The organism is Micromonospora sp. CPCC 205554, assembly GCF_036902745.1.
In the GTDB taxonomy this organism is placed as follows: Bacteria; Actinomycetota; Actinomycetes; order Mycobacteriales; family Micromonosporaceae; genus Micromonospora; species Micromonospora tulbaghiae.
Map to the genome: position 1 here is coordinate 1 of NZ_JBAKHP010000015.1, position 82,581 is coordinate 82,581.

The window sequence follows — 82,581 nt, forward strand, 5'->3', positions numbered from 1 at the left end:
CCTCATCAGCAACAACGACCCCACCAACTGCGCCAACACCGTCGAGGACTGCTTCAACTGACCTGACGGCCCGGGGTACGCGACCGGCCCCCTGCCACATGACGTGGCAGGGGGCCGGTCGGCCGTGCCGGTCAGCTCTGGACGAACACCGCCACGCTGCGCGCGGGCACGGTGAACGTGCCGGCGGCCCGGTCGAACGACGCGGTACGCAGCGCCGGGTCGGCCGAGTTCCGCAGCACCGGATGCAGCGCCACGTTCGCGCCGCGCAGCCCGGTGACGGTCTGCTCCGCCGTCTGCGGCGTGGCATTGAAGACCACAGTCACCGACTTCCACTTCCTGTCCAGCCCTCGCGCGTCGAGGGTCATGGTGAGCACGCCCGGAGTCTCCTTCGTCCCGGACAGCGGGAACGCCACCCGCTTCTGCACCTGCTCGGCGGTGTCGAGCCCGAACACCGGCGAGGACCGGCGGACGCGCAGCAGCTCCGCGTACCGGGCGTCGGCCAGCTCGATCGCCGCGCAGTCCGGCACCAGCGACGGATCGGCCAGCAGCGGCTTCGCGTACGACCACTTGTCCTTGTTGTCGGCCTCCGGCGGCAGGCCCGCGCCGAACCCGTTGCCCTGGGCGCAGTCCCACCGGATCTGGTTGAACCAGTCACCGGAGTTGTACGAGTTGCGGTCCAGCGACTTCGAGCGCAGCCGCTCCGAGCCGGTGGTGACGAACCCGGCGCCCTGCCCGAGCGCGGTGGTCGCCAGCGCGAGCACCTGCATCCGGGCCCGGTCCTGCGCCGAGGTCCCCTGCGGCAGCTTGTAAGCCAGCGCGTCGTACAGGATCTCGTTGTCGTGCGCGTCGACGTAGGTGACCGCCTCGCCCGGCGCGGCCGTGTATCCGGCCGGGGCGCCGTTGTAGTCGACCTGCGCGCCGGTGACCCGCTCGCCGGTGGAGTCGGTGAACCGGTAGCCGCGCAGGTTCCCGGTCAGACCCACCTTGATCAGGTCGTGCTGGTGCAGCAGCCGGGCCCGCTGCTCGGCCGCCGACCCGTTCACCTCGTCGCCGTTCGGGTCGGTGTAGAGGCCGGAGGCGAAGCCCTGCACCCGCGGGTTGGCGTCGAACGGGCCGCCGCCGCGCACCGCGTCGCGGAGCCGGTCGTTGAACGTGCCGACGCCGGTGCCGGCCATGTTGGCCTGCGTGGCCTGCGTGAACCGGGCGTCGTCGGCGACCTCGCCGAAGTTCCAGCCCTCGCCGTACAGCAGGATCTTCCGGCCGTCCACGCCGTCGCGGGCGAGCGTGAGCTTGTCCAGCGCGGCCCGTACGGCCAGGATGTTCGCCTTCGGGTGGTGGCCCATCAGGTCGAACCGGAAACCGTCCACCTTGTACGCCTTGGCCCAGGTGACCAGCGAGTCCACCACGAGCTTGCCCATCATGGCGTGCTCCGGGGCGGTGTTGGCGCAGCAGGTGGAGTTGGCGACGGTCCCGTCCTCCAGGAGCCGGTGGTAGTAGCCGGGCACCACCTGGTCGAGCACCGACTTCGGGTCGGCGCCGGCGGCCGAGGTGTGGTTGTAGACCACGTCCATGACCACCCGCAGGCCGGCCTTGTTCACCCCGGCGACCATCTGGCGGAACTCGGTGGTGCGCTTCGCGCCGTTCGGGTCGACGGCGTAGCCGCCCTCGGGCACCGTGTAGTGCAGCGGGTCGTACCCCCAGTTGTAGCCGTCGGTGCCGGCGACCGCCGCGACGCATTTCTGCTGCTCGTCGGAGTCCGGCGGCAGCGCGGCCAGGTCGCAGGCCGGCCGGGCCTGGTCGGCCCGCTTCTCCGGGATGGTGGCGAAGTCGAAGGCCGGCAGCAGGTGCAGGTGGTTGACCCCGGCGTCGCCGAGCGCCCGCAGGTGCTTCATGCCGGCCGTGTCCGGATCGGTGAACGCCAGGTAGGTGCCCCGCCGTTCGGCCGGGACCGTGGTGTCGGCGATGGAGAAGTCCCGCACCGACAGCTCGGAGATCTGAACCTTCGACGCCGGCGGGGCGGCCGGCTTGCGCAGGTTCGCCCACCCGGCGGGCGCGAGCGCCGGGTCGGTCAGGTCGACGATCTGGCTGTGCGTGGAGTTCGGCGCGAGCGCCACCGAGTACGGGTCGGTCACCGACGCGGTGACCATCTTCTGCGTGGCCGGCTGCCACGCCTGCACCCGGTAGCGGTAGTAGCGACCGTTCCACGCCTTCGTGCCGCGTACCGACCAGACGCCGGTGCGGTCGTCGCGGCGCATCGCCACGCTGGTCGGCTGGGCCGTGGGCGAGTCGTACAGTTCCAGCGAGACGGTCCGCGCGGTCGGCGCCCACACGGCCAGGGTGGGCACCCGGCCGGCGAACGTCGGGCCGAGCTTCGCGCCGGTCGCCGCCGCGTAGACGTCGTCGAGCACGCCGGGGATCTGCACGCCGGTGGCGGCGAGCAGCGCGCCGTCGGCGTCCCGCTCGGTCACCACGATCTGGCCGCGCAGCGCCGCCGGCACCCGGGCCAGGTCGGCGCGGTCGAGCGTGAAGGCGCGCGAGGCCCAGAGATGGGGGTACGCCTGCCGTTGCGCCTCGGTCAGCCCGTTGCGCTGCGCCCGCAGCCCGATGGTGGTGTACGTGCCGGTCAGCTCGCCGTCGGCGAGGCCGATCCCACCGGCCGGGGCGACGGCGAGCGCGTACCGCCTGCCGTCGGTCGGCCCGGTGGCCCAGGCGACTGTGGACCTGTCGATCCACTGCGCCTTCTGCTTGGTCAGGTCGAGATCCTTGGCGGCGCCGGACGTGGTGGTGGGCAGCAGCCGCCCCTTGACGCCGGCGAGCAGCCACACCTCGCGTCCGGCGGTGGAGAAGTCGAGCCGCTGGTCCTCGGGCTGATCCTTCTCGTCGCCCCGGTGGATGATGTAGCTCAGCCCGGTCGCCCCGGCGGCGAGGGGCACCCGGAACACCGCGCCGTACGCGTCGATCTTCTCCGGCTTGAGCGGGGCGGCCCAGTCGGTCGGGGTGGCCGCGCCGTCCCACAGGTGCAGGCCCCAGCCGTCGTAGTTCCCGTCGGCCTTGCGCCAGTGGATCAGCGCGGTGTTCTGGTCCACCGGTGGGTCGGGCTCGCCGGTGGCGGCCTGCCGCGTCGGGTAGACCGCCGGGTCGCCCTGCTTGACCCAGACCTCGCCGGTCGCAGTCACGTCGATGGTGCGGTCGTTCGCGACGTCCTTGTTGCCGTCGCCGTCGATCACGAGGAACCCGACGGTCTTCGCGCCGGGCTTGAGCTTGACCCAGGCGAACCGGCCGTACGAGTCCTCACCGGCGAACGGCTGCCCGGCGGGCCACTCGGTCACGTACGCCGGGTCGATGTCGCCCCAGGCGTAGAGCCGCCAGTCGTCGTACCCGCCGGCCGGGCGCTGGTAGTGCACGATCGCCCAGTCCCGCGACGCGCCCTGCGCGGGGGTGCCGACGGTGCCGGTGGCGCGGGCGGTCGCGGTGCGGCCCTTGCCGTCGCGGACCACCGCCTTGTACTCCACGCGGGTGCCGCCGGGCAGGCCGGTCAGGTCGTGGTGCACGGTGTACGGCGCGCGCTGCGCGCTGCCCAGCAGCGTCCACCTGCCGCCCGCGACCCGGGCGGCGAACGTGACGGTGGCGAGCGGGTCGCCGGTCACCTGGGCGGTGACGGCGGCCTTGCCGGGCACCGGGGCGTCGCCCGGCTCGGTGATCGTGATCTTCGGCGCCCCGGCCTGTGGGATCGCCCGGTCGGCCTTCAGCACCAGCGCCGACATCGCCGGCACGGTGACGCTCAGCTTGCCGTCCGCGCCGGCCGTCGCGCCGGTGGCGCTGCCGTACACGCCGGTGAAGCGGGCGCCGGCCGACCAGGTGTCCACCGTGACAGTCTGCGGGGTCGCGGCGTTGTTCACCGCCGCCACGTACTCGATCCGGTCGGACGGCAGGACGCGGGAGAACGCGAAGACGCCCGGCCCGTCGGCCGCGTACCGGGTCACCTGCACGCCGTCGCGCAGCGCCGGGTGCGCCGCCCGCAGCTCGCCCAGCTCGGCGATGGTCCGGTAGAGCGGGTGGCGGGTGTCGTACTGGTCGGCGGCGTGGGTGCGGGTGGTGCCGATCAGGTCGTCGTCGAGGTAGTCGGCGGTCCGCGAGGCGAACATGTCCTGCCGGGCGTCCTTGTCGCCGCCCGGGCCGGTGAAGCCCTGCTCGTCGCCGGAGTAGACGACCGGCTGGCCGCGGGTGAGGAACATGAGCTGGTGGGCCAGCCGGCTGCGGTTCAGCTGGGTGGCGTCGTCACCGCCGGCGGCGGCGACGAACGAGCCGATCCGGCCCATGTCGTGGTTGCCCAGGAACGTGGTGAGCCGGTTGGCGTTGGTGTCCCGCGCGGAGTACAGGTCGTCCTTGGCGTAGACGTCGGCGAGCGCCTTGGCCGAGCCGTCGGCGGCGGCGTACCCGCGTGCCGCCTCCTGGAACGAGAAGTCGAGCGTGGCGGGCAGCCCGCCCTGCCGCACGTAGGTGGACTGGATCTCCTGCTCGGCGCTGTAGACCTCGCCGAACATGAAGAAGTCCTTCTTGCCGGCCTTGGCCGCGGCGGCGTCGACGCCGCGGGCGAACTGCGGCCAGAAGTCGAGGTTGGCGTGCTTGACCGTGTCGAGGCGGAACCCGTCCACGCCGGCCTTGCCGATCCACTGGGCGTAGATGTCGGTCATGCCGCGGACCACCTCGGGACGCTCGGTCCACAGGTCGTCGAGGCCGAAGAAGTCGCCGTACTCGCTGTTCTCCCCGGCGAAGGTGGAGTCACCGCGGTTGTGGTACATGGTCGGGTCGTTCAGCCACGCCGGTACCTTGACCTTCGCGTCGGCCGGAGTGGCGAAGACCGGGGTGTACGGGAACGACTTCTCGTTCACCGCCGGGAACCTGCGGGTGCCGTCGGCGTAGTTGCGGTCCTCGAAGGGGCGTCCCTGCGCGTCGCGGTAGGGGGCGGTCTTCTTGTCCACGTAGCCGTACTTGTCCTCGGCGTACCGGATCACGTCGGCGGTGTGGTTGACGATGATGTCGAGGTAGACCTTGATGCCCCGCCGGTGGGCCAGGTCGACCAGCTTCTTCAGCTCGGCGTTGGTGCCGAAGTGCGGATCGACCTGGGTGAAGTCGGTGATCCAGTAGCCGTGGTAGCCGGCCGAGACGTCCGCGCCGGTGCCCTGCACCGGCCGGTTCTTGAAGATCGGCGCGAGCCAGATGGCGGTGGTGCCGAGCCCCTGGATGTAGTCCATCCGGTCGATCAGGCCCTTGAGGTCGCCGCCGTGGTAGAAGCCCTTGTCGGCCGGGTCGAGACCGGTGGTGAGCCGGCCGCCGGTGAGGCCGCCGGTGTCGTTGCGCTTGTCGCCGTTGGCGAACCGGTCCGGCAGGACGAAGTAGAACTGCTCCGCCTTCGCGGTGCCGGTGCCGGCCTTGAGCAGCGCGTCGGCGGACGGCTCGCGGTTCCACTGCGGAGCGTTGCCGGCGGCCAGGACGTCGGGGGTGGCGGCCGGGCGGGTGGCGTCGGCGCCGAGCTGGTGGAGGGCCACCGGCACGCCGACGAGAGTGAGTACGAGGGAGGTGACCAGGGCGAGCAGCGCCTTGGGGGATATCGGCGGCGGTTTCATCGACGGCCTTTCTCTGGTCGCTGATTCGCCCGCACGCTAGCCCTTGCCGAAACATTCTGCAATACCTTGCAAACACTGCCGCAACAAAGCAGTCACCTTGCAAGAGGAGGCATCCGACGCCGGCCCGTACCGGGCCGCGCGGTCTAGCGTTCGACGCAGGGCGTGCCGTCGACGGTGCAGCTCACCGGCCGGGTGCCGGCCCGCTCGATGTGGAACCGCACCGGCACTGACTGCCCGGGAGCCAGGTCGAACCCGCTGCGGTAGGTGAACACGCCGTCGTCGAAGCGGAACACGCCCTGCTCGGCGCCCTCGACCCAGGCGGTGACCAGCCGGCCACCCGGGAACACCGCGCGCACCGTCCAGCCCCGCGCCGTACGCGCGGTGTTGACCAGCAGCACCTCACCGATGAAGCCGCCGTCGAAGACGCTCGGCACGCTGTACCGGCCGGTCACCGCCGACGGCGGCGTGGCAGGAGGTGTCGGAGGCAGCACCGGCCGGGCCACGCCCCGGGGGCTGGGAGTCGGCGCGGCCGGAGTCGCCCGGGCGGGCAGCACCGTGGACCGGGGCGACAGGCCCGGCACCACCGCAGCGGTGGCGGAGACCGGCGACGGGCCGGTGGGGGTGACCGCGGCGGGCGTCGGCGGAACATGCGGCAGCGACATCACCGGATCCGCCGGACCGGCCGCCGGGAACGTACGCCGGCCCCGCACCGAACCGAGCGCCACCACCAGCAGGACCACCATCACGACCACGCCCGCGGCGACGAGAATCCAGGGGGACGAGGTCATGGCGGCCCCGGGCTGCGGGCCGGGACGACGCGAGCGGGACATGGTCCTCCTGTCGGGGTCCGGGCCAGCGTAGCCACCCGGACCGGGTCGCGGCGAGCGCCCGGAATCGGGGCCTGCCGCACGGCGCGGACACCTGATACCTTGCACGCCGATCAATGACCACAATGGCTCGTCGAGCCGGTAGGACGGTTGGCCAGTGACTGAGTGGCAGGGCAACATCCGGCGCGCGTCCACTGCGGACGCCGCCGTCGTGACCGCGATCCTCGCCGAGGCGTTCATGCGGGATCCGGTGAGCGGCTGGGTCTTCCCGGCCGACGACCACCGCGCCCGGGTCCATCCCGCCTTCTTCGGACCGTTCGTCGCGCTGGCGCTGCGCACCGGTGAGGTACACGTCGCCGGTGACGGGCTGGGCGCCACGCTCTGGCTGCCCACCGGTGAGGGTCACGACGCCGAGGAGGGCGACGAGTTCGACGAGATGGAAGCCGCGATCGGCGCGGAGGCCATGAAGCGGTTCGGTGTGCTGGACGAGATGATGAGCGCCCGGCACCCGGGTGAGCCGCACTGGTACCTGCCCTTCATCGCGGTGCACCCGGACCATCACGGCAAGGGCGTCGGCTCGGCGCTGCTGCGTAACAAGCTGGCCGAGCTGGATCAGGCCGGCACCGCGGCGTACCTGGAGGCCAGTTCGCCGCGCAACGCCGCGCTCTACGAGCGGCTCGGATTCCGGCGCCGTCCGGTCACGCTGGACCTGCCGGAGGGCCCCAGCCTCTACCCGATGTGGCGCGACCCGGCCTGACCGGCACCGTCCCGCCCCGGCTCGGCCCGGGGCGGGACGTCATCGCCGTACCGTCGTGGTGGTGACGTCGAGCGCGCCCACGACGGCGGCGAGCAGCCCCTCGAGCTGAGCCGGCAGGAACCGGCGGCAGTCGCGCATCCGCGTGGCCACCTGCGGGTCGAAGATGTGCGCGGCCAGGCCCACCGCCTCGGCGAGCGTCGCCAGCAGCAGCGTGCCCGGGTCCAGTTCGGCCGGGGACGAGTGCATCAGCATCGCGGTCAGCCGCACCCGCGGTGAGGCCGCCTGGTTCGGGTCGATGGCCGGCCAGCGCACCGTCCGGCCGATCAGTTTGCCCTGCTCGCGGCGGAGCACGCCGGCGGTGACCAGCCGGGTGCCCACCCGCTCGTTGATGTTGAGCTGGGTCCGCAGGTAGCGGATCCACAACCGGGCCGGATGCGCCCCCTCGCGGCGCAGGATCTCGGTGATCAGCAGGTCGGTGAGCGGCTCCTGCCACAGCCGCGGATCGACGGCGGCGATACCCCCTCCGTCGAGGGCGATCCGGCCCTCGAACATCAGCTCGGCGAGCGCGGCGCCGGCCAGCCCGCACTCCAGCCGGTCGACCGCGACGTGTGGCTTGCCGGTGAACTCGTCGTGTCCGATAAGGAACAGCGCATCCGCAAGCCGGTAAGTGGCCTGCGCCCCGGGGTAGGTCATGGTCCATCCTCGAACGGTGGCCGTGATCGTCGACACGGGACGGTACGGCATGACCACGCACAGCTCAATTCCGGCCGTTCAGGCGCACCCCAATCGATATCGAAGCGGGGTTGTCACGATACGTGATCACCAATACCCTGCTTCAGGTTGTTCCGAAGTAGACACATCAATCCCCTCACCCCCCTCCCCTGGAGAAGCCTTGTCCTCCGATCCGTTCTTCTCCGACGGTGGGCTGCGCCGCGGTCGTCTCGGCACCGCCCACCTCGTCTTCTTCACCGTCGCCGCATCCGCCCCGCTGACCGTTCTCGGCGGTGGTGTCACCACCATGTACGCGGTCAGCGGCAACATCGGCGCCGCGCTCGGATACGTGCTCCTCGCCGCCGTGCTCGCCGTCTTCGCCACCGGCTACGCCGCGATGAGCCGGTACGTCGCCAACGCCGGCGCGTTCTACGCGTACATCGCCAACGGCCTCGGCCGGGCCGGCGGGGTGGCCGGCTCGGCTGTCGCGCTCGCGGCGTACAACGCGATCCAGATCGGTCTGTACGGCCTGCTCGGTCAGATCCTTCACGAGTTCATGGACGCCAAGACCGGCATCAGTCTCGACTGGTGGGTCTGGGCGCTGCTGGCCTGGGTGTTCATCGGCGCGCTCGGCGTCCTGCGCATCGACCTCAACGCCACGGTCCTCGCGGTGCTGCTCATCCTCGAGTGCGTGGCCGTGCTGATCTTCGACCTGGTCGCCTTCGCCAACCCCGACGGCGGCACCGTCACCACCGCCGGCATCAGCCCCGGCCACCTGTTCGGCGCCGGCTTCGGCGCGGTGCTCGCGTTCACCATCGCCTCCTTCACCGGCTTCGAGAGCGGAGCCATCTACAGCGAGGAGGTCAAGGACCCGCGGCGCACCGTGGCCCGGGCCACGTACATCGCGGTCGCGTTCACCGGCCTGTTCTACGCCTTCTCGGCCTGGGCGCTGACCGTGCTCACCGGTCCGGAGAACGCCCCGGCGGCCAGTGCCGAGGCGGGACCGGGCATCATCTTCGGCGCGCTCGGCCAGTACACCGGCGCGGTCGTCGCGGACATCGCCAACGTCCTGTTCATCACCAGCGTGCTGGCCGCCCTGCTGTCGTTCCACAACGGCGTGGCGCGTTACCTGTTCGCCCTGGGCCGGGAGCGGGTGCTGCCGGGCTTCCTCGGCGCCACCTCCAGTCGCAGCGGCGCGCCCGTGGCGGGCTCGCTGGTGCAGAGCGTCCTCGCCGTGGTGGTGTTCCTGGCGTTCGCGATGACCGGCCGTGACCCGGTCATCGACCTGTTCACCTGGCTGTCCGGCGCCGCGGCGGTCGGCGTCGTGCTGCTGATGACGCTCACCTCGGCCTCCGTGGTGGGCTTCTTCCGGGGCCGCCCCGGCCCGGAGAGCGCGTGGCAGCGGGCGATCGCCCCGGCGCTCGGCACGGTCCTGCTCACCGCCGTGCTGCTGGTGCTGCTGTTCAACTTCGACGCGCTGCTCGCCCCCGACACCGCGAGCTACCTGAAGTGGCTGCTGCCGGCGATCCCGGTGGCGGCGGGCGTGGTCGGCCTGATCTGGGGCGCGATCCTGCGCACCAGCCGGCCGGACACGTACCGCCGGATCGGCCAGGTCACCGAGGAGGGCCTGCACGAGCCCGGCCTGCACCCGGCGCCCGAGGCCGACCGCTGGGCCGGCGCCCACCACCGCTGACGCCCGTCGGCGCGGCGGCCGGCCACGCGGCCGGCCGCCGCACCACCACGATCAGGCGGTACGGATGACTGTGCAGATGACCGGGCCGTCCTCGGTGGTGCGCAGCAGGTAGCGGTAGCGCTCGCCGGGGACCGCGCCGCCCTGGCTGTCCAGGAACTCCCAGCGCACCGCCACCTCGGTGAGCAGCGCGGAGATCTGCTGCACGTCCTCGATCTGCGCGTTCGCGGCGACGAGTTCCCGCTCCTGGTAGTCGGGCGCGGCGCCGACGAAACTGAGCGCCACCGCAGCGGGCGAGGTGAACGAGAAGCTGTAGGTGTCGGCGACCACCAGCCCGGGCAGGGCGTAGCAGCCGGCGATGGCCGGCACGTCGGCGGTGGTCAGCGCCACGCCGTACCGGTCGAAGAAGTCGGTGAGCGTGTCGAGGTCGGTGGAAGCCGTCACGACGCTCCTCATTACCGGCCCGCCCCGGCGGCAAACCTTCCTCAGCGCGGCGGGATCCGCACCTCGATCTCGGCGCCGAGGTGCGCGCCGCCGCGCAGCGCCAGGTCGTCGCCGCTCCAGAACCGGCCCGGGTCGTACCAGTTGGGCCGTCGCCCCTCGGGTAGCAGACCCATCGCCTCGTAGGTCACCGCGACCACCTCGGCGCAGTACGCCGTCTCCAGCGCCGCGGCGTTCTCCCTGCTGGAGTCGCCGATCCCGCTGGTGTCGCCGGTCTCGCCGGCCCTGCCCCGGCTGCCGGTCTCGCCCCTGTCGATGATCCTGCTCAGGATGCCGATCTGGTTCCTGTCGCCGGTCCTGCCCAGGAGGCCACCGAGGCTCAGGCGGCGCGCGTGCGGCAGCCGGCCCCGGGCCCACCGCCAGGCGAGCTGCGCGGTGGACGGGAACGGCGTGCCGTCCAGGCGAGCCACGGTACGCAGCACCGCCTCCTCCATCGCGGTGTCCGCCGGCGGTTCGAGCTGGCGCAGCCAGCCCCGCTGGCCGTACCGGTTGGCCCAGACGCAGACCGCGTCCCGCAGGTCGTGCAACTGCACGCCGCGCTGGTGGGTGCCGGTCCACATGTCCGGCAGCGAACGCCCCAGCTCGGCATGCCACATCAGCGGCGGCATGTCGTCGAGCACCACGGCCATGCCGACGTGGTTCACCGGGCTGTTCGTGGTGAGCTGGATGGCCCGGTCGGGCACGCTGCGTCCGCGGAACACCCACAGGTCGCCGGTGCGGGTCAGCTCCACTGCCTCGTCCAGGCTGATGCTCATGGAGGACTACCCTATGCGGATGCGGCAACGGATGCGGTGGTGGAAGGTACTCGGTCTCGCGGGTCTCGCCGGCGTCGCGGCGACCGGAGTGGTGGTGGCGCGGGCCGAGCGGCGGCGCCGGGCGTACACCCCGGAGGAGATCCGGGACCGGCTGCGCGAGCGGCACGCGAAGGCCTCCTCGTCCTGACCGGACAGTCGGGGGCGGCGGATTCTCCTACCATCGCAACGATGGGAACCGTTTTCTGGGAGAGCCCGTTCGTCCTCGATCCCCCGCCGGCAGCCGTGGAGCGGCACGGCGACGTCGACCTGCACGTGCCCACCGGCGACGGCCGGCACCCGGCGGTCGTCGTCGTGCACGGCGTGCCGGGGCCGCCCGAAGCTCCCGACGCGCGGGACTGGCCGCTCTACCGGGGCTACGGCGCGCTGCTCGCCGAGGCGGGTGTGCTGGCCGCGATCCCCCGGCTCACCGTGGCGAGCCCGGACGACCTGTACACGGTCGCCGCCCGGGTGACCGCCGCCGCCGAACTGCTCCGCGCCGACCCGAGAGTCGACGCCGACCGGCTCGGCCTGTGGTTCTTCTCCGGTGCCGGCCTGCTGCTCGGCGACTGGCTCCGCGAACCGCCCGCTTGGCTGCGCGGCCTGGCCGCGACCTATCCGCTGCTGGCGCCGCTGCCCGGCTGGCCCCCGGTGGATCCGCGCTTCCGCCCGATGGACGCCCTCGACCTGCCGGCGGATCAGGGCGCCGCCGCTCCGTCGGGCACGACCTCCCCCGGCGGCGCGAACGTCGACGCCGTGCGCGTGGAGGACGCGGCGGGGCCGACGCTCGTGCTGACCCGGGCGGGGCGGGAACGGCCCGAGGTCGCCCCCACCATCGAGGCGTTCACGGTGGTCGCGCGGCGGCGGGGCATCCCGCTGTGCGTGGTGGACGTGCCGAACGGGCAGCACGGATTCGACGCGCTGGACCACACCGAGGAGTCCCGGACCGCGGTCCGAACCGCCCGCGACACCCTGATCACCCTGCTCACCGCCCCCTGACCCCGCCGACCCCCGGTGTGCCCGCGAGCAGTGCGCGCCAGAAGCACCGCAGCACCCGACCCCGCCACCCCGATCGCGTCGATCATGAAGTTGGCGGCGACAAATCACGCACCAAACACCGTCAACTTCATGATCGACGGGGCAGGGCAGCGCCCGGCAGCGCGGGCATCTCGTTCACCCGGCCCAGCGGTTCACCGCGCCCTACTGACCCGCTCGCCCCTATCCGCGTCGTGATCAAGGAGTTTGTGTCACCGCGGGAGCCCGCACAGCACACAAACTCCTTGATCACCGGACGAGGGCGGGGGCGAGGGAGGGGGGGGGGGACGGGCGAGGGCTAGGGGAGGTGCTGTGCGGCCCTGGACGGGTTATGCCCGGGAGGCGCTGGACCGGCCGTCCACCTTCGGGCGCGCGGGGCTGACCGGTCAGCGGTCGGCGGCGGGGACCGGGGTGGCCCGGTCGGGGGCCTCGGACGGGTGCAGGCGCTTGGCGCGGCGGCGCAGCCACGCGGTGCTGACCACGCCGGCCAGCACGGCCAGCACCAGCCCGGCCCAGGAGATGTCCTTGAGCCAGTGCTCGGCGGCCTGCCCGAGATAGAACAGCAGGTAGGTGGTGCCGAACGCCCACACCAGCCCGCCTGCGGCGTTGGCGACCAGGAACCGGCGGTACGGCACGCGCAGCGCCCCGGCGAGCGGCCCGGCGAGGATGCGCAGCAGCGCGACGAACCGCCCGAAGAACACCGCCCAGACGCCGTGCCGGGCGAAGCTCAGCTCGGCGCGGGCCAGGTGTGCCGGGCCGAGGTGTTTCGGGAAGCGCCGGCCGAGCCGTTCCAGCAGAGGGCGGCCACCTCGGCGGCCCACGGCGTACCCGATGGAGTCGCCGATGATGGCGCCGGTCGCCGCGGCGGCGGCCACCCACTCGGGCCCGACGGCGCCGGTGGCGGCGAGCAGCGCGGCGCTGACCAGCACGATCTCGCCGGGCAGCGGGATGCCCATGCTCTCCACACCGATCACCCCGCCCACGAGCAGGCAGATCAGGGCCGGCGGGAGCGCGGCGAGCCAGTGCTGTACGTCGACCACCCGCCGACCCTACCCGCGCCCGGTCAGCCCGCGGGGGCCAGGAACTCCAGCCGGTTGCCGTGCGGGTCGTACGTGTGGAACCGCCGCATGCCGGGAATCTCGTCGTCGCCCCAGGTCACGGCGTGTCCGGCGGCGTCGAGGCGGGCGGCCAGCTCGTCCAGATCGAGGCGCAGCAGCGCGGGGTGCGCCTTGCGGGCGGGCCGGAAGTCGTCCTCGACGCCCAGGTGCAGCTCGACGTCGTACCCGGTGAACCAGCAGCCGCCGCGGGCGGCGAGGGCCGGGGGTTTGGGCTTCTCGGTGAGGCCGAGCAGACCGGCGTAGAAGGAGCGGGACGTGTCCTCGGAGCCGCGGGGGCAGGCGAGCAGGACGTGATGGATCATGGTGGCACCTCCTCGTCCCGCAGCGTGGCACGAGGTTGCACGAATAGCAAGACGGACGTACGGTTTTGTAGAGACCGACGCAGGTAAGTGTTGCCTAAGCACGGCAGCGCCCCGGTCGGTGCGACAAACTGCTCAGGACTACTCACGGTCGCTGGTGTGAAGGAGTACGACGTGGCGAGCCTCGACACCTTCGGTGCGAAGACCCAGCTACGCGTCGGAGACGCGAGCTACGAGATTTTCAGGATCGACAAGGTGGAGGGCCACGAGCGGCTGCCCTACAGCTTGAAGATCCTGCTGGAGAACCTGCTGCGGACCGAGGACGGCGCGAACATCACCGCCGACCACATCCAGCAGCTCGGCGCGTGGGACGCCACCGCCGACCCGAGCGTGGAGATTCAGTTCACCCCGGCCCGGGTGCTGATGCAGGACTTCACCGGCGTGCCCTGCGTGGTCGACCTGGCCACAATGCGCGAGGCGGTCCGTGACCTGGGCGGCGACGCCACCAAGGTCAACCCCCTCGCTCCGGCCGAGCTGGTCATCGACCACTCGGTCATCGCCGACCTGTTCGGCCGCGAGGACGCCTTCGAGCGCAACGTCGAGCTGGAGTACGAGCGCAACAAGGAGCGCTACCAGTTCCTGCGCTGGGGCCAGACCGCGTTCAACGAGTTCAAGGTCGTCCCGCCGGGCACCGGCATCGTGCACCAGGTCAACATCGAGTACCTGGCTCGCACGATCATGGAGCGCAACGGCCAGGCGTACCCGGACACGGTCGTCGGCACCGACTCGCACACCACCATGGTCAACGGCCTGGGCGTGCTGGGCTGGGGCGTCGGCGGCATCGAGGCCGAGGCCGCGATGCTCGGCCAGCCGGTCAGCATGCTGATCCCCCGCGTGGTCGGCTTCAAGCTCTCCGGTGAGATGCCGGCCGGCACCACCGCCACCGACCTGGTGCTGACCATCACCGAGATGCTGCGCAAGCACGGCGTGGTCGGCAAGTTCGTCGAGTTCTACGGCCCGGGCGTGAGCGCCGTGCCGCTGGCCAACCGCGCCACCATCGGCAACATGTCGCCGGAGTACGGCTCGACCGTGGCGATCTTCCCGATCGACGCCGAGACCGTCCGCTACCTGGAGCTGACCGGCCGCGACGCTCAGCAGGTCGCGCTGGTCGAGGCGTACGCCAAGGAGCAGGGCCTCTGGCACGACCCGGAGCGCGAGCCGGAGTACTCCGAGCGCCTGGAGCTGGACCTCGGCACCATCGAGCCGTCGCTGGCCGGCCCGAAGCGCCCGCAGGACCGGGTGCCGCTGGGCAGCGCCAAGACGCTGTTCCGCGCCGCGCTCAGCGACTACGTGGCCGCCGACGAGACCGGCGGCGACCCGGGCCGCAAGCCGGGCGTGCCGCAGCAGGAGAAGCCGTTCGGCGCCGACGGCCCGGCCGACGAGGCGTCGGCCGAGTCGTTCCCGGCCAGCGACTCCCCCGCCAACGGCGTCAACGACCCGGCGGACGCGCCGCGCGACCTGGAGACCGCCGCTGTGGGCGCGGGCGGCCGGGCCAGCAATCCGGTACGCGTGACCAGCGCCGACGGCGTCGAGTACGAGCTGGACCACGGCGCCGTGGTGATCGCCGCGATCACCTCCTGCACCAACACCTCGAACCCGCAGGTCATGATCGGCGCCGCGCTGCTGGCCCGCAACGCGGTGGAGAAGGGCCTGGCCCGCAAGCCGTGGGTGAAGACCACCCTGGCGCCGGGTTCGAAGGTCGTCATGGACTACTACGACCGCGCCGGCCTCACGCCGTACCTGGAGAAGCTCGGCTTCAACCTGGTCGGCTACGGCTGCACCACCTGCATCGGCAACTCCGGCCCGCTGCCGGAGGAGGTCTCCGCCGCCGTCAACGACGGTGACCTGGCGGTCGTTTCGGTGCTGTCCGGCAACCGCAACTTCGAGGGCCGGATCAACCCGGACGTCAAGATGAACTACCTGGCGTCCCCGCCGCTGGTGGTCGCGTACGCGCTCGCCGGCACCATGGACATCGACCTGGCCAACGAGCCGATCGGCGAGGACGCCCAGGGCAACCCGGTGTTCCTGCGGGAGATCTGGCCGAACAGCGCCGAGATCCAGGACGTCATCGCCTCCGCGATCGGCGCGACCGGCTTCAGCGCCGCGTACGCCGACGTGTTCGCCGGTGACGAGCGCTGGCAGTCGCTGCCGACCCCGACCGGTGACACGTTCTCCTGGGACGGCGAGTCGACCTACGTGCGCAAGCCCCCGTACTTCGAGGGCATGCAGCAGGAGCCGACCCCGGTGCAGGACATCGCGGACGCGCGGGTGCTGGCCAAGCTGGGCGACTCGGTGACCACCGACCACATCTCCCCGGCCGGTTCGATCAAGGCGGACTCCCCCGCCGGCAAGTACCTGGCCGAGCACGGCGTGGCCCGGCACGAGTTCAACTCGTACGGCTCCCGCCGGGGCAATCACGAGGTGATGATCCGGGGCACGTTCGCCAACATCCGGCTGCGCAACCAGCTCGTCCCGGGCGTGGAGGGCGGCTTCACTGTGAACCACCTGACCGGCGAGCAGACCTCGATCTACGACGCCTCGATGGCCTACCAGGAGGCGGGCGTCCCGCTGGTCATCCTGGCCGGCAAGGAGTACGGCTCCGGCTCGTCGCGTGACTGGGCGGCCAAGGGCACCATGCTGCTGGGCGTGAAGGCGGTCATCGCCGAGTCGTACGAGCGGATCCACCGCTCGAACCTGATCGGCATGGGCGTGCTGCCGCTGCAGTTCCCGGGCGGCGAGACCGCCGAGTCGCTGGGCCTGACCGGCACCGAGACGTTCTCGATCAGCGGCGTCACCGCGCTCAACGACGGCGACACCCCGCGTACGGTGAAGGTCACCACCGACACCGGCGTGGAGTTCGACGCCGTGGTCCGCATCGACACCCCGGGTGAGGCGGACTACTACCGGCACGGCGGCATCCTGCAGTACGTGCTGCGCCGCATGATCGCGAGCTGATTCGCGTACGGCTGACACAGGGCCGCTTCCCGCTCCGGCGGGGAGCGGCCCGTACGCGTAACCCCGCGCATACATCGTCAGCCCGACAGCGCACGCCTCTGAGTCGATCAGCGGCTGGGATCGCCGAAAGCGCCACAGGTCGCAACCAATGCCAAAAGCCAGGCTACAAGAGGATTGGTGGCCGGGCGCCATGGGACAACTCGACGACCTCGCTCAGTTGAGCGCGTAGGTGAGCGTGGATCGCTTCGAATCTGCCACCTGCAGCCCCCCAGCCACATTGATGACGTGGTATGTTCGAAAACATGCGCAAGGGGAGGCCTCCCTACCAAGCGAAGGGACACGGTGCTTAGTGAAATTCTTGACGCGGATCCTTCTAGTGCTGTCAGCAGTGGCGGCAACCTCGATCACCTACGCCACTCCGGCTAGCGCGGGAACGTGCTCCTTTAACGGGCAGACGATTTGCGGCTGGGTCAAGAACAATCTTTCCAGCAGCTACACAGTGAAGGTGGCGATCCTGGGTTCTGGTAGCGAGCGGTGCGCGACCTGGAATGCAGGAACGTTGGCCTGCAAGACCTACTGGCTACCGAGCGGAAAGTCAAGTTCTTCCATTGGGGTCATCGATGCCGATGCCTACATGGTTGAATCGCGGTACTACCACGGCTACTACGGCACATCGGTAAATGCTTTTACGTGGACAAAAATTACCGATGCCCTCGATGTGAATTGCGGCTTACCCCGAGGCGCTTCCATCCCCAGCTGCACCTTCTGATCGGTTTTCCTTCGGCGGAGTGCTGGCTAACATCGTCGGCACTCCGCTGCCACGCCCTTTCGCAACTGTCTGGAAGACACTTCCGGATGTCAGTTGCATTCCAGTACGGCCTTGAGCCGGGCCAGGTCCGCCTGAACGAGCGCGGTGTCCCGGTCGAAGTCCGCGTCGCTCATGCCGGGCATCCGCCGCAGGCTGAACACCACCTCGGTGGCGTCCCCGTCGGCGATGGCGCGCAGCGGCACGTAGACCGTCTCGCCCGACGGCGTCAGCACCTCGTGGTCGAGCACGCCGTACTCGTTGGCCGGGGCGAAGGTCAGCCGCGCTCGCCCCTCGGGTGTGTCCACGTACCAGTGGCCGTCGACGAGCACGACCGAGCCGCCGAGGCCCGGGGCCCAGCGGGGCAGGTTCGCCGGGTCGGCGGCGAAGGCGTAGACCTCCGCGACCGGACGGTCGATGTGGACGCTGAGGTGCCGGGACTCCGAGGCCATGCGCCGATGATGGCACGCTGTCGGACGCCTGCTTTACGCTGCCGCCGATTCCGACCGACACCCCGGGAGACGACCACATGGGCATGGTGTTCACCGCACGCCGGCTGTCCGGCGAGGACCTGGCGACGGTGCTGGCCGACCCGGACGCGGTCGGCACGCTGTTCGACGGCGGTCCGGACGAACTCGACCTCGACAAGGCGTGGCACGGGCTGCACTACCTGCTGAACGGCACCACGTACGAGGTCCGGGGCGACGCCGGCCCGGCGATCATCGGGGGCGACCCGATCGGGCCGGACCTCGGCATGGGCCCGGCCCGGCTGCTCATGCCCGACGCCGTGCGCGCCGTGGCCGCCGGGCTCGACGCGGTCGACGACGCGACGCTGCGGGCCCGCTTCGATCCGGCGGCCATGTCGGAGGCCGAGATCTATCCGCACATCTGGGACGACGGCGAAGACGAGTTCGACAACTACCTGCTGCCGAACTTCACCGCGCTGCGCGACTTCTACCGCGACGCGGCGGCGAGCGGAGACGCCGTGCTGCTCGCCGTCACCTGACCCGCCGGAAACGAGCCGCTGGAGACGAGCCGCCGGCAACGGGTGCGCGACGACGGCCCGGGCGCCGGTAGCGTGCCGGCGTGGGACTCGACGCGTTCGTGTACTGCCGGTGCTGGCAGGACGGCCTCGCCACCCCGTGCCCGGTCGGGCCGGTCGGCTACGACGAGGACGGCTGTCTCGCGTTGTTGCGGCCGTGGGAGGGCAACAAGGCCGCGCACCGCACGTTCGACGCCTGGCAGGCGGAGGCGTGCCCGCACAAGGCAATGGAGCAGGCGAACGAGCACGTGTCCAACTGGGCCGGTGTGCGGCTGTTCCAGCAGGCGCTACGCGCTGCCGGCGAGCACCGTTTCCCGACGCTCGCCGCCGCGCTGCCGGACGCCAACGGCGGCTCACTCACTGCCGACCAGGCAGCGGTCGCGCTCGCCGAGCTGGACGCGTTCGCCCGTACCGCCCGGATCACCGACGAGGTGGAGCTGGTCGACGAGGCGACCGGCGCGGTCGTGATGCAGTACGTCGAGGCATACCGCGGATTGTTCATGTTCGGCCCGGGCTTTCAGGCCGGGGTCGATCCGGACGGCTTCTTCGTCCTCGACCGCGCCGACCCGCCGGTCACGCTGTTCCGGGCCGTCCGGTTCGGCCAGCGGCCGCTGCCCGGCGACCGGGTGGAGTTCACCGCCGGCGGGACGCGGACGGTGATGGCGATGCGGCCGGTGGGCGAGCACGGCGAGCCGCCGCCCGAACGGCTCGCGGTACGGACCCGGAGCCGGTCGGGCGGCGACTTCGCCTACATCGTGGAACCGCTGCGCCGGCTGTGCGCGGCGTCGGTGGCGACCGGCAACCCGGTCATGTGGTACTGACGAGCGCCGCTCACCACGGGATCGTGCCCGCGTCCTCGAAGTAGCCGCCGGTCGGCCCGTCGTCCGGCAGCGTCGCCAGCCGGATTCCGATCGCCGCGCCCTGCTGCGGGGTCCGCACGCCCCGGAAGCCGTTGAGGTCGGTCGCGGTGAAACCCGGGCAGGCGGCGTTGATCAGGATGTTCGTGCCGGCGAGCGCCCGCGCGTACTGGATCGTCACCGCGTTGAGCATGCTCTTCGACGGCGAGTACGCCACGGACAGCGGCCCGGTCTGATGTTCGCCCTCCGAGGCGCTCTGCCGCGTCAGCGAGCCGACTCCGCTGGACATGTTGACGATCCGCGGCGAGGCCGAGCGGCGCAGCAACGGCAGCATCGCCTCGGTCACCCGGACCACCCCGATCACGTTCACCTCGACCGCGGTCCGGATGGTCGCGAGGTCGACCTCACCCGGGTGCTGCGGCGTGCCGCCGGTCACGCCCGCGTTGTTGACGAGCACGTCCAGGCCGCCGGCCTCCGTCTCCAGCAGCCGGGCGGCGGCGGCCACGCTCGCGTCGTCGGTCACGTCCAGCGGTACGCCGAACGCGTCCACACCACCCGCGCGCAGCTTCGCCACCGCCTCCGCGAGCCGCTGCTCGTCCCGGGCGCCGACGCCCACCCGCCAGCCCAGCGCGCCCAGGCCCGCCGCGATCTCGTACCCGATGCCCTTGTTCGCGCCCGTCACCAGCGCGATCGTCCGTTCGCTCATGGTCTCGATCCTGTCCGCGCGGCGCGCGGGCCTCCAACACCGCCTCGGTAGCGGCCGATACCCGGCGGGTATCGATCCGGCGGTACGGTGGCGGGATGGAGACGCGGGAGCTTCGCTACTTCGTCGCGGTCGCCGAGGAACTGCACTTCGGTCGCGCCGCGCGCCGCCTGGGCATCGCCCAGCCGCCGCTGTCGCGGGCGATCCGCCAGCTCGAACGGCGCCTCGGCGTGACGCTGCTGGAACGGGACAGCCGCAGCGTCGCGCTCACCGCGGCCGGGTCGGTGCTGCTACGGGAGGGCCGGGCCGCCCTGGACGCCGTGGACGCCGCCGGCCGCCGTACCCGCCGCGCCGGTGAGGCCGCGAACGGCGGCCCCGGGCTGGTGCTGGCGACGAAGGCGGGCGCGTCGAGCGAGCTGCTGCCGAAACTGCTCGACGCGTACGCGGCCGAGCCGGACGCGGTCCCCGTCGAGGTGCTGCTGTGCGGCATCGGCGAGCAGGAACGGCTGCTGCGCGACGGACGGGCCGACGTGGCGCTGCTGCACCTGCCGTTCGACTCGACCACGGGGCTGGACACCGAGGAACTGGTCACCGAGCAGCAGGTGGCGGTCCTGCCGGCCGGACATCCGCTGGCCCGGCGGCCACACCTGCTGATGGCCGAGGTGGAGACGCTGCCCGGCCTGCCGATGCCACGCTGGCCCCGGGCCGACGGGTCGTACCCGGAAGGTCCGGGCCCCGAGGTCCGGGACCACGCCCAGTTGTTCCAGCTCATCGCGCTGGGCCGGACCGCGGTGGTGCTGCCGGAGTCGGTCCGGTCGCTGCTGCTCGCCGACCTGGTCGCCGTGCCGGTGCCGGACGCTCCGGCGGTGACCACCGTCATCGCGTGGCCGCCGCACAGCCGGTCCCGGCCCCTCGCCGCCCTGATCCGGACCGCCACCCGCCTCTGACCCGGCTCCTAGGCGGGCAGATCCTTGCGCATCTGCTGGGTGACCACCCGGTAGCCGGACGTCTCGTACAGCTTGCGTGCCGTCTCGTTGGCGCCGAAGACGTTCAGCTCCAGCGCCTGGGCGCCGTGCTCCCGGGCCGCCCGCTCCCCCGCCGCGAGCAGCGCCCGCCCGAGGCCCCGGCCCCGGTGCTCGGCGGCCACCTCGATGTCGTAGAGGAACGCGCAGCCGGCGAGCCCACGCGGGTGGGTGAGACCGATCCACAGGCGCCCCACCGGTGAGCCGTCGGCCAGCACGCCGAGCAGGAAGAGCATGCCGGGCGTAGCCATGCCCTGCGGCAGGAAGGCGGCACTCTCCCGCCGGGCCCGGTCGAGCGCCTCCTCCGGAGTCCAGTTGCCGGCGGCCACGTGCTCCCGCGCGTACCCGGCGGCCAGCTCGTCCTGCCATCTGTCGAACTCGTCCGGGTTCATCGCCCGGACGCTCACCTCGGTCATCGCCACTCCCCCGTCGATGTGACCGTTCAGTCCTCGGCGGCGCGGCGGCGCGCCTCCCGCAGCTTCATGGCGTGCTCCAGCAGCGTGATCAGCACCTCCTTGGCCGACTCCCGCTTGCGCGCGTCGCAGAGCACCACCGGTACGCCCGGGTCCAGGTCGAGCGCGGCCTGCACCTCGTCGAGACGGAACTTCTTGGCGCCCTCGAAGCAGTTCACCGCCACCACGAAGGGCGTACCGCGCCCCTCGAAGTAGTCGATCGACGGGAAGCAGTCGGCCAGCCGGCGGGTGTCGGCGAGCACCACCGCACCGAGCGCGCCGAGTGCCAGCTCGTCCCAGACGAACCAGAACCGGTCCTGCCCGGGCGTGCCGAACAGGTAGAGCACCAGGTCGTCGCTGATGGTGATGCGGCCGAAGTCCATCGCCACCGTGGTGGTCGACTTCTCCTCGATGCCGGACAGGTCGTCGATGCCGATCCCGGTCTCGGTCAGCACCTCCTCGGTCCGCAGCGGCCGGGTCTCGCTGACCGCGCCGACCATCGTGGTCTTGCCGACGCCGAACCCGCCCGCGATCAGGATCTTGATCGCGGTGGGCAGCGGCGCGGCGCCCGCCGGCCGCTCAGAGCGCCCGTAGTCCATTGATTACCGCCTCGAAAACGTGCTCGTCGGGAAGGCCGGCGGTGGTCGCGCGCGGCTCGCGTACCTGTACCAGGCTGCGGGCGGCAAGGTCTCCGAGGAGGACCCGGACCGTGCCCACCGGCAGGTCGAGATGGGCGGCGATCTCGGCCACGGAGAGGATCCGCTGGCAGAGGCCGACGATCGCCACGTGTTCCGGGCCCAGCCCGGACTCCGACCCGACATCGGTGCGGGTCGAGGTGACCAGCGAGATCAGGTCGAACGTGCCGGTCACCGGGCGGGCCCGGCCTCCGGTCACCGCGTACGGGCGCACCACCGGGCCGGCGTGGTCGTCCACCCACTCCTGCTCCGCGGAGTCCCCCCGGCCGGTCATCGTGCCGCGTTCTCGCCGAGGGGCTGTTCCCGGGTCGGTGACGCGACGAACCGGCCGACCCGGGTGACGAGCATGGCCATCTCGTACGCGATCAGGCCGACGTCCGCGTCCTCCGAGGCCAGCACCGCCAGGCAGGCGTTGCGCCCGGCCGCGGTGACGAACAGGAAGGAGGACTGCATCTCGATGATGGTCTGCTGTACGTGCCCGCCACCGAACCGCTTGCCCGCGCCGCGGGCCAGGCTCTGGATGCCCGCCGCCATGGCCGCCAGGTGCTCGCCGTCGTCCCGGCTCAATCCGCGGGACGAGGCCATCAACAGTCCGTCGGTGGAGAGCGCCACGGCGTGCTCCGCCTGCTTGACCCGGCCGACCAGGTCATCCAGCAGCCACGTCAGATCCGCGCTCGAAGCCGTCTTCTGCGCCACTCGTCGTCCTCATCTTCCCGGCTGGTGTGCCGTCAACTTCCGGTTTCCGTCGCGTCGACGTCCCGGTCAGGTAACCTGCTCGTCCGCGTCGGCCGGCCCGCCGCCGGCCCCCTGCGCTCCGCCGAGCAAGCGCGCGGCATCGGTACGGCCGCGTCGCGTACCGCTCTGGTAGGAGCTCATCATCCGGCGCACCTGCTCCGGTGCACGCGCCGTGTCGTCGTCGGCGGCGTCGTCGTCCGCCCCGGTCTGGTCGTGCCGCAGCTCCGGCACGAGGCTGGCCTGGCGTACCCGGACCGGCAGTCCCGCGTCGGTGACCGGCGCGGTTTCCGGCTCCGTCGCCGGCGACGCCTCGGGCTCGTCAGGCGTGGCGGCGGGCCGACGCTCCACCACCGCCAGCTCCGTGGTGGGCCCCGCCACCGCGGGCTGCCGCTTGCGGGTACGCGCGGGCAGCCCGGAGGGGGTCAGCCGGGGCGCCTGCGTCACCGGCTCCGGCGCCTGCGGGGCGGGCTCGGCCGGCTGGTCCGGTCCGGCGCCGCCGTCCGGGCCGGACGGGGTCGCCGGCCCGTCGCCGTCCCCGTCCCGCGTGCTCCGCGCCGGATCCGGTGCGGGTGCCGCCGGCAGGGCCGTCCCGGGGGCGGGCAGGGCGTCGGCCGCGTCGGCGCCGTCGGCGGTGATCAGTTCACGCGGGATCAGCACCACAGCCGTCGTCCCGCCGTACGCGGACTCCTTGAGCTGCACCTTGACGCCGTGTCGCTCGGTGAGCCGGCTGACCACGAACAGGCCGAGCCGGGCGGCGTCGGCGAGGTTCAGCTCGGACCGGTCGACGATGCGCGCGTTGGCGGCGGCCAGCTCGTCGGCGCTCATGCCGAGGCCGCGGTCCTCGATCTCGACGGCGAAGCCGTTGGCCACGAGCTGGCCGCGGACCTCCACAGTGGTCTGCGGCGGCGAGAAGGAGAGTCCGTTCTCGATCAGCTCGGCCAGCAGGTGGATCACGTCGCCGACGGCGCGGCCGGTGAGCGACACCTCGCCCAGCGGGCGCACGGTGACCCGCGTGTAGTCCTCGACCTCGGCCACCGCGCCGCGGACCACGTCGACCATGGGGACGTTGCGCCGCCAGGCCCGGCCCGGAGTCGAGCCGGAGAGCACGATCAGGTTCTCCGCGTTGCGCCGCATCCGGGTCGCCAGGTGGTCGACCCGGAACAGGTCCTCCAGCTCCTCGGCGTCGTGTTCCCGCCGTTCCATCGCGTCCAGCAGCGTGAGCTGCCGGTGCACGAGCGCCTGGGTGCGCCGGGCCAGGCTGAGGAACACGTCGCGTACGCTGCGGCGCAGCTCGGCCTGCTCGACGGCGGTCCGGACGGCGGTCTCCTGGACGACGTTGAACGCCTTGCCCACCTGGCCGATCTCGTCGTCGCCGAACTGCAACGGTGGCGCCTCGCGGGCGACGTCCACCTCCTCGCCGCGGCCCAGTCGTTCCACCACGCTCGGCAGGCGTTCGTGCGCCAGCTTGAAGGCGGCCTCGCGGAGCCGTTCGAGCTGGCGGACGAGCGCGCGTGCCGTGGTGATCGACACGACCACGGACGCGATGACGGCGATCAGGCCGAGACCGGCGGCGAGCACCAGCCGCACGATGACGCCGATCGCGACCGGCATGGCCCGGGACACGATGTCCTCACCGCCGGCGAGGATCACCTCCCGCAGGTCGGCCATCGCCTTCTCGGCGGCGGCCTGCCACGCCGCGGCGCTCACCGGCGGGCGCACCTCGGCGCCCTTGGCCGCGAGCACCTGGTCCTGGAGCGTGCGGAGCTGCTGGAACGCGTCGCCCTCGACCATCCGTTCGAAGCGGGCGCGGTCGCTCGGGGCGAGTTCCCGGGCGGTGCGGTCGGCGAGGAACCACTGCGCGCCGACCAGGCGGGCGAACGCGGTCTGCTCGCCGACGGTGATCCGGTTGGCCGCGATCGCGCCGGTGAGCAGCGCGTCCTGTTGGGACAGCAGCTCCCGGGACCGGTTGAGGTCGATGAGCGCGGCGGTGTCCTTGGCGATCTCGTCGTCGTCGAGGCCGCCGAGGGCGTCGACGACCGCGAAGATCCCGTCGACCGCCTCGTCGTACGCGATGAGCGTGGTGGTCCGGTCGATGGTCTTGCGGCTGACGTCGGCGCGTACCTGGCCGAGCTGGTCCAGCTCGGTCTTCAGCTCGTCGAGCCGGCTCATCAGTTCTTCGCTGGCCGGGATCTCGGTGCGCCAGTCCCGCACCGAGCGCCACAGCGCGCCGGCGGTCTCGTCGGTACGCGCGCGCTGGGCCTCCAGCTCCTGCAACCGGCCCGGGTCGGACTCGCCGAGGTAACGCAGCGACAGCCGGCGCTCGGCCTGCAGCTCCTGGAGCAACGGGTCGCTCGGCTCGAAGACGCGCGCGTTGAGCGTCTGCACGCCGAGCAGGTTGAATCCGTCCCGTACGGTCACCCACGCGGCGAACGCCCAGAGCGCGGTCAGCGACGCCAGCAGCGCGATGATCTTCGTACGGAGATTCGTACTGCGGGAACCCATCACACCGTCCTGGCCCGGTCTTCGGTCGGTTCGAAATCCGATCGACTCCGGCGCACGCTAGCAGCCGTCGTGAACCTCATTCAAGCGATCCTGATCATGGTAGGTGCGGCCCCGTTCCGGGTCGCCCCGGCGCGGCCGGAGGCCGCCAGCACCGCGGCGCGCACGATCCGCGTCGGGCGGTAGAGGTCCTTGTCGTGCCATAGTGCCGGTTCACCGTCGCATCCGTCCAGCTCGGACAGTCGACGGCGGCCCCGCGCCAGCGCCGACGCGATCCGGGGGTCGCCGGGCCGGCCCGCGTCGGCCAGCGCGAGCACCGCGTACGCGGTCTCCTCGGCGGTGCCGTCCCACCGTCCCCACGAGCCGTCCGGGCGCTGCGTGTCCAGCAGCCAGGCCACCCCCCGCTCGACCGCGGCGCGCGCCGCGCCGTCCGGCGCGTGGTCGGCCAGCGCCAGCAGCACCGCATAGGTGGCGTAGTACGGCGAGGCGTGCCAGCGGTCCTCCCACCGCCCGTCCGGCTCCTGCCGCTCCAGCAGCCACTCGGTGACCCGGCGCCGGGCGCCGGTGACGCCGGGTGCGCTCGGTTGCTCGCCGAGCGCGTCGAGCACGTGCGCGTTCGTGGTCAGCGACGCCCCGTCCTCCCCCGGCCAGGTGCAGAAGTGCGCTCCGGTGTCGAACCCGGCCAGCGGCGCGACGCCCGGCGCGCGCCCCAGCCGGGCCAGCGCGTAGAGCGTGACAGCGGTGGTGTCGGCGTCGGCGGGCAGGCCGGGCGCGGTGGCCGCGCCGGACGGTCCGACCGCGGCGCGCAGCTCGGTCAGCACCGGCTCGGGCGCGCCGACCGGCACGCCGGCCCGGACCAGGATGCCGAGCACCCAGGCCCGTTCGAACACCGTGATCGGGCTCGCGCAGGGCACCGGGCCGGGCCGGGCGACGGCGTTCAGGTAGTCCAGCGCGGGTCCGGGCTCCGGGCCGCCCAGCCAGGCGGCGGTCGCGGCGGGTGAGGCGCCGACCGCGCCGCTGGCCGAGGGACGCACCCCGGGCGCGCGGTACGCCAGCTCGCCCGCCACCTCCAGCGCGTGCGCCAGCTTCTCCGGCACCGGCCGTCCGCCGGCGAGCAGTCCGCGTACCCGGGTCAGGCGGGCCGGGTCGAGACCGGCCGGCAGCGGCAGGCGGGGCCGGCCGGCCCACTCGGCCAGCCCGGGCGGCGGCCCGGACGGCCCGTCGAGGTGCCGGTCCACGGCGGTCAGCAGCACCGGCACGATCAGGTCGGTGGCCGGCAGGTCCGGCGGGGCGCCGGCGCGCAGCGCGCCGGTCAGGTACGCCAGTCCCCGGTGCGCGGCGGCTGCGGGCGCGGCGGCCGGCCCGTCGCGGTGCAGCACGGCGAGCAGCGCCTCGACCGCGCTCAGCGTGGGGACCAGCGCGTATCCGCCGGGGCCGCCCCAGCCGCCGTCCGGGCGCTGCCGGTCCAGCAGCCAGGCCACGCGCCGGTCGTGGCCGTCGAGCCAGGGCGCGAGCGCGACCAGCCGCCCGGTCTCGTAGACCGACGGTGACGTCTGCCCCTCCGGTTCGCCGCCGAGCGCGGTGATCAGGTCGTGCGCGGTCCCGGACCGGGTGGCGGGCACCGATCCGGCGGTGAGCGTCACCGCACGCCCCAGAAGTCGGTGTTCCGGTAGAAGCCGGTGGTGAAACCGAGCTGCCGGGACAGGAAGTCGGCCTCCCGCGGCACCTCGCCGGCCAGCTTCGCCAGCAGGACGCGGCAGTGGTCGACCTGCTCGGCGAAGTGCCGTTCCACCTCGGCCGGGTCGTCCACCAGCAGCAGCGCGTTGAGGTCGCCGGACTCGGCGTCGCGGCGGTGGGTGCCGAGGTCGTTGACCAGGCGCAGGGCCCGCTGGACCTCGTCACCGATCTCGATCAGCCGCGCCAGCGTGGCGGCGTCGGACACCGATCCGGTGTGGATCCAGTGCGCCACGTTCACCACTGTGGCGGCGAGGTTGTCGGCGTTGGCCAGGTAGTCGGCGAGCGTGGGACGGCCGGTACGCCGCCAGTCCCACTCGCGGGCCATCGCGTCGAGCGTGCGCGCCATCGTGTCGCGCCAGTGGCCGCGCAGCACCGGGTAGGCGGGCGCGGTGGCGACGTCGTCGCGCAGCTCGGCGAGGAACCGGCCCAGCGGGTCGGCGGACTCGCCGCCGTCGAGCACGTCCAGGCAGACGGCGGTGATCCGGTCGACCTCGGCCCGGCTGGTGGCCTGGTGGTCGACCAGCCAGTCCGCAGCGAAGCCCCAGAGCACCGCGCGGTTGGTCACCGCGAGTTCGGCGGCGGTGTGCCAGGGCGCGCTGAACGCCATCGCCTGCGCGATGCTGCTGAACAGCGTCGCGTCGAACGGGTCGCCGGGGAACAGCTCGGGGTGCGCCGCGGCGGCCCTGCGCAGGCCGCGCTGGCCCTGCGCGGCGAGCGCGCAGACCCGGCCCTGTTCCGCGGCGACGGCCAGCGGATCGGGTGTCGGCCCGTCGGTCATGCCGGCTCCGTCCGTCCGGCGGCGACGAGCGTCAGCTCGACCCGCTCGCGCGGCCGCAGCGCCGCGGCCAGCCGCAGTCCGGGTACGCCGGGGCGGTGCAGCCGGAACCGGTAGCGGCTGAGCATGGTGGCGAGGATGAGCTGGGCCTCCAGGTAGAACAGGTACATGCCGAGGCACTGGTGCGGCCCGCCGCCGAACGGGAAGTGGGCGTACCGGTGCCGGGCACGGACCCGTTCGGGGCGGAACCGTTCCGGGTCGAACTCGTCCGGGCGGTCCCAGAACTGCCGCATCCGCTGGGTGATCAGCGGGCTGACCGCCATCGTGGCGCCGGGCTCGATCGGCACGCCGTCGATGACGTCCCCGGCGACCGCGCGGCGCGGGATGATCCACCCGATCGGGTAGAGCCGCAGCAGCTCGTCCAGCACCATCCGGGTGTAGGTGAGCCGGCTCAGGTGCTCGCGGCGTACCGGCTCGCCGCCGACCACCTCGTCGATCTCGGCGTAGAGCCGCTCGGCCACCTCGGGGTGCTGGTCCAGGTGCGGCCAGGCCCAGGTCAGCACGTTGATGGTGGTCTCCGTGGTGGCGGCGAACATCGCCACCGTGTCGTTGCGGACCTGCCGCTCGTCGAGTTGCCGCCCGTCCTCGGTGCGGGCCTGCCAGAGCGTCGAGATGACGTCGTCGCCCTGGTCGGCGGACTCCCGCGTCTCGCGGACGATCGGCACCAGCACGTCGTCGACGATGCGTACGGCGCGGGCGAACGTGCGGTCGCCGGGCATCGGGAGGGACAGCGGCGCGAACGGCACGATGATCCGGGGGATGACGGCGGTGGCGATCCGGTCCTGCGCCTCGATCACGCGCATCGCGTCCGGCACCGAGATCCGGTCGGCGAACAGCACCTTCATGATCGCCCGGCTGACGATGCGCGCCTGCTCCACGCCGATGTCGACCGGCTGCCCGGCACGGGCCGGCTCGTCCAGTTCCTCCACCGCGTCGCGGATGGCGTCGGCCATCCCGTCGACCAGCGCCTCGACCCGCTTGGCGGTGAACATCGGCTGGAGCATCCGGCGGCTGGCCGACCAGATCTGCCCCTCGCCGAGGATTCCCTCGCCGAACAGCCGCTTGACCGGGCGCCAGAACAGCCCGTCGCCGGCCCGCTCGTAGTTGTCCGCGCGGTCCCGCAGGACGTGCTGCACGTGCCTGGGGTGGGTGACCAGGTACGGGCGGAACGAGCCGAGGTTGAGCCGGACCAGTTCGCCTCCGGCACGGTTACCGATGTCGATGAGTGCCCGGGCGGGGTCGCGGAGCACCGCCGGCAGGATCTGCCGCAGCGGCACGGTCCGGGGTCGGCCGGTGGGCCTCGGTGTGTCCGTTGGTTCGGGCACCTGAACGCTCCCTCGGTTGACTCAGGGTCGCGACTCCGTATCGACCCGTGACGTTGCCCGCGAGCATGCCATCCTGAGCCGCAGATCAAAAGGCAGGTCGGAGGATATTTCACGTAACAACAATCTCTTTGTCGAGAATGGAGCCCGTGGGATATGCGTCACTCGCGTACACAGTGGCCGTTGCGGAGCGCGAGCGACGCTCACCTATCCACGGACGGCGGCAGAACGCGGGCGCGGACCCGTCCGCTGTGCCAAGCTTCGGGCATGGACGACAAGACCATCCTCAGCCGGATCTCGGAACTCGTCGACGAGGAGCACCGGCTGCGCGCCGACGCGCAGCAGCACGAGGCCGGCACCGACGACGAGGCGCGGGAGCGGCTGCGCGCGCTGGAGGAGTCCCTGGACCAGTGCTGGGACCTGCTGCGCCGCCGCCGGGCCGCCCGCCAGGCGCACGGCGACCCGGACGCCCAGGGCGAGCGCCCGGTGCCGGAGGTCGAGCGCTACCTCCAGTGATCCGGACCGGCGTCCCGGACGGTCTCCCGCCCGGGACGCCGGCCGGTCAGCGGATGCCCGCCTCCCGCAGCAACGCCTCGGTCAGCGCCGCCGGATCGGTCACCGTCGCCGGCATCCCGCGGGCGGTGAACCAGGCGGCCACCACCCGCACGTCGCGGGCCAGGAAGTCGGCCCCCTGCGGGTTGGCCACCACGTCGACCACCTGCGGCAGGTCGATCATCACCAGCCGGCCCGCGTGCACCAGCAGGTTGTACGGGGACAGGTCGCCGTGTGCGTACCCGGCCCGGGCGAGCACCGCGAGCGCCTCCACGAGCTGGTCCCACAGGTCGCGCAGCTCGTCGTCGTCGGGCCGGACCTGGGCCAGCCGCGGCGCGGCCTCCCCCGCCTCGGCGTCGCCGACGAACTCCAGCATCAACTCGGTGCCGAGCAGCTGCACCGGATAGGGCACCGCGATCCGCCCGGAGGCGGCCCCGATCTCCCAGAGCTGGGACAACGCGGCGAACTCGGCCGCCGCCCACTGCCCGGCGATCATCTGCCGGCCGAACGCGGTACGGCCGGCCATCGCCCGCATCTCCCGCGACCGCCGTACCCGGCGGCCCTCCAGGTAACCGGCGTCGCGGTGGAAGAGCCGGTGCTGGGCGTCGCGGTAGCGCTTGACCGCCAGCAGGCAGCCGCGGTCGGTGCCCGGCACGGCCCGGCGGACCAGGTGGACGTCCGCCTCCTTGCCGGTCTTGAGCACCCCGAGCTCGGTGTCCCGGGCGGCCAGTTCGGTGACCAGCCAGTCCGGGTGCGGCTCGGGGCCGTGGACGGCCTGGTCCCAGGAGGACCAGGCGTCCTCCGCCTCGGGCTCGGCGTCCGGGTCGGTGAGGGTCGGCGGGGTGTGCCGCCCCCGCTTCAGGAAGTCGGGTTCGTCGTCGTCGAAGCGGCTCTTGCCGCGGCCACGGCGCTGCGGCGCCGGGAAGTCGTGATCGCGCACGGGTGGATCTGTCCTTCGATCGAGGCTGGTGGAGGCAGGTGGAACGACCCTGCGAAGACGGCCATGACCGACCTCCTCTCCTCGACCGGGCACACCCCGGCTGCGCGCTCGCGCGGCACCATGCTCGTACCCCGCCCGCAGCGGGTCAACGGATTTTCCGCACTGGCGGCTCCCCCGTGCGGCTGCCGCCGTCAGCCGGCCAGGACGGCCGCGACGGCCGCGATCAGCCCGTCCTCGATCCGGGTGGGCGCGAACCTCGGGTCGGACCAGCGGCGTCCCCGGTGCAGCCACACGCTGGGCAGGCCCACCGCTGTCGCGCCGCCGATGTCCGCCTCCGGGCTGTCGCCGACCACCCACGCGCCGCGCAGCGGCATCCGGGCCCGCTGGGCGGCGAGCGCGAAGATCCTCGGGTTCGGCTTGCTGACGCCCGCCTCCTCGGAGATCACCCAGTCGGCGACGTACCGGTCCAGGCCGGTCTTGCGGATCTTGGCGTCCTGTTGACGGGACGCGCCGTTGGTGACCACGACCGGCACCCAGCCGGCGTCGGCCGCGATCCGCAGCGCGCAGGCCACCAGCGGGTCGAGCCGCATGTGGGCCACCACCCCGTCGTGCAGCTCGTCGACCAGGTCGATCGAGGGGATGCGCAGCGCGTACCGGTCGCGGATCGCATCCGCCACGTCCCACCTGTTGGTCAGCCCGTCCGCGTCCACGGACACCAACCAGTCGAGGTCGGCCGGCGGCGCGCCGATGCCGTCCAGGAAGCGTTCTCCCCAGGCGCGGAACGGCCCGTCGCGGTCCAGCAGGGTGTTGTCCAGATCGAGCAGGAGCAACGGCACCTGGGCACCCTACGGGAACGGCCGGAGCACCGACAGGGCCGAGGGCCCCGCCACGGCGATCAGGCGACGAGGACGGCGCGATCCGCCCCGGCGTCGAGCGGGCGGTCCAGCAGCATCGTGTGCGCCGCGCGGGTGGCGGCCAGCGCGTCCGGGTCCAGCGTGGCCACCAGCACGTCCTCGCCGGTGTCGGCGCCCCGGGCCAGCGGCCGGCCCTCCGGGTCGTACACCGCCGCACCGCCGTTGAACCGCCAGGGATCGGTGCCGCCGACCGAGTTGGCGAACACCACGTACATCGTGTTGTCCAGCGCCCGGGCGGCGTAGTAGAGGTCGCGGCGGTGCGCCGAGCCGGCCAGGTAGCCGCTCGGGCAGAGGTAGCCGTGCGCGCCGTCACCGGCGGCGGCCCGCGCGTGCTCCGGGAAGCAGCCGTCGTAGCAGACGCCCAGGCCCAGCCGCCACGTGTCGACCACGAGCGTGGCGCCCCGGCTGCCCGCGTCGAACAACTCCCGCTCACCGCTCCAGAGCTGCTGCTTGTCGTACGCGGCGGTCACCGCGCCGGCCCGGTCCACGACGAGCGAGGAGATGGTGCGACGCCCGTCGGGGTGGCGGACGGCGGCGCCGATCACGACCGCCGCGCCCGTCTCGGCGGCGGCGGAGCGCAGCGGGTCCAGCCGAGCGTCGGCGACCCGGCCGCCGGCGTCGGCGGCCACATCGGTGGCGCCGGGGTCGGCGCCGAGCGTCGGCGGGTGGTACGCCGGCAGGAACAGCTCGGGCAGCACCACGACGCGGGCGCCCTCGGCCCGGGCGACGAGGCGGGCGGCGGCACCGGCGTTGCCGGCGACGTCGCCGGGGACGGGCTGTGCCTGGACGGCGGCGACGGCGAGCGGGCGTGCGGGAGGGGCTGTCACGCGCCGATCCTAACCACCCGGTGAGGGACAGATGATCATCCGGAATCGCATCTCAAGCCGTACGTACGGTTTGCATCGGCCGGTTCCACCTGCGACGATCCACCCGTGCCCAGAGTAAGTCAGGACCAGCTCGACGCGCGCCGCCAGGAGATCCTCGCGGCGGCGCGGGCGTGTTTCGCCCGGCACGGCTACGAGGGCGCCACCGTGCGGCGGCTGGAGGAGGCCACCGGCCTGTCCCGTGGCGCGATCTTCCACCACTTCCGGGACAAGGACTCCCTCTTCCTCGCCGTGGCCGAGGACGACGCCGCTGCCATGGTGGAGACGGTGGCCCGCAACGGTCTCGTGCAGGTGATGCGCGACCTGCTGGCCCGGGCCGTCTCGCCGGACACCACCGGCTGGCTCGGCAGCCAGCTGGAGGTCTCCCGCCGGCTGCGCACCGACCCCGCCTTCGCCAAGCGCTGGGCGGAGCGTTCCGAGGCCATCGCCGGGGCCACCCGGGAACGCCTGCTGCGCCAGCGCGAAGCCGGGGTGCTCCGCGACGACGTGCCGATCGACGTGCTGGCCCAGTTCCTGGAGCTGGCCTACGACGGGCTGGTGCTGCACCTGGCCATGGGCCGGCCGGCCGGCGACCTGGCCCGCGTGCTCGACCTGGTCGAGGAGGCCGTCCGCCGGCACTGAACCGGCGCCGGTATCGGTCCGGTAACTACGCCGCTCCAGGAGATCGACTCTGGCGCGCCTGCTCCACAATGAGCCGCGACCCCTCCTCGCGACAGGAGCAGACGATGACCCCCTCCGACACCTGGGGCATCCCCAGCCCCGTCTTCCTGCGCTGGTACCTCCTGATCGCCGTCGTCCTGGTCGTCGGCGCGGTCGTCTACCGGCGGCGCATGCTGGCGGGCACGCCGGTGACCGCCTACGGCGACCTCGGCCCGCAGCAGGTCGCCTTCCTCAACGGTGGCGACCAGCTCGCCGTCTGGGCCGCGCTCGGCGGGCTGCGCCACGCGGGCGCGGTCGGGGTACGACCGGACCGGCGGCTCACCACCGGCGGCCCGCTGCCGACCGGGGCCACCCCGCTGGACCAGGCGGTGCACCACGCGGCGAGCCGGGGTCTGCACACCCGGGAGCTGGCCGCCGACGAGTGGGTCCGGCGGGCGGTCGCAGAGCTGCGCGACGACCTGGTACGCCGGGGCCTGGCACTGGACCAGGAGCGGCGCCGGACGCTGCGGCGCGGTGCGCTGCTGATCGGATTCCTGCTGGCCATCGGCATCGTGCGCGCGGTCTCCGGGCTGTTCAACGACCGGCCCATCGGCTGGCTGCTGCTCAGCCTGTTCCCGCTCGGCCTCGCGTTCGTGTTGCTCAACCGCGTGCCCTGGCGTACCCGGGCGGCCACCGCCGCGCTCGACGACATGCGCCGCCGGCACGCCTGGCTGCGACCGGAGGCCGCGCCCGCGTACACCACGTACGGCCCGACCGAGGTGGCGCTGGGCGTGGCGCTGTTCGGCACCGCCACGCTCTGGACCATGGATCCGGGCTTCGCCGAGCAGGCCGAGATCCAGCGGCAGGCGCTGGGCAGCGCGGGCGGCGCCGGCTCCGGCACCTCGTGCGGCGGCGGGGCGACCGCCGGTGGCGGCAGCTCCTGCGGAGGCGGCAGCTCGTGCGGCGGGGGCGGTGGCTGCGGCGGAGGCGGGTGCGGCGGATGAGCGGCCCGACCGGCGTCGGCATCGGCTGGCGCCCCGAGATCGCCGGTTTCGTCGCCGGGCTGCCGGGGCTGCGCTTCGTCGAGGTGGTCGCGGAGGCGGTCGCCCCGGCCGGGCCGCTCCCGGACGGGCTCGCCGAGCTGCGCGGACGCGGCGTCGACGTCGTACCCCACGGGGTGCGGCTGTCCCTCGGCGGCGCGGAGCCGGTCGACCCGGCCCGGGTGGCGCACCTGGCCGGGGTGGCCGCGGCCCTGGACGCGCCGCTGGTGAGCGAGCACATCGCGTTCGTGCGGGCCGGCGGCCTGGAGGCCGGTCACCTGTTGCCGCTGCCGCGCAGCCGGGAGGCGGTCGCCGCGGTGGTGGCGAACGTGCGGCGGACGCAGGCGGAGCTGCCGGTGCCACTGGCCCTGGAACCGATCGCGGCGCTGTTCGACTGGCCCGACGACGAGCTGGACGAGGCGGACTTCCTCACCGAGATCCTCGACGCCACCGGCGCGCTGCTGCTGCTCGACGTGGCGAACGTGCACGCCAACGCCCGCAACCGCGGCGGTGACCCGGCCGCACTGCTGGACCGGCTGCCGCTGGAACGCATCGCCTACGTGCACGTGGCGGGCGGCGCCGACCACGGCGGCTTCTACCACGACACGCACACCGACCCGGTCCCCGCCGCCGTGCTGGACCTGGTCCGCGAGCTGTGCGCCCGGCGCCGGCCGCCCGCGCTGCTGCTGGAACGCGACGGGCACTACCCGCCCGCCGCCGAGCTGCGCGGCGAACTCGACGCGCTGGCCGCCGCGTCCGGCCACCCGGTGGTCACGTGAGCGGCGACCTGGCGGCCCGGCAGGCCGAGCTGGTCGCCGCGCTCGTCGCCGGTGGACCGCTGCCGCCCGGCTTCGCCCCGGCCCCGGTCGACGCGGCCCGCCGGGCGCTGCTGCGCAAACGGGCCGGCCACGTGGCCCGGCACTGGCCGCTGCTCGCCGCCGGCCTCGGGTCCGCCTGGCCGGTCACGTTCACCGCGTGGGCGGACGGCCGTCCCACGAACGGTTCGCTGCGCGACGGCTGGGATCTCGCCCGTGACCTGCGTGACCGGGACGCGCTGCCGCCGCTCGGCGCGGATGAGCTGGCCGAGCGCGAGGCCGCGAGCCACTACGACGGCCGCCGACCGCCCCGGCCACGCCGGCTGCCGGCCCTCGCCCGGGCCGGCGGCGCCGTCGCGGTTCAGGTCGCCGGCCGGGTACGCCTGCTGCGGCCCGCCCCGCGCTGACAGGCACCCGCCGGTACGGCAGGATCGGTGCATGGATCTCGGACTCGCCGACCGGGTGTACGTGCTCACCGGCGCCTCCGGCGGCCTCGGCTTCGCCACCGCCGAACACCTCGTCGCCGACGGCGCCCGGGTGGTCGTCTCCGCGCGTACCCCGGAACGGGTGGCCGCCGCGATCGAGGCGCTCGGCGGCCCGCAGCACGCGATCGGGCTGACCGCCGACCTCACCGACCCCGCCACCCCGGAGCGGCTCGTCGCCGCCGCCCGCGAACACTTCGGACGCCTCGACGGCGCGCTGATCTCGGTCGGCGGCCCGCCGCCCGGTACCGCCGCCACGGTCACCGACGAGCAGTGGCGCGAGTCGTTCGAGACGGTCTTCCTGGGCAGCGTCCGGCTCGCCCGCACGGTGGCCGGTGCGCTCACCGACGGCGGCGCGATCGGGCTGGTGCTGTCCACCTCGGTACGCGGACCCCTGCCCGGACTCGGCATCTCCAACGGCCTGCGGCCGGGCCTGGCCGGCGTCGCCAAGGACATGGCCGACGAGTTCGGCCCGCGCGGCGTACGCGTGGTCAGCCTGCTGCCGGGACGGATCATGACCGACCGCAACCGGGAGCTGCTGGCCGGCTCCGGCGACCCCGAACAGGCCCGCGCGCAGGCCGAGGCGGCGATCCCGCTCGGGCGCATCGGCGACCCGGCGGAGTTCGGCAGGGTGGCCGCGTTCCTGCTCTCCCCCGCCGCCGGGTACGTCACCGGGATCACCGTTCCGGTCGACGGCGGCGCGCTGCGCGGGCTGTGACGGTGGGCACGGTGGGCGGGCTTTCCGAGACGGTGGGCCGGTGAGCGATCGACGGCGGCCGGGCGGTGGACGGCCCGAGGCCGCGCCCGGACCCGGCACGCCCGCCCGCCGCCACCCCCGGCCCAGCCGGGAGCAGCTCGCCGCGGCGGCCGACCGGCTGCTGCCCGACGTGATCGCGCCCGGTCTGGACGTGCTGTTCGTCGGCATCAACCCGGGCCTGTGGTCGGCGGCCACCGGCTGGCACTTCGCCCGCCCGGGCAACCGGTTCTGGCCCGCCCTGCACCGGGGCGGTTTCACGCCGCGGCTGCTGCACCCCAGCGAACAGGACACGCTTCCGGCGCTGGGCCTCGGCATCACCAACATGGTGGCCCGGGCCAGCGCCCGAGCCGACGAACTCACCGCCGACGAACTGGTCGACGGCGCGGCCACGCTCACCGCGAAGGTCGAGCGCTACCGGCCGCGCTGGGTGGCGGTGGTCGGGGTGACCGCGTACCGGATCGGGTTCGCCCGGCCGAAGGCCGGTTTCGGGCCGCAGCCGGAGACGCTCGCGGCGGCCCGGCTCTGGGTGCTGCCCAACCCGAGCGGCCTGAACGCCCACTTCACCCCGGAGACGCTCGGCGCCGCGTTCGCCGAGTTGCGCGCCGAGGTCGTCGCGGGTTAGGGCTTCGGCCGTCGCGGGCCGGTCGTCCGGCGCCGCCGGGCTGCCGACGGCCCGGCGCCCGGATGTGGTCTCGCCGGGCCGCTAGTTGGCTGCCGCCGGGGGCATGGCCTCGTGGGCGACGTAGGTGCCCATCGGCACCGTGGTCACCACCGGATCGGGCTGCTCCGCCTCGGCGTGGGGCGTCGGCGAGTCGGTGACCGCGAACTGGGTGCGGTACAGCTCGGCGTACAGGCCACCGACCGCCACCAGCTCGTCGTGCCGGCCGCGCTCCACGATCCGGCCCTCGTCGAGCACGAGGATCTGGTCTGCGTCGCGGACCGTGGAGAGCCGGTGCGCGATGACCAGCGCGGTACGCCCCGTCAGCGCCACCGACAGCGCCCGCTGCACCGCCGCCTCGCTCTCCGAGTCCAGGTGGGCGGTGGCCTCGTCGAGGATCACGATCGACGGGGCCTTGAGCAGCAGCCGGGCGATGGCGATGCGCTGCTTCTCGCCGCCGGAGAAGCGGTAGCCCCGCTCACCCACTGTGGTGTCGAGCCCGTCCGGCAGCGCCCGGACCAGGTCGGCGACCTGCGCACCGGCCAGCGCCGCCCAGATCTCGTCGTCGGTGGCGTCCGGCTTGGCGTAACGCAGGTTCTCCCGGATCGTCTCGTGGAACAGGTGCGAGTCCTGGGTGACCACGCCGATCTCGTCGCGCAGCGAGGCGAGCGTCGCGTCCCGTACGTCGACGCCGCCAACCAGGACCTGGCCGTCGCTGACGTCGTAGATCCGGGAGATCAGCATGGACAGCGTCGACTTGCCCGCGCCGGAGGGGCCGACCAGGGCCACCATCTGCCCCGGCTCGACGGCGAACGAGACGCCCCTGAGCACCGGCTCGTTGACCGTCCGGTCGAGGGTCGAAACCTCCTCGAGGGAGGCGAGCGACACCTCGGCGGCGCTCGGGTAGCGGAAGCGCACGTCGCGGAACTCGACCCGGCCGTTGCCGCGCGGCACCGGCACCGCGCCGGGCTTCTCGGCGATGGACGGGCGCAGGTCGAGCACCTCGAAGACCCGGTCGAAGGAGACGAGCGCGCTCATCACGTCGACCCGGACGTTGGACAGCGCGGTCAGCGGGCCGTAGAGACGGGTCAGCAGCAGCGCCAGCTTGACGACGGTGCCGGCGCTGACCGCCCCGGTGACCGCCAGCCAGCCGCCGACGCCGTATGTCAGCGCCTGGGCCAGCGACGCGACGAGCAGCATCGCGACGAAGAACGTCCGCGAGTACATCGCGGACTGGATGCCGATGTCGCGTACGCGCTCGGCCCGGCGGGCGAACCGGTCGGCCTCGACCTCCGGCGCGCCGAACAGCTTGACCAGGAGCGCGCCCGCCACGCCGAACCGCTCGGTCATCGTGGCGTTCATCTTGGCGTCGAGGTTGTACGACTCGCGGGTGATCTCGGCCAGCCGTCGGCCGACCCGCCGGGCCGGGATGATGAAGATCGGCAGAAGCACCAGCGCCAGCACGGTGATCTGCCACGACAGCACGAGCATCGCCCCGGCGGTGAGCACGAGCTGGATGACGTTGCTGACCACGCCGGACAGCGTCGAGGTGAACGCCCGCTGGGCGCCGAGCACGTCGTTGTTGAGCCGGCTGACCAGGGCGCCGGTCTGGGTGCGGGTGAAGAACTGCAACGGCATCCGCTGGACGTGGTCGTACACCCGGGTGCGCAGGTCGAGGATGATGCCCTCGCCGATGCGGGCCGAATACCACCGCTGGACCAGGGAGAACAGCGCGTCGGCCACGGCGAGCGCGGCGATGATCAGGGCGAGCCGGACCACCGTCGAGCGGGCGTCGGGGCCGCCCCCGGCGATCGCGTCGATGACGTCGCCGGCGAGCAGCGGCGTGGCCACGCCGATCACCGCGGCGACGATCACGGTGATCAGGAAGACGACGATGTCGCGCCGGTAGGGCTGGGCGAACGCGACGATCCGCCGGGCGGTGCCGCGCTTGAGCTCGTGTGCGGAGACCTCGTCGCGGTTACGCAGCGACCGGAGCATGCTCCAGCCGCCCATGCCGCCGCCGGCCATGGGGTGGGACACTCGTCACCTCCGGGTCGTCGGGGCAGCATGAACCGTCGGAGTCCATTCTCCCGACGCCTGTGACAACCTCGCGAGTAACCCAGATCTTCCCGGACGGTCCTTACGAAATCGCCGTCGCGGCTATTCGCCCCGCCCGGCCAGGTCCCGGATCCGCCGGGTCTGCGCCTCCCGCTCGGCGCGCTGCTGCTCGGCGTGCGAGCGCCCGGCAGCGCCCGCGAGCAGCGCCTTGATCTCGATGATCGCGTCCCGGTTGTTCGCGAGCAGCCCGGCGGACAGATCCCGCACGGCGCCGTCCAGCTCGTCGTTCGGCACCACGAGCGTGGCCAGGCCGATCCGGTCCGCCTCGGCGGCGTCCATCCGGCGGCCGGTGGCGCAGATCTCCAGCGCCCGGGAGTAGCCGACCAGCTCGACCAGGCGGCGCGTGCCGGCCAGGTCGGGAACCAGACCGAGGGTCACCTCGGCCATCGAGAGCTTGGCGTCGGCGGCGAGCACCCGCATGTCGCAGGCCAGCGCGAGCTGGAAGCCCGCGCCGATGGCATGGCCCTGCACGGCGGCGATCGACACCACGTCCGGCCGGTGCAGCCAGGTGAAACCGCCCTGGTACTCGGCGATCCGGTCGGCGCACTCCGCCTCCGGCATCGCGGCCAGCTCGGCGAAGGAGCCCGGCCCGGTCGCACCGGCGACCGCCAGGTCCAGGCCCGCGGAGAAGGCTCGCCCCTCTCCGCGTACGACGACCACGCGCACGTCGCCGGGCAGGTCGCGGGAGAAGTCGCTCATCGCGCGCCACATCGCGGGGGTCTGCGCGTTGAGCACGTCGGGCCGGCACAACGTCACCGTCGCGACCGGCCCGTCGCAGTCGAAGCGCACTCCGGTCGTCTCGGCGGTCACCGGACGCCCCGGAACGCGCTGATGGACGACGCTGGGGGGCGGGTCACGCCTTCTTCCGGCGCCGGGCGCCGCCGCGCTGCCGCAGCTGCACCCCGGACTCGGTGAGCACACGGTGGATGAACCCGTAGGAACGGCCCGTCGAGGCCGCCAGAGCACGGATGCTCTCACCCCCGGTGTACCGCTTTACCAGGTCTTTGGCGAGCGTCTGACGCTCGGCCCCGACGATCCGGCGACCCTTCTCAGTGCTGGTGGCTGTGCCGGTGGCTGCCATGCTGATTCCTCACGTCCCAGACTGTGCGGTTCGGATACGGTCCCACCTATTAGACCGCCTCGGACGATCATGCGCCAGATATCAACTATTCGCCAACCGACACGCTACGCAATGTCAGCTTCCCGATAGAGTGATCCTTCCGACCGGCTGATCCGTACCGCCCCGCTGGAGGGGCCCGTCGGCGCCACATCGGAAGGTGGCGGCGTCCTCCCGCATGATCGACACCACATCCCCGAAGTGGCTGCCGTACCGCGCTCCGGATACCGCCACTACGGCGAACTGGTGTGGATCATGCGATGGCCGGTGCGACGGGCCGTATCGTGCCCGGGGTGATTGACACGATCACGGCCGCGGCGGGCGCCGCCGGCGTCTTCGCCGCCACCAACCTCGACGACGTCGTCGTGCTCACCGTGCTCTTTGTGGCCGCCCGGCGGACCGGGCGTCCCCGGCCCTGGCAGATCGTCGCCGGGCAGTACGCGGGCATCGGCGCGCTCGTCGCGGTCGCGGTGGTGGCCGCCGCCGGGCTGCTCGTGGTGCCGGACCCGTGGCCCGGCCTGCTCGGGCTGCTGCCGGTCGCGCTCGGCGTCCGCGCCTTGCTGACCCGGCGCGACGACGACGAACCGCCGGCGGTGGTCGGCAGCCTGCTCGGCGTCGCCGGAGTGACGGTCGCGAACGGCGCGGACAACATCGCCGTCTACGTGCCGGTGTTCCGCGCCCTCGACCCGGTCACCGGCCTGATCTGGCTACTGGTTTTCGCCGTGCTGGTGGCCGCATGGTGCGCGGTCGCGGCGGCGCTCGGCGGTCACCCCCGGGTGGTTGCGCTGGTCGGCCGCGCCGGCCACTGGCTGGTCCCGGCGATCTTCATCGTCATCGGCGCGACCATCCTGCTCACCTCCGGCGCCCTCCCCCACCTGGCCGCCCTCCTGACCTGACCGCCCCACCCCCGCCCTCGCCCGGCCCCCGCCCCGACTCAGCCCGTCGATCATGAAGTTGGCGGCGGTGTGGATCTCCAAAAGTGCCGCCAACTTCATGATCGACGGGGGACAGAGAGGGCGGGAGGGGGCGGGGACGGGGGGTCAGGCCAGCTCTACCAGCTCCAGGAGGTCGTCGGACCAGGCGTCCTCGTCGCCGTCGGGCAGCAGGATGGCGCGGTCCGGCTTGAGCGCGGTGACCGCGCCCGGGTCGTGCGTGACCAGCACGATCGCGCCCGGGTAGCGGGCGATCGCGTCGAGCACCTGCTCGCGGCTGACCGGGTCCAGGTTGTTCGTCGGCTCGTCCAGCAGCAGCACGTTGGCGCCGGAGCAGACCAGCGTGGCCAGCGCCAGCCGGGTCTTCTCGCCGCCGGAGAGCACACCGGCCGGCTTGTCCACGTCCTCGCCGGAGAACAGGAACGCGCCGAGGATCTTGCGCAGGTCGGTGTCGGTCTGGTCGGACGCGGCGCTGCGCATGTGCTCCAGGATAGTCCGGTCCACGTCGAGCGTCTCGTGCTCCTGGGCGTAGTAGCCCAGCCGCAGCCCGTGCCCGGGGCGCACCTCGCCGGTGTCCGGCTCCAGCAGCCCGCCGAGCATCCGCAGCAGCGTGGTCTTGCCCGCGCCGTTGAGGCCGAGGATGGCCACCCGGGAGCTGCGGTCCACCGCCACGTCGACGTCGGTGAAGATCTCCAGCGACCCGTACGACTTGGACAGGCCGGTCGCGGTCAGCGGCGTCTTGCCGCACGGCGCGGGGCTCGGGAACCGTACCTTGGCGACCTTGTCCGCGACGCGGACCTCGTCCAGGCCGGAGAGCAGGCGCTCGGCGCGCCGGGCCATGTTCTGCGCGGCGACGGTCTTGGTGGCCTTGGCCCGCATCTTGTCCGCCTGCGCCATCAGCGCGCCGGCCTTCTTCTCGGCGTTGGCCCGCTCCCGGCGGCGGCGCCGCTCGTCGGTCTCGCGCGCCTCCAGGTACGCCTTCCAGCCCAGGTTGTACGTGTCGACCACGGACCGGGTGGCGTCCAGGAACCAGACCTTGTTGACCACGGCCTCCAGCAGCGAGGCGTCGTGGGAGATCACGATCAGGCCGCCCTTGTGGTTGGCGAGGAAGCCGCGCAGCCAGGTGATCGAGTCGGCGTCGAGGTGGTTGGTGGGCTCGTCCAGCAGCAGGATGCCGCCGCCGTTCTCGCCTGCGTCGCGGAACAGGATCCGGGCCAGCTCGATGCGGCGGCGCTGACCGCCGGAGAGCGTGCCGATGGTCTGCGCCAGGGCGCGGTCGGGCAGGCCGAGGTTGGCGCAGATCCGGGCCGCCTCGGCCTCGGCCGCGTAGCCGCCGAGCGAGGCGAACTGGTCCTCCAGCGCGCCGTAGCGGCGGACCAGGCGCTCGTCGTCGGCGCCCTCGGCGAGCTTGTCCTCCAGTTCCTTCATCTGCGCCATGAGCACGTCCAGGCCGCGGGCGGAGAGCACCCGGTCCCGGCCGGTGACGTCCAGGTCACCGGTACGCGGATCCTGCGGCAGGTAGCCGATGGCGCTGCGCCGGTCGATCTGGCCGCCGTACGGCTGCCCCTCCCCGGCGAGCACCTTGAGTGTGGTGGTCTTGCCGGCGCCGTTGCGGCCGACCAGGCCGATCCGGTCCCCCGGCTGCACCCGCAGGGTGGTGTCGGACAGCAGGATCCGGGAACCGGCACGCAGTTCCAGGCCGGTGGCAGTGATCATCTCGGAGTACTCGCTCTCGGGTCCGGAAAGGCTGATTCAGGGCACGCGAAAGCGCCGGCGGGTGGTGATTTCCCGTCGGCGCGGGGCCGTTCAGCCTTCGCAGCGCAGCACGGGAGCAAGTGTACCGGGCTCCGCGGACCCCCTCCGCCGGATTACCGCGCAAGATCATCGGGTACGGAAACCGCCGTCCGGACCCGGTCCGGTACCGCAACCACCACATACGGACACATCGGTGATCGGGGTCAACATGGAGCTGAACGAGAACGCGCGGGTCGACACCAGCCAGGTGGACGACCGGCGAGGGTCCGGCGGAGGCGGCGGGATGGGCATTCCGATCCCGATCGGCGGCGGCCGCGGCGGGATCGTGGGCATCATCATCGCCGTACTGGTCGCCCTGGTGGGCGGCGGGTTCGGCCTCAACGCCGCCACCAACGGCGGCGGTTCCGAGCAGGGCGACAACACGTCGCTGGAGCAGAAGTGCTCGGCACAGGACGCGCTGGAGCAGCTCGACTGCCGCAACACCCTCTACGTCAACTCGATCCAGGCGTACTGGCGTACCGCGATGCCGGAGGCGTTCGGCGAGCAGTACAAGCCGTCGAAGACCGTGTTCTTCAGCCAGAACGTGCGCACCGCCTGCGGCGCCGCCGACTCCGGCGTGGGCCCGTTCTACTGCCCGGCCGACGACCAGGTCTACATCGACCTCACGTTCTACCGGCTGCTGGCCGACCAGCTCGGCGCCAAGGGCGAGTTCGCCCAGCCGTACGTGCTGGCCCACGAGTACGGCCACCACGTGCAGGACCTGCTCGGCACCGAGGCGCAGATGCGCCGTCAGCAGCAGCGCGACCCGCAGAGCGCGAACGCGCTGTCGGTGAAGCTGGAGCTGCAGGCCGACTGCTACGCCGGCGCGTGGGCGAAGAACGCCACCGGCACCGCCGACGACCGCGGGCAGAAGATCTTCAAGAGCATCACCGAGGAGGACATCTCGCAGGCCATCGACGCCGCCGAGAAGATCGGCGACGACGCGATCCAGGAGCGCTCCGGCCGGCCGGTGAACCCGGACGAGTTCACCCACGGCACCTCGGAGCAGCGCAAGCAGTGGTTCACCAAGGGCTTCACCACCGGTGACCCGAAGTCCTGCGACACCTTCGGCTCGGGGGCCTGAGCCGCTCGGCGCATCGGCCCGCACCGCTGACGAGGTCAGCGGTGCGGGCCGATGTCGTTCGTCCGGCCGGTCAGGCCGGCACTGTCACCTGGCCCGGGGTGGACCGGTTGACGGTCGTCCCGTCGCCGAGCTGACCACCGCTGTTGTCACCCCAGCACCAGAGACCGCCGTCGGTGCGGATCCCGCAGCCGTGGTCGGTGACCGAGAGGCCGCCGGTCCAGGTGGTGGCCGTGCCGGCCTGGACGGGCGCGGACCGGTGCGTGGTGCTGCCGTCGCCCACCTGCCCGGCCGAGTTCTTGCCCCAGCACCACAGGCTGCCGTCGGTACGCGACGCGCACGTCGTGTCGCTGCTGGCGGCGATCCGGTTCCACGTGGTGGCGGTGCCGATCTGGACCGGCGCGGTCCGGTACGTGCCGCTCACGCCGAGCTGCCCGTACCCGTTCTCACCCCAGCACCACAGCGCGCCGGAGCGGACCCCGCAGGTGTGCGCGTACCCGGCCGCGACGCCGGTCCAGCCGGTCGCGGTGCCGACCTGCGCGGGCGCCGTCTGGGGCGCCAGGTTGCCGAGCCCGAGCTGGCCGTCCGAGCTGGACCCCCAGCACCAGAGCGCGCCGCCGGTCCGGATACCGCAGGTGTGCCCGTAGCCGGTCGAGACGCTCACCCAGTCGGTGGCCGTGCCGACCTGCAACGGGGTGTTCGCGACGTACGGCGAGGTGCCGACGCCCAGCTGGGTGGTCCGGTTGAAGCCCCAGCACCAGAGCGTGCCGTCGGTGCGTATCGCGCAGGTGTGCTGGGGGCCGGCGTCGACCCGGGCCCAGGTGGTCGCGGTGCCGACCTGCACCGGGGCGCTGCGGCTGGTGGTGGTCCCGTCGCCGAGCTGGCCCCGGAAGTTCGAGCCCCAGCACCACAGCGTCCCGTCCGTGCGGACCGCGCAGGTGTGCCCGGAGCCGGCGTCGACGCCGGTCCAGGTGGCGGTGCCGACCCGCGCCGGGGCGCTGCGGTTCGTGGTGGTCCCGTCGCCGAGCTGGCCGCCGTAGTTCGAGCCCCAGCACCACAGTCCCCCGTCGGTGCTGATCGCGCACGTGTGCGCGCCGCCCGCGGTGACGCTGGTGACGGTGGGCGCGGCGAGCGCGGCGCGCTCGACCGGGCCGGCCGCCGCGTTCGCCGTGCCGGCGGTCAGTGTCGCGGTGAGTACGAGGCTGCCGGCGCTCATCGCCGCCGCCGCGACGAGGAGCCTCGTCGCACGGCGCCACCGGGCCCGCAGCCGGCCGTCCTGATATCCGCTCATGAAGGTGTGCTCTCCCAACGATGTCGGCGCGTGATGGCGGAGGCGAAGCGGGCCCTGCGGGTCGCCCGGAGACCCGCCGCTTCGTGACACCGACCTTATGCATCGAGTCGATTCGATGCATCATCGAGGAGCGGGATTGAGCCGTCTTGAGGTGATCTTTCCTGTTCAGCGGACCAGGATGTGGACCGCCCGGGCGGCGGCGACGGCGGCCACCAGCACCGCGTGCCGGGGTTCCGGCACGTCGAGCAGGCGCGGCGCGCGCAGCGCCGCGAGCGGGGCCAGCCGCCGGTCGGCCAGCACCGTGTCGACCGCGCGCCGGTCGCCGCCGCACACCAGCGCCGCCAGCGTGCCCGCCTCCGGCAACAGCAGGCGTACGGCCAGCTCGGCCGCGTCGCCCAACGCGGCCTTCGCCTGGTTGTCGCGCCGCCGGGCGAACCGCTGCTGGGACCAGCCGCCCGCCGCGGTGCGCCCCTGCACGTAGCGGGTGTCCACCTTGGAGACCACCAGATCGGTGCCGTCGGCGACGCCGACCGCCACCGCGCCCTTGCGGGCCAGCAGCAGACCGATCCGGCGGGCCGCCGTGGCGGAAGCGACGAATCCGGGTACGTCGGCCGACGCGCTCGCACCGGGCGGGGTGTGCAGCTCGGCGGTGGCGTCGTCCGGGGCGGCGAGCAGCAGCCCGTACTCCTGGACTGTCGTCGTCGGCGGGCCGTGCCGGTCGGTGAAGCCCTCGACCCAGCGGGCGACGCGGCCGGGGTCGACCTCGACCCACCGGCCGCCGCCGGCGGCGGGTCGGCTGCTCATGGCCCGACGGTACGCCATCGGCGGGCCCCGGAACGCAGCGCGGGAGGACACCGTTACCGGTGCCCTCCCGCGTCTGCCGCGTGGATCAGTGGACGGTGAGGTTGCCGCCCTTCAGCTTGACCTCGGCGGTCGCGCCGCCCGTCCAGTCGGACGAGAAGAGCAGCGAGCCGCCCCGCCACAGGGTCACCCCGACGGTGTCGTTCCTGCCGGGTGCGCCCCGGTCGGTCACCGTCACGGCCAGGGTCAGACCGGAGGCCACCACCTTGCCCCTGTTGTCGTACAGGGCGGCCTGGTAGCGCACCTGGGCGGCCTTGCCCGCCGAGGTGACGCCGAGCGCGTCGACGGCGCCGGCCTCGATCGTGTACGACTTCCCGCCGGAGCGGAACTCGACCTCGGCCTTGCCCGTGGCGGGCTTGTTCGCCTTGCCCGGCTTCGCGTTCAGCTCCACCTCGACCGTGGAGTTCACGTCGGCCGGGTAGGTCCCCGCCGAACGGGAGGCGGTGAACTCGCCGCCGCCGGTGAGGAACCCGCCGTCGGGGACGGCGACTGTCACCTGGGCGGTGGTGCTGCCCGTGTAGTTGCCGCCCACTGTCGCGGTGACCGTGTGCGTGCCCTTCGGCAGGGTGGCCGTGCACGCCGCGGACGCGGTGGTGGTGGCCGTGCCGAGCAGGTCGAGCACACCGGTGCAGAGCGCCACGCCACCCGAGGTGAAGGTGACCGTGGCGGTACGGATGTCACCGGCTGTGGTGTCCGTCGCACCGGGCAGCACCGAGCCGTCCCGGACCACGGCTCGCAGCAGCGCCTGGCCGGACGCGCCGCCGGCCGCCGTGTTGACGAGCGTGTCACCGGCCCAGCTGACCGCCGCGTCCTCGGCGGCCACGGTGACGGTGAACGAGGTGCTGCCGGTCAGCCCGGAGCCGTCGGACACGGTCACGGTGACCGGGTAGTCCCCCGGGGCCGCCGTGGTGGTGCCGGCGACCGTCCAGGTGCGCGACCCGGGCCGGGCGTCCGTCGCCGAGGTGCTCGTGACGGCCAGGGACAGGCCGGTGGGCAACCCGGCGGCCGCAGCGGTCAGGTCCGCGCCGGCGGTGTCGCCGTCGGTCGCGGTGACCGTGACGGCCGGCGAGAGCGCGTCGCTGTACTGGACGTGTACGCCGCCGTCCGGTGCGGTGCTGGTGACAGCCGGGGCGGACCGGATGGTGAAGTCGGCGTCGTTGACGTCGAAGAAGACGTTGCCGACCGCCTCGATCTTGATCCGGGCCTTCCCGGTCGCCACGTTCGGCAGCGTCACCGTCGCGGTGCCGGTGTTCGCGGTCTGCTCCGCCAGCACGTACGGGAAGGTCAGCCCGCCGTCGGCGGACAGCGAGATCTTCACCTGGGCGGCGTTCACCGGCGCCACGTCGGTGCCGGCCACGTCCCACGTCACGGTCTGGGCCGAGCCGCCGTCCAGGACGGCGGCGGTGTCCTGCGAGGCCACCAGGAACGGACCCGCGTCCGGCGCCAGCACCACGGCGACGTCGCCGCTGCCGATGCCGCCGCCACCCAGCCGCCCGTCCCGGGCGGTGAGCTTGAAGTGCAGGGTCCGGTCACCGGCGATGCCGACCCAGTCGCGGGTGGGCAGGAACTCCGAGTAGCAGTCGACCAGCTCGGCCGGCACGTTCGACGCGCCACCGGTGGCCGGCGGCGCAGGCGGGGCCGGGCAGGTGCCGGTGGCGGCGTTGGTGTTGCCGGCCAGGATCTGCCGCATGTCCGGGAAGACCCGGGTCGAGTCGGTGGTGACCGCGTTCAGACCCGGCGAGTGGTACTTCAGCGTGTCCGTCGGCGACACGATCGCCGCCTCGCCGAACACCCGGAACAGGGGGCCGTTGACCTTCGTGTTGTTCGTGAGCGCGGTGCCGGTCGTGGCGCCCCTGTCGTTCTGCTCCCACAGGTACGTGACCGTGTCGCCGTCGGCGTCGGTGGCGCTGCCGGTCAGCGCGAACGGCGTACGTACCGGGATGGTGACGGTGTCCGGGACGGTGACCACCGGGGCGTGGTTGGTGGTCTCCTCGACCAGCCAGCCGCCGTTGTCGACGGCGCCGCCCTTGGCCGTCTCGCCGACGAAGCCGGAGGCGCCGGAGGCGTTCGACAGCTCCAGCGACGCCACGTTGGTGGTCGCCAGCGTGCCGCCGAAGGTCACCTGGAAGCCGTTGTCGTTGAGCGTGCCGCTGCCACCGAAGGCGGCCACGGTGACCGTCGCGCCGGCCGGCCAGCCGGCGATGCCCTCGACGGCCGCCTTGATGCCGGCGGTGGTGTAGTTGACGCCCCGCACGATCGGCGCCGAGTCGCTGCCCGCGTAGCTGAGGGTGAACGAGTCACCGTCGGCGTCGAACCCGTACAGCGAGATGTTCTGCACCTCGTTGATCGCCGGGCGGTTCGACGTGACGTAGTTGGTGATCTCGGTGTAGCTGCGGTGCGACCAGTACGGGTCGCTGTGCGGCTGGAGGTTGTCCTGCTGGCAGATGCCCGCGTACGCCATGATCGACGAACCGCTGCCCGGCTCGTACGAGTTGGCCGCGCTGCGGTTGCCGCCCGAGCAGTTGTACTGCGTGCCGTTGAAGGTGTGGTTGCCGGCGAACTGGTGACCCATCTCGTGCGAGACGTAGTCGACCGCGTAGAAGTCGCCGACCGGCGTCGGCAGGCCGGTGCAGCCCTGTGCCTTGCCGTTGCCGCCGATCACGCCGAGGCTCGCCACGCCGCCGCCGTTGACGCCCAGGCCGACGTGGCCCACGTCGTAGTTGCTCGCGCCGACCAGCTGACCGAGCACGATCCGGTTACGGCTGAGCGTGCCGCTGCCGCAGGAGGTCAGCTGCGCCGGCGTGAAGCAGGCGGCCGCGCCGCACGGGCCGTTCGGCTCGGTGGCCAGGGCCGGCGTGTTCAGGTTGGTCTTGTCGGTGTCATCGATCAGCACGAGCCGGATCGCGGTCTCGTCCTCGTAGATCTGGGTGACCCGGTTCATCAGCGTCACCTTCGCGGCGGTGACGTTCTCCGCGCCGAAGTAGGCGGCGTACGACGGATCGGTCACCAGCGCCACCCGGTAGGTGCGCAGCTTCACCAGCGGCCCGGCCGGGACGTCCGCCTCGGCGATCTCCTCGGCCAGCGCGTGCGCCTCCTGCGTGACGTCCTCACGCTCGACGAACTCGCCCTCGGGGTGCTCCAGGTCGCGGGCGAAGTAGCTCGCGTAGAGGCTCTGGTCGCGCTGGTAGTACGGGTCGATGTACCAGTTGCCCGCGGCCGAACGGACCGAGGCGTGGAACCCGAGCGGGGTGAGGTCCGCGCGGATGGTCGCCGTCGGGTCGTCCAGGCCCTTGCCGGCGTACGTGGTGATCTCCGGGTGCCGGGCGGCCAGGCCGGCCTCCATGACCGGCGAGTCGACCAGCTCGAAACGCTGGAACGTGCCGTCCGGAGCGGGCAGCGACACCACCTGCTTCGGCACGCGGGCCACCGCCACGCGCTTCTCGGCCGGCGCCTTGTCCAGCAGGCCCTTCATGGTGCCGCGGTCCAGCTCGTACGCGGCCAGCCGCTTGGCCTTGACGGCGGCCTCGCGGCCCGCCTTGGTGGCCGCCGGCTTGCCGTCCACCTTCTGCCACGGTCCGTGGACAGCGGGTGCGGCGGAGACGGGCGCGGGCGCCGCGAGAACGGGAAGCGTCGCCGCGGCCAGCGCGGCGACGAGGAGGGCAGCGGTCCGTCCGCGCCGTGGCAGGCCGGTGGGTTGCCGGTCGCGCGGCGGACGCCCCAGGGTGATCCTCAAGTCTTCTCCCTGTGCGGTCGGGTGTGGACCGGCGTATGACCGGTGATGATGACCGGACGTACGTGAAGGGTCCACGGATTGTTCCGTGACCCTAGGACCACTCGCGACTGCGAACATCACCCGCGAAGACGATGTGGTTCCACCTGGACGGTGATCCACGTCGTTCCGGGCCGCGGGATCCGCGCGACGGGCCGGCCGTCCCCTTCGGTCAGACGCCGAGCAGAGTCGCGACCGCGAGGGCCGCGACGATGACGGCGGACAGCAGCGCGGTGAACCGCCGCCCACGGGGACCGGTGAGGGCCCGGCCGATCAGCGTGCCACCGCCGGCGATCAGCAACTGCCAGCTCGCCGAGGCGAGGAACACCCCGGCGGTGAAGGCGGCCGCGCCCGCCGGGCCGGAGCCGAGCACGTCGCCCCGGCCGAGGACGAGCGCCACGAAGTAGACCACTGTGGCCGGGTTGAGCAGGGTCAGTGCGAGAACCGCGGCGAACGCCCGTACCGGCGTGTCCAGGCCGCCCCGCGCACTCGGCTGTCGCGTCGCGGCCGGCGGGCGCAGCGCGCGCCAGGCGGTGAGGCCGGCGAGGGCCAGCAGCACCGCCGCGGCGAGCAGGCGCAGCGGGCCCGCGAGCGGCGCGAGCATGCTCGCCACCGCGGCCCCGCCGAGCGCCGCCACCGCCGCGTAGAGCCCGTCGGCGGTGGCCACGCCGAGCGCCGCCGACGAACCGACCCGGAACGAGGTACGGGCGCTGAGCCCGAGGATGAGGATCGCGATCGCGCCGACCGGGATGGCGACGCCGTAGCCGGCGACCAGGCCGGCGAGGAACGCCCCGGTCACGACGACGGGTGGTGGGGCGAGGCGGCCGGCGGCAGGGCGCGCTGTCGGCGTGCGGCCATGGCCGCACGGACAGAAACCTGCTTCGGGTACGCCTCGATCACCCCCAAATCCTGCTGCCGCCCTTCCCCACCCCGCCACCCATTTCCCACCCCCCTCCCCTCCCCTCCCCTCCCCTCCCTTCCTTGTCCTCGTCGATCTTGCACTTGTGGCCCTGGAGGCGGTCGGAATGCCCGCTCTGCCCGGGCAGGATGTGCATGATCGACGAGGAGGGGTGTGCGGGTGTCAGGACCGTGCAGCGGTCAGGGTCCGGCTCGGTTCGCGTGGAGATCTTGGTACGAAAGGGCCCCCATGAGGGCCGTTTCGTACCAAGATCTACGAGGTCTCCTGACTGGTGGACGCGAAGTCTCAGCAGCTGGGCGGGGCGGGGCGGGGCGGGGCGGGGGCGGGGGCGGGAAACGGTGCGGGCGCGGCACCCCTGGTTGGGGTGCCGCGCCCGTGGCGGTGACCGGGAGAACTGTCAGACGTTGAAGCCGAGCGAGCGGAGCTGGTCGCGCCCCTCGTCGGTGATCTTGTCGGGGCCCCACGGCGGCAGCCAGACCCAGTTGATCCGGATGTCGTTGACCAGGCCACCGCCGGGACCGGTGGTCAGCGCCTGCCGGGCCTGGTCCTCGATCACGTCGGTCAGCGGGCAGGCCGCCGAGGTCAGCGTCATGTCCAGGGTGGCGACGTTCTCGTCGTCGACGTGGACGCCGTACACCAGGCCCAGGTCGACCACGTTGATGCCCAGCTCGGGGTCGACGACGTCCTTCATCGCCTCCTCGATGTCACCGATCGCGGCCTTGCCGCCGGCCGGTGCCGCCGCACCAGCGGCCGCACCGTCGGCACCAGTCCCGTTGACGGCCGCGCCACCGGCAACAGCGCCGTCCGTCGCCACCGCGCCGGCCTCGGGGGTCATGTTCTCGTCGCTCATGCCTTCACCTCCGGGCTCACGCCCACCCCGGCGCGTGCCGCGGCGTCCTTGAACGCCATCCACGACAACAACGCGCACTTGACCCGGGCCGGGTAGCGCGCGACACCCGCGAACGCCACCCCGTCTCCGAGCACGTCCTCGTCCGGCGTGACCTGGCCCCGCCCGGACATCAACTCCACGAACGCCTCGTGCACCACGGCGGCGTCGCTCGCGGCCCTGCCGCGCAGCAGCTCGTGCAGGATGCTCGCCGACGCCTGGCTGATCGAGCAGCCCATCCCGTCGTACGAGATGTCGGTGAACACGCTGCCGTCGGTCGCCACCCGTACGGTGATCTCGTCGCCGCAGGTCGGGTTGACGTGGTGCGCCTCGCCGACCCGGGCGGCCGGGTCCGCCGCGTCCCGCAGGCCGCGGCCGTGCGGGTGCTTGTAGTGGTCCAGGATGATCTCCTGATAAAGAGAATCAAGTTGCATCAGGCTGAACTCCTGTCGACTCGCGGACTCCTGCGTCGTCGCTCACGCGAACACCTTCCGCACCTGCTCCAGACCCGCCACCAGGGCGTCGATCTCCGCGGTGGTGGTGTAGAGGTAGAACGACGCCCGCGTCGTGGCCGGCACCCCGAACCGGGTGCACACCGGCCGGGCGCAGTGGTGGCCCACCCGCACCTGCACGCCGAGCGAGTCGAGCACCTGGCCGACGTCGTGCGGGTGCACGTCACCGAGCGCGAACGAAATCGTCCCGCCCCGGCCCACCGGCACGGTCGGACCGAAGATCCGCAGGCCGGGCACTGTGGCGAGGGCGTCGAGCGCGTACGCCGTCAGCTCCTTCTCGTGCCACTGGATGGCCGGCATCCCGATCGCGGTGAGGTAGTCGACCGCCGCGCCGAGCGCGACCGCCTCGGCGATCGGCGGGGTGCCCGCCTCGAACCGGGCCGGCGGCGCGGCGAACGTCGAGCCGGCCATGGTCACCGTCTCGATCATCGAGCCGCCGCCCATCACCGGGGGCATCGCGGCGAGCAGCTCGCCCCGGCCCCAGAGCACGCCGATGCCGGTCGGGCCGCACATCTTGTGCCCGGTGAAGACGATGAAGTCGGCGTCGTGGTCGACCACGTCCATCGGCAGGTGCGGCACCGACTGCGAGCAGTCGAGCAGCAGCAGCGCGCCGACCTCGCGGACCCGCGCGGTGATCCGCGAGGTGGCGTTGACGGTGCCGAGGATGTTCGACATGTGCACCAGCGAGACGATCTTCGTCCGCTCGGTGACCAGGTCGTCCAGGCCGGACTCGTCGAGCCGGCCCTGGTCGGTGACCGGGAACCAGCGCAGCGTCGCGCCGGTGCGCTCCGCCAGCAGCTGCCACGGGACGATGTTCGAGTGGTGCTCCATCTCGGAGATCACGATCTCGTCGCCGGGGCCCAGCCGGAACCGCGGGTCGCCGTCCGCGCGCAGCGACGCGTTGGAGAACGCGTACGCCACGAGGTTGATCGCCTCGGTGGAGTTCTTGGTGAACACCACCTCGTCCACGCTCGGCGCGTTGATGAACGCGGCGATCTTCGCCCGCGCGCCCTCGTACGCCTCGGTCGCCTCGGTGCCCAGCGTGTGCACCGAGCGCGACACGTTGGCGTTGTGCAGCGCGTAGTGCTCGGCGAGCACGTCGAGCACCTGCCGCGGCTTGTGCGAGGTGTTGGCGCTGTCGAGGTAGACCAGCGGGTGGCCGTTGACCTCCCGGTCGAGGATCGGGAAGTCGGCCCGCACCTTCGCCACGTCGAAGCGCGGCACGTCGTCGTACTGCGGCATGCCCGCCGGGATGGCCATCGAGGTCATGTCGAGTCTCAGGCCCGCGCCGCGCCGGCCCCGGCGACGTACCGCTCGTAGCCCTCTTCCTCGAGCTTGTCGGCCAGCTCCCGGCCGCCCTGCTCGACGATCCGGCCGGCCACGAAGACGTGCACGTAGTCGGGCTTGATGTAGCGCAGGATGCGGGTGTAGTGGGTGATCAGCAGCAGGCCGGTGTCGCCGGTGTCGCGCACCCGGTTCACGCCCTCGCTGACCACGCGCAGCGCGTCCACGTCCAGGCCGGAGTCGGTCTCGTCGAGGATGGCCATCTTCGGCTTGAGCAGCTCCAGCTGCACGATCTCGTGCCGCTTCTTCTCACCGCCGGAGAAGCCCTCGTTGACGTTGCGCTGGGCGAACGCCGGGTCCATCTGGAGCTTCTCCATGGCGCCGCGCAGCTCGCCGGCCCAGGTGCGCAGCTTCGGCGCCTCGCCGTCGATGGCGGTCTTGGCGGTACGCAGGAAGTTGGCCACCGACACGCCGGGAACCTCGACCGGGTACTGCATGGCCAGGAAGAGGCCGGCGCGGGCCCGCTCGTCGACGGACATCGACAGCACGTCCTCGCCGTCGAGGGTCACCTCGCCGCCGGTAATCTCGTACTTCGGGTGACCGGCGATCGAGTACGCCAGCGTGGACTTGCCGGAGCCGTTCGGGCCCATGATGGCGTGCGTCTCACCGGAGCGCACGGTCAGGTCGACCCCGTGCAGGATCGGCTTGAGCTCACCCTCGGGCAGCTTGACCGACACCTTCAGGTCGCGGATCTCCAGGGTGCTCATCAGCGGGTCACTCCATTGCTCGGCAGCGGACGGCCGTCGCCGTCCACGGAAAGGTAGATGTCGCCGTCGCGGACTTCGACGGAATAGACGGGTACGGGTTCGGTCGCGGGCAGCCCGGTGGGCTCACCGGTACGCAGGTCGAAACGGGATCCGTGCAGCCAGCATTCCAGCGTGCAGCCCTCGACCTCGCCCTCGGACAGCGCCACGGCGGCGTGCGAGCACTCGTCGTGCACCGCGTAGAACACGTCGTCCTCGCCGTGCACGATCGCGACCTGCACGCCGTCCACGTCGGCGCTGATCGCGGTGCCCTTCGGCACGTCCTCGGCGGAGCAGATCTTGAGCATCAGGCGCCGGCCTTCGCCAGCCGGGCCTCGATGGCGTCGCCCAGGCGCTCGCGCAGGTCCTCGACCGGGATCTTGTTGATCAGCTCGGCGAAGAAGCCGCGCACCACCAGGCGCCGCGCCTCGGCCTCCGGGATGCCCCGGGCCATCAGGTAGAACAGCTGCTCGTCGTCGAACCGGCCGGTCGCGCTGGCGTGCCCGGCGCCGGCGATCTCGCCGGTCTCGATCTCCAGATTGGGTACGGAGTCGGCCCGCGCGCCGTCGGTGAGCAGCAGGTTCCGGTTGATCTCGTACGTGTCGGTGCCCGTCGCCTCGGCGCGGATCAGCACGTCGCCGACCCAGACCGTGTGCGCGTCGTCGCCCTGCAGCGCGCCCCGGTAGCCGACGTTGCTGCGGCAGTCCGGCACGGTGTGGTCGACCAGCTGCCGGTGCTCCAGGTGCTGGCCGGAGTCGGCGAAGTAGACGCCGTACAGGTCGGCCTCGCCGCCGCGCTGGGTGTACTCCACCGACGTGTACTGCCGGACCAGGTCACCGCCGAGGCTGACCTGCACGTGCAGGATCCGGGCGTCGCGGCCCAGCCGCACCTTGAGGTGCTGCGCCTGCACCGCGTCGTCGGCCCAGTCGGCGACCGTGACCAGGGTCAGCTTCGCCCCGTCGCCCACCGACACCTCGACGTTGTCGGCCAGCGTGGCCGAGCCGACGTGCTCGATCACCACCGTGGCCTCGGCGAACCGGTCCACCTCGACGAACGTGTGGCCGAAGGCGAGCGCCTCGGCGTTCTCGCCGACCACCCGCAGGCGCACCGGCTGCTCCACCACCGCGTCGCGGTCGACCCGCACCAGCAGCGCGCCGTCGGCCCCGCCGTACGCGAGCGCGCTGACCCGGTCGAACGGGGTGAGCACGCTGCCCACCCGGGGGTCGTCCCGGCCGATCCGGTCGACGGTGACGCCCTCGGGCAGGTCACCGTACTCGTGCCGGACCGCGCCGGTCGCGCCCTGCGCCGACGCGGTCAGGCCGCGCAGGCGCTTGAGCGGGGTGAAGCGCCACTCCTCCTCCAGGCCGGTGAGGGCCGGGAAGTCGGCGACGTCGTACGAGCGGAGCGCCTGCGACTTGGTCGTAGGCGGCGCGGAAGCCTGGGTAGTCATCTCTTCCTTGGTCTGTTCTGCGATGGATCGGAGGGTCGGTCGCGTTGGTCCCGACGCGGCGTGACGGGTCCGGGCCGCGCGGCGGTCAGCCCACAGCCCCTTCCATCTGGAGCTCGATCAGGCGGTTGAGCTCCAGCGCGTACTCCATCGGGAGCTCCTTGGCGATCGGCTCGATGAAGCCGCGCACGATCATCGCCATCGCCTCGTCCTCACTCAGGCCCCGGCTCATCAGGTAGAAGAGCTGGTCCTCGCTGACCTTCGAGACGGTCGCCTCGTGCCCCATCGACACGTCGTCCTCGCGGATGTCGACGTACGGGTAGGTGTCGGAGCGGGAGATCGTGTCGACCAGGAGCGCGTCGCACTTGACGGTGCTCTTGCTGCTGGTCGAGCCCTCCAGCACCTGCACCAGACCGCGGTACGAGGTGCGGCCGCCGCCCCGGGCGATCGACTTCGACACGATGGTCGAGGAGGTGTGCGGCGCGGCGTGCACCATCTTGGCGCCGGCGTCCTGGTGCTGGCCCTCGCCGGCCATGGCCACCGAGAGCACCTCGCCCTTGGCGTGCTCGCCGGTCATGTAGACCGCCGGGTACTTCATGGTGACCTTGGAGCCGATGTTGCCGTCGATCCACTCCATGGTCGCGCCCTCGTGGCACACGGCGCGCTTGGTGACCAGGTTGTAGACGTTGTTCGACCAGTTCTGGATGGTCGTGTACCGGCACCGGGCGTTCTTCTTGACGATGATCTCCACGACGGCGCTGTGCAGCGAGTCGGAGGAGTAGATGGGCGCGGTGCAGCCCTCGACGTAGTGCACGTACGCGCCCTCGTCGACGATGATCAGCGTCCGCTCGAACTGGCCCATGTTCTCCGTGTTGATCCGGAAGTAGGCCTGCAGCGGGATCTCCACGTGCACGCCCTTCGGCACGTAGATGAACGAGCCACCGGACCAGACGGAGGTGTTCAGCGCGGCGAACTTGTTGTCGCCGACCGGGATGACCGTGCCGAAGTACTCCTTGAACAGGTCCTCGTGCTCCTTGAGGGCGGTGTCGGTGTCGAGGAAGACGACGCCCTGCTCCTCCAGGTCCTCACGGATCTTGTGGTAGACGACCTCGGACTCGTACTGCGCCGCGACACCCGCGATCAGCCGCTGCTTCTCCGCCTCCGGGATGCCCAGCTTGTCGTAGGTGTTCTTGATGTCCTCGGGCAGGTCCTCCCAGGAGGTGGCCTGCTTCTCGGTGGACCGGACGAAGTACTTGATGTTGTCGAAGTCGATCCCGGTGAGGTCGGCGCCCCAGTTCGGCATCGGCTTGCGGCCGAACAGCCGCAGGCCCTTGAGCCGCAGGTCGAGCATCCAGGCCGGCTCGTTCTTCTTGGCCGAGATGTCCCGCACCACCGCCTCGTTGAGACCGCGCTGGGCGACCGCCCCGGCGACGTCGGGGTCGGCCCAGCCGTACTCGTAACGACCGAGGGCGGCGAGCTGCTCCTCCTGGGTCAGGGGCTGAACGATCTGCTCGGTCATCTATCTGTCCTCACAGTGGTGACGGTGGAACCGGACTGGGCGGGAATGTGCGTGGTGCACACGCCGTCGCCGTGCGCGATGGTGGCCAGGCGCTGTACGTGAGTGCCGACCAGACGGGAGATCACTTCGGTCTCGGCCTCGCACAGCTGAGGGAACTCGGCGGCCACGTGCGCCACCGGGCAGTGGTGCTGGCAGAGCTGGCCGCCGGAGGCGATCGTGGACGCGTTGGCAGCGTAACCCTCGGCGGTCAGCGCGCCGGCGAGCGCCTCCGCCCGCGCGAGCGGGGCGTCTCCGGCGTCCTCCATGGCCGCCCGGCAGCGGGTCTCCAGCGCGGAGACCTGCTCGGCCGCGAACGCCGCGACCGCCTCGGTGCCGCCGGTGCGGGCGATCCACCGCAGCGCGGCGGTGGCCATGTTGTCGTAGTGGTGGGTGCCGCAGCGACCGCGGCCCGCCTCGGTGAGCGCGAAGACCTTGGCCGGACGGCCGCGCCCGCGGCTGCCGCGTACGGTCTGGTCGCGGGCGACCACGTCACCGTCGGCGAGCATCGCGTCGAGGTGCCGGCGGATCGCGGCCGGACTCAGGCCGAGCGCCGAGCCGAGCTGCGCGGCGGTGGTGGGACCACGCTCCAGCAGCAGCTGGGTGACCCGGTCGCGGGTCGACAGGTCGGCCGGTGCGGCCTCCCGCTCGCCACGCCGTACGCTGCGACGTGCGCGCGAACCACCGGCGACCGGACCGGTCACCGGCGTTCGGGAGAGCGCCGCCGCGTTTTTCACAACGGCAACGTTACGTAATTCGCGGAGGGCCTGCAAACCCGGGGTCCGGTGATTCCGACCACCGGGGTGCCGGAGTCACCCGATCGGGATCAACTACGGTGCGTAGGATTCGCTCCGTGAAGCGATCCGTCCGGTTTCCGGTCTCCGCCACGCTGCTGCGCCGCCTCGCGCTCGCCTCGATCATCGCGAACGTCGCGATCGTGGTCACCGGCGGGGCCGTCCGGCTCACCGCCTCCGGCCTCGGCTGCCCCACCTGGCCCCGGTGCACCGAGGACTCCTACACCACCACGCCCGAGATGGGCGTGTACGGGGTGATCGAGTTCGGCAACCGGCTGCTCACCTTCGCGGTCGGGATCATCGCGCTCGCCGTGGTGCTGGCCGTGCTGGCACACCGTCCGCGCCGCCGCGGGACGCTGCCGCTGGCCGTGGGCGTGCTGTTCGGCATCCCGGCCCAGGCGATCATCGGTGGCATCACCGTGCTCACCAACCTCAACCCGTGGGTGGTCGGGCTGCACTTCCTCGCCTCGATGGCGGTGATCGCGGTCGCGTACGCGCTCTGGCGGCGCATCAAGGAGCCGGACGGACCGGTGGCGCCGACCGTGCCGGCACCGCTGCGTACGCTCGCCCGGATCACCACCGCGGTGAGCGCGTCGGTGCTGGTGGTCGGCACGTGGGTGACCGGCAGCGGACCGCACGCCGGCGACCACGGCGCGGCCCGCAACGGCCTGGACCCGGCGGCGATCTCCCAGGTGCACGCCGACGGCGTCTTCCTGCTGATCGGCCTGTCGGTGGCGCTGTACTTCGCGTTCCGGGCGGTCGGCGCGGCGCGGGCGGCGCGGGCCGCCGCGGTGCTGATCGCGGTCGAGCTGGGCCAGGGCGTGATCGGCTTCGTCCAGTACTTCACCCACCTGCCCGCCCTGCTGGTCGGCGCGCACATGCTCGGCTCGTGCCTGGTGCTACTGGCCACCCTGGGCGTGCTCTGGGCGACCCGGGAGCGGCTGCCGGCCACCCCGGCGGCGCCGGCCGCGTCCGCCGCGCAACGGGTGGGCGCCGCCGCCTGAGCGGGGCGTTACCGCGCGGCGGGAGCGGGAAAGCGGTCCGGGCCACCGACCGTCCGCCCGAGGGGAGCGCCCCGTGTCGCGCAAGAGCCTCGCCACCACCACCCCGCAACGGCTGACCCCGGTCGCCGGCGCGCCGCTGTGGTGCGACGCCCGCGAGTACGGCCTCACCGGCGACGGGGTCACCAACGACCAGCCCGCCCTGGCGGCGCTGGTGGACCGCCTCGGTGCCGGGTACGACGCCGACGGCCGGGCCCGGGTGATCTACTGCCCGCCCGGCCTCTACTCGATCCGCGACGCCGGCACCGTGTGGCGCAGCGGCGTCTCGCTGATCGGCGCCGGACCGGCGGCGACCCGCTTCCTGCTCAGCAATGAGGGCAACCGCAGCGCACCGGTCCCGCTCGCCTTCTGGACCACCGTGCAGCACGGCGCGGACCGGGACCGGCACATCGCCGACTGCTCGTTCGCCGACTTCGAGATCGACGGCTCCGGCGTGGCGCAGACGTCCTACGACTACCTGGCCAAGGGGCTGGGCCTGCAGTACGTGGTGCGCGGCGTGTTCCGCAACCTCTACATCCACCACACCGGGGCGACCGGCCTGGGCTGTGACTTCCTCCAGGACAGTCTGATCGACGGCGTGGTCGTGGTGGGATGCGGCCGGCTGGACAACGGCGACCAGATGGGCGGCGCGGGCATCGGCGTCGGCATCGGCGGCTGGGGCGACGTGGAGCGCCTCACCATCGCCAACTGCACCACCATCGGCAACGGCACCAACGGCATCTTCCTGGAGTTGCAGAAGGACTACTGGACCCCGCCGCGCGGTTTCCGGATCATCGGCTGCCACAGCCAGGCCAACCGGTTCGGCATCTCCGACTGGGGCGCGGACGGGCTGATCGTCTCCGGCTGCACCATGACCAACAACCTGGAGGCCGGCTTCGACGTGTCCGGCAACGGCACCGCCGGGGTGGCCGGGCGCGGCGGCCTGGTCACCGGCTGCGTGATCGACGCCAACGTCGGCGACGGGATCAGCATGGGCAACACCCCCGGCCCGTACACGGTGCAGGGCAACCGGATCAGCCGCAACGGCGGCTTCGGCTACCACGAGCACGACCTGGGCCACGGCTACCGGGGCGCGGCGGCCGACGTGGTGATCCAGGACAACGACATCCGGGAGAACGCGCTGGACGGCATCCGGATCGACCGGCCGATGCTCGACACGTCGATCGTCGGGAACCGGATCCGGGACAACGGCCGCCGTTCCGCACCGGCCTGCTCCGGCTCCGGCGAGGCGGTGCGCTACGGCCCGCGCGAGGTCACCGACGGCAACGCGGACTGGCCGGCCGGCGGGCACCGGGGCAAGGTTGTGCGGGTCGGCTCCCGCGACGCGGTGGTGTCCGACAACAGCGCCGACCGGCTCTCCCTGGCCGAGGTACGCCCGGACGGCTCCACCGGCTGGAACGCGGCCACGCCGGGGCCCGGCACGGCGTACGAGCTGCCCGACTCACCGCCCGCGTGCGGCGGCATCACGATCGCCGCGCCGTTCGACTCGGCCACTGTGCGCGGCAACCGGATCTGGCACCGGGACGCCGACACCCAGGCGTACGGCATCTGGGTCACCGAGGCGGGCAGTTGCGTCTCCTGCGCGTTCGAGGACAACGACCTGGCCGGCACCGAGGCCGCGCTGCGGCTGGACACGCCGCCGATCGGCGGCCGCTGGGCGCGTAACCACAGCGACCGCGACTGAGCGCGCCGCCGCCTGCGGGCGGTCAGGCGGTCGCCTCGGCGGCGAACGCCAGCGCGACGAGCGTTCCGTTGCTGACCGCGTGGGCGAGGATCGGCACCCAGAGACTGCGGTGGCGGTGCAGCAGCCAGGCGAACAGCAGCCCGGCGAAGAGCGCGCTGACGGTGTTGAAGACCCGGGGCAGGTGCACGAGGGCGAAGATGGACGCCGACAGCACCACGGCGGCCACCGCGGGCAGCCGCGCGGCGAGCCCCTGGTAGAACACACCCCGGTAGAGGATCTCCTCGTAGAGCGGGGACACGACGGCGCCGAAGGCGAACGCGAAGGCGAACTGCGCGAGCAGGCTTCCGGCGGGGTAGCCGCCCTCACCGCCGCCGCCCTCGACGAGCGCGGCGGGCAGCGCCACCACGAGGACGAGGGTGAGCGCGGCCTTGGCCAGGCCCCAGCCGACCGCCACGCCCACCTGACGGCGCGCGGGACGGACGAGCAGCAGCGGCCGGGTGATCTCGCCGAAGCGGTGGCGCACCACCGCGAGGCCGACGACGAGCTGGGTGCCGTTGATCAGGACCCAGGCGATGGTGGACGCCGCCGTCTCCGACATCCCCAGCCGCTCCGGTCCCCGGGCCAGGAAGTCCGCCACCGCCGAGTTGGCCAGGCCGACGCCGACGGCGAGCACTAGCGCCATGTCGAGGTAGCTGAACCGGCGGGTGTCGCGCGCGGGGTCGGCGAGCAGTCCTGTCATGCCCGGCAACGTTAGGCGGCCGACCTATATCGGTCAAATGACCGACCATCTATGATCACGTCGTGCCCAAGGTTGTGGACCACGAGGAGCGGCGGCGTCATCTCGGCGCGGCGGCCTGCGTCGTGCTGGCGCGCAGGGGGTCGGCCGGCATGACGGTGCGGGCCGTCGCCGCCGAGGCCGGGATGCCGCTGGCGACCGCGCAGCACTACCTGCCGAGCCGGGAGATGATGGTGCGGGCGGCCATGGACCATCTGGCCGGGCGCGTGGTGGCCCGGGCCCGGACGATCCCCGCCGACCCGGTCACACCGGAGGTGATCCGCCGGGCGGTCCGGCAGCTCGTCCCGCTGGACGCCGAACGCGCCTTCGAGGCCCGCGTCTGGCTGGTCCTCACCGCCGAGGCGCTCGTGGACGAGCAGGTCGCGGCGATCCTGGCGGAGAGCGAGGCGCAGATGCGGGCGAACGTCGAGCGGCTGCTCACGCTCGGCCGGGCCGCCGGTGGCATCGCCGCACACGTGGACGCGGCAGCCGAGGCCGCCGCGCTGGCGACGCTGCTGGACGGCGTCACGGTGCGGATGCTGACCACCGGCCTCGACCCGGCCGACGCGCGCGCGGAGATCGACGCCCACCTGGCCCGGCTCGCACCGGCCTGACCCGCTCCCCTGCCCTCGGCCGGGCCGGACGGCGGACGGCCGGGCGCCGTCCGCGGCGATCAGCGCCGCCGCCGACGGCGCCGTCCGAGGGTCAGCGGCGGCGGGCCAGGTGGGTGAGCACCGCCTCGGCGAGCCGGTCCGGGGCGCCGTCGGCGTACCCGACGAACAGGCTCGGCTCGGTCAGCTCCAGCTCGACCAGCACGGGCGCGCCGTCCGGACCGGGGATCAGGTCGACGCGGGCGTAGAGCAGCCGGTCCGGGCCGCCGGGCATCGCCGCGAGCACCTTCTCGGCCACGGCCCGCTGCTGCGCCGTGGCGGTGCGGGCGTCGATCCGCTCCTCCTTGTAGAGCGCGGCCTCGCCCAGGTCCGGCCCGCTCAGCATCGGACCCTTGCGGATCGCGTGGCTGAACGCCAGGCCGCCGGGGCCGGCCAGGAACAGCAGCGCGGTCTCCCCGGCGGTGTCCACCGCGTCCAGGTACGGCTGGACCATGGTGACCCGCCCGGCGCCGGAGAGCCGCCGGACGTGGGCCACCGCCAGCTCGCGGTGTTCCGGGTCGGTCAGGTCGTAGCGGCCGGTGTCCTGGCTGCCCGCGCTGACCGCCGGCTTGATCACGTACTCGCCGCCGGCCGGTGGCGTCCACTCCCGCCCCGGCTCGACCCACTCCGTCGGCACGGTGGGCACCCCGGCGGCGGCCAGCTCGGACAGGTAGCGCTTGTCGGTGTTCCAGGCGACCACGTCGGCCGGGTTGACCAGGGCCGGCACGGTGCGCGCCCAGGCCACGAACTCCTCCCGGCGCAGGGCGTAGTCCCACGGGGAGCGGAGCACGACCAGGTCGTACCCGGTCCAGTCCACCGAGGGGTCGTCCCAGACCGCGATCTCGGCGGTGACGCCGCGGGCGGCGAGCGGGCCGAGCGCGAGCCGGTCGTCCGGGTCGAGGCCGGGCAGCTCTGCGCAGGTGACGAAAGCGACCCGGGGTCTCCCCCGGGTCGACTGGTGGTGGTTGGTCATTCGGTATATGTCAACGGGCCATCGTGCGCCGGGCCATCGACCGCCACAGGTCGTTGCTCGGACGCATCTGGTCCATCAGTTCACGCTCCCAGGCGTTCTCGACGTCGACCCCGGCCTTGGCGCAGGCCTGCCGCGCGACGTCCGTGCCGTCGGCGAACTGGTCCGCCCATACCCCGTCGGAACCCACGAGGACGATCCGTGCGCCGCGCTTGCCGACGTACTCGATGACCGCCTTCGCGCCGCCGTGCCCGGCGGCGAACGACTTGATGCCCGCGACCAGGCCGTTGGGGGCCTGCTCGGCGGTCTTGTCAGCCGTCAGCGTCGTATCGGAACCATCTGCCATGACGCGAAGCCTAAGCAGAGTTCCACCCGGATGTGCGAGAACCATGAACTGAATGTGATGCCAATTACCCATCGGTTTAAGAAGAACCACAGGTAATTCGCCCGCACATGTCGCTTATATCTGGGCGAAGCGGACGGGCGGGATCGTCACAATCTGTCCGGGTTGAACCCCTCCGGAAAGCCCGAAAAAAATTTCTGATGAACCGCCGGACGGCGGGTCAGATCAGCGCGTCGAGCGCGACCGCCGCGAAGAGAATCGTGAGATACGTGGTCGACCAGTGGAACAGCCGCATCGGCTTGACCGCCTCGCCGCGCGTCGCGCGCCGGCACAGCTTGTGTGCCTCGACGAGGAAGATCCCGCCGACCACGAGCGCGGTCACCCCGTAGATCGGGCTCATCCCGAGCGGCCAGACCGCCAGCGAGGAGAGCACCGTCAGCCAGGAGAAGCCGATGATCTCGGCGTTGACCCGCCGGACCGAGGCCACCACCGGCAGCATCGGCACACCGGCGCGGGCGTAGTCGGCCTTGTACTTGATGGCCAGCGCGTAGAAGTGCGGCATCTGCCAGAAGAAGACCACCGCGAACAGGCCCCACGCGGCCGGCGCCAGCGAACCGGTCACCGCCGCCCAGCCGATCAGCACCGGCGCGGCCCCGCAGATGCCGCCCCAGAACGTGTTGGCGGCCGTGGTCCGCTTCAGCCACAGCGTGTAGACCAGGTCGTAGTAGGCGATCGCGGCCAGCGTCAGCACCGTCGCCAGCCAGTTCGTCGCCGCCGCCATCAGCGCCACCGACACGGCCGCCAGCACCAGGCCGAAGACCAGCGCGCTGCGCGGCGACACGGTGTGCGCGGGCAGCGGGCGCCGCTTGGTGCGCCGCATGAGCTGGTCGATGTCGCGGTCGATGTAGCAGTTGATGACGCTCGCCGCGCCGGCCGCGAGCGACCCGCCGACCAGCACCACGGCGACCAGCCACAGCGACGGCATCCCGCCGTGCGCGAGCATCATCGCCGGCACGGTGGTGACCAGCAGCAGCTCGACGATCCGCGGCTTGGTCAGCGTCACGTACGCCGCCACCACGGCGCGTACGTCCCGCCGGCCGCTCGCCGGCGCCTCCGCCACCGCGCCCACCGGCGACTGCCCGGCAGGGTTGCTGACGGGGCGCTCGGTGATCATGCTCACGGATTGCCACCTTCCGGCATCGGCGGGGGAGGTCGTTCGGCCCGGACCGCTGCGGGTCCACACACCGCCCCACACACTACGCGGCGTCGTTTTCGCTGCCCCGTGGACCCGGCAACGGTGCGAGCCGTCACACCTGGGGTTGAACGACCGAAGCTCCGGGATCCGTACAGAACAGCATGCTGAGATCCCCGGGCGGACGTTTAGCACCGCTCGATAGGGTCATCAGTGAGGGTTCCGCCCATCTGCCGAGGAGCACAACCATCGTGGCTGCCAACCGACCCGAGCTTCCCGCTCTCAACTGGTCCGACCTCGACCGCAGGGCCGTCGACACGGTCCGCGTGCTGGCCATGGACGCCGTGGAGAAATCCGGCAACGGCCACCCGGGGACGGCGATGAGCCTCGCCCCGGTGGCGTACCTGCTCTTCAACCGGGTCATGCGGCACAACCCCGCCGACCCGAACTGGGCCGGTCGCGACCGGTTCGTGCTCTCCGCCGGCCACTCCAGCCTGACGCTCTACATCCAGCTCTTCCTCTCCGGCTACCCGCTGGCGCTGGACGACCTCAAGGCGCTGCGCCAGTGGGGCTCGCTCACCCCGGGCCACCCGGAGCACGGCCACACCCCGGGCGTCGAGACCACCACCGGGCCGCTCGGCCAGGGCCTCGGCAACGCGGTCGGCATGGCCATGGCCGCCCGCCGCGAGCGCGGCCTGTTCGACCCCGAGCCGGACCGCGCCGACTCCCCGTTCCGGCACGACATCTGGTGCATCGCCTCCGACGGTGACATCGAGGAGGGCATCACCCACGAGGCCAGCGCGCTCGCCGGTCACCAGCAGCTCGGCAACCTCTGCGTGATCTACGACGACAACGAGATCTCGATCGAGGACGACACCCGCATCGCCAAGAGCGAGGACGTGGCGGCCCGCTACGAGGCGTACGGCTGGCACGTGCAGACCGTCGACTGGCGCCGCGGCGACGCCGACCAGGGCGACTACCACGAAGACGTGGAGGCGCTGTACGAGGCGCTGCTGGCGGCCAAGGCGGAGACCGGCCGGCCGTCGTTCATCGCGCTGCGCACGATCATCGGCTGGCCCGCGCCGAACAAGAAGAACACCGGCAAGATCCACGGCTCGGCGCTCGGCGCGGACGAGGTCAAGGCCACCAAGGAGATCCTCGGCTTCGACCCGCAGCGCACCTTCCAGGTCGACGAGGAGGTGCTCAAGCACGCCCGCCAGGTGCTGGAGCGCGGCGCGCAGCAGCAGGCCGAGTGGACCACCCGGTTCGACGCGTGGGCGAAGGCCGACCCGGAACGCAAGGCGCTGTGGGACCGGATGGCCACCCGTACGCTGCCGACCGGCTGGACCGACGCGCTGCCGACCTTCCCGGCGGACGCCAAGGGCGTCGCCACCCGGGCCGCCTCCGGCAAGATCCTGGCGGCCCTGGCGCCGGTGCTGCCCGAGCTGTGGGGCGGCTCGGCCGACCTGGCCGAGAGCAACAACACCACGATGAAGGGCGAGCCGTCGTTCGTCCCGGCCGCGCACGCCACGAAGGACTTCCCCGGTGACGAGTACGGCCGCACGCTGCACTTCGGCATCCGCGAGCACGCCATGGGCTCGATCCTCAACGGCATCGCCCTGCACGGCGGCACCCGCCCGTACGGCGGCACGTTCCTGGTGTTCAGCGACTACATGCGCCCGGCGGTGCGGCTGGCCGCGCTGATGAAGCTGCCGGTGACCTACGTCTGGACGCACGACTCGATCGGCCTCGGCGAGGACGGCCCGACGCACCAGCCGATCGAGCACCTGACCGCGCTGCGGGCCATCCCCGGCCTGGACGTGGTCCGCCCGGCCGACGCCAACGAGACGGTCTGGGCGTGGCGGCAGGCGCTGGAGCACACCGACCGGCCGACCGCGCTGGCGCTCAGCCGCCAGGCGCTGCCGACGTTCGACCGCACCGACCTGGGCGGCGCCGAGGGCGTCGCCAAGGGCGGGTACGTGCTGGCCGAGGCGTCGAACGGCAAGCCGCAGGTGATCCTGGTCGGCACCGGCTCCGAGGTGCAGCTCTGCCTCACCGCGCGGGAGCGGCTGGAGGCCGACGGCACCCCCACCCGGGTCGTGTCCATGCCGTGCCAGGAGTGGTTCTTCGCCCAGGACGAGGCGTACCGGGAGTCGGTGCTGCCTCGCGGGGTAAAGGCACGGGTGAGCGTGGAGGCGGGCATCGCGATGTCGTGGCGCGCGATCGTCGGCGACAGCGGCGAGTGCGTGAGCATCGAGCACTACGGCGCCAGCGCGCCGCACACCGTGCTCTTCGAGCAGTTCGGGTTCACCCCCGACCGGATCGTGGCCGCCGCGCACGCGGCGCTGACCCGGGTGGGCGACATCACCGGTTTCACGACCGGCAACTGAGGGGAGCGTGGACGGCATGACGGACAGGCTGAAGGAGCTCCAGGGCGCCGGTGTGGCGATCTGGCTCGACGATCTTTCCCGGGTACGGCTGAGCTCCGGCGGGCTGGACAAGCTGCGCCGGGAGAGCCACGTCGCCGGGGTGACCACCAACCCGACGATCTTCGCGAAGGCGTTGAGCGACGCCGACGAGTACGACTGGCAGCTTCGTGACCTCGCCGTGCGCGGCGTGGACGTCGAGGAGGCGGTCCGCATGCTCACCACGTACGACGTGCGGTGGGCCTGCGACGTGATGCGCCCCTCGTACGACGTCAGCGGCGGCGTGGACGGCCGGGTGTCGATCGAGGTGGACCCGCGCTCGGCGCACGACGCGGCGAAGACCGTCGCCGAGGCCAAGGCGCTGTGGTGGCTGGTCGACCGGCCGAACCTGTTCATCAAGATCCCGGCCACCGAGGAGGGCCTGCCCGCGATCACCGCGACGCTCGCCGAGGGGATCAGCGTCAACGTCACGCTGATCTTCGGCCTGGACCGGTACTCGCAGGTGATGGACGCCTTCCTGGCCGGCCTGGAGCAGGCGCAGGCGAACGGGCACGACCTGTCGAAGATCGGCTCGGTCGCCTCGTTCTTCGTCTCCCGGGTCGACACCGAGGTGGACAAGCGGCTGGAGAAGATCGGCTCGGACCAGGCGAAGTCGCTGCGCGGCAAGGCCGCGGTCGCCAACGCTCGGCTGGCGTACGAGCGCTACGGCGAGGTCTTCTCCTCGGCGCGCTGGCAGAAGCTGGCCGACGCGGGCGCCCACCCGCAGCGCCCGCTGTGGGCCTCCACGTCGACGAAGAACCCGGACTACCGGGACGTCATCTACGTCGAGGAGCTGATCGCGCCCGGCACCGTCAACACGATGCCGGAACCGGTCGTCCACGCCTACGCCGAGCACGGCGAGACGAAGCCGGACACCGTCACCGTCGCCTACGACGACGCCCGCCAGGTCTTCGCCGATCTCGAGTCGGTGGGCGTGGACCTGTCCGACGTGATCGCCACGCTGGAGCGCGAGGGCGTGGAGAAGTTCGAGGCGAGCTGGGTGGAGCTGCTGGAGGGGGTCAAGAAGTCCCTCGCCGAGGCGGCCAAGGGCTCGGGCAGCCCGCACCGGGCCGCCGAGGGGAACGCACAGGCGGCCCAGCAGGCCGGCGGCAACGCGTGACAGACGGCGTCCGACGCGTCCCGGGGCCGGGCCCCGGGACGCGTCGCGCCGTACCGTGGAACGGGTGACACTGAGGGGATGCCGTGAGTGACCTGCTGGCCGGGCGGGCGGACATGGCCGCCGGCCTGGCCGTGCGCGGGGCCGACGCCCTCGGTGCGTCCACCCGCGCCACGCTCGTCTCCCACGACGTCCCGGCCCGGCTCGCCGCCGCCGACCCGGCCCTCTGGGGACCCGCCGCCGAGCCGGCGGCCCTCCACCGGCTGGGCTGGCTGCACGCCCACCGGCACAGCCGGGACCTGCTCCCCCAGCTCGCCGAACTGGCCGCCGAGCTGGACGACCTGGACCACGTGGTGCTGGCCGGCGCCCGCGGCGACACGCTCGCCGCCGAGGTGCTGGCCGACTGCCTGGGCCGGCCGGTGACGGTGCTCGACACCGCCGATCCGGGGCCGGTGCGTGCCGCGCTCGCCGACCGTCCGGCGCGTACCCTCCTGGTGCTCGCCGCCCGGCACGGCCTCGACCGGACCACCGACGCCCACCTGCGGGCCTACCGGCAGGCGTGGGCGGACGAGGGCCCGGATGCCGCCCGGCACGTCGTGGTGGTCACCGAGCCCGGCTCGGAACTCGCGGCGCGCGCCGACGAGCTGGGCGCCGTGGTGATCCCGGCCGAGCCCGGCGTGTCCGGGCCGTGGGCCGCGCTCACCGCGTTCGGCCTGGTCCCGGCCGCGCTGGCCGGCGCGCCGGTGGCCGAGGTGCTGGACGAGGCCGAGGCGCTCACCGGCGCGCTCGACCGGGACCGGGACAACCCCGCCCTGGCGCTCGGCGCGGCCCTGGGCGCGGCGCCCGGCACCGGACGGGACACGGTCGCGCTGGTCCCCGACGGCACCGGCCTCGACGGCCTGGGCCGCTGGGCGGGTGCGCTGCTCGCCGACGCCACCGGCGGACGGCTGCTGCCGGTGGTCGCGGAGTCCCCCGACTCCCCCGGCGCCACCGGGCCGGGCGTGCTCACAGTCGGTCTCGGCGGTGCCCTCGGCGCCGGCGTCGGACCGGGCGTGGCCGCCGACGTCGCGGTCAACGGACCGCTCGGCGCGCACCTGCTCGCCTGGGCCTGCGCCGCCGCGACCGCCGCGGTGACGCTGCGGACCGACCCGTTCGCCGCGCCGCCGGACCCGGTGGACGACGACGCGGCGCCGGAGAGCGGGCCGCCGTCGTCGGCCGAGGGCGCGATCGAGGTGTACGCCCCGAGCGGCGTCCCGGCCGACCTGACCGGCGCGCTGCGCTGGCTGCTCGACGGGCTGGGCGAACGGGAGCACCTCGTGGTGACCGCGTACCTCGACCGGCACGCCGACGCGGCGGTCGCCGGGCTGCGCCCGCTGCTGGCGCGGGCCGCCGGACGCCCGGTCACCTTCGGCTGGGGACCGCGCCGGCCGGAACACACCGACCCGCACGGCCGGCACCTCCAGATCACCGGTGCGGTCACCGATGATCTGGAGGTGCCCGGCCGTCCGTACACCTTCGCGCAGCTCCAGGCGGCCCAGGCCGCCGGCGACCGGCGGGCCCTGGCCGGCCGGGAGCGACCGGTGCTGCGACTGCACCTGACCGAGCGGGCGGCGGGTGTCGCCCAGCTCCTGGAAACGGCCGGACGGACACGCACGTGACGATCAATGACCTGGAATCAGCGGACCGAGACGCAGGAGGAGGTGGCCCGGTGAACCCGCTGCGCGATCCGCAGGACCGGCGGCTGCCCCGGATCCCCGAGCCGTGTGCCCTGGTGATCTTCGGGGTGACGGGCGACCTGGCCCGCAAGAAGCTGCTGCCGGCGGTCTACGACCTGGCCAACCGAGGGCTCCTGCCGCCCGGCTTCGTGGTGCTGGGCTTCGCGCGCCGGGACTGGGGCGACGGCGACTTCGAGTCGGTGGCGCACGACGCGGCCAAGAAGCACGCCCGTACCCCGTGGCGGGAGGAGGTGTGGGCCCGGCTCGCCGGCAACATCAAGTTCGTCGGCGGCTCGTTCGACGACGACGCCGCGTTCGACCAGCTCGCCGCCACGCTCGACGAGCTGCGCGACTCGCACGGCATCCCCGGCAACGCCGCCTTCTACTTCTCCATCCCCCCGGCGGCCTTCCCGGTGGTGCTCAAGCAGCTCGCCCGCACCGGCATGGCGGACAACGCCAAGTCCGGCGGCTGGCGCCGGGTGGTGGTGGAGAAGCCGTTCGGCAACGACCTGCCCTCGGCCAAGGCGCTCAACGACCTGGTCGACGACGTCTTCACCCGCCAGGACGTGTTCCGGATCGACCACTACCTGGGCAAGGAGACGGTCCAGAACATCCTGGCGCTGCGCTTCGCGAACAACCTGTTCGAGCCGCTGTGGAACTCCAAGTACGTCGACTCGGTGCAGATCACCATGGCCGAGGACGTCGGCATCGGCACCCGGGCGGCGTTCTACGACTCCGTCGGCACTGCCCGCGACGTGCTCCAGAACCACCTGCTCCAGCTGCTCGCGCTGGTCGCGATGGAGGAGCCGACGAGTTTCGACGCCGACGAGATCCGGGCCGAGAAGCTCAAGGTGCTCAAGGCGATCACCGTGCCGCACGACGTCTCCGAGGACACCGTGCGCGGCCAGTACCTGCCCGGCTGGGTGGGCGGCGAGCGCGCCAAGGGCTACCTGGAGGAGGAGGGCGTCCCGGAGGGCTCCACCACCGAGACGTACGTGGCGGTGAAGCTGGGCATCCAGAACCGCCGCTGGGCCGGGGTGCCGTTCTACATCCGGGCCGGCAAGCGGCTGCCCCGGCGGGTCACCGAGGTGGCCATCATGTTCAAGAAGGCGCCGCACCTGCCGTTCAACGCCGCCGACATGGAGTCCCTCGGCCCCAACCAGCTCGTCATCCGGGTGCAGCCGGACGAGGGCGTGGTGCTGAAGTTCGGCTCCAAGGTGCCGGGCACCACGATGGAGGTCCGCGACATCGCCATGGACTTCCAGTACGGCGAGGCGTTCACCGAGTCCAGCCCCGAGGCGTACGAGCGGCTGGTGCTGGACGTGCTGATCGGCGACCGGACGCTGTTCCCGGACGCCGCCGAGGTGGAGCAGAGCTGGCAGGTCGTCGACCCGCTGGAGCACGCCTGGGAGGGCACGACCCCGGAGCCGTACCGGGCCGGTGAGTGGGGGCCCCGGGCCGCCGACGAGATGCTGGCCCGCGAGGGCCGGGCTTGGAGAAGAGCATGATCGGGCTGTGGGACACCACCGGCAACGAGGTGGTCAAGGCGCTGGCCGCGGAACGGCGCAGCGCGGGCGGGGTGGCCAGCGGCATGGCGCTCACGCTGATCGTGGTGGTGGACGAGAAGCGGGTCCGCGAGGCGGAGGCGGCGGCCACCATCGCCGCGGCGGCGCATCCGTGCCGGCTGCTCGTGGTGGTCCGTTCCGACGTGGAACGCGACCGCAACCGGCTGGACGCGGAGATCGTCGTGGGTGGCCGGCTCGGCCCGTGCGAGGCGGTCGTGACCCGGATGTACGGGCGGCTCGCGCTGCACGCCGAGTCGGTGGTGATGCCGCTGCTGGTGCCGGACGTGCCGGTGGTGACGTGGTGGCACGGCGAGCCGCCGGAGGAGATCTCCACCGACTTCCTCGGCGTGGTCGCGGACCGGCGGATCACCGACTCGGCGCAGGCCGCCGACCCGATCGCCGCGCTGCGCCAGCGGGCCCACGACTACGCCCCGGGCGACACCGACCTGGCGTGGACCCGGATCACCCCGTGGCGCACGCTCGTGGCGGGCGCGTTCGACACCACCCAGGCCCGGGTCACCGAGGCCAGCGTGGTGGCGCCCGCGTCCGACCCGACGGCGGCGCTGATGCGCGGCTGGCTGAAGGCCCGGCTCGGCATCGACCCGGTCCTGACCGCCACCGACGAGTTCCCGCGGATGCGCCAGGTGCAGTTGCGCTGCGCCAACGGCGACGAGCTGACGCTCACCCGGGACGACAGCGTCGCGGTGTTCCGGCGTACCGGGCAGGAGGACCGCACGCTGCCGCTGGTGCGCCGGCCGCTCGGTGACGAGCTGGCCGAGGAGCTGCGCCGCCTCGACGCCGACCAGGTGTACGCGGAGGCGCTCGGCGCCGCGGCCGGGATCACCGGGCTCGACCAGCGCCCGGCGCAGCGGGTGCACGTGTGGAAGGATCCGGCGACCGCCCAGCGGGCCGAGGCCGGCGTGACCGCGCACGCGGGCGCGACCGCGAACGAGTGACCGCCCGGACCGGGCGGTCGGAGGCACAGGTGACCGCCGGTGGGCGGTCGGAACACGAGGGCACGACGGATGACTGAGGCGAGTGTCGCCGTACACGCCGACCCCGACCTGCTGGCGCAGGCGGTGGCGGCCCGGCTGGTGGTGAAGCTGCTCGACGCGCAGGCCGAGCGCGGCCAGGCGTCGGTGGTCCTGACCGGCGGGCGGATCGCCGCGGCGGTGTACCGGGCGGTCGGGCAGCTGCCCGCCCGGGACGCGGTCGACTGGTCCCGGGTCGACGTGTGGTGGGGCGACGAGCGGTTCCTTCCCGCCGGCGACCCGGAGCGCAACGAGACGCAGGCGCGGGCGGCGCTGCTGGACACGGTGCCGCTCGACCCGGCCCGGGTGCACCCGATGCCGGCGTCGGACGGCCCTGCGGGCGACGACCCGGAGGCGGCCGCGGCCGGGTACGCGCGGGAGCTTGCCGCCGCCGCCCGGCCCGGGAACGCGGTGGTGCCGCACTTCGACGTGCTGATGCTCGGCGTCGGCGAGGACGGGCATGTGGCGTCGGTGTTCCCGGAGCACCCGGTGCACCACGACAACCGGCCGGTCAGCGCGGTGCGGGGCAGCCCGAAGCCGCCGCCGGTGCGGACCACGCTGACCCTGCCGACGATCAACACGGCCGAGGAGGTCTGGCTGGTCGCCGCCGGGGCGGACAAGGCCCGGGCGGTGGGCATGGCGCTGGCCGGGGCCGGGCCGGTGCAGCTGCCGGCCGCCGGGGTGCGGGGCGTCTCCCGTACCCTCTGGCTCCTCGACCGGGCCGCCGCGGCGAACGTGCCGCCGCGCCTGCGCAGCCTCCGCTGAACCGCCGTGGAGGGCCCGTCCGGGCCCTCCACGACCGGCCTCAGGCGCGGCCGCGACGCCGGCGCAGCGCGTCGAGGGCCTCGGCGAGCAGCGCCTCACCCTCCTCCGGCGTGCGCCGCTCCTGCACGTACGCCAGGTGGGTCTTGTACGGCTCGGCGCGCTGGCGGCCCGGCGGGTCGCCCGGGTCGGGGCCGGCCGGCTCGCCGCAGCGGGGGCACTCCCAGGCGGCGGGCGTCTCCGCCTCGGCGGCGATCAGGAACTCGACCCGGTGCCCGTGGCGGCACCAGTAGACGACCGGGCGGCGCGGCGCAGGTTCGACCCGCTGGTCGAACCGCTCGGGGGCGGACCCGACCCGGGTGCCGCGGATGACGTTGTTGCTGGGCACGGTTGCTCGCTCCCTGTCGTCGGAGGGGACCGCCGCCGGAGGGGGTGGGCGACGGGCGACGCGCGGAGAAACAAAACTGCGCGCGGTCCGTGACGGACCGCGCGCAGATTGTACGCTTCCCAGCGCCGACTCAGGTGCCGCTGGCCATCTGCAGCCGCAGCCAGAGCCCGAGCCCGACGATGCACGCGAACCAGACGATTCCCACCAGAACGGTGTAGCGGTCGAGGTTCTTCTCGGCCACCGACGAACCGGCCAGGCTGGAGCTGACGCCGCCGCCGAACATGCTCGACAACCCGCCGCCCTTACCGCGGTGCAGGAGGATCAGCAGGGTGAGCAGGACGCTCGTGATGACCAGCAACACGATCATCGTGTAGGCGAACCAGATCGGCATGGCGGGGGTCAGTCCTCTCGTTGCGATCACTGCCCGGACCTGTCGGGCACTGCGGCACCGACCGGTGGACGGGCAGCGTCAAGGATAGCGAGCGATCAGCGGGCGATGTGCTCCGGGAACCGGCAGATCTGCGCGAACTCCTCCGCGTCCAGGCTGGCGCCCCCGACCAGAGCCCCGTCCACGTCCGGCTGCGCCATGATCGCGGCGACGTTCGACGCCTTGACCGACCCGCCGTACAGGATCCGGACCTGCTCGGCGGTGCCCTCGTCGTAGGTCTCGGCGATGCGCTTGCGCACCGCGCCGCAGACCTCCTGGGCGTCGTCCGGGGTCGCCGTCTTGCCGGTGCCGATCGCCCAGACCGGCTCGTACGCCACGACGACCTTGGTGACCTGCTCGGCGGTGAGCCCCTTCAGCGCGCCGTCGAGCTGGTCGCAGCAGTGCCGCACCTGACCCGACTGCTCCCGGACCTCCAGGCCCTCGCCGATGCAGAGGATCGGGGTGAGCCCGTTCGCCAGCGCCGCCGACACCTTCGCGTTGACCAGCGCGTCGTCCTCGTGGTGGTACTGCCGCCGCTCGGAGTGGCCGACCACCACGTAACCGCAGCCCAGCTTGGCCAGCATCGGACCGGCGATGTCACCGGTGTACGCGCCCGACGGGTGCGGCGACAGGTCCTGCGCCCCGTAGCCGATCAGCAGCTTGTCGCCGTCCACCGCGGTCTGCACGGTACGCAGGTCGGTGAAGGGCGGCAGCACCACGCACTCGACGTCGGTGAGCTGCTTCTCGTTCAGGCTCGCGGCCAGCTTCTGCACCAGCAGGTTGGCCTCGAGGTGGTTCAGGTTCATCTTCCAGTTGCCGGCCATCAGCGGCCGGCGGGTCGTGCTCGCCATTCAGTTCTCCAGGGCCGCGATGCCGGGGAGGGTCTTGCCCTCCAGGTATTCCAGGGAGGCGCCACCACCGGTGGAGATGTGCCCGAACGAGGACTCGTCCAGGCCCAGCGCACGCACCGCCGCGGCCGAGTCGCCGCCGCCGACCACGCTGAACGCGTCGGCCTTGGTGATCGCCTCGGCCACGCCCCGGGTGCCGTTGGCGAACGCCGCCATCTCGAACACGCCCATCGGGCCGTTCCAGAAGACGGTCTTCGCCTGCGACAGCGCGGCGGCGAAACCGGCCACCGTCTCCGGACCGATGTCCAGGCCCAGCCGGTGGCTGGGGATGCCGTCGGCGGGCACCGTGTCGTGCGCGGCGTCCGGCGCGAACGCGTCGGCGGCCACCACGTCGACCGGGAGCATGATCTTGCCCGGCGCGCGCTCCATCAGGTTGCGGCAGGTCTCGACCATGTCCTTCTCCAGCAGCGACGTGCCCACCTCGTGGCCCTGGGCCTTGAGGAAGGTGAAGCACATCCCGCCGCCGATGAGCAGCCGGTCGACGGTCGGCAGCAGCGCCTCGATCACGGCCAGCTTGTCGGAGACCTTCGAGCCGCCCAGCACCACCACGTACGGCCGCTCCGGCTCGCCGGTGAGACGGCTGAGCACCTCGACCTCGCGCAGCACCAGCCGGCCCGCGAAGTGCGGCAGCCGGGCCGGTACGTCGTGCACGCTGGCGTGCTTGCGGTGCACCGCGCCGAACGCGTCGTCCACGTAGGCGTCGCCGAGCGCGGCGAGCTGGTCGGCGAACGCGCCCCGCTCCGCGTCGTCCTTGCTGGTCTCGCCCTTGTTGAACCGCAGGTTCTCCAGCAGCGCGACCTGGCCGTCGGCCAGGGCACCCACCGTGGACCGCGCCGAGTCGCCGACGGTGTCCTCGGCGAAGTGCACCGGGGCGCCGAGCAGCTCGCCGAGCCGCCCGGCGACCGGGCGGAGGCTGAACTGCGGGTCGGGCGCGCCCTTCGGGCGGCCCAGGTGCGAGCAGACGACCACCTTCGCGCCGGCCTGCACCAGCGCGCTCAGCGTCGGCAGGACGGCCCGGATCCGGCCGTCGTCCGTGATCTCCCCGGTCTGCTTGTCGAGCGGGACGTTCAGGTCGGCGCGCACCAGCACGCGCCGACCCGACACCCCCTCGGCGAGCAGGTCGTCGAGGTTGCGGATCGTCACAGAGCTAGCCCTCCGTTCGTGACTGCGGGGCTCGCAAGCTCGCTCCTCGCACTCACAGGGACTGACCCACCAGCTTGACCAGGTCCACCAGGCGGTTCGAGTAGCCCCACTCGTTGTCGTACCAGCCGACGACCTTGACCTGGTTGCCGATCACCTTGGTCAGCGGCGCGTCGAAGATGCACGACGCCGGGTCGGTCACGATGTCGGCGGAGACGATCGGGTCCTCGTTGTAGGTGAGGATGCCCCGCAGCGGGCCCTCGGCGGCGGCCTTGAGCGCGGCGTTGACCTCGTCCACGGTGGTCTCCCGGCCGACCTCCACGGTCAGGTCGGTGGCCGAGCCGGTCGGGATCGGCACGCGCAGCGCGTACCCGTCCAGCTTGCCCTTCAGCTCCGGCAGCACCAGGCCGATGGCCTTCGCGGCACCGGTCGAGGTCGGCACGATGTTGAGCGCGGCGGCCCGGGCCCGGCGCAGGTCCTTGTGCGGCGCGTCCTGCAGGTTCTGGTCCTGCGTGTACGCGTGGATGGTGGTCATCAGACCCTGCTTGATGCCGAACGTGTCCTGCAGGACCTTCGCCATCGGCGCGAGGCAGTTGGTGGTGCAGGACGCATTCGAGATGATGTTGTGCTTGGCCGGGTCGTACTGGTCCTGGTTGACGCCCATGACCACTGTGACGTCCTCGTTCTTCGCCGGAGCGGAGATGATGACCTTCTTGGCCCCGCCGTCGAGGTGCGCCTTCGCCTTGGTGGCGTCGGTGAAGAAGCCGGTGGACTCGATGACCACGTCGGCGCCGACCTCGCCCCACGGCAGCTTCGCCGGGTCCTTCTCGGCGTACGCCTTGATGGTCTTGCCGCCCACGGTGATCTCGTCGGCGGTGGCCTTCACCTCGTGCGGGAGGCGGCCCAGGATGCTGTCGTACTTGACAAGGTGGGCGAGCGTCGCGTTGTCGGTCAGGTCGTTGACCGCCACGACCTCGACGTCAGCGCCGGACGCCAGCACTGCCCGGAAGAAGTTGCGGCCGATCCGGCCGAAGCCGTTGATGCCAACCCGGATGGTCACAGGTCCCATCTCCTCGCGTTCTGGTCCGCCGGCGTCAGACCGCGGCCGGCGGAGGTGTGTGCGCCGACCGTTGGAGCCGGCCGTCGACATGTCATCTCGGCCACCCCGCCGCGGTCACGGAGACCTGACCGCCCGAGGCGGTGAGCACGGCGAGGAGCGCCTGTTCCGGCCCCCTTGCCGTACGCAGCGACCATATCCGAGCGCGCGGCGTCGCGCTGCGGCGGGTGGTGATCCCGCTCGCGGTGCGATGCCGCCCGAGTCCTATCAGACCACGAGCATGTCCGGCGTGACTGCCGCTTCCGTATCCGGGATGCCCAGGTCACGGGCACGCTTGTCGGCCAGCGCGAGCAGCCGGCGGATCCGGCCGGCGATGGCGTCCTTGGTCAGCGGCGGCTCGGCGAGCGCACCGAGTTCCTCCAGCGAGGCCTGACGGTGCTCCAGGCGCAGCCGCCCGGCCGAGGTCAGGTGGTTCGGGGCGTCGTCGGCGAGGATCTCCAGCGCGCGGGTCACCCGGGCGGCGGCAGCCACCGCGGCGCGGGCGGAGCGGCGCAGGTTCGCGTCGTCGAAGTTCGCCAGCCGGTTCGCGGTCGCGCGCACCTCCCGGCGTACCCGGCGCTCCTCCCAGGCCAGCACGCTGGAGTGCGCGCCGATGCGGGTGAGCAGCGCGGCGATCGCGTCACCGTCCTTGACCACCACCCGGTCCACGCCGCGCACCTCGCGGTTCTTGGCGGTGATGCCGATGCGGCGGGCGGCGCCGACCAGCGCCAGCGCCGACTCGGGGCCCGGGCAGGTGATCTCCAGCGCGCTGGAGCGGCCCGGCTCGGTGAGCGAGCCGTGCGCCATGAACGCGCCCCGCCAGGCCGACACGGCACAGCAGACGTTCGCGGCCACCACGTGCGGCGGCAGGCCGCGCACCGGGCGGCCCCGCACGTCGAGCAGGCCGGTCTGCCGGGCGAGCGCCTCGCCGTCCTTGACCACCCGCACGATGAAATGGCTGCCCTTGCGCAGCCCGCCGGAGGCGAGCACGTGGATCTCGCTCGGGTAGCCGTACACCTCGGCGATCTCCCGCCGCAGCCGCCGCGCCACCGCGCCGGTGTCCAGCTCCGCCTCGACCACGACGCGGCCCGACACGATGTGCAGGCCGCCGGCGAAACGCAGCAGGGCGGCCATCTCCGCCCGGCGACAGCAGGGCTTGGGCACGTCGACCCGACTCAGCTCGTCCTTGACCGCAGCCGTCATCGCCATAGTGCGCCCCCTCACGGACCGGTTCCGGCGTGTCGCCGGTGATTACGTACGTGTCTAACGATCGGCGCGCAGGACAGGCACCAGCGCGGCGCCCAGGGCGGCTGGATCATGACGGGGCGTGCCGTCGAGGACGGCGACGGGAGCGAGGACCAGCCGGGCACCCAGCGATTCTGCCGCACGTTCGACCGCCGCGGGATCACCCACCGCCGTGGAGTCGGCGAGCACCCGGTCCACCTTCAACTCGGGCAGATAGCGCCGCAGGGTGTCCAGATGGTCGGGTAGGGAGAGCCCCGAGGTCTCCTTCTCGGCCACCAGGTTGAGCGTGACCAGCCGCCGCGCCGGGCTGGACACGATCGCGTCGGCCAGTCCCGGCACCAGCAGGTGCGGCAGCACACTCGTGTACCAGCTGCCCGGCCCGAAGATCAGCCAGTCCGCGGCGTGCACCGCCGTCACCGCCTCGGCGCACGCGGCCGGCGCGGACGGGTTGAGCCGCAGCGACTCGACCGTGCCCGGGGTGACCGCGACCTGGTGCTGGCCGCGCACCGTGGACACCTCGTCCGGATGCTCCGGGTCGGCGCCGCGGACCCGGGCCTCGATGCCCACCGGCTGGCGGGACATCGGCAGCACCCGCCCCACCGCGCCGAGCATCGCCCCGGCGTGGTCGAGCGCGGCCACCGGGTCGCCGAGCAGCTCGGTGAGCCCGTGCAGCAGCAGGTTGCCGACCGCGTGGCCGGCGAGCGAGTCGCCGACCGCGACCGGGACCGGCGCGGCGATCGTCGGCGCCGGCGGCACCGCGGCGGCGAAGCGGTGCTGGAACAACGCCGCGCTGCGCCGGGTGGCCGGGTGGTCACCGGCCAGCGCGACGAGCGCCTGCCGCAGGTCACCCGGCGGCAGGCCGCCGCGCTCGGCGCGCAACCGGCCGCTGGAGCCGCCGTCGTCACCGACGGTGACCACCGCGGTGATGTCCAGGTCCAGTTCGGGTACGCAGTGACGCAGCGCCCGCAGCGACGCCGAGAGCCCGTGCCCGCCGCCGAAGGCGACCACCCTGGTCGGGGTCACTCCCGCCCCAGGTCCCGGTGCTGGGCGTTGGCGGCGATGCCGGAGTGGCGCAGCCGGGAGGCCAGCTCCTCGGCGATGGCCACGCTGCGGTGCTTGCCGCCGGTGCAGCCGACCGCCACGGTCAGGTAGCGCTTGCCCTCCCGCTCGAACCCGGCGGTGGTGGCGTTGACCAGGTCGGCGTAGCCGGCCACGAACGCGTCGGCGCCCTCCTGGCCCAGCACGTACGCGCTCACCGCCTCCTCGCGGCCGGTGTGCTCGCGCAGCTCCGGCACCCAGTACGGGTTCGGCAGGAAGCGGGCGTCCATCACGAAGTCGGCGTCCGGCGGCAGGCCGTACTTGAAGCCGAACGAGATCACGGTGATCCGCAGCCGTCGGGCGTCCTCGCCGCCGAACAGCTCCTCGACCCGGCGGCGCAGCTGGTTCACGTTCAGGTGGCTGGTGTCGATGATCACGTCGGCCTGCTCGCGGGCCTCCTCCAGCAGCGCCCGCTCGACCGCGATGCCGTCGGCCAGCCGCCCGTCGCCCTGCAGCGGGTGCGAGCGGCGCACGCTCTCGAACCGGCGGATCAGCACCTCGTCGTCCGCGTCGACGAAGACCACCCGGGGCTGGAAGCCGCGCTCACGCAGCTCCCGGATCGCCCCGGCCAGGTCGGTGGAGAACGCGCGCGAGCGCACGTCCAGCACCATCGCCGTACGCCGGGCCGCGCCGCCGGCCTTGAACGCCAGCTCGGCCATGTCCAGCAGCAGCGCCTGGGGCAGGTTGTCGACCACGTAGTAGCCGACGTTCTCCAACGCCCGCGCCACGGTGCTGCGCCCGCCGCCGGACAGGCCCGTCACCACCACCAGGGAGGTGTCCGACTCGGCCGGCGCCGGTCGCACCGGAGTCGTCTCGGCCTCGGTCGGCCCCAGGTCACCCGCTGTACGCGCCTCGCTCACCCGCTACCCCCAGCCGTGGCGCCGCGGCCGGTCGGCCGCGCATGGTCAATCAGCGACTCTAACGGCTGCGGCCCGGTCCGGGATTCCACGGGGTGACGACCGGAACATCTCGGCGGCCCCGGGACGGCTCGCCGGGACGGGCGGTGTCGGGGGACGCTCGTAGACTGCGCGGATGGTCTCCCCCACCGACGAGCGGACCAACGCCCCGCAGACCGGCGACGCCCTCGAGGTGCTGCGCCGGGTCTTCGGGTACGACGCCTTCCGCGGCTTCCAGCAGGAGGTCGTCGAGCACGTGGTGGCCGGCGGCGACGCGCTGGTGCTCATGCCCACCGGTGGCGGCAAGTCGCTGTGCTACCAGATCCCCGCGCTGGTCCGCGACGGCGTGGCGGTGGTCGTCTCGCCGCTGATCGCGCTCATGCAGGACCAGGTCGACGCGCTCACCGCGGTCGGCGTCCGGGCCGGGTTCCTCAACTCGACCCAGGATCCCGCGCAGCGGCGCCGGGTCGAGGCCGCCTACCTCGCCGGCGAGCTGGACCTGCTCTACCTCGCCCCGGAGGGGCTAGCCGTACGCTCCACGCTCGGCCTGCTCGAACGCGGCCGGATCGCGTTGTTCGCGATCGACGAGGCGCACTGCGTGTCGCAGTGGGGGCACGACTTCCGCCCCGACTACCTCAACCTGTCGATGCTGCACGAGCGCTGGCCGGACGTACCGCGGATCGCGCTGACCGCCACCGCGACCCGGGCCACGCGCACCGAGATCGCCACCCGGCTGCGGCTCACCGAGGCCCGGCACTTCGTCGCCAGCTTCGACCGGCCCAACATCCAGTACCGCATCGTGCCCAAACGGGAACCGCGCAAGCAGTTGCTGAGCCTGCTGCGCGACGAGCACCCCGGCGACGCCGGCATCGTCTACTGCCTGTCCCGGGCCTCGGTGGAGAAGACCGCCGAGTTCCTGGTCGTCAACGGCATCCCCGCGCTGCCCTACCACGCCGGGCTGGACGCCGCGACCCGCGCCGCCAACCAGCAGCGCTTCCTGCGCGAGGACGGCCTGGTCATGGTCGCCACCATCGCGTTCGGCATGGGCATCGACAAGCCCGACGTACGCTTCGTCGCCCACCTCGACCTGCCGAAGTCGGTGGAGGGCTACTACCAGGAGACCGGCCGCGCCGGGCGCGACGGGCTGCCGTCCACGGCCTGGCTGGCGTACGGGCTCCAGGACGTGGTGCAGCAACGCAAGATGATCGAGACGTCCGAGGGCGACCTGGCGCACCGGCGCAACCTCGCCGCCCACCTGGACGCGATGCTGGCGCTCTGCGAGACGGTCCGCTGCCGCCGCGCCCAGCTGCTCGAATACTTCGGCGAGACCGAGGTGGCCGACTGCGGCAACTGCGACACCTGCCTCGACCCGCCCGAGTCCTGGGACGGCACCGTCGCCGCGCAGAAGCTGCTGTCCACCGTCTACCGGCTCGACCGCGAACGCAACCAGCGCTTCGGTGCCGGGCACAGCATCGACATCCTGCTCGGCAAGCACACCGACAAGATCGACCAGCACGGCCACGACGCGCTGAGCACCTTCGGCATCGGCACCGAACTACGCGAGGCCGAGTGGCGTGGCGTGGTGCGCCAACTGCTGGCCGAGGGTCTGCTGGCCGTCGAGGGCGACTACGGCACGCTGGCGCTGACCGAGGCCAGCGCGGACGTGCTCGGCCGCCGACGTACCGTCACCCTGCGCAAGGAGCCGGACCGCCCGGCCGGCCGGTCCGCCAAGCCGCGGGGCGCGGCCACCGTCGTCGCCGACCTCTCCCCCGCCGCCGCGCCCGTCTTCGAGCGGCTCCGCGCGTGGCGCGCGGCCACCGCCAAGGAACAGGGCGTCCCCGCGTACGTCATCTTCCACGACGCGACCCTGCGGCAGATCGCCGCCGAGACGCCCGCCTCACTGGCCGAGCTGTCCCGGGTCAACGGGGTCGGCGAGAACAAGCTCGCCAAGTACGGCGAGGCGATCCTGGCCGTCCTCGCCGAGTCCTGACACACGCACGAAAGGGCCCGACCCCGTGGTGGGGTCGGGCCCTTTCGCGTGTTCTTGCTTTGCAGCCGTATGCGCGGCGGGGTCTTAGCTGGTGCTGTAGCCGCGGGTGGCGATCCAGTCGGCGAGGTTGTCGATGCTCATGCG

The 82,581-nt window shown here is 72.8% G+C and carries 76 protein-coding genes; 28 read left to right on the forward strand and 48 right to left on the reverse strand.

Annotated elements, in window-relative coordinates; all coding sequences use genetic code 11:
* Positions 1-131: 131 nt before the first annotated feature.
* Both pulA and V6U82_RS19245 read right to left on the reverse strand, forming a co-directional pair.
* Entirely contained in the window at positions 132-5,627 is a 5,496-nt protein-coding gene (gene pulA, locus V6U82_RS19240; protein WP_334463083.1) for a pullulanase-type alpha-1,6-glucosidase, read from the reverse strand.
* 143 nt (positions 5,628-5,770) lie between these two features.
* On the reverse strand, positions 5,771-6,457 hold the full coding sequence (locus V6U82_RS19245; protein ID WP_334463085.1) for a cellulose binding domain-containing protein: 687 nt from the start codon (positions 6,455-6,457) through the stop codon (positions 5,771-5,773).
* Between the two features lie 154 nt (positions 6,458-6,611).
* On the opposite strand from V6U82_RS19245, the gene V6U82_RS19250 reads away from it, so the two are divergent.
* Complete coding sequence (locus V6U82_RS19250; protein ID WP_334463087.1) at positions 6,612-7,211, forward strand: GNAT family N-acetyltransferase; 600 nt, start codon at positions 6,612-6,614, stop codon at positions 7,209-7,211.
* A gap of 39 nt (positions 7,212-7,250) precedes the next feature.
* Here the strand turns inward: V6U82_RS19250 and V6U82_RS19255 are convergent, their stop codons facing one another.
* Positions 7,251-7,904: a GOLPH3/VPS74 family protein gene (locus V6U82_RS19255; RefSeq protein WP_128137146.1), complete on the reverse strand. Its 654-nt coding sequence runs from the start codon at positions 7,902-7,904 to the stop codon at positions 7,251-7,253.
* Positions 7,905-8,103: 199 nt separating this feature from the next.
* Between V6U82_RS19255 and V6U82_RS19260 the strand changes: the two genes are divergently transcribed.
* Positions 8,104-9,615 (forward strand): APC family permease, encoded by a 1,512-nt coding sequence (locus V6U82_RS19260; protein WP_334463089.1) that lies wholly within the window; start codon positions 8,104-8,106, stop codon positions 9,613-9,615.
* Positions 9,616-9,666: 51 nt separating this feature from the next.
* Here the strand turns inward: V6U82_RS19260 and V6U82_RS19265 are convergent, their stop codons facing one another.
* A complete protein-coding gene (locus V6U82_RS19265; RefSeq protein ID WP_030274248.1) occupies positions 9,667-10,056 on the reverse strand; it encodes a hypothetical protein in 390 nt (129 codons plus the stop codon).
* 41 nt (positions 10,057-10,097) lie between these two features.
* Positions 10,098-10,868: a hypothetical protein gene (locus V6U82_RS19270; RefSeq protein ID WP_334463097.1), complete on the reverse strand. Its 771-nt coding sequence runs from the start codon at positions 10,866-10,868 to the stop codon at positions 10,098-10,100.
* Here V6U82_RS19270 and V6U82_RS19275 point away from each other — a divergent pair.
* The gene (locus tag V6U82_RS19275; RefSeq protein ID WP_141708223.1) at positions 10,867-11,055 is read left to right on the forward strand and encodes a hypothetical protein; all 189 of its coding nucleotides are present in this window, start codon (positions 10,867-10,869) and stop codon (positions 11,053-11,055) included. The two genes, V6U82_RS19270 and V6U82_RS19275, sit on opposite strands and share 2 nt — an antisense overlap.
* A 41-nt stretch (positions 11,056-11,096) precedes the next feature.
* The gene (locus V6U82_RS19280; RefSeq protein WP_334463099.1) at positions 11,097-11,903 is read left to right on the forward strand and encodes a hypothetical protein; all 807 of its coding nucleotides are present in this window, start codon (positions 11,097-11,099) and stop codon (positions 11,901-11,903) included.
* Between the two features lie 422 nt (positions 11,904-12,325).
* On the opposite strand, the gene V6U82_RS19285 is transcribed toward V6U82_RS19280, so the two are convergent.
* A complete protein-coding gene (locus tag V6U82_RS19285; protein ID WP_334463102.1) occupies positions 12,326-12,979 on the reverse strand; it encodes a DedA family protein in 654 nt (217 codons plus the stop codon).
* 23 nt (positions 12,980-13,002) lie between these two features.
* Positions 13,003-13,359 carry a VOC family protein gene (locus tag V6U82_RS19290; protein ID WP_334463104.1) on the reverse strand — a complete coding sequence of 119 codons (357 nt, stop codon included), beginning with the start codon at positions 13,357-13,359 and terminating at the stop codon, positions 13,003-13,005.
* 156 nt (positions 13,360-13,515) lie between these two features.
* On the opposite strand from V6U82_RS19290, the gene V6U82_RS19295 reads away from it, so the two are divergent.
* Together V6U82_RS19295 and V6U82_RS19300 are read left to right on the forward strand one after the other, a co-directional pair.
* A complete protein-coding gene (locus V6U82_RS19295) occupies positions 13,516-16,371 on the forward strand; it encodes an aconitate hydratase (RefSeq protein WP_334463106.1) in 2,856 nt (951 codons plus the stop codon).
* Between the two features lie 376 nt (positions 16,372-16,747).
* A complete protein-coding gene (locus tag V6U82_RS19300) occupies positions 16,748-17,140 on the forward strand; it encodes a hypothetical protein (RefSeq protein WP_334463108.1) in 393 nt (130 codons plus the stop codon).
* Between the two features lie 89 nt (positions 17,141-17,229).
* Here V6U82_RS19300 and V6U82_RS19305 read toward each other — a convergent pair whose 3' ends face one another.
* Positions 17,230-17,628: an SRPBCC family protein gene (locus tag V6U82_RS19305; RefSeq protein WP_334463110.1), complete on the reverse strand. Its 399-nt coding sequence runs from the start codon at positions 17,626-17,628 to the stop codon at positions 17,230-17,232.
* A 77-nt stretch (positions 17,629-17,705) separates the two neighbouring features.
* Between V6U82_RS19305 and V6U82_RS19310 the strand changes: the two genes are divergently transcribed.
* Together V6U82_RS19310 and V6U82_RS19315 are read left to right on the forward strand one after the other, a co-directional pair.
* On the forward strand, positions 17,706-18,182 hold the full coding sequence (locus V6U82_RS19310) for a YfbM family protein (RefSeq protein ID WP_128137375.1): 477 nt from the start codon (positions 17,706-17,708) through the stop codon (positions 18,180-18,182).
* Between the two features lie 80 nt (positions 18,183-18,262).
* Positions 18,263-19,039 carry a hypothetical protein gene (locus tag V6U82_RS19315; protein ID WP_334463113.1) on the forward strand — a complete coding sequence of 259 codons (777 nt, stop codon included), beginning with the start codon at positions 18,263-18,265 and terminating at the stop codon, positions 19,037-19,039.
* Between the two features lie 10 nt (positions 19,040-19,049).
* Here the strand turns inward: V6U82_RS19315 and V6U82_RS19320 are convergent, their stop codons facing one another.
* Positions 19,050-19,781 (reverse strand): SDR family oxidoreductase, encoded by a 732-nt coding sequence (locus tag V6U82_RS19320; protein ID WP_334463115.1) that lies wholly within the window; start codon positions 19,779-19,781, stop codon positions 19,050-19,052.
* A 95-nt stretch (positions 19,782-19,876) separates the two neighbouring features.
* Here V6U82_RS19320 and V6U82_RS19325 point away from each other — a divergent pair, with 95 nt between their 5' ends.
* Entirely contained in the window at positions 19,877-20,725 is an 849-nt protein-coding gene (locus V6U82_RS19325) for a LysR family transcriptional regulator (RefSeq protein ID WP_334463117.1), read from the forward strand.
* An 8-nt stretch (positions 20,726-20,733) separates the two neighbouring features.
* Here V6U82_RS19325 and V6U82_RS19330 read toward each other — a convergent pair whose 3' ends face one another.
* From V6U82_RS19330 to V6U82_RS19365, 8 genes are all read right to left on the reverse strand, one after another.
* Positions 20,734-21,216: a GNAT family N-acetyltransferase gene (locus tag V6U82_RS19330; RefSeq protein ID WP_334463119.1), complete on the reverse strand. Its 483-nt coding sequence runs from the start codon at positions 21,214-21,216 to the stop codon at positions 20,734-20,736.
* Between the two features lie 26 nt (positions 21,217-21,242).
* A complete protein-coding gene (locus V6U82_RS19335) occupies positions 21,243-21,851 on the reverse strand; it encodes a GTP-binding protein (protein WP_128137372.1) in 609 nt (202 codons plus the stop codon).
* On the reverse strand, positions 21,832-22,221 hold the full coding sequence (locus V6U82_RS19340) for a DUF742 domain-containing protein (protein WP_013287416.1): 390 nt from the start codon (positions 22,219-22,221) through the stop codon (positions 21,832-21,834). The genes V6U82_RS19335 and V6U82_RS19340 overlap by 20 nt, the downstream gene beginning before the upstream one ends.
* Positions 22,218-22,643, reverse strand: coding sequence for a roadblock/LC7 domain-containing protein (locus tag V6U82_RS19345; RefSeq protein WP_013287417.1), 426 nt, complete (start codon positions 22,641-22,643; stop codon positions 22,218-22,220). Before V6U82_RS19345 ends, V6U82_RS19340 begins: the two co-directional genes overlap by 4 nt.
* A gap of 66 nt (positions 22,644-22,709) precedes the next feature.
* Complete coding sequence (locus V6U82_RS19350) at positions 22,710-25,184, reverse strand: sensor histidine kinase (RefSeq protein ID WP_334463128.1); 2,475 nt, start codon at positions 25,182-25,184, stop codon at positions 22,710-22,712.
* A gap of 80 nt (positions 25,185-25,264) precedes the next feature.
* Positions 25,265-26,824: a prenyltransferase/squalene oxidase repeat-containing protein gene (locus V6U82_RS19355; protein ID WP_334463129.1), complete on the reverse strand. Its 1,560-nt coding sequence runs from the start codon at positions 26,822-26,824 to the stop codon at positions 25,265-25,267.
* Complete coding sequence (locus V6U82_RS19360) at positions 26,821-27,696, reverse strand: terpene synthase family protein (protein WP_334463131.1); 876 nt, start codon at positions 27,694-27,696, stop codon at positions 26,821-26,823. The genes V6U82_RS19355 and V6U82_RS19360 overlap by 4 nt, the downstream gene beginning before the upstream one ends.
* Positions 27,693-29,030, reverse strand: a complete 1,338-nt coding sequence (locus V6U82_RS19365; protein WP_334463224.1) for a cytochrome P450 — start codon at positions 29,028-29,030, stop codon at positions 27,693-27,695. The genes V6U82_RS19360 and V6U82_RS19365 overlap by 4 nt, the downstream gene beginning before the upstream one ends.
* Positions 29,031-29,342: 312 nt before the next feature.
* Between V6U82_RS19365 and V6U82_RS19370 the strand changes: the two genes are divergently transcribed.
* Complete coding sequence (locus V6U82_RS19370; RefSeq protein ID WP_013287422.1) at positions 29,343-29,591, forward strand: DUF2630 family protein; 249 nt, start codon at positions 29,343-29,345, stop codon at positions 29,589-29,591.
* Positions 29,592-29,637: 46 nt separating this feature from the next.
* Here the strand turns inward: V6U82_RS19370 and V6U82_RS19375 are convergent, their stop codons facing one another.
* The 3 genes from V6U82_RS19375 to V6U82_RS19385 all read right to left on the reverse strand — a co-directional run bounded on the left by V6U82_RS19375 (position 29,638) and on the right by V6U82_RS19385 (position 32,308).
* Positions 29,638-30,567, reverse strand: a complete 930-nt coding sequence (locus V6U82_RS19375; RefSeq protein ID WP_128138146.1) for a serine protein kinase RIO — start codon at positions 30,565-30,567, stop codon at positions 29,638-29,640.
* A gap of 191 nt (positions 30,568-30,758) precedes the next feature.
* Positions 30,759-31,403 (reverse strand): HAD family hydrolase, encoded by a 645-nt coding sequence (locus tag V6U82_RS19380; RefSeq protein WP_120568947.1) that lies wholly within the window; start codon positions 31,401-31,403, stop codon positions 30,759-30,761.
* A 59-nt stretch (positions 31,404-31,462) separates the two neighbouring features.
* Entirely contained in the window at positions 31,463-32,308 is an 846-nt protein-coding gene (locus tag V6U82_RS19385) for a carbon-nitrogen hydrolase family protein (protein ID WP_334463136.1), read from the reverse strand.
* Positions 32,309-32,413: 105 nt separating this feature from the next.
* Between V6U82_RS19385 and V6U82_RS19390 the strand changes: the two genes are divergently transcribed.
* The 6 genes from V6U82_RS19390 to mug all read left to right on the forward strand — a co-directional run bounded on the left by V6U82_RS19390 (position 32,414) and on the right by mug (position 36,720).
* The gene (locus V6U82_RS19390) at positions 32,414-32,986 is read left to right on the forward strand and encodes a TetR/AcrR family transcriptional regulator (protein ID WP_013287426.1); all 573 of its coding nucleotides are present in this window, start codon (positions 32,414-32,416) and stop codon (positions 32,984-32,986) included.
* A 104-nt stretch (positions 32,987-33,090) separates the two neighbouring features.
* Positions 33,091-34,008, forward strand: a complete 918-nt coding sequence (locus V6U82_RS19395; protein WP_334463140.1) for a TIGR04222 domain-containing membrane protein — start codon at positions 33,091-33,093, stop codon at positions 34,006-34,008.
* Positions 34,005-34,823 carry a DUF692 domain-containing protein gene (locus V6U82_RS19400; protein WP_334463143.1) on the forward strand — a complete coding sequence of 273 codons (819 nt, stop codon included), beginning with the start codon at positions 34,005-34,007 and terminating at the stop codon, positions 34,821-34,823. The genes V6U82_RS19395 and V6U82_RS19400 overlap by 4 nt, the downstream gene beginning before the upstream one ends.
* A complete protein-coding gene (locus V6U82_RS19405; protein ID WP_334463144.1) occupies positions 34,820-35,266 on the forward strand; it encodes a hypothetical protein in 447 nt (148 codons plus the stop codon). The genes V6U82_RS19400 and V6U82_RS19405 overlap by 4 nt, the downstream gene beginning before the upstream one ends.
* A gap of 31 nt (positions 35,267-35,297) precedes the next feature.
* Positions 35,298-36,059, forward strand: a complete 762-nt coding sequence (locus tag V6U82_RS19410; RefSeq protein ID WP_334463145.1) for an SDR family oxidoreductase — start codon at positions 35,298-35,300, stop codon at positions 36,057-36,059.
* Positions 36,060-36,099: 40 nt separating this feature from the next.
* A complete protein-coding gene (gene mug / locus V6U82_RS19415) occupies positions 36,100-36,720 on the forward strand; it encodes a G/U mismatch-specific DNA glycosylase (protein WP_334463146.1) in 621 nt (206 codons plus the stop codon).
* 81 nt (positions 36,721-36,801) lie between these two features.
* Here mug and V6U82_RS19420 read toward each other — a convergent pair whose 3' ends face one another.
* From V6U82_RS19420 to V6U82_RS19430, 3 genes are all read right to left on the reverse strand, one after another.
* Complete coding sequence (locus tag V6U82_RS19420; protein ID WP_334463225.1) at positions 36,802-38,784, reverse strand: ABC transporter ATP-binding protein; 1,983 nt, start codon at positions 38,782-38,784, stop codon at positions 36,802-36,804.
* A gap of 132 nt (positions 38,785-38,916) precedes the next feature.
* The gene (locus V6U82_RS19425) at positions 38,917-39,684 is read right to left on the reverse strand and encodes an enoyl-CoA hydratase/isomerase family protein (protein WP_128137219.1); all 768 of its coding nucleotides are present in this window, start codon (positions 39,682-39,684) and stop codon (positions 38,917-38,919) included.
* Positions 39,685-39,727: 43 nt separating this feature from the next.
* Complete coding sequence (locus V6U82_RS19430) at positions 39,728-39,955, reverse strand: helix-turn-helix domain-containing protein (protein ID WP_007072022.1); 228 nt, start codon at positions 39,953-39,955, stop codon at positions 39,728-39,730.
* Positions 39,956-40,284: 329 nt separating this feature from the next.
* Here V6U82_RS19430 and V6U82_RS19435 point away from each other — a divergent pair, with 329 nt between their 5' ends.
* Positions 40,285-40,887: a cadmium resistance transporter gene (locus tag V6U82_RS19435; protein ID WP_334463174.1), complete on the forward strand. Its 603-nt coding sequence runs from the start codon at positions 40,285-40,287 to the stop codon at positions 40,885-40,887.
* A gap of 144 nt (positions 40,888-41,031) precedes the next feature.
* On the opposite strand, the gene V6U82_RS19440 is transcribed toward V6U82_RS19435, so the two are convergent.
* Positions 41,032-42,639 (reverse strand): ABC-F family ATP-binding cassette domain-containing protein, encoded by a 1,608-nt coding sequence (locus tag V6U82_RS19440; protein WP_334463176.1) that lies wholly within the window; start codon positions 42,637-42,639, stop codon positions 41,032-41,034.
* Between the two features lie 247 nt (positions 42,640-42,886).
* On the opposite strand from V6U82_RS19440, the gene ypfJ reads away from it, so the two are divergent.
* Positions 42,887-43,801, forward strand: a complete 915-nt coding sequence (ypfJ, locus tag V6U82_RS19445; RefSeq protein ID WP_334463227.1) for a KPN_02809 family neutral zinc metallopeptidase — start codon at positions 42,887-42,889, stop codon at positions 43,799-43,801.
* Positions 43,802-43,871: 70 nt separating this feature from the next.
* Here ypfJ and V6U82_RS19450 read toward each other — a convergent pair whose 3' ends face one another.
* The 12 genes from V6U82_RS19450 to V6U82_RS19505 form a co-directional block, all read right to left on the reverse strand.
* Complete coding sequence (locus tag V6U82_RS19450; RefSeq protein ID WP_334463178.1) at positions 43,872-45,089, reverse strand: RCC1 domain-containing protein; 1,218 nt, start codon at positions 45,087-45,089, stop codon at positions 43,872-43,874.
* Between the two features lie 165 nt (positions 45,090-45,254).
* Positions 45,255-45,893, reverse strand: coding sequence for an acVLRF1 family peptidyl-tRNA hydrolase (locus V6U82_RS19455; RefSeq protein ID WP_334463180.1), 639 nt, complete (start codon positions 45,891-45,893; stop codon positions 45,255-45,257).
* 85 nt (positions 45,894-45,978) lie between these two features.
* Positions 45,979-49,683 carry a M12 family metallo-peptidase gene (locus V6U82_RS19460; protein WP_334463182.1) on the reverse strand — a complete coding sequence of 1,235 codons (3,705 nt, stop codon included), beginning with the start codon at positions 49,681-49,683 and terminating at the stop codon, positions 45,979-45,981.
* 208 nt (positions 49,684-49,891) lie between these two features.
* Positions 49,892-50,518: a LysE family transporter gene (locus tag V6U82_RS19465; protein WP_334463184.1), complete on the reverse strand. Its 627-nt coding sequence runs from the start codon at positions 50,516-50,518 to the stop codon at positions 49,892-49,894.
* Between the two features lie 517 nt (positions 50,519-51,035).
* Complete coding sequence (locus V6U82_RS19470; protein ID WP_128137916.1) at positions 51,036-51,488, reverse strand: metal-sulfur cluster assembly factor; 453 nt, start codon at positions 51,486-51,488, stop codon at positions 51,036-51,038.
* Positions 51,485-51,958, reverse strand: coding sequence for a Fe-S cluster assembly sulfur transfer protein SufU (gene sufU, locus V6U82_RS19475; RefSeq protein ID WP_128137917.1), 474 nt, complete (start codon positions 51,956-51,958; stop codon positions 51,485-51,487). The genes V6U82_RS19470 and sufU overlap by 4 nt, the downstream gene beginning before the upstream one ends.
* Before the next feature lie 42 nt (positions 51,959-52,000).
* Positions 52,001-53,305: a cysteine desulfurase gene (locus V6U82_RS19480; RefSeq protein WP_128137918.1), complete on the reverse strand. Its 1,305-nt coding sequence runs from the start codon at positions 53,303-53,305 to the stop codon at positions 52,001-52,003.
* 8 nt (positions 53,306-53,313) lie between these two features.
* The gene (gene sufC, locus V6U82_RS19485) at positions 53,314-54,087 is read right to left on the reverse strand and encodes a Fe-S cluster assembly ATPase SufC (protein WP_120568931.1); all 774 of its coding nucleotides are present in this window, start codon (positions 54,085-54,087) and stop codon (positions 53,314-53,316) included.
* Complete coding sequence (locus V6U82_RS19490; protein ID WP_128137919.1) at positions 54,087-54,431, reverse strand: non-heme iron oxygenase ferredoxin subunit; 345 nt, start codon at positions 54,429-54,431, stop codon at positions 54,087-54,089. The genes sufC and V6U82_RS19490 overlap by 1 nt, the downstream gene beginning before the upstream one ends.
* The gene (gene sufD / locus V6U82_RS19495; RefSeq protein ID WP_334463188.1) at positions 54,431-55,573 is read right to left on the reverse strand and encodes a Fe-S cluster assembly protein SufD; all 1,143 of its coding nucleotides are present in this window, start codon (positions 55,571-55,573) and stop codon (positions 54,431-54,433) included. Before sufD ends, V6U82_RS19490 begins: the two co-directional genes overlap by 1 nt.
* A gap of 85 nt (positions 55,574-55,658) precedes the next feature.
* A complete protein-coding gene (gene sufB / locus V6U82_RS19500; RefSeq protein WP_128137921.1) occupies positions 55,659-57,089 on the reverse strand; it encodes a Fe-S cluster assembly protein SufB in 1,431 nt (476 codons plus the stop codon).
* Positions 57,086-57,862: a helix-turn-helix transcriptional regulator gene (locus V6U82_RS19505; RefSeq protein ID WP_334463190.1), complete on the reverse strand. Its 777-nt coding sequence runs from the start codon at positions 57,860-57,862 to the stop codon at positions 57,086-57,088. Before V6U82_RS19505 ends, sufB begins: the two co-directional genes overlap by 4 nt.
* Positions 57,863-57,960: 98 nt before the next feature.
* Between V6U82_RS19505 and V6U82_RS19510 the strand changes: the two genes are divergently transcribed.
* Both V6U82_RS19510 and V6U82_RS19515 read left to right on the forward strand, forming a co-directional pair.
* Positions 57,961-58,923 carry a COX15/CtaA family protein gene (locus V6U82_RS19510; protein WP_334463192.1) on the forward strand — a complete coding sequence of 321 codons (963 nt, stop codon included), beginning with the start codon at positions 57,961-57,963 and terminating at the stop codon, positions 58,921-58,923.
* 73 nt (positions 58,924-58,996) lie between these two features.
* Entirely contained in the window at positions 58,997-60,664 is a 1,668-nt protein-coding gene (locus V6U82_RS19515; protein WP_334463195.1) for a right-handed parallel beta-helix repeat-containing protein, read from the forward strand.
* A 22-nt stretch (positions 60,665-60,686) separates the two neighbouring features.
* Here the strand turns inward: V6U82_RS19515 and V6U82_RS19520 are convergent, their stop codons facing one another.
* Positions 60,687-61,403 carry a CPBP family intramembrane glutamic endopeptidase gene (locus V6U82_RS19520; RefSeq protein WP_334463197.1) on the reverse strand — a complete coding sequence of 239 codons (717 nt, stop codon included), beginning with the start codon at positions 61,401-61,403 and terminating at the stop codon, positions 60,687-60,689.
* Between the two features lie 62 nt (positions 61,404-61,465).
* Between V6U82_RS19520 and V6U82_RS19525 the strand changes: the two genes are divergently transcribed.
* Positions 61,466-62,053 carry a TetR/AcrR family transcriptional regulator gene (locus tag V6U82_RS19525; protein WP_334463199.1) on the forward strand — a complete coding sequence of 196 codons (588 nt, stop codon included), beginning with the start codon at positions 61,466-61,468 and terminating at the stop codon, positions 62,051-62,053.
* 91 nt (positions 62,054-62,144) lie between these two features.
* On the opposite strand, the gene V6U82_RS19530 is transcribed toward V6U82_RS19525, so the two are convergent.
* From V6U82_RS19530 to V6U82_RS19540, 3 genes are all read right to left on the reverse strand, one after another.
* On the reverse strand, positions 62,145-63,062 hold the full coding sequence (locus tag V6U82_RS19530) for an ATP-grasp domain-containing protein (RefSeq protein WP_334463201.1): 918 nt from the start codon (positions 63,060-63,062) through the stop codon (positions 62,145-62,147).
* Positions 63,063-63,072: 10 nt separating this feature from the next.
* A complete protein-coding gene (locus V6U82_RS19535) occupies positions 63,073-63,405 on the reverse strand; it encodes a hypothetical protein (protein WP_013287454.1) in 333 nt (110 codons plus the stop codon).
* A gap of 217 nt (positions 63,406-63,622) precedes the next feature.
* Entirely contained in the window at positions 63,623-64,582 is a 960-nt protein-coding gene (locus V6U82_RS19540; protein WP_334463203.1) for a heme o synthase, read from the reverse strand.
* 263 nt (positions 64,583-64,845) lie between these two features.
* Here V6U82_RS19540 and tkt point away from each other — a divergent pair, with 263 nt between their 5' ends.
* The 6 genes from tkt (at position 64,846) to pgl (ending at position 73,252) form a co-directional block, all read left to right on the forward strand.
* Complete coding sequence (gene tkt, locus V6U82_RS19545; protein ID WP_334463205.1) at positions 64,846-66,984, forward strand: transketolase; 2,139 nt, start codon at positions 64,846-64,848, stop codon at positions 66,982-66,984.
* Positions 66,985-67,000: 16 nt separating this feature from the next.
* A complete protein-coding gene (gene tal, locus V6U82_RS19550; RefSeq protein ID WP_334463208.1) occupies positions 67,001-68,179 on the forward strand; it encodes a transaldolase in 1,179 nt (392 codons plus the stop codon).
* Positions 68,180-68,262: 83 nt separating this feature from the next.
* On the forward strand, positions 68,263-69,834 hold the full coding sequence (locus V6U82_RS19555) for a glucose-6-phosphate isomerase (RefSeq protein WP_334463209.1): 1,572 nt from the start codon (positions 68,263-68,265) through the stop codon (positions 69,832-69,834).
* Positions 69,835-69,884: 50 nt separating this feature from the next.
* On the forward strand, positions 69,885-71,399 hold the full coding sequence (gene zwf, locus V6U82_RS19560; RefSeq protein WP_120568922.1) for a glucose-6-phosphate dehydrogenase: 1,515 nt from the start codon (positions 69,885-69,887) through the stop codon (positions 71,397-71,399).
* Positions 71,396-72,412 (forward strand): glucose-6-phosphate dehydrogenase assembly protein OpcA, encoded by a 1,017-nt coding sequence (locus V6U82_RS19565; RefSeq protein WP_334463211.1) that lies wholly within the window; start codon positions 71,396-71,398, stop codon positions 72,410-72,412. Before zwf ends, V6U82_RS19565 begins: the two co-directional genes overlap by 4 nt.
* Before the next feature lie 69 nt (positions 72,413-72,481).
* Complete coding sequence (pgl, locus tag V6U82_RS19570) at positions 72,482-73,252, forward strand: 6-phosphogluconolactonase (RefSeq protein WP_334463213.1); 771 nt, start codon at positions 72,482-72,484, stop codon at positions 73,250-73,252.
* A 40-nt stretch (positions 73,253-73,292) separates the two neighbouring features.
* Here the strand turns inward: pgl and V6U82_RS19575 are convergent, their stop codons facing one another.
* From V6U82_RS19575 to rapZ, 8 genes are all read right to left on the reverse strand, one after another.
* Entirely contained in the window at positions 73,293-73,637 is a 345-nt protein-coding gene (locus V6U82_RS19575; RefSeq protein WP_073831415.1) for an RNA polymerase-binding protein RbpA, read from the reverse strand.
* Between the two features lie 130 nt (positions 73,638-73,767).
* Positions 73,768-74,028, reverse strand: a complete 261-nt coding sequence (secG, locus tag V6U82_RS19580) for a preprotein translocase subunit SecG (protein WP_013287463.1) — start codon at positions 74,026-74,028, stop codon at positions 73,768-73,770.
* A gap of 95 nt (positions 74,029-74,123) precedes the next feature.
* Positions 74,124-74,915: a triose-phosphate isomerase gene (gene tpiA / locus V6U82_RS19585; RefSeq protein ID WP_120568920.1), complete on the reverse strand. Its 792-nt coding sequence runs from the start codon at positions 74,913-74,915 to the stop codon at positions 74,124-74,126.
* A complete protein-coding gene (locus V6U82_RS19590) occupies positions 74,916-76,115 on the reverse strand; it encodes a phosphoglycerate kinase (RefSeq protein WP_334463219.1) in 1,200 nt (399 codons plus the stop codon).
* A gap of 52 nt (positions 76,116-76,167) precedes the next feature.
* Positions 76,168-77,172: a type I glyceraldehyde-3-phosphate dehydrogenase gene (gene gap, locus V6U82_RS19595; protein WP_120568918.1), complete on the reverse strand. Its 1,005-nt coding sequence runs from the start codon at positions 77,170-77,172 to the stop codon at positions 76,168-76,170.
* 264 nt (positions 77,173-77,436) lie between these two features.
* Positions 77,437-78,417 (reverse strand): DNA-binding protein WhiA, encoded by a 981-nt coding sequence (whiA, locus tag V6U82_RS19600; RefSeq protein ID WP_018788213.1) that lies wholly within the window; start codon positions 78,415-78,417, stop codon positions 77,437-77,439.
* A 54-nt stretch (positions 78,418-78,471) separates the two neighbouring features.
* The gene (locus V6U82_RS19605) at positions 78,472-79,476 is read right to left on the reverse strand and encodes a gluconeogenesis factor YvcK family protein (RefSeq protein ID WP_334463222.1); all 1,005 of its coding nucleotides are present in this window, start codon (positions 79,474-79,476) and stop codon (positions 78,472-78,474) included.
* Positions 79,473-80,384 carry an RNase adapter RapZ gene (rapZ, locus tag V6U82_RS19610; protein ID WP_221488539.1) on the reverse strand — a complete coding sequence of 304 codons (912 nt, stop codon included), beginning with the start codon at positions 80,382-80,384 and terminating at the stop codon, positions 79,473-79,475. The genes V6U82_RS19605 and rapZ overlap by 4 nt, the downstream gene beginning before the upstream one ends.
* 199 nt (positions 80,385-80,583) lie before the next feature.
* Between rapZ and recQ the strand changes: the two genes are divergently transcribed.
* Complete coding sequence (gene recQ / locus V6U82_RS19615) at positions 80,584-82,437, forward strand: DNA helicase RecQ (RefSeq protein WP_334463223.1); 1,854 nt, start codon at positions 80,584-80,586, stop codon at positions 82,435-82,437.
* The last annotated feature ends 144 nt before the right edge of the window (positions 82,438-82,581 follow it).

What these genes read in the sequence shown, in the direction of transcription:
- pulA (WP_334463083.1), bottom strand. Translation starts at nt 5,627, where the DNA reads ATGAAACCGCCGCCGATATCCCCCAAGGCGCTGCTCGCCCTGGTCACC.
- V6U82_RS19245 (WP_334463085.1), bottom strand. Translation starts at nt 6,457, where the DNA reads ATGTCCCGCTCGCGTCGTCCCGGCCCGCAGCCCGGGGCCGCCATGACC.
- V6U82_RS19255 (WP_128137146.1), bottom strand. Translation starts at nt 7,904, where the DNA reads ATGACCTACCCCGGGGCGCAGGCCACTTACCGGCTTGCGGATGCGCTG.
- V6U82_RS19275 (WP_141708223.1), top strand. Translation starts at nt 10,867, where the DNA reads ATGGAGGACTACCCTATGCGGATGCGGCAACGGATGCGGTGGTGGAAG.
- V6U82_RS19270 (WP_334463097.1), bottom strand. Translation starts at nt 10,868, where the DNA reads ATGAGCATCAGCCTGGACGAGGCAGTGGAGCTGACCCGCACCGGCGAC.
- V6U82_RS19280 (WP_334463099.1), top strand. Translation starts at nt 11,097, where the DNA reads ATGGGAACCGTTTTCTGGGAGAGCCCGTTCGTCCTCGATCCCCCGCCG.
- V6U82_RS19290 (WP_334463104.1), bottom strand. Translation starts at nt 13,359, where the DNA reads ATGATCCATCACGTCCTGCTCGCCTGCCCCCGCGGCTCCGAGGACACG.
- V6U82_RS19305 (WP_334463110.1), bottom strand. Translation starts at nt 17,628, where the DNA reads ATGGCCTCGGAGTCCCGGCACCTCAGCGTCCACATCGACCGTCCGGTC.
- V6U82_RS19310 (WP_128137375.1), top strand. Translation starts at nt 17,706, where the DNA reads ATGGGCATGGTGTTCACCGCACGCCGGCTGTCCGGCGAGGACCTGGCG.
- V6U82_RS19320 (WP_334463115.1), bottom strand. Translation starts at nt 19,781, where the DNA reads ATGAGCGAACGGACGATCGCGCTGGTGACGGGCGCGAACAAGGGCATC.
- V6U82_RS19325 (WP_334463117.1), top strand. Translation starts at nt 19,877, where the DNA reads ATGGAGACGCGGGAGCTTCGCTACTTCGTCGCGGTCGCCGAGGAACTG.
- V6U82_RS19330 (WP_334463119.1), bottom strand. Translation starts at nt 21,216, where the DNA reads ATGACCGAGGTGAGCGTCCGGGCGATGAACCCGGACGAGTTCGACAGA.
- V6U82_RS19335 (WP_128137372.1), bottom strand. Translation starts at nt 21,851, where the DNA reads ATGGACTACGGGCGCTCTGAGCGGCCGGCGGGCGCCGCGCCGCTGCCC.
- V6U82_RS19340 (WP_013287416.1), bottom strand. Translation starts at nt 22,221, where the DNA reads ATGACCGGCCGGGGGGACTCCGCGGAGCAGGAGTGGGTGGACGACCAC.
- V6U82_RS19350 (WP_334463128.1), bottom strand. Translation starts at nt 25,184, where the DNA reads ATGGGTTCCCGCAGTACGAATCTCCGTACGAAGATCATCGCGCTGCTG.
- V6U82_RS19360 (WP_334463131.1), bottom strand. Translation starts at nt 27,696, where the DNA reads ATGACCGACGGGCCGACACCCGATCCGCTGGCCGTCGCCGCGGAACAG.
- V6U82_RS19370 (WP_013287422.1), top strand. Translation starts at nt 29,343, where the DNA reads ATGGACGACAAGACCATCCTCAGCCGGATCTCGGAACTCGTCGACGAG.
- V6U82_RS19395 (WP_334463140.1), top strand. Translation starts at nt 33,091, where the DNA reads ATGACCCCCTCCGACACCTGGGGCATCCCCAGCCCCGTCTTCCTGCGC.
- V6U82_RS19400 (WP_334463143.1), top strand. Translation starts at nt 34,005, where the DNA reads ATGAGCGGCCCGACCGGCGTCGGCATCGGCTGGCGCCCCGAGATCGCC.
- V6U82_RS19410 (WP_334463145.1), top strand. Translation starts at nt 35,298, where the DNA reads ATGGATCTCGGACTCGCCGACCGGGTGTACGTGCTCACCGGCGCCTCC.
- V6U82_RS19420 (WP_334463225.1), bottom strand. Translation starts at nt 38,784, where the DNA reads ATGGCCGGCGGCGGCATGGGCGGCTGGAGCATGCTCCGGTCGCTGCGT.
- V6U82_RS19430 (WP_007072022.1), bottom strand. Translation starts at nt 39,955, where the DNA reads ATGGCAGCCACCGGCACAGCCACCAGCACTGAGAAGGGTCGCCGGATC.
- V6U82_RS19440 (WP_334463176.1), bottom strand. Translation starts at nt 42,639, where the DNA reads ATGATCACTGCCACCGGCCTGGAACTGCGTGCCGGTTCCCGGATCCTG.
- ypfJ (WP_334463227.1), top strand. Translation starts at nt 42,887, where the DNA reads ATGGAGCTGAACGAGAACGCGCGGGTCGACACCAGCCAGGTGGACGAC.
- V6U82_RS19450 (WP_334463178.1), bottom strand. Translation starts at nt 45,089, where the DNA reads ATGAGCGGATATCAGGACGGCCGGCTGCGGGCCCGGTGGCGCCGTGCG.
- V6U82_RS19455 (WP_334463180.1), bottom strand. Translation starts at nt 45,893, where the DNA reads ATGAGCAGCCGACCCGCCGCCGGCGGCGGCCGGTGGGTCGAGGTCGAC.
- V6U82_RS19470 (WP_128137916.1), bottom strand. Translation starts at nt 51,488, where the DNA reads ATGAGCGACGAGAACATGACCCCCGAGGCCGGCGCGGTGGCGACGGAC.
- sufU (WP_128137917.1), bottom strand. Translation starts at nt 51,958, where the DNA reads ATGCAACTTGATTCTCTTTATCAGGAGATCATCCTGGACCACTACAAG.
- V6U82_RS19480 (WP_128137918.1), bottom strand. Translation starts at nt 53,305, where the DNA reads ATGACCTCGATGGCCATCCCGGCGGGCATGCCGCAGTACGACGACGTG.
- sufC (WP_120568931.1), bottom strand. Translation starts at nt 54,087, where the DNA reads ATGAGCACCCTGGAGATCCGCGACCTGAAGGTGTCGGTCAAGCTGCCC.
- V6U82_RS19490 (WP_128137919.1), bottom strand. Translation starts at nt 54,431, where the DNA reads ATGCTCAAGATCTGCTCCGCCGAGGACGTGCCGAAGGGCACCGCGATC.
- sufD (WP_334463188.1), bottom strand. Translation starts at nt 55,573, where the DNA reads ATGACTACCCAGGCTTCCGCGCCGCCTACGACCAAGTCGCAGGCGCTC.
- sufB (WP_128137921.1), bottom strand. Translation starts at nt 57,089, where the DNA reads ATGACCGAGCAGATCGTTCAGCCCCTGACCCAGGAGGAGCAGCTCGCC.
- V6U82_RS19520 (WP_334463197.1), bottom strand. Translation starts at nt 61,403, where the DNA reads ATGACAGGACTGCTCGCCGACCCCGCGCGCGACACCCGCCGGTTCAGC.
- V6U82_RS19530 (WP_334463201.1), bottom strand. Translation starts at nt 63,062, where the DNA reads ATGACCAACCACCACCAGTCGACCCGGGGGAGACCCCGGGTCGCTTTC.
- V6U82_RS19535 (WP_013287454.1), bottom strand. Translation starts at nt 63,405, where the DNA reads ATGGCAGATGGTTCCGATACGACGCTGACGGCTGACAAGACCGCCGAG.
- tal (WP_334463208.1), top strand. Translation starts at nt 67,001, where the DNA reads ATGACGGACAGGCTGAAGGAGCTCCAGGGCGCCGGTGTGGCGATCTGG.
- V6U82_RS19565 (WP_334463211.1), top strand. Translation starts at nt 71,396, where the DNA reads ATGATCGGGCTGTGGGACACCACCGGCAACGAGGTGGTCAAGGCGCTG.
- pgl (WP_334463213.1), top strand. Translation starts at nt 72,482, where the DNA reads ATGACTGAGGCGAGTGTCGCCGTACACGCCGACCCCGACCTGCTGGCG.
- secG (WP_013287463.1), bottom strand. Translation starts at nt 74,028, where the DNA reads ATGCCGATCTGGTTCGCCTACACGATGATCGTGTTGCTGGTCATCACG.
- tpiA (WP_120568920.1), bottom strand. Translation starts at nt 74,915, where the DNA reads ATGGCGAGCACGACCCGCCGGCCGCTGATGGCCGGCAACTGGAAGATG.
- whiA (WP_018788213.1), bottom strand. Translation starts at nt 78,417, where the DNA reads ATGGCGATGACGGCTGCGGTCAAGGACGAGCTGAGTCGGGTCGACGTG.
- recQ (WP_334463223.1), top strand. Translation starts at nt 80,584, where the DNA reads ATGGTCTCCCCCACCGACGAGCGGACCAACGCCCCGCAGACCGGCGAC.